At 68.9% G+C, this 115,343-nt stretch carries 96 protein-coding genes, 3 tRNA genes and 5 pseudogenes (1 of these 104 only partly in view); 50 read left to right on the top strand and 54 right to left on the bottom strand.

Translation table 11 applies throughout. The annotated features are described in order from the left end of the window. Positions 1-1,069, top strand: the 3' portion of a protein-coding gene (locus HNR07_RS01440) for a dihydrolipoamide acetyltransferase family protein (RefSeq protein ID WP_184360908.1). Its footprint begins 332 nt before the window's first position; only the last 1,069 of its 1,401 coding nucleotides appear in the window; its start codon lies beyond the left edge, outside the window; its stop codon occupies positions 1,067-1,069. Positions 1,070-1,172: 103 nt separating this feature from the next. On the opposite strand, the gene HNR07_RS01435 is transcribed toward HNR07_RS01440, so the two are convergent. The 4 genes from HNR07_RS01435 to HNR07_RS01420 all read right to left on the bottom strand — a co-directional run bounded on the left by HNR07_RS01435 (position 1,173) and on the right by HNR07_RS01420 (position 6,377). After that, positions 1,173-2,279, bottom strand: coding sequence for a serine hydrolase domain-containing protein (locus HNR07_RS01435; RefSeq protein ID WP_184360905.1), 1,107 nt, complete (start codon positions 2,277-2,279; stop codon positions 1,173-1,175). Positions 2,280-2,546: 267 nt separating this feature from the next. Next, positions 2,547-3,395 carry a hypothetical protein gene (locus HNR07_RS01430; protein ID WP_184360902.1) on the bottom strand — a complete coding sequence of 283 codons (849 nt, stop codon included), beginning with the start codon at positions 3,393-3,395 and terminating at the stop codon, positions 2,547-2,549. A 719-nt stretch (positions 3,396-4,114) separates the two neighbouring features. Beyond that, positions 4,115-5,353, bottom strand: a complete 1,239-nt coding sequence (gene kynU, locus HNR07_RS01425; RefSeq protein WP_184360899.1) for a kynureninase — start codon at positions 5,351-5,353, stop codon at positions 4,115-4,117. Between the two features lie 118 nt (positions 5,354-5,471). Next, entirely contained in the window at positions 5,472-6,377 is a 906-nt protein-coding gene (locus HNR07_RS01420) for a tryptophan 2,3-dioxygenase (protein ID WP_184360896.1), read from the bottom strand. 206 nt (positions 6,378-6,583) lie between these two features. Here HNR07_RS01420 and HNR07_RS01415 point away from each other — a divergent pair, with 206 nt between their 5' ends. The 3 genes from HNR07_RS01415 (at position 6,584) to HNR07_RS01405 (ending at position 8,343) form a co-directional block, all read left to right on the top strand. Beyond that, positions 6,584-7,051 (top strand): Lrp/AsnC family transcriptional regulator, encoded by a 468-nt coding sequence (locus HNR07_RS01415; protein WP_184360893.1) that lies wholly within the window; start codon positions 6,584-6,586, stop codon positions 7,049-7,051. Between the two features lie 362 nt (positions 7,052-7,413). Then, a complete protein-coding gene (locus HNR07_RS01410) occupies positions 7,414-8,004 on the top strand; it encodes a hypothetical protein (RefSeq protein ID WP_184360890.1) in 591 nt (196 codons plus the stop codon). Between the two features lie 3 nt (positions 8,005-8,007). Further along, positions 8,008-8,343: a DUF4031 domain-containing protein gene (locus tag HNR07_RS01405; protein WP_184360887.1), complete on the top strand. Its 336-nt coding sequence runs from the start codon at positions 8,008-8,010 to the stop codon at positions 8,341-8,343. Here the strand turns inward: HNR07_RS01405 and HNR07_RS01400 are convergent. From HNR07_RS01400 to HNR07_RS01390, 3 genes are all read right to left on the bottom strand, one after another. Further along, positions 8,306-9,004, bottom strand: coding sequence for an HD domain-containing protein (locus HNR07_RS01400; protein ID WP_184360884.1), 699 nt, complete (start codon positions 9,002-9,004; stop codon positions 8,306-8,308). The genes HNR07_RS01405 and HNR07_RS01400 overlap by 38 nt on opposite strands. A gap of 39 nt (positions 9,005-9,043) precedes the next feature. After that, positions 9,044-9,706, bottom strand: coding sequence for a response regulator (locus HNR07_RS01395; RefSeq protein WP_184360880.1), 663 nt, complete (start codon positions 9,704-9,706; stop codon positions 9,044-9,046). A 73-nt stretch (positions 9,707-9,779) separates the two neighbouring features. Next, positions 9,780-11,381, bottom strand: a complete 1,602-nt coding sequence (locus HNR07_RS01390; RefSeq protein ID WP_184360877.1) for a histidine kinase — start codon at positions 11,379-11,381, stop codon at positions 9,780-9,782. A 241-nt stretch (positions 11,382-11,622) separates the two neighbouring features. On the opposite strand from HNR07_RS01390, the gene HNR07_RS01385 reads away from it, so the two are divergent. Continuing rightward, on the top strand, positions 11,623-12,918 hold the full coding sequence (locus HNR07_RS01385) for an MFS transporter (protein WP_184360875.1): 1,296 nt from the start codon (positions 11,623-11,625) through the stop codon (positions 12,916-12,918). 83 nt (positions 12,919-13,001) lie between these two features. Continuing rightward, complete coding sequence (locus tag HNR07_RS01380) at positions 13,002-13,484, top strand: VOC family protein (RefSeq protein WP_246420023.1); 483 nt, start codon at positions 13,002-13,004, stop codon at positions 13,482-13,484. A 63-nt stretch (positions 13,485-13,547) separates the two neighbouring features. Here HNR07_RS01380 and HNR07_RS01375 read toward each other — a convergent pair whose 3' ends face one another. Then, the gene (locus HNR07_RS01375) at positions 13,548-14,318 is read right to left on the bottom strand and encodes a DeoR/GlpR family DNA-binding transcription regulator (RefSeq protein ID WP_184360872.1); all 771 of its coding nucleotides are present in this window, start codon (positions 14,316-14,318) and stop codon (positions 13,548-13,550) included. A gap of 256 nt (positions 14,319-14,574) precedes the next feature. Here HNR07_RS01375 and HNR07_RS01370 point away from each other — a divergent pair. The 3 genes and pseudogenes from HNR07_RS01370 to HNR07_RS01360 all read left to right on the top strand — a co-directional run. Beyond that, positions 14,575-15,288: pseudogene (locus HNR07_RS01370) on the top strand (glycerophosphodiester phosphodiesterase); the annotation flags it as partial. Between the two features lie 257 nt (positions 15,289-15,545). Beyond that, positions 15,546-16,136, top strand: a pseudogene (locus HNR07_RS36025) (hypothetical protein); the annotation flags it as partial. A 376-nt stretch (positions 16,137-16,512) separates the two neighbouring features. After that, positions 16,513-17,133, top strand: a complete 621-nt coding sequence (locus HNR07_RS01360) for a TetR/AcrR family transcriptional regulator (RefSeq protein WP_184360866.1) — start codon at positions 16,513-16,515, stop codon at positions 17,131-17,133. Positions 17,134-17,150: 17 nt separating this feature from the next. Here the strand turns inward: HNR07_RS01360 and HNR07_RS01355 are convergent, their stop codons facing one another. Further along, positions 17,151-19,079 carry a GDSL-type esterase/lipase family protein gene (locus HNR07_RS01355; RefSeq protein ID WP_184360863.1) on the bottom strand — a complete coding sequence of 643 codons (1,929 nt, stop codon included), beginning with the start codon at positions 19,077-19,079 and terminating at the stop codon, positions 17,151-17,153. A gap of 398 nt (positions 19,080-19,477) precedes the next feature. On the opposite strand from HNR07_RS01355, the gene HNR07_RS01350 reads away from it, so the two are divergent. Continuing rightward, the gene (locus HNR07_RS01350; RefSeq protein WP_184360860.1) at positions 19,478-20,128 is read left to right on the top strand and encodes a hypothetical protein; all 651 of its coding nucleotides are present in this window, start codon (positions 19,478-19,480) and stop codon (positions 20,126-20,128) included. A 20-nt stretch (positions 20,129-20,148) separates the two neighbouring features. Further along, the gene (locus HNR07_RS01345; RefSeq protein WP_221318673.1) at positions 20,149-20,676 is read left to right on the top strand and encodes a hypothetical protein; all 528 of its coding nucleotides are present in this window, start codon (positions 20,149-20,151) and stop codon (positions 20,674-20,676) included. Positions 20,677-20,952: 276 nt separating this feature from the next. On the opposite strand, the gene HNR07_RS01340 is transcribed toward HNR07_RS01345, so the two are convergent. Further along, positions 20,953-21,026, bottom strand: a tRNA-Ile gene (locus HNR07_RS01340). A 310-nt stretch (positions 21,027-21,336) separates the two neighbouring features. Between HNR07_RS01340 and HNR07_RS01335 the strand changes: the two genes are divergently transcribed. Together HNR07_RS01335 and HNR07_RS01330 are read left to right on the top strand one after the other, a co-directional pair. Beyond that, complete coding sequence (locus HNR07_RS01335; RefSeq protein ID WP_184360857.1) at positions 21,337-22,326, top strand: malate dehydrogenase; 990 nt, start codon at positions 21,337-21,339, stop codon at positions 22,324-22,326. A 191-nt stretch (positions 22,327-22,517) separates the two neighbouring features. Continuing rightward, positions 22,518-25,010: a DEAD/DEAH box helicase gene (locus HNR07_RS01330; protein WP_184371217.1), complete on the top strand. Its 2,493-nt coding sequence runs from the start codon at positions 22,518-22,520 to the stop codon at positions 25,008-25,010. A 190-nt stretch (positions 25,011-25,200) separates the two neighbouring features. Here the strand turns inward: HNR07_RS01330 and HNR07_RS01325 are convergent, their stop codons facing one another. Together HNR07_RS01325 and HNR07_RS01320 are read right to left on the bottom strand one after the other, a co-directional pair. Beyond that, complete coding sequence (locus HNR07_RS01325) at positions 25,201-25,686, bottom strand: cytidine/deoxycytidylate deaminase family protein (RefSeq protein WP_184360854.1); 486 nt, start codon at positions 25,684-25,686, stop codon at positions 25,201-25,203. After that, complete coding sequence (locus HNR07_RS01320) at positions 25,686-26,387, bottom strand: RibD family protein (protein WP_184360851.1); 702 nt, start codon at positions 26,385-26,387, stop codon at positions 25,686-25,688. The genes HNR07_RS01325 and HNR07_RS01320 overlap by 1 nt, the downstream gene beginning before the upstream one ends. Before the next feature lie 644 nt (positions 26,388-27,031). Between HNR07_RS01320 and HNR07_RS01315 the strand changes: the two genes are divergently transcribed. Then, positions 27,032-27,919, top strand: a complete 888-nt coding sequence (locus HNR07_RS01315; protein ID WP_184360848.1) for an SAM-dependent methyltransferase — start codon at positions 27,032-27,034, stop codon at positions 27,917-27,919. 253 nt (positions 27,920-28,172) lie between these two features. On the opposite strand, the gene HNR07_RS01310 is transcribed toward HNR07_RS01315, so the two are convergent. The 3 genes from HNR07_RS01310 to HNR07_RS01300 all read right to left on the bottom strand — a co-directional run bounded on the left by HNR07_RS01310 (position 28,173) and on the right by HNR07_RS01300 (position 30,483). Beyond that, positions 28,173-28,245 (bottom strand) — tRNA-Asn (locus HNR07_RS01310). A 282-nt stretch (positions 28,246-28,527) separates the two neighbouring features. Continuing rightward, entirely contained in the window at positions 28,528-29,775 is a 1,248-nt protein-coding gene (gene ltrA / locus HNR07_RS01305) for a group II intron reverse transcriptase/maturase (protein WP_184360845.1), read from the bottom strand. Positions 29,776-30,410: 635 nt separating this feature from the next. Further along, positions 30,411-30,483 (bottom strand) — tRNA-Asn (locus tag HNR07_RS01300). Positions 30,484-30,662: 179 nt separating this feature from the next. On the opposite strand from HNR07_RS01300, the gene HNR07_RS01295 reads away from it, so the two are divergent. Both HNR07_RS01295 and HNR07_RS01290 read left to right on the top strand, forming a co-directional pair. Continuing rightward, positions 30,663-31,055 (top strand): hypothetical protein, encoded by a 393-nt coding sequence (locus tag HNR07_RS01295; protein WP_246420021.1) that lies wholly within the window; start codon positions 30,663-30,665, stop codon positions 31,053-31,055. Positions 31,056-31,057: 2 nt separating this feature from the next. Beyond that, positions 31,058-31,591, top strand: a complete 534-nt coding sequence (locus HNR07_RS01290; RefSeq protein WP_184360842.1) for a hypothetical protein — start codon at positions 31,058-31,060, stop codon at positions 31,589-31,591. Between the two features lie 10 nt (positions 31,592-31,601). On the opposite strand, the gene HNR07_RS01285 is transcribed toward HNR07_RS01290, so the two are convergent. From HNR07_RS01285 to ppdK, 8 genes are all read right to left on the bottom strand, one after another. Beyond that, on the bottom strand, positions 31,602-34,544 hold the full coding sequence (locus HNR07_RS01285; RefSeq protein WP_184360839.1) for an FAD-binding and (Fe-S)-binding domain-containing protein: 2,943 nt from the start codon (positions 34,542-34,544) through the stop codon (positions 31,602-31,604). An 87-nt stretch (positions 34,545-34,631) separates the two neighbouring features. After that, a complete protein-coding gene (locus HNR07_RS01280) occupies positions 34,632-35,957 on the bottom strand; it encodes a glycoside hydrolase family 18 protein (RefSeq protein WP_184360836.1) in 1,326 nt (441 codons plus the stop codon). Positions 35,958-36,138: 181 nt separating this feature from the next. Next, positions 36,139-37,188 (bottom strand): RNA polymerase sigma factor RpoD, encoded by a 1,050-nt coding sequence (gene rpoD, locus HNR07_RS01275; protein WP_376769893.1) that lies wholly within the window; start codon positions 37,186-37,188, stop codon positions 36,139-36,141. A 140-nt stretch (positions 37,189-37,328) separates the two neighbouring features. Next, positions 37,329-40,148, bottom strand: coding sequence for a DNA primase (dnaG, locus tag HNR07_RS35785; RefSeq protein WP_184360830.1), 2,820 nt, complete (start codon positions 40,146-40,148; stop codon positions 37,329-37,331). 316 nt (positions 40,149-40,464) lie between these two features. Continuing rightward, positions 40,465-41,550 carry a LacI family DNA-binding transcriptional regulator gene (locus HNR07_RS01265; RefSeq protein ID WP_246420019.1) on the bottom strand — a complete coding sequence of 362 codons (1,086 nt, stop codon included), beginning with the start codon at positions 41,548-41,550 and terminating at the stop codon, positions 40,465-40,467. 142 nt (positions 41,551-41,692) lie between these two features. Beyond that, positions 41,693-42,976, bottom strand: coding sequence for a deoxyguanosinetriphosphate triphosphohydrolase (locus HNR07_RS01260; protein ID WP_221318671.1), 1,284 nt, complete (start codon positions 42,974-42,976; stop codon positions 41,693-41,695). 49 nt (positions 42,977-43,025) lie between these two features. Beyond that, entirely contained in the window at positions 43,026-44,165 is a 1,140-nt protein-coding gene (locus HNR07_RS01255; RefSeq protein WP_184360826.1) for an ElyC/SanA/YdcF family protein, read from the bottom strand. Positions 44,166-44,517: 352 nt separating this feature from the next. Beyond that, a complete protein-coding gene (ppdK, locus tag HNR07_RS01250) occupies positions 44,518-47,217 on the bottom strand; it encodes a pyruvate, phosphate dikinase (RefSeq protein WP_184360824.1) in 2,700 nt (899 codons plus the stop codon). 492 nt (positions 47,218-47,709) lie between these two features. On the opposite strand from ppdK, the gene trhA reads away from it, so the two are divergent. Continuing rightward, positions 47,710-48,426: a PAQR family membrane homeostasis protein TrhA gene (gene trhA / locus HNR07_RS01245; protein WP_184371208.1), complete on the top strand. Its 717-nt coding sequence runs from the start codon at positions 47,710-47,712 to the stop codon at positions 48,424-48,426. 28 nt (positions 48,427-48,454) lie between these two features. Here the strand turns inward: trhA and HNR07_RS01240 are convergent, their stop codons facing one another. Then, positions 48,455-49,834, bottom strand: a complete 1,380-nt coding sequence (locus HNR07_RS01240) for a permease prefix domain 1-containing protein (RefSeq protein ID WP_184360821.1) — start codon at positions 49,832-49,834, stop codon at positions 48,455-48,457. After that, positions 49,834-50,208 carry a PadR family transcriptional regulator gene (locus tag HNR07_RS01235; RefSeq protein ID WP_184360818.1) on the bottom strand — a complete coding sequence of 125 codons (375 nt, stop codon included), beginning with the start codon at positions 50,206-50,208 and terminating at the stop codon, positions 49,834-49,836. The genes HNR07_RS01240 and HNR07_RS01235 overlap by 1 nt, the downstream gene beginning before the upstream one ends. A 572-nt stretch (positions 50,209-50,780) precedes the next feature. On the opposite strand from HNR07_RS01235, the gene pdxR reads away from it, so the two are divergent. Beyond that, complete coding sequence (gene pdxR / locus HNR07_RS01230; RefSeq protein ID WP_184360815.1) at positions 50,781-52,181, top strand: MocR-like pyridoxine biosynthesis transcription factor PdxR; 1,401 nt, start codon at positions 50,781-50,783, stop codon at positions 52,179-52,181. Between the two features lie 20 nt (positions 52,182-52,201). Here pdxR and HNR07_RS01225 read toward each other — a convergent pair whose 3' ends face one another. From HNR07_RS01225 to HNR07_RS01210, 4 genes are all read right to left on the bottom strand, one after another. Then, positions 52,202-52,810: a LysE family translocator gene (locus tag HNR07_RS01225; RefSeq protein WP_184360812.1), complete on the bottom strand. Its 609-nt coding sequence runs from the start codon at positions 52,808-52,810 to the stop codon at positions 52,202-52,204. A gap of 133 nt (positions 52,811-52,943) precedes the next feature. Then, complete coding sequence (locus tag HNR07_RS01220) at positions 52,944-54,332, bottom strand: glycine--tRNA ligase (protein ID WP_184360809.1); 1,389 nt, start codon at positions 54,330-54,332, stop codon at positions 52,944-52,946. A gap of 212 nt (positions 54,333-54,544) precedes the next feature. Beyond that, the gene (locus HNR07_RS01215; protein ID WP_184360806.1) at positions 54,545-54,853 is read right to left on the bottom strand and encodes an antibiotic biosynthesis monooxygenase family protein; all 309 of its coding nucleotides are present in this window, start codon (positions 54,851-54,853) and stop codon (positions 54,545-54,547) included. 718 nt (positions 54,854-55,571) lie between these two features. Then, positions 55,572-59,318, bottom strand: coding sequence for a bifunctional glycosyltransferase/CDP-glycerol:glycerophosphate glycerophosphotransferase (locus tag HNR07_RS01210; RefSeq protein ID WP_184360803.1), 3,747 nt, complete (start codon positions 59,316-59,318; stop codon positions 55,572-55,574). 347 nt (positions 59,319-59,665) lie between these two features. Between HNR07_RS01210 and HNR07_RS01205 the strand changes: the two genes are divergently transcribed. From HNR07_RS01205 to HNR07_RS01175, 7 genes are all read left to right on the top strand, one after another. Next, positions 59,666-60,037 carry a DUF6703 family protein gene (locus HNR07_RS01205; protein WP_184360801.1) on the top strand — a complete coding sequence of 124 codons (372 nt, stop codon included), beginning with the start codon at positions 59,666-59,668 and terminating at the stop codon, positions 60,035-60,037. Between the two features lie 73 nt (positions 60,038-60,110). After that, on the top strand, positions 60,111-60,962 hold the full coding sequence (locus tag HNR07_RS01200; RefSeq protein ID WP_184360798.1) for a metal ABC transporter ATP-binding protein: 852 nt from the start codon (positions 60,111-60,113) through the stop codon (positions 60,960-60,962). Next, complete coding sequence (locus HNR07_RS01195) at positions 60,955-61,857, top strand: metal ABC transporter permease (RefSeq protein WP_184360796.1); 903 nt, start codon at positions 60,955-60,957, stop codon at positions 61,855-61,857. Before HNR07_RS01200 ends, HNR07_RS01195 begins: the two co-directional genes overlap by 8 nt. After that, on the top strand, positions 61,854-62,246 hold the full coding sequence (locus tag HNR07_RS01190; protein ID WP_184360793.1) for a Fur family transcriptional regulator: 393 nt from the start codon (positions 61,854-61,856) through the stop codon (positions 62,244-62,246). The genes HNR07_RS01195 and HNR07_RS01190 overlap by 4 nt, the downstream gene beginning before the upstream one ends. 227 nt (positions 62,247-62,473) lie before the next feature. Beyond that, on the top strand, positions 62,474-63,457 hold the full coding sequence (gene sph, locus HNR07_RS01185) for a sphingomyelin phosphodiesterase (protein ID WP_184360792.1): 984 nt from the start codon (positions 62,474-62,476) through the stop codon (positions 63,455-63,457). 155 nt (positions 63,458-63,612) lie between these two features. Continuing rightward, positions 63,613-63,840: a hypothetical protein gene (locus HNR07_RS01180; RefSeq protein ID WP_184360791.1), complete on the top strand. Its 228-nt coding sequence runs from the start codon at positions 63,613-63,615 to the stop codon at positions 63,838-63,840. After that, a complete protein-coding gene (locus HNR07_RS01175; protein ID WP_184360790.1) occupies positions 63,837-64,196 on the top strand; it encodes a hypothetical protein in 360 nt (119 codons plus the stop codon). The genes HNR07_RS01180 and HNR07_RS01175 overlap by 4 nt, the downstream gene beginning before the upstream one ends. A 57-nt stretch (positions 64,197-64,253) precedes the next feature. Here the strand turns inward: HNR07_RS01175 and HNR07_RS01170 are convergent, their stop codons facing one another. The 4 genes from HNR07_RS01170 to recO all read right to left on the bottom strand — a co-directional run bounded on the left by HNR07_RS01170 (position 64,254) and on the right by recO (position 67,621). Continuing rightward, the gene (locus HNR07_RS01170; protein WP_184360788.1) at positions 64,254-65,096 is read right to left on the bottom strand and encodes an SGNH/GDSL hydrolase family protein; all 843 of its coding nucleotides are present in this window, start codon (positions 65,094-65,096) and stop codon (positions 64,254-64,256) included. A gap of 127 nt (positions 65,097-65,223) precedes the next feature. After that, positions 65,224-66,066 carry an SGNH/GDSL hydrolase family protein gene (locus HNR07_RS01165; RefSeq protein WP_184360783.1) on the bottom strand — a complete coding sequence of 281 codons (843 nt, stop codon included), beginning with the start codon at positions 66,064-66,066 and terminating at the stop codon, positions 65,224-65,226. After that, on the bottom strand, positions 66,066-66,893 hold the full coding sequence (locus tag HNR07_RS01160; RefSeq protein WP_184360780.1) for an isoprenyl transferase: 828 nt from the start codon (positions 66,891-66,893) through the stop codon (positions 66,066-66,068). Before HNR07_RS01160 ends, HNR07_RS01165 begins: the two co-directional genes overlap by 1 nt. Further along, on the bottom strand, positions 66,890-67,621 hold the full coding sequence (gene recO, locus HNR07_RS01155) for a DNA repair protein RecO (protein WP_184360777.1): 732 nt from the start codon (positions 67,619-67,621) through the stop codon (positions 66,890-66,892). The genes HNR07_RS01160 and recO overlap by 4 nt, the downstream gene beginning before the upstream one ends. A 419-nt stretch (positions 67,622-68,040) precedes the next feature. On the opposite strand from recO, the gene HNR07_RS01150 reads away from it, so the two are divergent. The 3 genes from HNR07_RS01150 to HNR07_RS01140 all read left to right on the top strand — a co-directional run bounded on the left by HNR07_RS01150 (position 68,041) and on the right by HNR07_RS01140 (position 70,285). After that, a complete protein-coding gene (locus HNR07_RS01150) occupies positions 68,041-68,889 on the top strand; it encodes a CAP domain-containing protein (RefSeq protein WP_246420017.1) in 849 nt (282 codons plus the stop codon). A gap of 186 nt (positions 68,890-69,075) precedes the next feature. Further along, positions 69,076-69,519: a GNAT family N-acetyltransferase gene (locus HNR07_RS01145; protein ID WP_184360771.1), complete on the top strand. Its 444-nt coding sequence runs from the start codon at positions 69,076-69,078 to the stop codon at positions 69,517-69,519. 55 nt (positions 69,520-69,574) lie between these two features. After that, positions 69,575-70,285 carry a DUF2625 family protein gene (locus tag HNR07_RS01140; RefSeq protein ID WP_184360768.1) on the top strand — a complete coding sequence of 237 codons (711 nt, stop codon included), beginning with the start codon at positions 69,575-69,577 and terminating at the stop codon, positions 70,283-70,285. Positions 70,286-70,467: 182 nt separating this feature from the next. On the opposite strand, the gene leuA is transcribed toward HNR07_RS01140, so the two are convergent. Then, positions 70,468-72,168 (bottom strand): 2-isopropylmalate synthase, encoded by a 1,701-nt coding sequence (leuA, locus tag HNR07_RS01135; protein ID WP_184360765.1) that lies wholly within the window; start codon positions 72,166-72,168, stop codon positions 70,468-70,470. Between the two features lie 580 nt (positions 72,169-72,748). Between leuA and HNR07_RS01130 the strand changes: the two are divergent. Then, positions 72,749-73,374 (top strand): annotated as a pseudogene (locus HNR07_RS01130) (M14 family zinc carboxypeptidase); the annotation flags it as partial. A 69-nt stretch (positions 73,375-73,443) separates the two neighbouring features. Here HNR07_RS01130 and HNR07_RS01125 read toward each other — a convergent pair. The 4 genes and pseudogenes from HNR07_RS01125 to HNR07_RS01110 form a co-directional block, all read right to left on the bottom strand. Next, positions 73,444-74,256 carry an alcohol dehydrogenase catalytic domain-containing protein gene (locus HNR07_RS01125; RefSeq protein ID WP_221318667.1) on the bottom strand — a complete coding sequence of 271 codons (813 nt, stop codon included), beginning with the start codon at positions 74,254-74,256 and terminating at the stop codon, positions 73,444-73,446. Positions 74,257-74,452: 196 nt separating this feature from the next. Next, complete coding sequence (gcl, locus tag HNR07_RS01120) at positions 74,453-76,168, bottom strand: glyoxylate carboligase (RefSeq protein ID WP_184360762.1); 1,716 nt, start codon at positions 76,166-76,168, stop codon at positions 74,453-74,455. Positions 76,169-76,414: 246 nt separating this feature from the next. Further along, positions 76,415-77,347 (bottom strand): annotated as a pseudogene (locus HNR07_RS01115) (2-hydroxy-3-oxopropionate reductase); the annotation flags it as partial. 211 nt (positions 77,348-77,558) lie between these two features. Continuing rightward, positions 77,559-78,356, bottom strand: coding sequence for a hydroxypyruvate isomerase family protein (locus HNR07_RS01110; RefSeq protein WP_184360755.1), 798 nt, complete (start codon positions 78,354-78,356; stop codon positions 77,559-77,561). Between the two features lie 441 nt (positions 78,357-78,797). On the opposite strand from HNR07_RS01110, the gene uraD reads away from it, so the two are divergent. From uraD to pucL, 3 genes are all read left to right on the top strand, one after another. Further along, entirely contained in the window at positions 78,798-79,352 is a 555-nt protein-coding gene (gene uraD / locus HNR07_RS01105) for a 2-oxo-4-hydroxy-4-carboxy-5-ureidoimidazoline decarboxylase (RefSeq protein WP_184360752.1), read from the top strand. Further along, complete coding sequence (uraH, locus tag HNR07_RS01100; protein WP_184360749.1) at positions 79,349-79,693, top strand: hydroxyisourate hydrolase; 345 nt, start codon at positions 79,349-79,351, stop codon at positions 79,691-79,693. The genes uraD and uraH overlap by 4 nt, the downstream gene beginning before the upstream one ends. Before the next feature lie 215 nt (positions 79,694-79,908). Continuing rightward, positions 79,909-80,805 (top strand): factor-independent urate hydroxylase, encoded by an 897-nt coding sequence (gene pucL / locus HNR07_RS01095; protein WP_184371205.1) that lies wholly within the window; start codon positions 79,909-79,911, stop codon positions 80,803-80,805. Between the two features lie 25 nt (positions 80,806-80,830). Here the strand turns inward: pucL and HNR07_RS01090 are convergent, their stop codons facing one another. Further along, positions 80,831-82,168 carry an IS4 family transposase gene (locus tag HNR07_RS01090; RefSeq protein ID WP_184360745.1) on the bottom strand — a complete coding sequence of 446 codons (1,338 nt, stop codon included), beginning with the start codon at positions 82,166-82,168 and terminating at the stop codon, positions 80,831-80,833. Positions 82,169-82,708: 540 nt separating this feature from the next. Here HNR07_RS01090 and HNR07_RS01085 point away from each other — a divergent pair. The 4 genes from HNR07_RS01085 (at position 82,709) to HNR07_RS01070 (ending at position 88,147) form a co-directional block, all read left to right on the top strand. Continuing rightward, positions 82,709-84,235, top strand: a complete 1,527-nt coding sequence (locus tag HNR07_RS01085) for a nucleobase:cation symporter-2 family protein (RefSeq protein ID WP_184360742.1) — start codon at positions 82,709-82,711, stop codon at positions 84,233-84,235. 93 nt (positions 84,236-84,328) lie between these two features. Then, positions 84,329-85,261, top strand: coding sequence for a LysR family transcriptional regulator (locus HNR07_RS01080; protein ID WP_184360739.1), 933 nt, complete (start codon positions 84,329-84,331; stop codon positions 85,259-85,261). An 81-nt stretch (positions 85,262-85,342) separates the two neighbouring features. After that, positions 85,343-86,458: an allantoicase gene (alc, locus tag HNR07_RS01075; RefSeq protein WP_184360736.1), complete on the top strand. Its 1,116-nt coding sequence runs from the start codon at positions 85,343-85,345 to the stop codon at positions 86,456-86,458. 303 nt (positions 86,459-86,761) lie between these two features. Then, positions 86,762-88,147, top strand: coding sequence for an IS30 family transposase (locus HNR07_RS01070; RefSeq protein WP_449406846.1), 1,386 nt, complete (start codon positions 86,762-86,764; stop codon positions 88,145-88,147). Between the two features lie 503 nt (positions 88,148-88,650). On the opposite strand, the gene allB is transcribed toward HNR07_RS01070, so the two are convergent. Both allB and HNR07_RS01060 read right to left on the bottom strand, forming a co-directional pair. Beyond that, entirely contained in the window at positions 88,651-90,000 is a 1,350-nt protein-coding gene (allB, locus tag HNR07_RS01065) for an allantoinase AllB (protein WP_184360733.1), read from the bottom strand. A 1-nt stretch (position 90,001) separates the two neighbouring features. After that, positions 90,002-91,282 (bottom strand): DUF6986 family protein, encoded by a 1,281-nt coding sequence (locus tag HNR07_RS01060; RefSeq protein WP_184360730.1) that lies wholly within the window; start codon positions 91,280-91,282, stop codon positions 90,002-90,004. Between the two features lie 214 nt (positions 91,283-91,496). Between HNR07_RS01060 and HNR07_RS01055 the strand changes: the two genes are divergently transcribed. Further along, positions 91,497-92,321, top strand: coding sequence for an IclR family transcriptional regulator (locus tag HNR07_RS01055; protein WP_376769969.1), 825 nt, complete (start codon positions 91,497-91,499; stop codon positions 92,319-92,321). A gap of 161 nt (positions 92,322-92,482) precedes the next feature. Here HNR07_RS01055 and era read toward each other — a convergent pair whose 3' ends face one another. From era to HNR07_RS01025, 6 genes are all read right to left on the bottom strand, one after another. Further along, positions 92,483-93,451 (bottom strand): GTPase Era, encoded by a 969-nt coding sequence (gene era / locus HNR07_RS01050; RefSeq protein ID WP_184360724.1) that lies wholly within the window; start codon positions 93,449-93,451, stop codon positions 92,483-92,485. A gap of 9 nt (positions 93,452-93,460) precedes the next feature. After that, complete coding sequence (locus HNR07_RS01045) at positions 93,461-93,805, bottom strand: cytidine deaminase (RefSeq protein WP_184360722.1); 345 nt, start codon at positions 93,803-93,805, stop codon at positions 93,461-93,463. Beyond that, complete coding sequence (locus HNR07_RS01040) at positions 93,802-95,187, bottom strand: hemolysin family protein (protein ID WP_184360719.1); 1,386 nt, start codon at positions 95,185-95,187, stop codon at positions 93,802-93,804. Before HNR07_RS01040 ends, HNR07_RS01045 begins: the two co-directional genes overlap by 4 nt. Then, entirely contained in the window at positions 95,184-95,690 is a 507-nt protein-coding gene (gene ybeY / locus HNR07_RS01035; RefSeq protein WP_184360716.1) for an rRNA maturation RNase YbeY, read from the bottom strand. Before ybeY ends, HNR07_RS01040 begins: the two co-directional genes overlap by 4 nt. Positions 95,691-95,828: 138 nt before the next feature. Further along, positions 95,829-96,932, bottom strand: a complete 1,104-nt coding sequence (locus HNR07_RS01030) for a PhoH family protein (RefSeq protein ID WP_184360713.1) — start codon at positions 96,930-96,932, stop codon at positions 95,829-95,831. A gap of 283 nt (positions 96,933-97,215) precedes the next feature. Next, entirely contained in the window at positions 97,216-97,566 is a 351-nt protein-coding gene (locus HNR07_RS01025) for a histidine triad nucleotide-binding protein (protein ID WP_184360709.1), read from the bottom strand. A 351-nt stretch (positions 97,567-97,917) separates the two neighbouring features. Between HNR07_RS01025 and HNR07_RS01020 the strand changes: the two genes are divergently transcribed. Both HNR07_RS01020 and HNR07_RS01015 read left to right on the top strand, forming a co-directional pair. Then, entirely contained in the window at positions 97,918-98,448 is a 531-nt protein-coding gene (locus HNR07_RS01020) for a SigE family RNA polymerase sigma factor (RefSeq protein ID WP_026116355.1), read from the top strand. Further along, entirely contained in the window at positions 98,445-99,197 is a 753-nt protein-coding gene (locus HNR07_RS01015) for a hypothetical protein (RefSeq protein WP_184360706.1), read from the top strand. The genes HNR07_RS01020 and HNR07_RS01015 overlap by 4 nt, the downstream gene beginning before the upstream one ends. Before the next feature lie 118 nt (positions 99,198-99,315). Here HNR07_RS01015 and HNR07_RS01010 read toward each other — a convergent pair whose 3' ends face one another. Both HNR07_RS01010 and dnaJ read right to left on the bottom strand, forming a co-directional pair. Beyond that, positions 99,316-100,071 carry a 16S rRNA (uracil(1498)-N(3))-methyltransferase gene (locus tag HNR07_RS01010; RefSeq protein ID WP_184360702.1) on the bottom strand — a complete coding sequence of 252 codons (756 nt, stop codon included), beginning with the start codon at positions 100,069-100,071 and terminating at the stop codon, positions 99,316-99,318. Beyond that, the gene (dnaJ, locus tag HNR07_RS01005) at positions 100,068-101,210 is read right to left on the bottom strand and encodes a molecular chaperone DnaJ (RefSeq protein WP_184360699.1); all 1,143 of its coding nucleotides are present in this window, start codon (positions 101,208-101,210) and stop codon (positions 100,068-100,070) included. Before dnaJ ends, HNR07_RS01010 begins: the two co-directional genes overlap by 4 nt. A 128-nt stretch (positions 101,211-101,338) precedes the next feature. Between dnaJ and HNR07_RS01000 the strand changes: the two genes are divergently transcribed. Continuing rightward, positions 101,339-102,253: a tyrosine-type recombinase/integrase gene (locus HNR07_RS01000; protein ID WP_184360696.1), complete on the top strand. Its 915-nt coding sequence runs from the start codon at positions 101,339-101,341 to the stop codon at positions 102,251-102,253. A gap of 68 nt (positions 102,254-102,321) precedes the next feature. On the opposite strand, the gene HNR07_RS00995 is transcribed toward HNR07_RS01000, so the two are convergent. Then, complete coding sequence (locus HNR07_RS00995; RefSeq protein ID WP_449406846.1) at positions 102,322-103,707, bottom strand: IS30 family transposase; 1,386 nt, start codon at positions 103,705-103,707, stop codon at positions 102,322-102,324. Positions 103,708-103,804: 97 nt separating this feature from the next. On the opposite strand from HNR07_RS00995, the gene HNR07_RS00990 reads away from it, so the two are divergent. Together HNR07_RS00990 and HNR07_RS00985 are read left to right on the top strand one after the other, a co-directional pair. Continuing rightward, the gene (locus tag HNR07_RS00990) at positions 103,805-104,293 is read left to right on the top strand and encodes a winged helix-turn-helix domain-containing protein (protein WP_184360693.1); all 489 of its coding nucleotides are present in this window, start codon (positions 103,805-103,807) and stop codon (positions 104,291-104,293) included. Positions 104,294-104,348: 55 nt separating this feature from the next. After that, positions 104,349-104,861 (top strand): annotated as a pseudogene (locus HNR07_RS00985) (transposase); the annotation flags it as partial. A 142-nt stretch (positions 104,862-105,003) separates the two neighbouring features. On the opposite strand, the gene HNR07_RS00980 reads toward HNR07_RS00985, so the two are convergent. Beyond that, positions 105,004-106,431 (bottom strand): helix-turn-helix domain-containing protein, encoded by a 1,428-nt coding sequence (locus HNR07_RS00980; protein WP_184360691.1) that lies wholly within the window; start codon positions 106,429-106,431, stop codon positions 105,004-105,006. A gap of 748 nt (positions 106,432-107,179) precedes the next feature. On the opposite strand from HNR07_RS00980, the gene HNR07_RS36010 reads away from it, so the two are divergent. Beyond that, positions 107,180-107,566 carry a peptidoglycan-binding domain-containing protein gene (locus HNR07_RS36010; RefSeq protein WP_184360689.1) on the top strand — a complete coding sequence of 129 codons (387 nt, stop codon included), beginning with the start codon at positions 107,180-107,182 and terminating at the stop codon, positions 107,564-107,566. Between the two features lie 6 nt (positions 107,567-107,572). Here HNR07_RS36010 and HNR07_RS00970 read toward each other — a convergent pair whose 3' ends face one another. Continuing rightward, entirely contained in the window at positions 107,573-108,205 is a 633-nt protein-coding gene (locus tag HNR07_RS00970) for a hypothetical protein (protein ID WP_184360687.1), read from the bottom strand. Between the two features lie 155 nt (positions 108,206-108,360). On the opposite strand from HNR07_RS00970, the gene HNR07_RS00965 reads away from it, so the two are divergent. Beyond that, entirely contained in the window at positions 108,361-108,684 is a 324-nt protein-coding gene (locus tag HNR07_RS00965; protein ID WP_184360685.1) for an effector-associated constant component EACC1, read from the top strand. 14 nt (positions 108,685-108,698) lie between these two features. Here the strand turns inward: HNR07_RS00965 and tnpC (HNR07_RS00960) are convergent, their stop codons facing one another. Continuing rightward, positions 108,699-110,198, bottom strand: coding sequence for an IS66 family transposase (tnpC, locus tag HNR07_RS00960; RefSeq protein ID WP_221318653.1), 1,500 nt, complete (start codon positions 110,196-110,198; stop codon positions 108,699-108,701). A gap of 45 nt (positions 110,199-110,243) precedes the next feature. Here tnpC (HNR07_RS00960) and HNR07_RS00955 point away from each other — a divergent pair, with 45 nt between their 5' ends. Further along, the gene (locus HNR07_RS00955; protein WP_184360679.1) at positions 110,244-110,489 is read left to right on the top strand and encodes a hypothetical protein; all 246 of its coding nucleotides are present in this window, start codon (positions 110,244-110,246) and stop codon (positions 110,487-110,489) included. Positions 110,490-110,555: 66 nt separating this feature from the next. Beyond that, complete coding sequence (locus tag HNR07_RS00950) at positions 110,556-110,918, top strand: effector-associated constant component EACC1 (protein WP_184360676.1); 363 nt, start codon at positions 110,556-110,558, stop codon at positions 110,916-110,918. A gap of 152 nt (positions 110,919-111,070) precedes the next feature. Here HNR07_RS00950 and tnpC (HNR07_RS00945) read toward each other — a convergent pair whose 3' ends face one another. Continuing rightward, on the bottom strand, positions 111,071-112,510 hold the full coding sequence (gene tnpC, locus HNR07_RS00945; RefSeq protein WP_184360673.1) for an IS66 family transposase: 1,440 nt from the start codon (positions 112,508-112,510) through the stop codon (positions 111,071-111,073). Positions 112,511-112,921: 411 nt separating this feature from the next. Here tnpC (HNR07_RS00945) and HNR07_RS00940 point away from each other — a divergent pair, with 411 nt between their 5' ends. The 4 genes from HNR07_RS00940 (at position 112,922) to HNR07_RS00925 (ending at position 115,206) form a co-directional block, all read left to right on the top strand. Then, positions 112,922-113,260, top strand: coding sequence for a hypothetical protein (locus HNR07_RS00940; RefSeq protein ID WP_184360670.1), 339 nt, complete (start codon positions 112,922-112,924; stop codon positions 113,258-113,260). Between the two features lie 73 nt (positions 113,261-113,333). Continuing rightward, entirely contained in the window at positions 113,334-113,876 is a 543-nt protein-coding gene (locus tag HNR07_RS36005; protein ID WP_184360667.1) for a histone-like nucleoid-structuring protein Lsr2, read from the top strand. 8 nt (positions 113,877-113,884) lie between these two features. Beyond that, positions 113,885-114,073 (top strand): hypothetical protein, encoded by a 189-nt coding sequence (locus HNR07_RS00930; protein WP_184360664.1) that lies wholly within the window; start codon positions 113,885-113,887, stop codon positions 114,071-114,073. A 104-nt stretch (positions 114,074-114,177) separates the two neighbouring features. Further along, entirely contained in the window at positions 114,178-115,206 is a 1,029-nt protein-coding gene (locus HNR07_RS00925) for a hypothetical protein (protein WP_184360661.1), read from the top strand. The last annotated feature ends 137 nt before the right edge of the window (positions 115,207-115,343 follow it).

Here is a 115,343-nt window from a genome sequence, read left to right as displayed (position 1 = left end):
ACAGACCACCGTGCCGAACACACGGGACGGTTCCGACCCCGCGGGCGGCAACGGCGCCGCCGACAAAGGCGCGGGGTCGGGCGCTGTCCTGGTGGGTTACGGCACGGGACAGGGCACGCGGCCCTCGCGCCGCCGTGTCCACGGGGCGGGCGGGCCAGCCGAGTCAACGGCGACCGGCGGCCCGCCCACAACCTCCACCACTCCCCCGGCCTCCTCGGTGACCAGGGTGATCTCTCCTCTGGTCCGGCGGTTGGCCAGGGAGAACGGAATCGATGTCACCGCGCTGCGCGGCAGCGGTGCGGGCGGACTGATCCTGCGCGGCGACGTCGAGGCCTCGCTTCGGGCCTCGGCCGCGCCGGAGCCCGCCGACGCGCCCGGAACCCACCGCATCCCGTTGCGCGGAGCGCACCGGGTGATGGCCGAGCGCCTGGCCCGGTCCCGCCGGGAGATCCCCGAGGCGACCGTGTGGGTGGACGCCGACGCCACCGGGATGCTGGAGCTGCGCGGGGAGCTCAACGAGGCCGCGCCGGACCGCCCTGTGGGGGTACTGGGGCTGGTGGCGCGGTTCGCTCTGCTGGGCCTGGCCAGATTCCCGGAACTGAACGCGCACTTCGACCCCGCACGTCAGGAGATCGTCCGCCACGACGCCGTGCACCTGGGGTTCGCCGCGCAGACCCCGGGCGGCCTGGTGGTCCCGGTGGTCCGCGACGCCCACACACTCACCACACGAGACCTCTCCGCCCGGCTGGGCGAGCGCGCCGAGGCCGCTCGTTCCGGTGGGCTGGCCCCCGCCGACCTGGGCGGCGGGACGTTCACGGTGAACAACTACGGGGTTTTCGGGGTGGACGGCTCGGCGGCGATCATCAACCACCCGGAGGCGGCCATCCTGGGGGTGGGCCGAATCCTGCGCCGCCCGTGGGTGGTCGGCGACGACGTGGTGCCCCGTGCGGTCACCGAACTCACCCTGACCTTCGACCACCGGGTCTGCGACGGTGCCGTCGCGGGCGGCTTCCTGCGCTGGGTCGCCGACTGCGTGGAACGGCCCCAACTACTGCTCGGCGATCTCTGACCCCCGCCCGCGAGTCCACCGCCGGGCGGTGCGCACCGGTGCCTCCCAGGCGAAGGGGGCCCGCCCGCGCCACGGCGCCCCGACCGCGCTCGGCGCCGAGGAGTCAAGGCCGGGCAGCGCGCATCGGCATCACCGACAGGTCGTCTCCCAGCACCGCCGCGATCTCCGCGACCCTCGAATGGTCGTCCAACCGCCTCGTGAGGTAGGCGCAGGAGTGGCCGTGGCGTAGGGACCACCAGGCAGCCGAACCGCCGATACCGCCCTTGGCGATCTTGGTGTCATCGCGCAGGAACCCCAGGGTCCAGGTCAGCTCCGTACCGAAGACCTCGTCGAATCCGGTGGCCTGGGCTGCCAGGTACTCCTCGTGCAGTTCGGGGCCCACAAGTGCGCGCAGCGGCCCCTCCCGGTCAGTGATCCGGGACAGGAACCCGGCGACGGCGGTGGCGCTGGTGTACAGGTTGACCCCACCGAACACCGACTGCCGCCAGGCCCGGGAGTTGACCGTCCCCGTGTCCAGGGGTCCCTGGGGCACGGCCAGCCAGGGTGCTGCGGGTTGCCGTCGGGCCCATTCGGGGTGGGCGTACTCGAGGTCGGCGACGCGGGACAGCTCCGAGTCCGGCACTCCGAACCAGGCGTCCAGGCCCAGCGTCGGCCGGACCACCCCGTTGAAGACCTCGCCCAGGGTGCTGCCGGTCGCCGCGCGCAGGACACCGTCGATCAGGTGGCCGTGGGTGAGTGCGTGTTCGCCCGTCCGGGTGCCGGGGGCGTACTCGGGTTCGGCCGCGGCCAGGCTGTTCCGGAGCCCGGCGTCGTCCAGGGCACCCAGTCCCGCGGCGGATTCGGGGAATCTCGGCTGGCCCGCCCGGTGGGTGAGGACGTGGCGGAGGGTGATGTGTTCCTTGCCCCGGGCGCCGTACCCCTTCCAGCGGCGTGCGAGGGGTTCGTCCAGGTCGAGGGCTCCCTCTCGGACCGCGACCAGGGCGGCGAGCGCGGCGAACGGTTTGGAGAGCGAGTAGGGCTGGACCAGGGTGTCGTGGGTCCAGGGCCGCAGACACTCGCCGTCGGCCCATCCGCCGCCCAGCCGCACCACCTCCCGGCCGTCCCGCCACACCGAGAGCCCTGCCCCGGTCTCGCGCCCTTGGGCCACCAGGTCCTGGAAGACCCGGCGCACCCCCTCATATCCGTCCTGTGCGTACCCGTCTACCCGCATCGCGTGCCCTTCGGCCTGCTCGTGGTTCCAAGAGGGTTGAACAATACCCCCTGGGGGTATATGACGCAAGGGTGGGACAAGCGTGCGCACACAGCACAGGGGCCGCGATCGTCGATCGCGGCCCCTGGCCTTACCCACTCTCCGGGGTCCGTGCCCTCCGGGAGTCTCTGTACTTCCCCCCGCCAGGAGGAACACCTGGCATGTCGGACTCCCGAGGTCACGGATGACCCGAGGTGGGCCCGGGGGTGGTTCTCGGTGCTGTCGGGGTTACTTGCCGCGCAGCTTGTCGAGGAACGAGGCGATGCCGTGGCGGCCGTCGCTCTGGGCCATCAGGCCCTTGCCGCTGTCGTCGTCGGCACCGGCGTGGGCACCGGCGTGGGCACCGGCGGGGCGGCGGGTCCAGGCGAAGAACAGCGCGATCAGGATCGCGGGGATGATCGCCAGGGTGAGCAGACCGGCGGCGGAGGGGGTGCCCTCGGCGCCCGTCAGGCCGAAGCCGGACAGGTCGTTGGTCGCGGTCTCGGCGGTGACACCGGTGTCGGAGTCGTCCTGCCCCTCGGCGGCGGGAGCCTCGTCCTGCTGCTCCTCGGCGTCCTCGGCGGCCTCTTCGGAGGCGTCCTCGGCGACCTCTTCCTCCTCGGCCTCCTCTTCCTCCTGCGGCAGGTACTCCGCGGGGATCTCGGAGACGGCGTTCTCACACTTGTTCTCGGGCTGCTGGAACGGGTAGGGCGTGCCCTCGTCCCCGTGACCGTCGCCCCACTTGGTGATGAAGTACTCGACCTCGGCGTGGCCGTTGCCGCCGCTGACCACGAGGGTCTGGTCGTCGAAGGTCTCGCCCATCATGTCGGCGAAGGTCTTGCCGTCGATGTCGAGAAGGACGTCGCAGTCGTGGGAGGGGACACCGGGACCGCGGTCGCCGATGAAGAACTCGTACTCCTCGCCCTCGTGGACGATGAACCCCTCGGTGCCCAGCGGCCAGCTGGGGCTGGAGAAGAGCCCCTTCTGCATGGGTTCACCGCTGGCGGGCAGCCCGGTGTCGCCGTTGATGCCGGAACCGTCGTCCCAGAAGTAGGTCGCGGTCATTTCGCCGTACTGAATGGGAGTTTCGTTGCTCATGAAGTATTGGCCAGGTTGACGTCAGAGGCCGAGAAGACCGGGGCATGACTCGTCAAAGCACACGGGTGCACAGGTCTGCACTCCGGGCTGGTGTCATGCCATGGGGCGTCCCGCGTCGCTGGCGGCGAGTGGCGGGGTGGGAACGGGGGGCCGGATCGGCTCCGCCGGACAGCTGCGCGTGGATTCGCGCTGCTCGCTCCCGAGAGAGATGAGGTCTCGATTCCCTTCCGACCCGCGGGCCGGTCAAGGGCTCGGCACCGGTGCGCTAAAGGTTAATAACGAGCCGGTCACGAAGGACACTAACCCAGGCTTTGGCAAAGTACCGAAGGATCCCGAGTAAAATGACAGTGCGTGTTTACACAAATACGAAATGACGCAGACCGAAACCTGCCCCGAAAACACGAAAAATCCCTGGCGGCAGGGGTTCGCGGGCCTGCCCGAGGACGGCGGACAGGCCCGCGCGTGGCCCTCGTCATAAACCGGCACACGTGCCTGCGGGACGAGCCGGAAGCGGCCAGGGGGCCACATACGCACCGGAAGGTCACGGGGCCGGGACTATTCCGGAGCGGGTCAGGGGTGGGCCAGGGAAGCCGTGCGGAGGACTCTCGCGGTAAAGGCCACGTAAGCGTGGCCTTGGCCGGGGTCACGGCGGGGCGCCCAAGGCCCAGCGGGTACAAAGAACTCCCCGGTAGGTTGCCCGACCGGGGAGTGCTCGCGGATCAGGTCACCTGTGACCTGCGGTTGAAGCGTTCGGCACGCCACTCGCCGGACTCCACGACCTCGACGAGCGCGGTGGCAGCGTCGTAGACGTCCACGTAGCGCAGGTAGAGCGGGGTGAACCCGAAGCGCATGACGTCCGGGGCGCGGAAGTCACCGATCACCCCGCGCTCGATCAGCGCCTGCACGATCGGGTAACCGGCGCCCTCCTCCGGCTGGACGAGGGCGACCTGGCTGCCGCGCCGCTCGTGTTCGGCCGGGGTGATCGAGGCCAGACCCACCGAGGCCGCCCTGGCCAGGAACAGGTCGGTCATGGCCAGGCTCTTGGTCCGCACGTGCGCCAGGTCGGCCTTGGCCCACACGTCCAGTCCGGCCTCCAGGGCCGCGTCGGCCACCAGCGGTTGCGATCCGCTCAGGAAGCGCGAGACCCCCGGAGCGGGTTCGTAGTCAGGCGTGAAGTCGAAGGGGCGGGCGTGTCCGTGCCAACCGCTGAGCGGCTGGTCGGCGGCGGCGTGGTGGCGGCGGGCCGCGTACAGGAACGCGGGGGCACCCGGACCGGCGTTGAGGTACTTGTAGGTGCATCCCACCGCGAAGTCCACGTCGTTGCCGGACAGCTCGATGGGCACCGCGCCCACACTGTGGCACAGGTCCCAGATCACCAGGGTGCCGTGCTCGTGCGCCAGGCGGGTGATCCCGGCCATGTCGCGCAGCACCCCGCTGCGGTAGTCCACGTGGCTGAGCAGCAGGACGGCGACGTCCTCCCGGGCCAGTTCCTGGGCCAGCCCGGGGCCGTCCGGGTCGATCCGGCGCTGCTGCGCACCCGCCAGGCCGACCGCGCCCTCGGTGACGTACAGGTCGGTCGGGAAGTTGCCCGCCTCGCCCAGCACCACCGAGCGGTCGGACAGGCGCAGCGCCGTGACCAGGCACTTGAACAGGTTAGCGGAGGCACCGTCACCGACGACCACCTCGTCGGTGTCGGCCCCGACCAGGGGCGCGACCTTGGCACCCAGGGTGCGCGGCTTGTCCCACCAGCCGGCGTCGTTCCAGCTGCGGATGAGGTCCTGGCCCCACTCGCGCTCGATCATGTCGGCGACCCGGGCGGGGGTGGATCGGGGCAGCGCGCCCAGCGAGTTGCCGTCCAGGTAGATCACGCCCTCGGGGAGGACGAACTCCTCGCGGAGGGCGGCGAGGGGGTCGGCCGCGTCCAGGGCGGCGCACTCCTCACGGGTGGTGGGCGTCATCGGGTCCTGCTTTCTTGCGAGGGCTGTGTTGTGAGGTGTGTGGTGACTGTTCGGCATCGCGATGTTCCTGGACGCGGTATGCCCGGAGGGCGCCGCGCAGTGTTTCCAGATGGCGCTGCTAGATGGTGCTGCGCAGAGACCACAGTTCCGGGAAGACGTCCTTCTCGGCGTTGCGGGCCAGCCAGTTGAGGCCGTTGGAGCCACCGCTTCCCGGCTTGCCGCCCATCGTGCGCTTGACCGCGGCCAGGTGGAGCTGACGCCACCGTGTCACCCGCTCGGCCACGTCCACCAACGCCTCGGCCAGCAGGTACAGCTCGTTTCCGGGGCGGTCGTCGGCGTAGACCTCGACCCAGGCGCGCTCGACCTCCGCGGAGGGCTCGTAGTCCTCGGTCCAGTCGCGCTCGGCGCTGGTGTCCGGGACGGGCAGGCCGCGACGGTGCAGCAGGCGCAGCGCGGCGTCGTAGAGGCTGGGGCGCTCGAGCAGGTCGGTGAGGTCGGTGACGACCCCGCTCATCGCCTTGTGCGGGCGGATCATGGCGGCGGACTTGTGGCCCAGCAGGAACTCCAGCTTGCGGTAGCTGTAGGACTGGAAGCCCGAGGCCTCGCCGAAGGAGTCGCGGAAGCGGTTGAACTGGGTGGGGGTCATGTCCGAGAACAGGCCCCAGGTGCTGTTGAGCACGTCCTGAGCGTTGCAGGCGCTGCGCAGCCAGGCCACGGCGCCGGGCACGTCGTCGACCTCCAGCGCGTCCCGGGCCTGCTCCCAGCGCTGCTGGATCAGCGCGAACACCAGCTCCATCACCTGGGTTCCGATGATGAAGGCCGACTCGGCGGGCTCCTTGGTACGCGGGTTCTGCAGGCTCAGAAGGGTGTCGATCCCGGCGTAGTCGACGTAGGGGGTGTTCTTGTCGAAGCTCAGGGTCGGCTTTCCCCCGTTGCTCTCCGCCCTGCTGGCGCGGGCCTCCGCCGCGCCGACGTCCTCGGTCGGAGCGTAGGGACACTGCTGGGCGGACGTGGTGGAGAGCATCGGGTGTACCCCTCGTCTTGCTGCGCGGCTTGGCTCGTCGCACGCACCGCGCCGTGGTCGAAGAGTCCCCCGTGCACGGCGCCGTGAACGTGAGCTCACATACTCGGACATATTCCCGCGATACGGAATGGGCGTCGACGACACAAGTCGGTCATTGACCTAACATTCGTAACGGGAAACAACCATCGGCCTTGGGATCGCAAAGCATGACCTCACGACTGGCAACCCCGCTGGACAGCGTTGACCAGCGCATCCTCCAGGAGCTCCAACAGGACGGGCGGCTGTCCTTCAACGAACTGTCCCGGAGGGTGAACCTCTCGGCCCCCGCCGTGGCCGACCGTGTCCGCCGTCTGACCGACCGCGGGGTGATCACCGGCTACCACGCGCACGTCGATCCGGCCGCCGCCGGACTGCCGGTCACGGCTCTGGTGCGCATGGAGTGCTTCGGCGCCCACTGCCTGCTGCGCGAGCGGTCCTCGCTGGAGCTGCCGGAGATCCTCCAGGTGCACCGGGTCACCGGGGACGCCTGTTGCGTACTGCTCATCGCGGTGCGCTCCATGGAGCACTTCGAGGAGGTCATCGACCAGCTCGCCGAGCACGGCCGCCCCTCCAGCACGATGGTCCTGTCCAGCCCGGTGCCCTGGCGCGCGGTGACCGCGCCGGGGGCGCAGTGAACGCCGCCCTCTGAACGTCGGACCCCGGCCCGCCGTCGAGCGCGGCGGACCGGGGTCCGGGCCGGAAGCCGAGCGTCAGACCGTGCTCCGACCTCGGTCGCGGTGGGACGCGGCGTGCTCGGGGAGCCGCGACGGAACGCCGCGAATCCAGCACCCGCCAGGATCAGGGCCACCAGACCGGCCGGGAGCAGCCAGGCCGCCGCCGGGCCGGACGGGTCCGTGAAGGCCGCGCCACCGATCAGGTCGGTTCCCTCCGGCCGCTCCAGGTCCTGCGCGTAGCGTTCCTCGGTACGCCGGTCGTACTCCTCCAGGCCCAGCCTGCCGGGGACCTCCAGCAGTCCCTCGTAGTTCACCCCGCGCAGATGGCCGTCGGCCACCGTGTACCAGGCGTTCAGCGGGAACTCATAGACCAGGGCCTCGCCCTCCTCCAGTTCCAGGAAACCCTCGGCGGCGTCAGCAGCGGTGGCGAGACCGGCGAAGACGATCTCGCCGTCATCCTCCCGGGTCGCCTCGACGATCGCGCCGGGCTCTCCGTTGACCGAGACGGCCGCCACCCAGGTCTCGGTGAAGGCGAGCACGTCCTCCTCCTCCCGCGCCTCTGCGCGGACGAACTCGTCGGTCCACTGCCACACCGGGTGCGGTTCGTGGATCTCCTGTTCGTTCGCCGACCGCACTCCGAGCCCGTCGAGGTAGTCCTGGTAGGCCTCTGTCCCAGGGTCCTCGACGATCGCCTCCGGGCCCTCGGTCTCGAACCAGGTGAGGACCTCGAAGGCCTGCGGGGGAGGATCAGCCTCCCGGGGAACAGGGGGCTTACTCACTGCGGACCGGAGGTGTCTGCGACCCGGGACCGCCCCGGGGCAGGGTGTTCGGTCCTGAGACCAACCCGGGAGCGAAGGACGATTCGCACAACGGGATCGGTGTCCGTTGTCGGACGCGGTCTCGCCTACTGTTGACAGGTGAGCCTCCTGATCGACAACCCTGTCTGGCCGGGCCCGCGCGGTTGGAACTTCGCGCATTTGGTGAGCGACAGCTCCTTCGACGAACTCCACGCCTTCGCGCGCGAGCTGGGCGTCCCCGAGCGCGCCTTCGAACGGGACCACTACGACGTCCCCGAGCACCTGCACGCCCGTGCGCTTGGCCTGGGCGCCGAGCATGTCAGCGGGCGCGAGCTGGTCAGTCGGCTGCGCGCGTCCGGGCTGCGCTGCCCCAAGCACCCGCGGCCCGCCCCGCCCGCCGTCGGGGAAGCGTCGCCGGTCAGGGTGGCGGAAGCTCCCCCGCGGCCTCCTGGGTGAGCCGGTCGACCTCCGCGAGGATGTTGGACCGGGCGCGGGGCTCCCAGTGCGCCCGACCGAAGGGCGTGTGGAACAGGTGCGGGGCCTCCAGCAGGGAGCGCAGGACCTGGAGGCGTCCGGCCCGGAACACCTTGTCGGCGATGTGCCAGTACTCGGCCCGCACCGCCGCGGTGTAGGCCAGGTACTCGTCCGCGGGGCTCGCAAGTGTGGACAGGTCGGCGTCGGAGACCACCGCGCCGTCGGCGTCCCAGCGCTCGGGCCGGTGGTTCTTGGTGACCCCCACCAGCCGCACCACCTCGGCGATCAGTCCGGGTTCCTTGCCCATGAACGCGAGCAAGCGCTCGGCCAGGGCCGCGCTCTCGTCCTCGTCCCGGCCGGGACGGCCTTCGTAGACGGCGTCGTGGAACCAGACCGCGTACCGGACCGCGTCGGGGTCACGGGCCTGCCCCTGGAGGGCGTCCACGGCCCGCAGAGTGCTCCACAGGTGGGAGACGGTGTGGTAGCGGCGGTGTGACTCGTTCCAGCGGCCGAGGAGCTCCTCCCCCACCGCTCGGGCCTCGTAGCCCTCCCCAGCCAGGCGCTTCCAGGAGTCGGCGAGCAGGATCGCGTCCTCCTCCTGCAGAGGGAAGAAGCGGTCCGGCCGGTCCTCGAAGCTCGTCATGTGACCACCCTTCCCAAGGGCGGGGGGCGAGAACCCCGGTCAGGAGTCCGTGCCCTCCACCAGCCCGGCCTCGTAGGCCAGGATCGCGGCCTGCACGCGGTTCTTCATACCCAGGCGGCTGAGGATGGTGCTCACGTAACTCTTGACGGTGCCCTCCACCAGGAAGAGGCGGTCGGCGATGTCAGCGTTGGACAGTCCCGCGCCCACCAGGGCGAGCACGTCCCGCTCCCGTTCGGTGAGGTCGGCCAACCGTTCCGCGGCGGCGGCCTGCTTCGCCGCCCTGCCGCCGCCGAACTGCGCGATCACCTGCCGGGCCACCTGCGGGGACAGGTAGGCGCCGCCGTCGGCGACCGCGTGTACCCCGGAGATGAGTTCGCGGGGGTCGCCCGCTTTGAGCAGGAAGCCGCTGGCACCGTCGCCCAGTGCCTGGGAGATGTAGCTGTCCTCGCCGAAGGTGGTGAGGATGATGATCTTGGTGTCCGGGGCCACCTTGCGGAGCTCGGCGGTGGCGGCGAGCCCGTCCAAGCGGGGCATCCGGATGTCCAGCAGGGCGACGTCGGGGCGGTGGGAGAGGACCCGCTCCACCGCTTCGCGGCCGTCGGCGGCCTCCGCCACCACCTCGATCTCCGGATCGCTCTGCACGATGGCCCGCACACCCGCGCGGATCATCGCTTCGTCGTCGGCGAGCAGCACCCTGATCACGGCCGTGACCTCTTTCCTGTCCGGATTTTCTGGGGAAGCATGCCACAACGCCGTTCCCGTCGGGTTCGCGGGCTCATCGGGTCTCTAGCTGTTCCTTGCTCACCAGCACCCCCTCCTCGAAGCACAGCTGGTAGAAGAGCACGTCCCCGTCGAACATCCTGGCCGAACTGCGGTAGTGGTCGCAGCCGGGGTCCGCGGACTCGAAGCTCTCCAGCTGCGCCCCGGTCAGCCCCATCGGGTAGTCCGGCAGCCGGTCCTCCAGCTCGTCCCGGTGCTCGCCCACAGGGATCGACGCGTACTCCTGCGGCGGCAGCGTGCTCTCTGCCAGGACGCTGGCGAGAGTGGCGTAGACGGCGGCGATCACGACCAGGACCACGCCCACCGGAACGGCGACCAGAGCCAGGGTCCACGGCTGGACCCGGCGGCGTGCGGCCCGCTGGAGCTGCTCGATCACCTCGGTGCTGTCGCCGTCGCCCTCCCGCTCGGTCACCTGTTCCCCGTCCAGCGGCATGGTGGCGCACACCTCCCAGCCGTCCCCGTGCGGGCCGGCGGCCAGGGTTCCACGGACCATCCGGACGCGTTCGCGCAGGCCGGCGAGCCCGTGCCCGCCGCCGGAACCCGGCGCCTGTCCCTGCCTACCGGGCCGGGCGCTGGTGACCCGGACCTCCACCCGGGTGCCGTCGGCGGTCAACCACACCGTCACCGGGGCACCCGGCGCGTACTTGGTGGCGTTGGTCAGGGATTCCTGCACCACCCGGTAGGCGGCGCGGTCCACCATCGGCGGCAGCCCCTGCAGCGGCCCCTCGCGGACCATCGTGACGTCCACCCCCGAGTCGCGGGCGCGTTCGACCAGGGCGCAGACACTCTCCCCGGCCGGTGCGGTGGGCGCGGGTTCCGGCTCGGCGTCCGGGCGCAGGACCCCGATGATCTCGCGCAGCTGGGCGGTGGCCGAGACGGCGGTCGCGCGCAGCTGCGCGATCTCCTCCCGGTGGCGGTCGGCCAGGTCCGGGGAGACCTCCAGGGCTCCGGCGCGCAGGGCGATGAGGCTGAGCTCGTGACCGAGGGAGTCGTGCATGTCCTGGGCGATCCGCGCGCGTTCGCGCAGCCGGGCGCGGTCCGCGGTGAGCTGCTGCTCGAGCTGGAACTGGCGGGCGTGCTCCCAGCCCGCCGCCCCCAGTTCCACCTGTTGGCGCCGGTATACGCCCACCAGCCAGGGCAGCACCGTGCAGATCACCAGGGAGAACGCCACGGTGATCCACAGGCCCGGGAGCTCCTCGATCCTGTCCAGTACGTACCAGGCCATCACCAGGCACAGGACGGCGAAAACCGCGATCGCGAGCCGGGTGCGCCTCGTTCGGCGGCCCGCGAGGTAGGACACGACGATCAGCGGGACCACGAAGGCCTGGGACCAGGTACAGACGTACACGGCCAGGCAGGGGGCCAGGAGGGGGTAGGTGCGGCTGAGCACGATCACCAGGCCCGCCGCGGCGGTGAGGGCCGGCAGGAGCGACATGCCGTCGTGTCCGGCGAAGGAGAAGGCGTAGGACTCCGAGAGCAGGATCAGGCTGAGCCCGCACCACAGCAGCAGGTCACGCACGGCGGCGGCCCGGGCGGGCCACCCGGGGGCGGGGGTCAGTGCCCGGCGCGCGCCCCGGATCAGTTCGGCGAAGTCCATGGGGAGGAACCTACACAGCCGGGACCGGTTCCGCTCACCCGCGAAAGTCAGGTCCTGTCCCTGTCCGATGGCGGTTGCCCCGTTCCGGTGCCTGAGGTCCTGTGTCCCCGCCCCGTGGCGGTCGCCGCGCCCCAGCGCGCGAGGGCGGTCGCCGTGTCACCGACCCGGGACAGTCCACCTATCATGGGATGTTTTGCGGCCGAGGGCGACGGTGCGGCACCACGAGACAGAACGAGGTTGTATGTCACCTCTGGAGACCCTGCGGCGGATGAACCGGATCGCCGGTCGGCCGCTGCTACTCGCCACCTTCCTGGCCCGGCTCCCCGTATCGATGACCCTCATCGGGCTGCTGACCCTGGTCACCAGCACCACCGGCAGCGTCGCCGCGGCCGGTCTGGTCTCCGGGGCGTTCGCGCTCGGTGAGGCCGTGGGCGGTCCGGTCATCGCCCGCTTCGCCGACCGCCACGGGCAGCGTGTCCCCGTCCTGGTCACCGCGCTCCTGGACGCGGCCCTGATCGTCCTACTGGTCGCCGCGATCACGGCGGACGCCCCGCTGCCGACCCTGGTGGCGCTGGCCGCCGCCGGCGGTCTGTGCATGCCCCAGGTAGGCCCGATGGCGCGCACCCGGTGGGTGGTGCTCATCCGCAAGGGGCCCGACCGCGGGCCGGAGCGTGAACGCTCGGTCTCGGCGGCGATGTCGGTGGAGGGCGTCCTGGACGAGGCCTCCTTCGTACTGGGCCCGGCCCTGGTCGGCGTCCTCACCCTCACCCTCTCCCCCACCGCGAGCGTGCTCGGCGCGGCCGTGCTGATCGGTGTGTTCGGCACCGTGTTCGCCCTGCACCCCACCGCTCCGCCCGGGTCGGCCCCGGTGCGCGGCGCCGAGGGCCGGATCACCCGTCCGGCGCTGCTCCTGCTCGCCGTGCCGATGTTCTGCCAGGGGCTGTTCTTCGGCGGAATGTCCACGGGGGTGACCGCGTTCGCGGACAACGCCGGACACGGGGACCTGTCCGGACTGATGTACGCGGTGATGGGGTCCAGCAGCGCCGTGGCCGGACTGATGATGGCCTCGTTGCCGGTGGGCTTCTCGCTGACCGCGCGCACCCGGGTGGCGGCGGGCGGTCTGGCCCTGCTCACCCTCCCCCTGTACCTGGACCACGGGCCCGTGAGCCTGGCGGTGGCCATCCTCGTGCTGGGTATCGCGATCGGCCCGCACCTGGTGAGTCTGTTCGGGCTGATCGAGCGGGCGGCCCCGCCCAGCCGGCTCTCGCAGTCGATGGCGATCATTCTGAGCAGCCTGATCCTGGGGCAGTCCCTGGGCTCCATGATCTCCGGCGCCCTGGCCGACGCCTACGGCCATCAGGGGGCGTTCGCGCTGGCCACGGCGGGCGGGCTGGTCTCGTTCGCGGTGACCACTCTGGTCCTGCGCGGGCGCTGGTACGAGCGCCCCGACAGCCCTGACGTCCCCGCCAGTGCCCTCACCGACCCGATGGCCGGGGCACACGTGGCCAAGACAACCGGGGCCACCCGCGGGATTTGAGCTGGTCCGGCACCGCGGCCCCTGTGATGCGGGCGTTAAGCCCGCGTCAAGAACCTGGCAGACAGGCGGGGTCGGGCCTAGGCTTGACCACCGTGCTTGATCTGTTCAAGGCGCTCGCCCCCCGTGCCAGCCTGCGCCGTGTGGCTTCCCCGCCGTCCCCTCCGCTCGCCGGGATCGCGCGTGTGACCCTGTCCGTGCGCGACCACGACGTGAGCGCGCACTTCTACCGCTCCGTGCTGGGGTTCCGGCCAGAGCGCCACGGCGACCGGGACGGCCCGCGCCAGACCGTGCTCCGGCACCCGGGTGGTCTGGTGATCGAGCTCGTCCAGCACCGGGACAACTTCAAGGGCCGCTTCGACAGCCGCCGCTGCGGCCTGGGCCGCCTGACCCTGGCCGTGGCCAACCCGGGCGTGCTGGAGGCCTGGGAGGACCGGTTCACCCGGTTGGACGTGGAGCACACCCCGGTGGTCCACACCGCGGAGGGCTCGACCCTGGTCTTCCACGACCCCGACGGCACCGAACTCGCACTGTTCGTCCCCGCAGACCCCGACACCGGCGAGGACTGAGTCCCCAAGGGCGCTCTCTCCGGGGAAAGAGCGCCCTGCCTGGGGAACCCGGGGAAGAGCGGGCTACTCGCCCGGAACGGTCTTGAGTCGGATGTCGCGCTCGCCGAGCTCGTCCACCGCGGAGCGCGGCAGGCGGTCGTCGGTGATGATCAGGTCGAATTCCTCCAGGCGGGCCACCCGGAAGGTGCCGAACTTGCCGTACTTGGTGCTGTCCACCACCAGGACGCTCTTGGAGGCGATGCGCAGCAGTTCCTGCTTGGCGATCACCTTGGCCTCGGAGGGCGTGGTCGAGCCGCGTTCGGCGTCCCAGGAGCTGCTCGCGATGAAGGCGAGGTCGACGTTGACCTGGCGGAGGAAGTCCGCGGTGAACTGGCCGACGGAGGAGTGGTCGGAGTGCGACACCACGCCCCCGGTGTGGATCAGTTCGATCCCCGGGTACTCCATCAGGTGGCCGACGACGTTGAAGTCGCTGGTGATGACGGTCAGCCCGACCTTGTCGGTGAGCAGCGGCACCATCTGCAGAGTGGTCGTGCCCGCGTCCAGGTAGATGGTGAAGTTCTCGCGCACCAGGTCGGCCGCGGCGCGCGCTATGGCGCGCTTGGCGGGCACCTCCAGCTGAGCCTTGGCCAGGTAGGAGGGCTCGCTCTTGAGCCGCGCGGCCAGCCGCACGCCACCGGTGACCGACAGGACCTTGCCGTCGTTCTCCAGAGCCTGGATGTCGCGACGCACCGTCATGTGGGACACGGACAGCATCGACGTGAGCTCGTTGATACTCAGCACGTGCCGCTCCTGGAGGAGCTTCAGGATGTGCTCTCGCCGTTGGTCCGGGATCATCGTTCGCCTCACACTCGGGGGCCGGCCTTGGGGTGCCGTGCCATCACGACACCCAGTAACAAAGTTTCCCAGGTAGCTGTACCCAGGACGGTGTCCTGGCGACGTGAGTCCGCTCGCAGTCACACCGCGACCGGGCCCTCAGCACCGTACGCACCGGTCCTCACGCACCGCGCGCACGGGCCCCGCACGGACTCCCTGGTGGGCGTTTTTCCTGTTTGCGCCACGTAACGCGCTGCCTTTTGCCACCCTTGTCTGTATGACGTTGTCCATCGCACTACGCGGAGACACCGCACGATTCCCGGGTAACACGCTTCCGGCCCTGCGCTCAGCCTTGCGCGCCGGAGTGGACCTGGTCAAGATCGACGTCCACCTGACCTCGGACGGGTACCCGGTCCTGGTGGACGAACGCGTCGTGGCCGCCCCGGGTTCCCCGCCCCGCCAGGTCGGTGATCTGACCCTGGCCGAACTTGCCGCCACCCGCGACGACGTGGAGCGTCGCGTACCCACACTGATGGAGGTGCTGGCCGAGTTCTGCGGCCGGGACGCCTCCCCCCTGTTGATCGACGTCACCTCGCCGGAAGCCGCGCTCGCCTCCGACCAGGTCCTGCGAGAGCACGGCTTCGGCGACCAGGCGCTGTTCACCGGGCCGGTGGAGACCCTGCAGGCCCTGCGCGCACGGAGCACCGGTGTGCGGCTGATGCTGGCCTGGGAGCAGCCCGGACCGCCGCCGCAGGAGGTGGCACACGCGTTGCGGCCGACGTTCCTGGGGACGCACTACACCCTGCTGGACCGGGAGAGGGTCGGTGAGATGCACCGACAGGGTTATCGGGTGGTCGCCTGGACGGTGAACGAGTTCCCGGAGATGGCCCGGCTCATCGGCATGGGCGTGGACGCTCTGGCCACCGAACGCGTCGACGACCTGGTTTCGCTGGCTTCCGGACGTGCCCAGGAAACTCCTCGGGGAAATCCTTCGGGAACTCCGCAGGGCCCTCCGGGGGCACCGCCGGCGGCGCCGGCGGGTACGCACCAGAACACCATTGACGGCGCCGCGCAGAACGCGGAACAAAGCATCGCCCAGGGCACCTTTCAAGGAGTCCCACAGGGAACGAATCCGACCCCCGGGCCGGCCTGAGGAGAGCCTGGGACGGTACACCAAGGACCCACCATGAGCTGCTGTCACCCCTGGAGGAACAGCACGATACGCCCACAAAGAACACCAATGCGCACATGAAAACCATGCGCACCACGAACTCCTCTTACGCCAATGCGTTCCACCGTTCCACACGATTTGTCGCCCGCTCGCGGTTACCCTGGAATTCCCTCCCCTTCGCGGCGCACACCGACCGACGAGAAACCAACGAGCAAAGGGATTCCGGTTCCGAAGGGCCGGGCTTTCGGTTCTTTCGGCCGAAGGCCGCCTTCACCAGACCCAGCCATCACCACGAGGAGGTGACATCGATGGCTACGTTCCGCACAGGACAGCAGACCCGCCAGGCCGTGCTTCCTCATCCCTCCCGTCGCCCGTCACCGCCCTCAGACGCCTCCGGCGAAGTCCTTCCTGCTCTGGAACCCGTGCCAGCAGACTCTCCCCGGATCGGGAACGAAACGGGGCACGGACACCACCGCCCGGTGCTACCCGGTGCGGGACATGGTCGAGGGGAGACCACCGGCACTTCACCTGACGCTGGTGGCGTCACCCCCAACCCTGAGGGGGTCGGGGAGCAGCGCCGTGAGGTGCGCACCATCCACCCGTCCGTGTTCGTCCTCGACAAAGACCACGTCCACCCCCGATCGCGGAGCGGCTCGGACCCGGTCTCCAACCCGGTTCTGGCGTGTGTGCCCTGCAACCAGGCCAAGGACAACCTGCCGGTCGAGCAGTTCGTCACCAATAGGCGCACCCTGAACAGGGTTCTCGCTCAGGCCAAGGCCCCGCTGCGGGATGCCGCTGCCATGAACTCAACGCGGTGGGCGCTCTGGCGGGCCCTGGAACAGCGCCTGCCCGCCCACGTGGGTTCGGGCGGGCGCACAGAGCGGAACCGCGTCCGTAACCACCGCCCACGGCACCGTCCAGGGCATCGGGCACCGGCACGTTCAGCCACTCCAGCGAGCCGACGGCTATGCCTACACCTTCCGAAAGGAGCAAGGCGTTTCCCCCCCGGCCCTGAAGGACCAGGTTTCCACGCCCAACTGATCGATGACGGCCGACCTCTCCCCTCACACGCTTCGCACGACAGCCCCCGTCCTGGACTGCGCGGCCCGCCTGTTCGCCGAGCACGGTTCCCGCGGCATGGCCATGTCCGACCTGACCCACCGGATCGCGGCCGAGACCGACACCGACGCGGCATGCCTCAGGCGGGCCTTCCCCACCAGGTTCGACCTGACCTACGCCGTCGTGTTACGTGCCACCCGAGAACGCGTCAACACCCAGCTGGCGGCCGACGCCCCCGAGCGGCCGCCCACCGAACGCATGTCCGGCCTCGTCCGCAGGCACGTGAGCTCCGGCTGGAAACACCGTGCCGCCATCGCCCTGAGCCAGGACCTGCTACCGACCCTGCGGGCCATCAACCCCGCCCGACACCGCGAGATCAGCTCGCTGCACCGAACCTTCCGCGCGCACGTGCACGGGATCATCGTGGCGGGGGTGGCCGCCGGACAGTTCCCCATCCGCGACACCGGCAAGGCCACCGACTCCGTCCTGGACACCTTCGACTCACTGCTGCACTGGTACGACCCCGAGGCCGGTCTCAGCCTCAGCGATCTCGGCGGCGTCTACGTCGACCTGGTGATCCACCACCACCTCCAGTACCCGCGCTGACCGCACCGGCGGGGCCGTCAGTCGCCGACCAGCTCATACAGGTCCACCGACTCCGCGATCGCCCTCAGCCCGGCCTCGTTGGGGTGCAGGTGGTCGCCGGAGTCGTACTCCGGGCGCAGCCGCTCCGGCGCCATCGGGTCGCGCAGCACCGCGTCGAAGTCCCATACCCCGTCGAAGGCCGAGGAGGCCGGGTCCTGCGCCTGTTCGCGCAGGTGGGCGTTGACGTACTCGCGCCCCTGGTCTACCTCCGGAGTGCATCGGGCCTCCCCCGCGCAGGGCACCAGGGTCGCCGCGAAGACCCGCGCTCCGTGTTCGTTCGCGGTGTTGGCCAGCCGCCTCAGCCCCGCGACCACCTCGTCCGGGTGCGCGCCCCAGCGCAGGTCGTTGATCCCAGCGAAGACCACCACCGAGTCCACGCCGTTCTGGGAGAAGACGTCCCGCTGGGCGCGGTGCAGCATGCTCACTCCGCTGGCGTAGGCGGACACGCCCTCGCCCGGGTAACCGTCCGAGGTGATCCGGTTGCCCGCCACCCCGAGGTTGAGCACCCCCGGGTTGGGCAGGTCCGGGCTGGCGTGCAGCCGCGCGCTGAGCACGTCCGGCCAGCGCGTGTAGGCGTCCCGGCGCGAGCGCAGGCCGTCGGTGATGGAGTCGCCGTAGGTCACGACCGCACCCGGGCCGTCCGAGATCTCGATCCCGGTGAGGAACGGCCACCGGTCCACCAGCCCGGTGAACGGCTCGCCGGTACCGTCCATGGTCTGGTCGCCGCTTCCCGGCACGCTCGTGTAGTTGGTGTCCACCGAGGCGTAGTGCATCGGCGCAGCGGTGACCCGTTCGGGCAGGTGGAAGCTGACCAGGAGCTGGGTCTGCGGCGGCAGGAGGATGTCGACGGGGTCGCTGACCAGCGTGCCCCCTGCCGGGATGGCCGCACCGGGCGCGCCGTCGAAGGTGAGCGGGACCGCCGCGCCGCGGGTGGCCGCGCCGTGCGTGGACGCGTCCCCGTCCCGCAGGGCGATGGAGGCCGCGCCGATGGCGACCGGGCGGGAGGCGAAGGTGTTGTCGAGCCGGATCCGGGCCTTGTAGCCGCCGGTGGTTGTGCGCACCGTCAGGCGCAGCGTCTGGTCCTCCCACGGGCCCACCTCGGCGTACCCGGAGGTGGCGCGGGCCCAGGTGCCGGTCCAGGGCTGCGCCGGGGGCCGCCCGCCCACCGAGAACACGTGCAGGCTGGCGTCGTCGTCCAGGACCGTGGGCAGGATGACGTGGTCGACCTGGCGGTCGGGGTCCAGCGGCACGGAACGGGCGTACAGGCGCACCGAGCCGATGGCGCCCTGCCCGAAACCCGTGGCGGAGTTGGCGTAGGGCAGGGACAGGACCGCGTCCCCGGCCGGGCCCGCGGCCCAGTCCGGAACCGAGAACGGGAAGTCCTTGGCGGTGCCGTCCGAGTAGACCACCCTGCCGTTGCCCCGCACGTCCTCGCCGGTGCCGTCGGTCCGGGTCCCGGTGACCAGGAAGGTCACGGACTGGAACTCGGCGGGTTCGGCGGTGAGCGCCACGGACTGGCCGTCGGAGATCACGTGGTCGGGGCGTCCGGGACCGTAGACGGGTAGTTCGAGCGGGGTGTCCAGCAGGACGACCTCTCCGCCGGGGTGCCAGCCAGCCGCGGCCAGGCCCCGCGCGGACAGGCTGTTGCCCGCCTGGTCGAGGTCCCCGGCGCCCGCGGAGCCGTCCGGGGATATCCCGGTCCGGTCCATGAGGGCGGACAGCGGCTGCGCGACGGGTTCGCCGGAGTCGTCGGAGGGGTACGCGGTGACGTCGGGGGTGACCGTGGTGTTGAAGGCGGTCAGCACAAGCAGGAACACCGCGAGGACGCAGACGCCCAGCAGGACGTGGTCCCAGACCGTGGCCTTCGGGTTCGCGGCACCCGGGCCTGTTCTCCCCCCGTCCACCACACGCCTTCCTCCCCGTCTGTTCCTCCCGGCCGCCCCGGGTACGCTCCGGTGACCGGCGTGCCCTGGAGGCGGCTGGTGCTCCCGTACACGTCTGAGCCGCCCACTGGTCCGACGAACCCCGGCGCGGTGGTTGCACCGGACGCGGGAGGCATGGGACCCGGTGGCTGCCGACCGGCCGCCAGTTTAGGGGAGAACAGGGGTGCCGACCCCGTGTTCGTGAGGCCTCGCATTCGCTTTCGGCCCCGACCCAACGGCCCCTCCAACACTCCGGAACCACCCCCGGGAAACCCGGCGGCCTCTCCGAAACCGCCCCGGCCTGCGGAGAGTCCACAGGCACACGGAACGTGGCGTTTCGTAACCGCCCCTTGAGGGCACAGGGCGGTCAGGAGGTACCCCCCGTGGAGACCGGAACGATCGTCATCATCGTCATAGCCGTGATCGTCATCGCCGGAGGAGCCGCGGCCGCCGCTCGTCTGGTGCTCCTCCCCGCCCTTCGCACCAAGCGCCTCAGAGGACGCTTCGGCCCCGAGTACGACCACGCTCTGGAGGCGTACGGCGACAGGGCGGGTGCCGAGCGGGACCTCACCGAACGGCTCCGTGAGCGCGAGGGCACCGAGTTGCGCGAGCTCACCCGGGAGGAGGCCGCGGCCCACGCCGAAGCCTGGACGGCGGTCCAGGGGGAGTTCGTGGACGATCCCGTCGGGTCGGTCCGCGGCGCGCGCAGCCTCACCGACAGCATCATGCGGGACCTGGGCTACCCCGACGGCCCGACGGCCGAGGGCGGTGTCCACGACGACGCGAGCTTCGAAAGACGCGCCAAGGATCTGTCGGTGGACCACCCCGAGGCGGTCGCGCGCTACCGCGCCACCTGGGCGGCCGGACACCTCGCCGAGGCGGACCAGACGGCCACCGAGAACCTGCGCGAGGCGCTGCTGGCCTACCGGGGCCTGGTGGAGGCCCTGCTCGGCGGACTTCCCAAGGAGCACAGGAGGGGCAGCGGCCGGGAGACCGGAACGCCCCGTACCGCCCAGACGGAACAGACGGAGTAGCCATCACGAGGGAGGTTGACATGGCGGATCGCCCAGTGCGGCCCCGGCACCGTCCGGGCGCGAAACGGATCGACCCCGAGCCCGTCGAGAAACCGAAGCCCCCGCAAGCGGCGTCGGCCCCCGAGTCTGCCGCCCCGGCCGAGCCCGCCGGGAGAGCCGGAACCGGCGGCGAAGCCGAGGCCGGCGGAAAGGCCACGATGACCGACGTGACCGAGACGACCGAGGTGCGCGTGCCCCAGCAGGCCAGACCCCGCCGAACCCCCGACCCCTCCCGAACCTGGCGCCTTCGCCCCCGTGGCCTGGTCGCACACGAGGTGCGTGAGCGCTGGACCCAAGCTCAGGGCGAGTTCGTGGACGACCCCCCGCGCTCGGTGCGCGAGGCGGACGCGTTGGCCGATGAGGTCGCCGACGCCCTGATAGCCGAGATCGAGGCGCGCCGGGCTTCGCTGCGCTCGGTCTGGAACGACAGCGAGGCCGACACCGAGGCGCTGCGGCTGGTCCTGCGCGACTACAGGTCCTTCGTCAAACAGATGGTGGGCGACGACTGACCACGTGACCATCGTGTCGATCGTCCCGGGGCCCGCCGAGCGAACGGGCCCCGGGCGGTGAGGTTTCGATGCTGTCCGTTTCCGGCGGAGAACACGGTCTTAGCTGGACAGGCACCACCGGAAAAGCAGAAAAGCGAACCATTCGGACAAACGTCACGAAAAGCGAGGTAGTCTGCGCACGCCACCCCGGTTCAGGAATTGAAGGGGTGGGTGCGCCGACGGCCCAAGAGTGCCGTCGGCGCCGCGTGGAGGGGGTTTCCACGCAGGTGAGAGGTGTAGGCCGGGCAGGACTCGAACCCGCGACCCAGGGATTATGAGTCCCCTGCTCTAACCAACTGAGCTACCGGCCCCCTGTCGCCAGCAAACGTCATCCTAACAGGGTGTGTCCGCCGTTTCCTCGCGGTAAATCCGTTGCCCCGCAGGGCTCGCCCACGCCCGGGGGCAACACCGGAGACGAGCCGGGCAACGACGCACGTGAGGCCGTGGGCGGCGACGCGCGAGGCGTTAGACCGCACCTTGGTCGCGGACGGCGCCGGGGAGCGGTCTAGGGTGTGATGGTGCGGCGCGCGCCTGGCCGTACCCCCTGGGCCCGGCACCGGAGCCGCCTCGAACCCGTTGGTAACATCGCGGGTCGCACATCGTCGTCAGGAGAGTTCACGCATGTCCAAAGCACCCGTCAACGTCACCGTTACCGGCGCCGCCGGCCAGATCGGCTACGCCCTCCTGTTCCGGATCGCCTCCGGTCAGCTGCTCGGCGCCGACACCCCGGTGAAGCTGCGCCTGCTGGAGATCCCGCAGGCCGTCAAGGCCGCCGAGGGCACGGCGATGGAGCTTGACGACTGCGCCTTCCCGCTGCTCCAGGGCATCGACATCTTCGACGACGCCAACAAGGCGTTCGAGGGTGCCAACGTCGGCCTGCTGGTCGGCGCCCGTCCGCGCGGCCCGGGCATGGAGCGCGGTGACCTGCTCCAGGCCAACGGCGGCATCTTCAAGCCCCAGGGTGAGGCGATCAACGCCGGCGCCGCCGACGACATCCGCGTCCTGGTGGTCGGCAACCCGGCCAACACCAACGCCCTCATCGCGCAGAGCCACGCCCCGGACGTCCCGGCCGAGCGCTTCACCGCGATGACGCGTCTGGACCACAACCGCGCGCTGACCCAGCTCGCCAAGAAGCTCGACGTGTCGATCAACGACATCAAGAAGCTCACGATCTGGGGCAACCACTCCGCCACCCAGTACCCGGACCTGTTCAACGCCGAGGTCAACGGCGCCAACGCCGCCAAGGCCGTCGGCGACCAGGCCTGGCTGGAGAACGACTTCATCCCGACCGTCGCCAAGCGCGGCGCCGCGATCATCGACGCGCGTGGCGCGTCCTCGGCCGCCTCGGCCGCGAACGCCGCCATCGACCACGTCTACGACTGGGTGAACGGCACCCCCGAGGGCGACTGGACCTCCGCGGCCATCCCGTCCGACGGTTCCTACGGCGTGCCCGAGGGCCTCATCTCCTCCTTCCCCGTCACCTCCAAGGGCGGCAAGTGGGAGATCGTGCAGGGCCTGGAGATCGACGAGTTCTCCCGCGGCCGTATCGACGCTTCGGTGCAGGAGCTCGTCGAGGAGCGCGACACCGTCAAGAAGCTCGGCCTCGTCTAGTAGTTCCGTCAGCGGATCCGCTGGTAGGTCCGCAGCGCGTGGCTGTCACGGGCACGCCCTCCTCACGGGGCGTGCCCTTCGCGTGCGTCGGAGTCGGCGACCGCACAAGGCCCTGGTGAGCGGACGGACCGCCGCCGTGTCCCGAAGGGGTGCGGAAAGCGGGCAGTATAGAGACCGTGAGTCTCATCGATGTGCTTCCGGCCGAACCAGAACCCGATTCCCTCTTCGAGGCGTTCGCTTTGTGGGCCGAGGAGCGGGGCATCACCCTCTACCCGCACCAGGAGGAGGCCCTCATCGAGGTCGTCTCCGGGTCGAACGTCATCCTCAACACCCCCACCGGCTCCGGCAAGAGCCTGGTCGCCACCGGCGCGTTGTTCGCCGCCCTGGCCCGGGACGAGTGCGCGTTCTACACCGCGCCGATCAAGGCGCTGGTGTCGGAGAAGTTCTTCGACCTGTGCAAGATCTTCGGCACCGAGAACGTCGGCATGATGACCGGTGACGCCAGCGTCAACGCCGACGCTCCCATCGTGTGCTGCACGGCGGAGGTCCTCGCCCAGATCGCCCTGGCCGAGGGCAAGGACGCCGACATCAACACCGTCGTCATGGACGAGTTCCACTTCTACGCCGAACCCGACCGCGGGTGGGCGTGGCAGGTGCCCCTGCTGGAGATGCCCCAGGCGCAGTTCCTGCTGATGTCGGCCACCCTGGGCGACGTCAGTCGGTTCGAGGAGGACCTGGAGAAGCGCACCGGACGGTCGACCGCCGTGGTCGCCTCCGCCGAGCGCCCGGTCCCCCTCTACTACGACTACCGCGTCACCCCCCTGCACGAGACCCTCGAGGAACTCCTCGGCGACGGTCACGCGCCCGTGTACATCGTGCACTTCACCCAGGCGCAGGCCGTGGAACGCGCACAGTCGTTGACCAGCATCAACATGTGCACCAAGGAGGAGAAGGCGAGGATCGCCGAGGAGATCGGCAACTTCCGCTTCACCACCAAGTTCGGTCGCAACCTGTCCCGGTACGTGCGGCACGGCATCGGCGTGCACCACGCCGGGATGCTGCCCAAGTACCGGCGCCTGGTCGAGCGGCTGGCCCAGTCCGGGCTGCTCAAGGTCATCTGTGGCACCGACACCCTGGGGGTGGGCGTGAACGTGCCCATCCGCACCGTGCTGTTCACCGCGCTGAGCAAGTACGACGGGGTGCGGGTGCGCAGGCTCCGGGCCCGGGAGTTCCACCAGATCGCCGGGCGGGCCGGGCGGGCCGGGTTCGACACCGTGGGCAACGTGGTCGCCCAGGCCCCCGAGCACGTGATCGAGAACGAGAAGGCGCTGGCCAAGGCGGGCGACGACAGCAAGAAGCGGCGCAAGGTGGTGCGCAAGAAGGCCCCCGACGGGTTCGTGTCCTGGGACGAGGCGACCTTCCGCAAGCTCATCGAGTCCGAGCCCGAGCCGCTGAACTCGCGGTTCCGGGTGAGCAACGCGATGCTGCTGAGCGTGATCGGGCGGCCGGGCAACTGCTTCACCGCCATGAGGTACCTGCTCACCGAGAACCACGACGACCGCAAGGCACAGCGCCGCCACATCCACGACGCGGTCTCCATCTACCGGTCGCTGCTGGACGGCGGGATCGTGGAGACCCTGCCCGAACCGGACGAGCAGGGTCGCACCGCGCGGCTCACGGTGGACCTGCAGGCCGACTTCGCGCTCAACCAGCCGCTGTCCACGTTCGCGCTGGCCGCCCTGGACCTGCTGGACGCGGAGTCGCCGACCTACCCGCTGGACGTGCTCACCGTGGTGGAGTCCACCCTGGACGACCCGCGGCAGATCCTCGGCGCCCAGCTCAACAAGGCGCGCGGCGAAGCCGTCCAGGAAATGAAGATGGAGGGCATCGAGTACGAGGAGCGCATGGAGCTGCTGGAGGAGGTCGACTACCCCAAGCCGCTGGAGGAGCTCCTCAACCACGCCTACGAGGTCTACCGGACCGGCCACCCGTGGGTGGGCGACCACCCGCTGCGGCCCAAGACCATCGCCCGTGACATGTACGAGCGCGCGATGAACTTCGTGGAGTACGTGGGCTACTACGAGCTGGCCCGCTCTGAGGGACTGGTGCTGCGCTACCTGGCCAGCGCCTACAAGGCGCTCAACCAGACGGTGCCGGACGACGCCAAGACCGAGGAGCTGCGCGACCTCATCGAGTGGCTGGGCGAGCTGGTGCGCCAGGTGGACTCCAGCCTCCTGGACGAGTGGGAGCAGCTCACCAACCCGGAGGAGGAGGCCGAGGGCGAGGGCGCCGAGGCCGAGGAGAAGGTCCGGCCGGTCACCTCGAACGCGCGTGCCTTCCGGGTGCTGGTCCGCAACGAGATGTTCCGCCGCGTGGAGCTGGCCTCCCGGCGGCGCTACGGCGACCTGGGCAAGCTCTCCGAGGACGACGAGTGGAGCGGCGAGGAGTGGGCCGAGGCCGTGGAGGCGTACTACGCCGAGCACGACCAGATCGGTACCGGTCCGGACGCGCGCGGTCCGAAGATGCTCCTCATCGAGGAGGAGGACGACATGTGGCGGGTCCGCCAGATCCTCGCCGACCCGGCCGGCGACCACGACTGGGGCATCAGCGCTGAGGTCGACCTGGCCACGTCGAACGCCGAGGGGCGCGCCGTGGTGCACGTGACGGACGTGAACCGGCTCTAGGCGAGCCGGAGGTTCGGGGCGGGGCCCTCCCGGGGAGGGGAGGGCCCCGCCCGCGTTTTCCAAGGATTCCGGGCGCGCTGAGGCGGGCGGGGCAGAAGGCTCCCCCAGTGCGAGGAGACACCGGGGGCGATCGCGCCGGCGCGGATCCGCCCTCCTGTTGGATGACCCGGTGGGGCGAAGTGTCCCCCGGTCAGTTCAGCAGGTGGGCGTTGACCTCGCGGACTCCCTCGGCGAGGTCGGGGCGTTCGACCACTGTGCGCCCGGCGGCGGTCAGGCGTTCGGCGCCGTCGCAGTCCACGAACAGGGCCGGTTCACGCCAGGCCAGGACCACCCGCGGGACGGGCGTGGAGAGGATCAGCTCGGTGCACGAGCGCGGGCGTGAGGCCCGTGAGCTGCACGGCTCCAGGGAGGTGTAGACGGTCGCCTCCCTCAGGCGCGGATCCTCGGGGTCGATCCCACGGAACGCCACCTCCTCGGCGTGGTCGTGCGGGTCGTCGCGTCGCGAGTAGCCCTCGGCGAGGAGCTGTCCCTGCGCGGACACCACGACGGCACCGACGGAGAAGGCGGTGCTCGAGGGCGGGCAGGAGCGGGACAGCTGGATCGCCGCCGTCAGCCAGAAGCCGTCGGGCGCCCCCTCCGCCGGCCGGGGACCACCGGTTCTCCCGGTCGGGTCCATCACCGCTCCCCCGGGTTCAGCGCGTACCGCAGCACCGCGATCCCGCCCAGGGCGCGGGCCTCCACCAGGCGCATGGGCGTCTGCGGGGAGTAGGGGTAGGCGCCCGGCAGGACGAAGCGCGGAGCGTCCTGCTCACCCACCAGGAACGGGGCGACGGCCAGCCGGAGCTCGTCGGCCAGGCCAGAGGTGAGGAACAGGGTGTGGATGTGTCCGCCGCCCTCGACCAGCAACCGGGTGACGCCCCGGCCGGCCAGGTCGTTCAGGATCGCCTCGGCGGTGGGCGGGTCTCCCGCGTCCACGACCTCGGCGGGCGGGTCGGTGTCGGGGCGTCCGGCCAGGCGCTCGGTGGCGGTGGCCACGCCGGGCCCGCCGGTGTAGACGACCGCGCCCGCGTCACCGGTGGAGAAGAAGCGCGCGCCGGGGTCCACGTCGCCGCCCCGAGTGAGCACGGCCTTGAGCAGGTTCTCGGTACGACCCTGTTCGCGGCGGTGTTCGCGCAGGAGCGGTGAGCGCACGAGGAGGCGGGGGTTGTCGACCCTCAGGGTGCCCGCGCCGACCAGGATCGCGTCGCATCCGGCGCGCAGTTCGTCGATCTCGGCGAAGTCGGCCTCGTTGGACAGGCGCAGGCGTTCGGGGCTGGTGTCGTCGATACGTCCGTCGATCGACATCGCGCAGCTCAAGATGGTGTAGGGACGGTCCATGCCCCCCAGGTTAACGGCGTTCGCGCGGGTGAGCTCCGAGGTCGCGCGCGGGCGCTTGTTCTCTTCCCCTTGCTCTTCCCTTTCCGGGGCCTAACACTGGAGAAGCGCGTGAATGGCTTAACCGCGCTCGGCGGGGATTGTCGCTGGCAGCGGTTGCGTTAGGGAGAATACGCGCCGATTTCGCCATCGGCCGCCGCGGCCGTTTCGGATACCGCGACCGTTCGGGGCCAGGCCCCGGGCCCTTCGGAGGGGTTCGCGGGGGCACAGGAGCACCTCCCCGGCCGGAGCCGCCCGGTGGAGCCGCTCTTCGGGATCCCCGGTGAATACCGAAGGGCGAGGAGGTTTCCAGCCCCCGAGGTGGCTCGGGTGGTTCACCGGTGCCTGGGTGGGGCCGATGACCCCGCCCCCATTCCTCGCATAATGGACATTGGGTGTATAAGTGCGTGTTCACTCAAGGCTGCCCTAACACGTAGCGCGCGTGCCTTCAAGGGCAACCTCAGGCGACGTTTTTTACCACCTGTATCCTGGAGTCGGTTAACAACCGCGCCAACGCGGAATAGAATCCCTTGACGCGGTCCCGCACGGGACCTTCCCAGAAACCTGGGAGTCGACCGCACTTCCCCACCTCAGACAAGAGGACGGCGATGTCTCGTTTCACCTCCCCCGATTTCCTGAGGCAGGCGGGGGACAAACACGTCAGGGCCAAACCTCCGCCGCCCGTCAACCTGGTCAGCGCCAGCATCACCCGACTGCGCTCCTTCCACCTCGAGGGGAAGGACCACTTCGCGGTCGACCGTGACCTGGCCGTCAAAGCCGAGCGCGCCGTGCCCGGTTTCGTCGACATCGTCCTGGGGGAACGCGCCTTCCTCCAGCGGGCGGTACGCCATCTGGCCGCGGAAGTGGGCATCCGCCAGTTCCTCCAGGTGGGGTCCGGAATGCCCGCCCCCGGGGATCCACACGAGATCGCCCACGAGAGCGTCCCCGACGCCCGGGTCGTCTACGCCAGCGACGACCCCGTGGTCCTCACCAACCACCTCGCGCTGATCCGCGACGGACGCACCACCACCGCCGTGCGGGGCGGGTTGGGAGACACCCACAGCCTCCTGCACGACCCGGAGAGCAGCCAGCTGCTCGACCTGGACGAGCCGATCGGGCTCCTGCTCACCGGCGCCGTCTCACACCTGAGCGACTTCGAGGCGGCCGCCCGCGGTATCGCGGAACTGCGCGACTCCCTGGCCCCGGGCAGCCACATGGCCCTGAGCCACTACTGCCGCCCCGACCCCGCGCGCAGCCCCAAGAGCGCCCTCCGGGCAGAGCAGCTCCAACGCCTGTTCACCGAACACCTCGGGCACGGCTACTGGCGGAGCGAGAAGGAGATCTGCTCGCTCTTCGACGGCTGGGAGACGGTGGCCCCGGGCCTGCTCCAGACCCAGAAGTGGCACCCCCTGCAGGTGGATCCCCCCGTCCCCGGGAGCTACGCGATGCCGCAGCGCAACCAGCAACTCATCATCGGCGGCATGGGACGCATCTGAGCTCGCCCCACCCTCGCACCCGCGTTGGAGCCCCCGGGCCCGGCAGCGGGCGAGGGTCGCCCCCTGAAGCCGAACCCGCCCGGGCCGCAACGCCTGGTGAACGTAGTCATCGATCTCGAAGGTGGTCAGAACCACCACCTTGGTCTGCGCCAGGCTGGGTGCCTCGCTTGCGCCGGGCTGGGATCCGAACTCCGGCCCGTCACGCCTGGAAACGGCAAAGGGCCCCACTTGGAGAAGTAGGGCCCCGATACTGCTCCCGCGACTGGACTCGAACCAGTAACCTGCCGGTTAACAGCCGGCTGCTCTGCCGATTGAGCTACGCGGGATCGACACCGCCCCGAAGCCCTGCGGCCTCGGCGACATGAACAATCCTAGCGCCTCCACGAGGGTGCTCGCGACGCCTTTTCAGCCTGTGCAGCCCAGCTCACACCACCGGCTCATCCCACCGGACACTCACGTGCACGCCACCCGTCAGCCCGCCCGTCGCTCCGCGGACCGTCCCCTACAGGCCGTCCGCGGGCTGAGGGCTCCCGAATCGGGTAGGAGGGCCGGGTCGCCCGGCCCTCCCCCCACACCACCGGACATGCGGGCCCGCATCCGGCGGTTCGTCAAACTGATCTCAACCGCTGCCAGGTCGGCTTGAGCATCCGCAGACCAAAGCCCTCCCAGTAGGAGTTGGGCAGCGCCTGCTGAAGGACGACCGAGCCACCGATCCGCCAGTACCCCTTGCTGCTGATCGCCCAGTCCCGGGCCACACGATCCGAGATACCGAGCGAGCGCAACATCCGGCGGCGGGTCCTGGCCCGCTTCCATTCCTTCCAACGGACCTGCCGCATCCTGCGGCGGAGCCATTCATCCAACCCCTGGAACACCCTGGGGGTGTCCGCGAGCCGGAAGTAACCCATCCACCCGACGATGAACCGGTTCAACCGGCCGATGCGATACTCCATCGCAACCGACCACCGGCGCGAGGTCAGCTCCCGGATCCGCACCTTCCAGCGCCTGAGCGCCTTGGGATCGACCCGGATACGCACCCCGGCCCGGGTGAAGTAGAAACCGAACCCCAGCAACGTCGCGACGGATGCCGGAACCACCTTCGACTTCTCCCGGTTCACCTTCAGCTTCAACCGCTGCTCGACCACGACCGTGATCGAGTCGAGCACCCTGTGAGCGGCCCGCCTGCTACGCGTGAAGACACGGATGTCATCGGCGTAGCGCACGAACCGGTGACCGCGACGCCACAGCTCCCGATCCAGGTCGTCGAGCATGATGTTGGACAGGACCGGCGAAAGCGGAGACCCCTGCGGGGTCCCCTGCGCGCTCGGCATCTTGACCCCGTCCGCCATGATCCCGGCTTCCAGAAAGGACCGGATCAGTCGCAGCACCCTGCGGTCGTCAACCCTGCGCGCCACCCGGGCCATCAACACATCGTGCTGGACCCGGTCGAAGAACCGGTCCAGGTCGATGTCCACGACCCATCGGTGGCCGTCCTCAATAGCCCGCCGCGCGACCCGCACCGCCTGATGGGCGGACCGGCCGGGACGGAACCCGAACGAAGACCCGGAGAACTCCGGGTCGAAGATCGGGGTGAGGACCTGCGCGATGGCCTGCTGGATCAAACGGTCCAGCACCGTGGGAACACCCAGCATCCGCTCGCCGCCCCCGGGCTTGGGGATCATCACCCGGCGGACCGGCGAGGGCCGGTATCTCCCCGCGTCGAGTTCTTCCCGAACGCCCTCCCAGTGCTCGCGCAGCCATCCCCGCAGATCAGCGGTAGTGACTCCATCCACACCCGGGGCACCCCGGTTGGTCTCGACCCGTTCGAGCGCCGCGGCCAGGTTCGCGCTGGACAGCATTCGCTGCCACAGATCCCCCTGGCCGTGGTGGACATCGTCTCCAGGCCGCGCCGACAGGTCACTACGCTCTACGGCGGTACTCAACGGAAATGCACCGTCCCCTCCCACCGCAGGCCCGCCTTCGGCGGGGTGGCTGCGATCTGTGTGACCAGCACGAGCGGCACCGGTTCCTCTGTCCCATTTGACGTTCGGCCCTTCCCAGCCCACGAGCGATCCCGGCTGGTACTACGACCTCTGCTGACTTCTGCCCGGTCAGCCGCTCCCTTGCGGTCGCGGCCGTCGGCGCGGCGACATACTCAGCACAACCGACACCCGGACAGACCTCCCCAGGTAAGAACAGCTACTTTCCCCCTACGCCTGCCGCATCTACACCCCGGCCGTCTTGGCAGTGACGGGCTTCGCCATCCATGGCTGGCTCACCCCGACCGGACTGCCTTGTATGCGGTTCGTGTTCCTCAGTGCAGGGTTTCGCCTCGGGCTTCCTCCCGACCCCACCTCGCGGTGACGCCGTTGCCTCCGGCTCAGAGTTAGCACTGCCGCTTCCTCTAGAGGACTTCCACCTCCAAGCAACTGCCCATGCTGGGCACACCACGAGGAAGGCCCACCGGATCTCTCCGGCGGGCCTTCCTCCACTGCTCCCGCGACTGGACTCGAACCAGTAACCTGCCGGTTAACAGCCGGCTGCTCTGCCGATTGAGCTACGCGGGATCGGCACCGCGCCGAAGCCCTGCGGCCTCGGCGACATGAATAGACTAGCGCGCTTGGAGAGTGCTCGTGACCGTTCGAGTGTGCTCGTGGCCGGTGTCGGCTCGTGTGGCCCGAACCACGGGAGGGTAACGTCGGGCACGGAGCACTCCGACCGTCACCAAGTCCGTAAAGAGGGAGCCATGCGCTACCGGATCACGTTCGTCGCCGGACTCGCCATCGGATACGTGCTGGGTGCCAAGGCGGGCAGGGCCCGCTACGAGCAGCTCGCCCGCACCGCCCGCCAGGTGGCCGACAGCCCGCTGGTCCAGGAGGTGGCCGGGGTCGTCGGCGCCCAGACCAGCAAGGCCGGACGGGCCGTCTACGACAAGGCCGTGGAGAAGATGCCCGTCACCTCGGTGCGGGACTTCCTCGCGCGCCCCACCGCCGAGGAGATCCACCTCATGGAGTGGGAGACCGATTCGGCCGACGCGGCCTACGCCGGGAACGACCGCTCCAACGGTACTCGTTCCGATGACGACCGGCCCGGCGGAGGGGCCCATGACAGCAGCCGGTCCGAGGACCGGGACTTCTGACGATGGCCCTGTTCGGACCCCACCTCCCCGAACAGGTGCGTTCCCGGCTGGAGCGCGGTGAACGGGTGCTCGCACAGGCACCCGTCGCCGCCCCCGCCGGGGACGCACCGGCCCCTGGCGGGGCCGTCCTGGTCGCGACCACCCGCGCCCTGTACCTGCCGGAGGGTCGCGCCGTGCTCTGGCAGGACATCGACCGCGCCCGGTGGAGCCCCGACGCGCTCACCTTCGTGGAGGAGGGCGTGGGCGAGCACACCGTGCGTCTGCGCACCGAGCTCACCGGTGACCCGGTGGACTACCGGCGCATGGCCGAGACCGTCTCCGAACGGGTCACCTCCACCATCCTGGTGAACCGTTTCGTCCCCTTCCCCTCCACCGAGTCCACCACCGGCTTCCGACTGGTGGCCCGGCGCGCCCCGCTGGGCAGTGAGATCGACTGGCGGGTGCACCTGGGCGAGGACCTGGACCCGGAGGACCCCGCCCTCTCCGAGGCCGTCTCGCGGGCCCTGGCCCTGCTCCACGAACAGATGGGCGTGTGAGCGCGCTCCCCTACTTCCGTTTGTCCAGGCCCAGGGCGAGGACCTCGGCCAGGTGCAGGGCCTTGCGGCCCGCGCCCTGTTCGATCTGGGTGCGGCAGCTGTAGCCGTCGGCCAGGACCAGGGTGTCGGGTCCGGCGGCGCGCACCCGGGGCAGGAGTTCGCGCTCACCGATCGCCGAGGACACCTCGTAGTGCCCCTCGGTGAAGCCGAAGTCGCCCGCCAGCCCACAGCAGCCCGAGTCCAGTACCTCGCCGTCGATCCCGGCCCTGGCGATCAGGTCCCGGTCGGCGTCGAAGCCGGTCACGGCGTGCTGGTGGCAGTGCACCTGGGCCAGCGCGGAGGCGGCCACGCGCGGCGGCTGCCAGTCCGGGGCGTACTCGTTGAGGAAGCCCGCGAAGGTGTGCACCGCGGCCGCCACCCGTTTGCTCTCCTCTCCCGGCAGCAGCTCCACGAGGTCGTGCTTGAGCGCCGCCGTGCAGCTCGGCTCCAGGCCCACTACCGGCAGCCCCTGGGAGACCAGTGGCGCCAGGGACGCGACCGCGCGGCGCATCACCGCGCGGGCCACGTCCAGCTGGCCGGTGGAGACCCAGGTGAGCCCGCAGCAGACCTGCCCCTTGGGCAGTACCACGGAGAAACCGGCGTCCTCCAGCACGCGCACGGCCGAGACGAGGACGTTCGGGTTGAGCAGGTTGCCGAAGGTGTCCGGCCACAGCACCACCTTGGGCCCGCCCTGACGGCCCTCGCCCCGGTTCAGGCGGCGGCGGAAGGCGCGGGTGAACGTGGTGCGGGCGAAGGCGGGCAGGTCGCGCTGGGCGGCCACTCCGGCCATCCGTTTGGCCAGTGCGGACACCCCGGGCAGGCGCACCAACCGGTTGGCCTCCACCGGGGCCAGGGCGGCCAGGCGGGCCAACACCGGCAGCCACCCCATCGAGTAGTGCGCGGCCGGGCGCACCCGGCCCTTGTAGTGCTGGTGCAGGAACTCGGCCTTGTAGGAGGCCATGTCCACGTTGACCGGGCAGTCGCTCAGGCAGCCCTTGCACGACAGGCACAGGTCCAGGGACTCGCGGACCTCCTCCGAACGCCAGCCGTCGGTGATGACCTCGCCGTTGGCCATCTCGAACAGCAGGTGGGCGCGGCCTCGGGTGGAGTGCTTCTCCTCCTGGGTCACCTGATAGCTGGGGCACATCACGCCCGGGCCGCTCTGGCGGCGGCACTTCCCCACCCCCGAACACCGGCGCAGGGCCTTGGCGAAGTCGCCGTCGTCCTCGTTGTAGGCCAAAGTGGTCTGGGACAGCAGCGGGAGCTCGGGGCGCAGGTCGGTGGCGACCCGGATGTCGGAGTCCAGCGGCAGCGGGTCGACGATGATGCCAGGGTTCATCAGGTTGTCCGGGTCCCAGACGCGCTTGAACTCGCCGAAGGCGCGGATGAGGCTCTCGGGATACATACGGCTGAGGAGTTCGGAGCGGGCCTGTCCGTCGCCGTGCTCGCCGGAGAGCGATCCCCCGTGCCGCACGACGATCTCGGCGGCCTCCTCCATGAAGGCCCGGTACGCGCGGCGGCCGCCCTCGTGGGTGAGCTCGAAGTCGATGCGCACGTGCAGGCAGCCGTCGCCGAAGTGGCCGTAGACGACCCCGTAGCGGTCGTGGCGGGCCATGAGGCCCTCGAAGTCGCGAAGGTAGGCGCCGAGGTTCTCCGGCGGTACGGCTGCGTCCTCCCATCCGGACCACGCCTCGGCGCTGGTGGGGGTGCGGGAGGTGAGCCCGGCCCCCTCCTCGCGGATCCGCCAGAGGGCCTTCTGGTGGGCGGGGTCGGTGACCACGGCGGCGTCGCGGGGACTAGTGGACTCCTCCAGGGAGTCGATCATGGTCTGCGCGGCGGCGGCCGCCTCGTCCATGGTCTGACCGGCGATCTCCACCAGCAGCCAGGCGTGGCCCAGCGGCAGCGGGACCCGGGATGTGGACCCGTGTCTGTCCAGGGCGGCCACGATGCGGTCGTTGAGGCCCTCGACGGTGAGCGGAGAGTGCTCCAGGAGCCCGGGGACGGCGTCGGCGGCGGCCGGGGCGTCCTCGTAGCCCAGCACCGCCAGTGCGCGGGCGGGCGGCGACTCCACCAGGCGGACGGTGGCGCCCAGCACCATGGCGCAGGTGCCCTCGGTACCCACCAGGGCGGCGGCGACGTCGCGGCCCTTCTCCGGGAGCAACCGGTCCAGGGCGTAGCCGGAGACGCGGCGCCGGAACTGGGGCATGGCGGTGCGCATATCGGAGCGGTGTGTCTCCACGAGGCGGCCCAGGGCCGCGTGGATTTCCCCTTCGCGGCCGGGGCGGGCGGCCAGTTCGGCGAACTCCTCGGCGGTGTGCTCGGAGCCGACGGTGACTCGGGTGCCGTCGGAGAGCAGCAGGTCCAGGGAGACGACGTTGTCGGCGGTGGTGCCCCAGGCGACCGAGTGGGAGCCGCAGGCGTTGTTGCCGATCATCCCGCCGATGGTGCAGCGGCTGTGCGTGGAGGGGTCGGGGGCGAAGGTGAGCCCGTGTTCGGCGGCGGCGGCGCGCAGCTCGTCGAGGATGACCCCGGGCTGGACCGTCGCGGTGCGGGCCTGCGGGTCGACGTCGACGATGGCGCGCAGGTGGCGCGAGGTGTCGATGACCACGCCGGTGCCGATGGAGTTCCCGGCGATGGAGGTGCCGCCGCCGCGCGGGATGATCGGCACCTGGTGCGCGGCGCAGGCGCGGACGGCGGCCACGCAGTCGTCGACGGTCTCGGGGATGACCACCGCGAGCGGGACGCGGCGGTAGTTGGAGGCGTCGGAGGTGTACAGGGCGAGGGTGCCCGCGTCCAGGGCGACGGTTCCCTGGACGCCGGCTTCGAGGTCACGGCGGAGTGCGGGAAGGTCCGGGCGTGCGGTGGGGCCTGTGGGAGGGCCCGTGCGTGCGGTGCTGCTCTGCGGGTCGGCCATGCCCACAGCGTGTCGCGGTCGGTGGCGGCGTGGCAACCACGGCGCGCGGTCGCGGCGGCCGCTCCTGTCATGTGCCCGTGCGGACGGTCAGTCGAGGGACTCGCGCATGGTGCGGACCAGGTCGCCGTCGGGGTCCATGTCCAGGTTCCAGACCATCATCCCGGCCAGGTCGTGGTCCCGCACGTACTGGCCCTTGAGCTCGATCACGTCCGGGTTGTCGTAGGTCCACCACTCGTCGCCGTCGTAGACCCAGTAGGAGCCGGAGTCCTCGTCCAGGAAACGGCGGCCGCCCATCTCCTCCAGCTGGTCGAAGGGGCGGGTGGGGCCGTCGTAGTCGTCGTCGGCCGGGCCGGAGGCCTCCTGGTAGCGACCCCCGTCCTGGGCGGGTACGCCCTGCCAGCCGCGTCCGAAGGCCGGGATTCCCATCACGATCTGATCGGGGTCGGCGCCCAGGTCCAGGTAGCGCTGGATGGCGGCGTCCACGCTGTTGGCGTCCTCGTTGTAGTCGGGGACGTAGAGGTTGGAGTGGTGGGTGGTGCGTTCGTTCCAGGGCCCGGCGAAGTCGTAGCCCTGCACGGTGGCGAAGTCCACGTACTCGAAGAGCTCCGCCTCGAAGGCCTCGGTGTGCGCCGCACCCCCGGGCAGGGAGACGGTCAGGAGGTAGTCGTCCCCGGTCTCGCGGGACAGCTCGTCCATCTGGCGGCGGAACTCGGCGACCAGCAGGGTGAAGTTGCGCGCGTCGTCGGGGTGTTCCACGTTGTCGGGGTTGCCCTGCCCGCCCGGCCACTCCCAGTCCAGGTCGATGCCGTCGAACACCCCGGCGGCCACGCCCTGGCCGCCCTGGGGCTCGCCCCCGCGCACCGGGAGGTCGCCGCGCAGCCACAGGTCCAGGCAGGAGGTCACGAAGGCCTCCCGGGACTCCTCGGTGCGGGCCGCGGTGGAGAAGTTCACCGACCAGTTCCAGCCGCCCAGGGACAGGCTCGCGCCCAGGTCCGGGTACTCGGCGCGGAGCTGGCGCAGCTGGTTGAGGCCGCCCGCCAGTTCCTGCTCGTACTCGTCGGCCTCGCCGCTGACGCTCTCGTCCTCGCCGTAGCGGCGCTGGTACAGCTCCCAGGGCTGGTCGTGGCTGTCCTCGGGGATGAAGCACAGACCGTCGCGGTCGATGTTGCCGAAAGCCCACATGAGTCTGGTGAGGTGCTCGGGGGCTCCGCTGTTGCGCAGCTCGTTGACGGTGTAGCCGCGGTTGGCCACGTTCCAGTCGGCGAAGTACCCGATCCGCTCGGGTTCGCGTTGGTTCATGAGCACGAGGGTTCCCACGAGTAGCGCTACTGCGGCGACGGCCGCGCCCAGTACCAGCAGCGGACGCCGTCCGACGGGCGTCCTGGACGTGGGCGGGGTCGGAATGGCGTTCACACCTCGAAGGTAGGGGTACGGCGGCACCGGGGCGCGATGTTCGTCCCATGTCGGCCAGATCAGGCCGTTCTGGGACGTGCGGGAACCCGCGCGCCGCCCCACACGTTGTAGGGGCCCTCACACACCAGGCCCGGGCGGTTGAGCTCCGGTGTTCGGAGCCTTCAGCCACCGCTGCGCGCCTCTAGCCGCTGCGCAGGAAGTCCTTCAGGGTGCCCGCCCGCGAGGGGTGGCGGAGCTTGGCGAGGGTCTTGGCCTCGATCTGCCGGATCCGCTCACGCGTGACCCCGAACTCCCTTCCCACCTCCTCCAGGGTGCGCGGGTGGCCGTCGGCCAGGCCGAAGCGCAGCCGGATGATGCGCCGCTCGCGTTCGGAGAGGTCCCCCAGGAGCACCCGCAGCTGTTCCTGGAGCAGGGTGAAGGCGGCCGCCTCGACCGGCATCACCGCGTCGGAGTCCTCGATGAAGTCACCGAAGTCGGACTCCTCGTCTCCGATCGGCGCCTGAAGGGAGACGGGCTCGCGGGCGATGCGCTGGATCTCCAGGACCCGGTCCCCGCCGAAGCCCGCGGCGGAGGAGATCTCCGCGACGCTGGGTTCGCGGCCGAGCTGCTGGTGGAGCTGGTGTTGGACCCGGACGAGCTTGTTGATGGTCTCGACCATGTGCACCGGAATGCGGATGGTGCGGGCCTGGTCGGCGATGGCCCGGGTGATGGCCTGGCGGATCCACCAGGTGGCGTACGTGGAGAACTTGAAGCCCTTGGAGTAGTCGAACTTCTCCACCGCGCGGATCAGCCCGAGGTTGCCCTCCTGGATCAGGTCCAGGAAGAGCAGTCCGCGTCCCATGTAGCGCTTGGCTATGGACACGACCAGGCGCAGGTTGGACTCGATCAGGCGCCGTTTGGCGCGCCGTCCCTCCTCCACGAGGTCAGCCAGCTCCTCGGCGGTGCAGTACCCCGGTTCGGGTTCGCGGCGCTGCGCGCACAGGCCCGCCTCGATGGCCTTGGCCAGGTCCACCTCCTCCCGCGCGGTCAGGAGCGGGACCCGGCCGATCTCGCGCAGGTACATGCGGACCAGGTCGGAGCCGGTGCGGCGGCCCGGGTCGACGACGGGGGCAGCCTCCTCGGGTTCGGCCACCTCGACCCCGACACGGGCCAGGTCGGTGATGGTCTGGTCCAGGGAGTCGGGGGGCGCGTCCAGGCGTTCCAACGCCGACGCGACCTCCCCACGACTCATCGTTCCCCGGCCAGTGTCGGGTAGTAGTCGGACCACCTGACGAATAGATGGTATTTCACTGTTAACAACGGTGGGAGCCATCACTACATTGTGCCCGCACCCCTAGCCCGATAGGGAGATCTATTATTGTCACCCCCGTGCTACATACCCCCGGAGTCGGACTCCTGCAATGCTCGTTTCTGCTGGCCAAGCCGCATCAGCTCGACGAAGATCCGGTTGTACTCCTCCGGTTGAGCAGCCTGGTCAATCCGGTGCAGCTCGGATTTGAGGTTTGACTCGCGCCGGTTGATGGAATGAGTTCTGATTGTGTCCAGCATTTGTTGGGCGAAATGCTCGTCAAGTTCTCCGTAGAACTCGATCGGCTCTACACCCAGGCGTGTGACGAAATCGCGCTGAACATCATTCGGCGCGGCGTCGCGAAGGGTGAGCGCCCAGCTTTCCGGGTCGGTCACGCCCGCGATCCCGCCCTGTTCCCGGATGAGCTGGAGGACGGCCCTGTGCTGGGGGACGGTGAAGTCCTCGTCGGTGAGGGTGTCGAAGCCCCGGGCCAGGTTCGGGTGCTTGACCGCGACCTTGAGCGCCTGCCGCTCCCGCTGCACCGAGGGGTCACGCAGGTCGTAGGGGGCGCTCTGGGCGTCGGGGGTGGGCACCGGCGACGCCTGCGGTCCGGGCCGGCCCGAGCCCTTGCCCCGGCCCATGTGCTGGCGCACCCGGCGCAGCACGAAGGACTCGTCCATGAGCCCGAGCCAGCGGTCCAGGTTCTTACCGTAGGTGAGCCGGACTCCCTCGTCCCGGATACTGGCCACCACGGGGGCCGCCGCGTCCAGGGCGGCGATGCGCCCCTCGGCGCTGGACAGGTCGTAGCCCTCGACGATGTTGCGAATCATGAACTCGTACAGCGGGCTGGCCCCGTCCACGAGATCGGCCACCGCCTGCGGGCCGTGCTGGAGCCGCAGGTCACAGGGGTCGAGGCCGTCCGGCTGGACCGCCACGAAGGTCTCGGAGGTGAACCCGTGCTCCTCGGCGAAGGCGCGCACGGCGGCCTTCTGCCCGGCCTTGTCCCCGTCGAAGGTGAACACGACCTTGCTGCCGTGGTTGGAGCGGCCCAGCAGCATCCTGCGCAGGATCTTGAGGTGGTCCTCGCCGAACGAGGTGCCGCAGGTGGCGACCGCCGTGGTCACCCCGGCCTCGTGGCAGGCCATGACGTCGGTGTAGCCCTCGACGATGACCGCCTTGCCCTGCCGGGAGATCTCCCGCTTGGCCAGGTCCAGCCCGTACAGCAGGCGCCCCTTGTGAAAGATGGGGCTCTCGGGGGAGTTGAGGTACTTGGGCCCGTCCTCCTCGGCGGCCAGCTTGCGCGCACCGAACCCGACCACCTCCCCGGTGACCTCGCGCACCGGCCACAGCAGCCGGTTCCGGAACCGGTCGTAGGCCCCGCGCCGCCCCTGACTGGCCAGCCCTCCCTCGATGATCTCGGCGTCGGTGAAACCCTTGCTACGCAGGTGATCCGTGAGGTTCTGCCAGCCGGCGGGCGCGAAGCCCAGCCCGAACTGCTCGGCGTGCACCCGGTTGAACCCCCGCTCCGCCAGGAACCGCCGCCCGATGACCGCCTCGGCTGACAGCAGCTGCTCGGAGTAGAACTGGGCGGCCGCCTTGTGGGCGTCCAGCAACCTCTGCCGCTTGCCCTCGTCCCTGCGGGAGGTACTGCGCCCGCCCTCCTCGTACCGCAGCACGATCCCGGTCTGCCGCGCCAGCGACTCGACCGCGTCGGTGAAACTGAGGCTGTCGATCTGCTGCACGAACGAGATGACGTCCCCGCCCTCTCCGCAGCCGAAGCAGTTCCCGGTGAGGATGTTGTCTTCGAGGACGAAGGCGTGCCCCTCGTCCACGACGGCGCAGAAGACCTCTTCACAGCGGTCGGTCTCCTCGACCGAGCGCACGGTCCAGCCCCGGCGGGCGAACTTCTTATCGGCCCCGCTGAAGCGCATCCGGTGCTCCTCGCGGAGGAAGAACTCCTCGGTCAGGTCTTCGTTGACGAAGTGCACCCGCAAGAGCGAGGAGGGCTCGCGCCCGGGGAAGCCCTCACGTACCTGTTCGGTGATCCCGTAGGTGCCGATCCCGAGCCGGGTCGCGACCATGCGGACATGCTCCAGTACGGAGCGGTCGGCGCAATTGAGCACGACCGTCCCGTCCTTGGAGACGTGTCCGTCCGCTGCGAGGTACCCGGCGAGCCATCCGTAGAGGTAGGAATGGGACTCGTCCAGGGGCGGCAGGTCCTTGAAGAAGCCGGGCAGGTGGTGGATGAGGATCTGACGGCCACGTTGGCTGGTCTCACTATGGGGGAACCACTTGAGTAGCCCGGGGTCCTTCTCGGTGTCCAACTCCGCCGTGCTGCCACGCCCCAGGCGAGTGCCGCCACCGAAAGTGATGCCGTGCGCGACCCCGAACGGTGAGGGCGTGGTCCTGGTGGCCTTCTCGGGCGGGAAGACGTAGGCGAGGCGGTGGTCAGGGCGCAGCTCCTCGGTGGTGACCTCGCGCACCTTCGAGCGGTCCTCGCCCTCCTGGACGAACCACCGGTGCTCGGGGGTGGCGCGGATCTCCTTGCGCTGGCCGTTCCGGCTCAGGGTCAGCCGCATCAGCCGCTGTACGCCGAAGGAGTAGAAGGGCGCCTCCACCCAGGTGGCGCTCTTCGTGAGGATCGTGTGTCTGCCCCCGGCCAGTTCGCGGATGGGCCTGACCCCGTCCCGGGTCAGTACCCGCGTCTCGCCTGCCAAGCAGTACCAGAGGTTCTTGGCGGGGGTGACGTTGAAGGAGGGGGACTTCTCGTCGTGGAAGGGGCAGAGCCCCTTGAGCGAGCCTCCGCCGGCGTTGCGCAGTTGGAGGTACTCACCGATCACGTCAGCGATGGGGGTGCGCTCGCGTACGAGGGCGATGTCTTCGTCTTTGATCCGGCCTGCCACGGTTTCCAGCCTAGTTCGCTCCGGGGACCTTCCGGCCACGGGTCCACGGGCCGGGCTCTCCCGTCGCGCTGTCCGCCGGACATCCGGGCGCCAGCTGAGGGGGCCCGGGTACCGCCGTGGAGGGTCGTTTCCTTCCCGCAGGAGGTCCCTTCCGGAGCGAGAGCGTACCCCTGCTCACGAGCCAGACCGAAGACGGGCCCCGTTGCTCGGTGTGACCGGGGCCCTGCGGCCCCGGTGCGGGGCGGGCCGGTCTTCGACGCCCGGCAGCCGGAGCCGGAACGGATCTTCTGGGAGATCCGCGGCTACCGGTGAGCCGTTAGCGCGGGCGGCGCGCGGGCGGCGGCCCGGTGCTTCGGCGCACGCGCAGGCGGACCGGGAGGAGCAGGGCGGTGACTGCCCTGTCCTGCTCCGGGTTCGCCCCCGCGCCTTCCCGTTCTTCCGGCTCGGCCAGGAGCAGGCGGACCGCGGCCTCGCCGACCTCGGCGGGGTCCGCGCTGGCCGTGGTCAGGGCCGGGCAGAGGTGGGCGGCCTCGGGGCGGTCACCGAACCCGGCGACGCTGACCTGCCCGGGCACGCGCAGGCCGGACTCGGTGAAGGCGTGCAGGAGGCCGAGGGCGATGTGGTCGTCAGCGGCCAGGACTGCCGTGACCTCCTCCCCCGCGGCCCGGCGGGCCGCCAGTACCAGCCCGGCGGTGTGCCCGGTCCCGGGCCCGGAACCAGCACCGGTCCCGCTCTCGGTCTCGGTCCCGGTCTCAGCCCCGGCTACGGCTTCCGGTTCGGGCGCTCCGGCCTCACGGAGGGCCTGGCGCCATCCCTCGGTTCGGGCCGCGTGGCCCGGGGCGGTTCCCGCCACGTGGTGCACGGTGCGGTGTCCCAGGTCGAGGAGGTGGCGGGTCAGGGCGTAGGCACCGCCCCGCTGGTCGGCCCTCACCGTCAGGGCCGCGTGCGCCGGGGGCGCGTCGACCACCACGGTCGGCGGCGGGCCCTTGACCGCGGCCAGTTCGCCCTCCTGGCCGGGGACCAGCGCCACACAGCCTTCCAAGGCGTGTCCGAAGAGGCGTTCGGCGGACGCGGCCAGCTCCTCGGGGGCGGTCCCGGCGAACAGGAGGGTTCGTCCGGCGGCGCGCAGGGCGCGTTCGATCCCGACCAGCGCGCGGGCGGTGTCGGGGTGGTCGGGAACGGTGGTGAGGACGCCGACCAGCCGGGAGCTGTGGGTGACCAGGGCGCGGGCCGAGGTGTTGCGCCGGTAGCCGAGTTCGGCGATGGCGGCGCGCACACGGGCCTCGGTCTCGGGGCGGATCCCGCGATGGGCGTTGAGGACGCGGGAGACGGTCTGGTGGGAGACACCGGCCAGCCGGGCGACGTCGTGCATGACGGGGCTGCGTCCGCGCCGTTCGGGCATGCCCTGGTCCCTCGTTCGTGGTGGCCGTGCGCACTGAGCAGTGTGTGCGCCGGCACGGGGCCCGTCAAGACCGGTAGACGCCGCCGGTTTCGGAACTTTCCGCATGTTCCCGGTCGGGGCGTCCCGGGTCCTGCTGTGTCGGTCAGCGCACGAGCTGGGCGTGCAGCGCGGTGGCCGAGGTGTCGGTGAGGGAGGCGACCTGGTCGACGATGACACGCAGGGCCGCGGCGTCGTTGGGCGCGTTCTCGAAGGAGGCGCGGAACTGGGGGTCGAGGGCGCCGGGGGCGCCGAGCCGCAGGGCGCCGACCAGTTCGGTGATGGTACGGCGTTCCTCGGCCTGGTAGATCCGGGCCTCTTCGCGGGACATGACGAAGTGCGCGGCCACCGCCTTGAGCAGGGCGCACTCCAGGAGGGCGCGGCGGGGAAGGACGAGGTCGGCGCGGTAGCGGGTGAGGCGGCCGGGGCCGTGGGCCTTGCGGGTGGCGCGTTCGGCGGCCCGGCAGAAGCGGCCGATGAGTTCGCTGGTGAGGTTCTTGAGGGCGGCCAGGGAGGCGAGGTCGCCGGTGAACTCGCTGGGCCAGACGGGCTCGGCCAGCAGTTCGGTGAACACCTCGTCGAGTTCGGCCTCGTCGGCGTCGCAGTAGCGGGCGGCGGCGATGCGGCAGACCTCGGCGCGCTGGCCGGGGTCGCGCAGGGCGGCCATGCTGACCAGTCCGGCGTGCAGGGCGTCCTCGACGTCGTGCACGGAGTAGGCGACGTCGTCGGCCCAGTCCATGACCTGTGCCTCGAAGCAGGTGCGCCCGGCGGGCGCGCCCTCGCGCAACCAGGCGAAGGCCTCGGAGTCGTCGGGGTAGCAGTTGAACTTGTGGGTGTCGCCGCCCTCGCCGCGGCGCCAGGGGTACTTGACGGTGGCGTCCAGGGTGGCGCGGGTGAGGTTGAGCCCGGCGCTGCGGCCGTCGGGGTCGATGACCTTGCCCTCCAGCCGGATGAGCAGGCGCAGGCTCTGGGCGTTGCCCTCGAACCCGCCGCAGGCCGCGGCGGCCTCGTCCAGCGCGCGTTCGCCGTTGTGGCCGAAGGGCGGGTGGCCGAGGTCGTGGGACAGGCAGGCGGCCTCGACGAGGTCGGGGTCGCAGCCCAGGGCCTGACCGAGTTCGCGGCCGATCTGGGCGCACTCCAGGGAGTGGGTGAGCCGGGTGCGCGGGAAGTCGCTCACCCCGGGTTGGACGACCTGGGTCTTGGCGGAGAGCCGGCGCAGGGCGGAGCTGTGCAGGACGCGGGCGCGGTCCCGTTCGAAGGGTCCGCGCCTGCGGCTCTTGCGTGACTCCTGGTGCAGGCGTTCGGTGTCCCGCGCGGTGTAGGCCGACACGGTGTTTTCGGAACGCACGGTGTTCTCGGTGCGCACAGGTTCGCCGGGGGTGGTCGTCATGGCCCCGAGCCTACTTCCCGACTGTGACAGAACGCGCCATTGGCCCTGGTCAGGCCGCGTTGACGCGGATGTCGCTGCTGTCGTTGAAAATCCAGTAGTACCAGAGGGAGGCGGTTTCCCTGGTGATGTACCACAGCTGGGTGCGGCGTTCGATGACGGCCGGGCCGGAGCGTGAGGGTGAGGTGCCCGCCTCGATGCCGTGGTCGGCGGCCATGACCTTGGAGCGCAGGCTGTGCCAGGGATCGGAGACGAGGATGGCGGTCTCCCACTCGTTGGCGGTGAAGACCTCCTCCACCGCCTGGAAGCTCTGGAGGGTGTCGCTGCCCTCCTCCACCGCGATGACCTGTTCGGCGGGGATGCCCACCTCCACGAGCCAGTTCCGGCCCGCGGCGGCCTCGGTGTAGGCGTCGTCGGGCTGTTTCCCGCCGACGGTGACGATGTAGGGCGCCACACCGTCCAGGTAGAGGACCTGGGCCTGGCGCAGGCGGGCCTCGAAGACGGGTGAGGGAACGCCGTTGTACTGGCTGGCGCCGAGCACGATGATGGCGTCGGAGGCGGTGCGGTCGTCCTGGCGTGCGGTGTACCAGACCCAACCCCAGGTGCCGGGCGGGATGGCCAGGGCGGCGACCAGGATCAGGGCGATGATCCAGCGCACACGGAAGCGGCGTCGCCTGCGTCGCTTGGGCTGGTGGGGCCGGGGCCCGCGGGGCGGGACGGAGCGGCGTCCGCTCTGCCGGCGGGGTTCGTCCGCCCGCGGTTCCTCCCACGGCTGGTCACCCGCCGGGGCCGCGTCACCCTGCTCGTCCGAACCCTGGCCGCCCGAACCGCGGCCGACCGGATCCGCGTCACCCTGCTCGTCCCGGTACGGGGGGCGGTCCCCCTGGGCGCGTGGCAGCGGCCGTTCCCGGACGAACCTGCGGGTGAACGCGTTGTTCTCGTCGCCCGCCCCGGAGCGGTTGAACTCGCGGGTGTCCCCCGCGCCGTCGTCGCCGGTGAACACCTGGGTGGCGCTGCCATCGGCCGGGGCCTGGGGCGCCCTGGAGAACTCCCGCGTGGCCTCGGCGGCCGGGGCGGCGCCGGAGAACCCGTCACGGGAGAAGACCTGGGTGGCCTCGTTGTCAGCGGAGACCGGAGTTGTGGTGGGGTCCTCCCACGGCTCTTCGCCGCGACCGTCGCTGGCCGTTCGCACCGGCTCACCTCCGCTTGGTTTGGTCTGGACGCGGTACGCCCACTGGGACGCCCGGTGCCCACTGCTGGTTCGCGGGCATCCCCGGCTGGCGAAGGGGCGTGGACGTGGGGTAGGTGGCCGAACGTGCCCGAGGTCCCGCCGGTGGGATGGCGGATTCAGACATCGTGTACGAGCAGCGTACCGAAGGCCAGAACATATCACGAAAAGGTCACAGCCGACTTTCCGGTCGACCTCCGCCGTGGTGCCCGATTCTAGTCGCCCCGGCCCCGTGCAGCGCCCGTGGCGGCGCGCCTGTCGCGGGCACGCCGCCACGTCGGCCCGGTCCGGCTCCGGATCCGGCCCCGGGGCAGGATCAGCCCTGAGCGGAGCGCCCCGCGGCCCGGCCCGCCTCCAGACGGGCCACGGGTACCCGGAAGGGTGAGCAGGACACGTAGTCCAGGCCCACCTTGTGGAAGAAGTGCACCGAGGCCGGGTCGCCGCCGTGCTCGCCGCACACACCGAGCTTGATACCCGGACGAGCGGCGCGTCCCTCCTCCACCGCGATGCGGATCAGGCGGCCGACGCCGTCCACGTCCAGGGACTCGAACGGCGACACCCCGAAGACGCCCTTCTCCAGGTAGGCGGAGAAGAAGGAGGCCTCCACGTCGTCGCGGGAGAAGCCCCACACGGTCTGGGTGAGGTCATTGGTGCCGAAGGAGAAGAACTCGGCGTTCTCCGCGATCTGCCCGGCGGTGAGCGCGGCCCGGGGCAGCTCGATCATGGTGCCGACCGGGAAGTCCAGCTCCAGGCCGTTCTCCTCACCCACCTCGCGCAGCACGCGCTGGGCGTCGTCGCGGATGATCTCCAGCTCCTGGACGGTGCCGACCAGCGGAATCATGATCTCCGGACGGGGGCGGCCGCCCTCCCTGATCCGGTCCACCGCGGCCTGCGCGATGGCGCGGACCTGCATGGTGAACAGGCCGGGCACGACCAGGCCCAGGCGCACGCCGCGAAGGCCCAGCATCGGGTTCTGCTCGTGGAGCTTGTGTACGGCCTGCAGGACGCGCAGGTCGTTCTCGTGGCTCTCGCCGCGGGCCTCGGCCACCGCCACGCGCACCGACAGCTCGGTGATGTCGGGCAGGAACTCGTGCAGCGGCGGGTCGAGCAGGCGGACGGTGACGGGCAGGCCGTCCATGGCGTCGAGGATGCCGTTGAAGTCCGCGCGCTGGAGCGGCAGCAGGGCGTCCAGGGACTCCTGCTGCTCGTCGGGGGTGTCGGCCAGGATGAGGCGCTCGACCAGCTGGCGGCGGTCGCCGAGGAACATGTGCTCGGTGCGGCACAGGCCGATGCCCTGGGCGCCCATGCGGCGGGCGCGGGCCGCGTCCTCGGGGGTGTCGGCGTTGGCGCGCACGTACATGCGGCGGGCGGCGTCCACGTAGTGCATGAGCCGGTCCACCGAACGCACCAGGTCGTCGGCCTGGTCGGAGGCGGGGTCGATCTCGCCCTCGAAGTAGCGGACCACCGGGGAATCCACGACCGGTACCTCGCCGAGGTAGACCTGGCCGCTGGTGCCGTCGATGGCGATGACGTCGCCCTCCTCGACCACCTCGCCGCCCGGCGCCGTCATACGCCGGTTCTTGGTGTCGATGTCGAGCTCTTCCGCACCGCAGACGCAGGTCTTGCCCATGCCGCGGGCGACGACGGCGGCGTGCGAGGTCTTGCCGCCGCGGCTGGTGAGGATGCCCTCGGCGGCGATCATGCCCTCGAGGTCGTCGGGGTTGGTCTCGCGGCGGCAGAGGATGACCTTCTCGCCGCTGCGCGACCACTTGACGGCGGTGTAGGAGTCGAAGACGGCCTTGCCCACCGCGGCTCCGGGCGAGGCGTTCATGCCGCGGCCCAGGCGGTGGACGCCGTCCCCGGCGGCGGCGACGTCGTCGAAGCGCGGGAACATCAGCTGGGCGAGCTGGTCGCCGGTGACGCGCTGGACCGCTTCGTCGAGGGTGATCATGCCCTGGTCGACGAGCTGGTCGGCGATGCGGAAGGCGGCCGCGGCGGTGCGCTTGCCCACGCGGGTCTGCAGCATCCACAGCTTGCCGCGCTCGATGGTGAACTCGATGTCGCACAGGTCGCGGTAGTGGTTCTCGAGCGTGTCCATGATGCCCATGAGCTGCTCGTAGCTGCGGGCGTCGATCTTCTCCAGGTCCGCGAGGGGAACGGTGTTGCGGATGCCCGCCACCACGTCCTCGCCCTGCGCGTTCTGGAGGTAGTCGCCGTAGACACCGGGCTGGCCGGAGGCGGGGTCACGGGTGAAGGCGACGCCGGTGCCCGAATCCATGCCGAGGTTGCCGAAGACCATGGAGCAGATGTTGACGGCGGTGCCCAGGTCGGCGGGGATGCGCTCCTGGCGTCGGTACAGGACGGCGCGGGGCGCGTTCCAGGAGTCGAAGACCGCCTGGACGGCGAGGGTCATCTGCTCGCGCGGGTCGGTCGGGAAGGGCTTGCCGGTCTGCTCGGCGACGATCTCCTTGAACCGGGCCACGAGCTGGCGGAAGTCGTCGGCGTCCAGGTCCAGGTCGTTGGTGACGCCCTTGGCGGCCTTGAGCTCGTCGATGACGTCCTCGAAGAGCTCGCCGTCGATGTCCTGCACGGTCTTGCCGAACATCTGGATGAGGCGCCGGTAGGAGTCCCAGGCGAAGCGCTCGTCACCACCCTGGGTGGCCAGGCCGACGACGGACTCGTCGTTGAGACCGATGTTGAGGACCGTCTCCATCATGCCGGGCATGGAGAATCTGGCACCCGAACGCACGCTCACCAGGAGCGGATCATCCGGCTGGCCGAGCCTGCGCCCCATGGACTTCTCGAGGTCCCTGAGGTTGGCCTCGATCTCGGCGTCCAGGCCAGCGGGAACGGCACCGCTCTCCAGGTAGTGACGGCACGCCTCGGTCGTGATGGTGAAGCCGGGGGGAACCGGAAGACCGATGTTGGTCATCTCGGCGAGGTTGGCCCCCTTGCCACCGAGCAGATCCTTCAGGTCCTTGTTGCCCTCGGTGAACTTGTAGACGTACTTGGTCACGGGGGTGCTCCCTCGTTCTCTCTCGGCGACTCGGCGTCGGGTCGGCCAGCTGTTGGGCGCGACTCTATCCACACTCCGCAAAAGTAACCCTCCATGAACCACCGTTTTATGGCATAACACCTGTTCACAGCCGCTAAAAAGGTCTATACCAATGGTCCAGCTCAGACACACGTGCCCCCACGAGCCAAAACGACACAGGGACAGTGACGCAGCAGGCGACACCGCTGGTCACGGGCGCTTGAGGGCAAGCCAGCAGTCGGCCAAGAGCGAACGGCGCCAGTCAAGACCGGGAACACGACCACTCCCCCGCCGCACAGACCTCCCGGCAAGCGACTGTGCGGCGCGACACAGCATTACCAGGAAGTAACCTACGCATCCGTAAGTTAGGCTTTGCGGTGTGGCCCGCCACCGAGCGGGGTTCACTGGACCAAAGGAGTGCGAAGGTTGTCGAAGGACCGGGAAACAGGGAACGCGGAGGCCGGGGAGGCCCACGTGGGGTCCGCGGGCACCGAGGACAGCCCCGCCGCCTCTGTCCCCGAACGGGCCGCCGCTGCCGCCGGAGATCTTCTGGAGGCCGTCAAACCCCGCCTCCGCGGCTGGCTGCACCTGGGCACCGCCCCGCTCGCCCTGGCGGCGGGCATCGTCCTGGTGGTGCTCTCCCCCACCGTGCCCGCGATGATCGCCAGCGCGGTGTACGCGCTCAGCGCGGTGATGCTGTTCAGCACCTCGGCCGTCTACCACGTGGGCCGCTGGTCACCGCGCGCGCAGAAAGTCCTGCGCCGCATGGACCACTCGAACATCTACCTGATCATCGCCGGCACCTACACGCCGTTCATCCTGCTCGTCCTGGAGGGCACCCTGCGCACGGCCATGCTCGCGCTGGTCTGGGGCGGGGCCATCGCCGGGGTGGCGTTCAAGCTCCTGTGGCTGAACTCCCCGCGCTGGCTGTCCACCGCCCTGTACCTGGCCATCGGCTGGGTCGCGGTCCTGTTCATCCCGGACCTGGTCGACGGCACCCACCCGGCCGCCTGGATCCTCATCCTCGTGGGCGGCGTGCTCTACAGCGTCGGCGCCGTGGTCTACGGCCTCAAACGGCCCGACCCCGCGCCGCGCTGGTTCGGCTTCCACGAGATCTTCCATTCACTGACCATCGCGGCGTTCGTCTGCCACTACATCGCGGTGTCGTTCGTGGTCTACACGTCGGCCTGAATGCGAACAGGAGGCGGGACCTCCGGCGTCAGACGAAGGCGAACACCGGCGGGAACAACAGCACCACCACCGCGGCCCACACCGCGTACACCGGCAGATAGGCGGTCTGCCACCGCTCGACCTCCGCGAAAGGCCTACTGCGCCGCACGAAGCCCCACAGCAGCCAGGCCGACCACACCAGGTGCACCAACAGCACGAGGTTCAGGCCGAGCGCCGCCGTCTTGTTGGCGGTGAACCCGAACTCCGCGATCCGGCTCAGCATCGCCGTCAGCGCCACCGCGTTCACCGCGAGCGCGGCACCCACCAGGGCGAGCTGCAGCCAGTCGAAGACCCCGGGCGGAACCAGCGGATCCCGGGCCGAGATCGAGTACAGCAGCAGGAACAGGACCAGCACCAGGACCGCGTCCATGATGATGAGCAGCTCGCGGTCCACAGTCGTCAGCGGGCCGTTCACCAGCATGGCCACCAGGTCGGCGACCAGCATCAGCAGCGCCAGCGGGGTGAAGACCCTGGTCAGCACGGGCGCGATGTTCTCCACCACGCTCTTCTTGGCCTCCACCAGCCACGCGGACACCAACAGCGCCCCGGGCATGCCGAACGGAAGCAGCCAGTCGCCCAGGAAGGCATCGAGGTAGACGCCGACCAGGGAGAGCACCGCGATGGTGAGACCGAGCAATACCAGCGAACCCAAGGTGATCAGCGCCAGGTACATCACCAGCTCACCGGTGAACCGCACGTAGTCCATCCGGCGCTCGTGGGAGCGCCACCGCCCACCCGTGTGCAGCACACCGGCGAGCAGCCACAGCAGGACCGGCGCGTGCGTCATCGCGAGCACGGCGGTCATCCCGGGCATCGGATACGGGCCGGGGGTCATATCGAAGGGGTAGAGGTTCACCGCCAGGACCGGGACAGTGGCGAGCACGGCCGTCACCGCGCACACTCGCCAGGGCGCGCGGTGCTTCCAGGCGAACCAGCCCGCCAGGAAGGGCAGCACCGCGAAGGGGAGGTTGCGGGCGATGGCCATCTCGTCGTCGACCGCGCCGGTCAGGAGCTTGACCGCCACGCCCGCGGCGAGCGCGAAGGCCAGCATCACCCCGAGCCCGCGCCAACGCGAGGGGCCGGGTTCGTCCTCGGCGTCGGGGACCAGGACCAGCTGTTTCCAGAGCCGGCGGGAGTGCTCTCGCGCGAACTCACGCGAGACCGCGTCCAGACTGCCCATGCGCTTGACCGCGACCAGGAAGGCCTCCTCACCGTCCAGACCGCCCGACTCCAGGTCGGCGATCTGTTCGCGAAGGTGGTCCTCCATCTCCTCCACGTCCGACGGGGAGATGGCCGGGCGGCGGCTCACGAAACCGCGCCACTGGTCGATCTGCTCCTCCAGGACGTTCCCGGCGGCAGAACCGCTCATCAGGCGAACCCTCCCGCCGGCTCGGCCCCGCCCGCAAACGGCGGATGCGCCGCCTCCCAGACCTGCCGCAGTGCCTCGGCGACCACCTGCCACTGCTCACGCCGCTCGACCAGCGCCTCCAGCCCGGCCCCCGTGATGGCGTAGTGCTTGCGGCGGCGGCCCACCTCCGACCTGCCCCAGGACGCCCTGACCAGCCCGTTGCGCTCCAGCCGGTGCAAGAGCGGGTAGAGCATGCCGTCCGTCCACTGCATCCGGCCGCCGGAGAGTTCGTTGACCCGCTTGACGATCGCGTAGCCGTAGGACTCCCCCTCGGCCAGGATCCCCAGGACCAACGGGGTCGCCGACGCGGCGACCAGGTCCTTGTCTATGTGCATGCGCTTCCTCATACCTAGGTGTTCTAGGGTTATGAACCCTAGCAGCTCTAGGCATAGACCATCTACGCAAGGAGGACTCTTCGTTCCAGGGCGTCACGATTTACTCACGCGGCAGGACAAGGGGGACGAAACTCCCCCACATCGCCGCAGGCCTGGCGCTAGGTTGAGAACCGGTTCTCAGGCCGTGTGCGGCCGGGGAAACCGAAGAGGCGGTCGGAAACCACATCCCCCCGGGTCCGGCCGCCTCGCTGCGTCGTCTCCACGCGCGACCGCTGCCTCGGGTCCCGTCAACTCATCGTCGCGGAGCTCCTCTGGCTCACCCGGCAGATTGATCTGAGGCTGTCCGCTCCGCGGGAGGGGTCGGTATGGATGTCCGACCCGTTGGACGTATACGCCGGCCTCGGAGCCGACGAGGAGTTTCTTGAGCTCATGGACATCATGGCTGTGTTTGAATGTCAGGACTCCGACCACCGGGGCGAACGGGGCACAGGCTGCGCCGGGTATCGAAGGAGCGTCGACGGCACCCGAGGGCCATTGGCCGTTTTCGAGAACATCCACCACCCTCCGTTGAGATGAGCGGCACGAACTTCCTCCAGCTCCACACCCGTGACGTCCCCCGAGGACGGCGGGTGGCCTGGCTGGTGAGTCAGGTGCGCACCGCCCTCCGGGAGGGTCGGGTGGAGACCGGGACCCGGATGCCGCCCACTCGGGCACTGGCCGAGGAGCTCGGCGTGGCGCGGGGCACCGTGGTCGAGGCCTACCGACGCCTCACCGAGGAAGGCCTGCTCACCGCGAACCGGGGCGGGGGCACCGTGGTGAGTGCGAGCCCCGCGCCTGCGGCGACGACCACCGGCCCCATCTCCCCTAACCCGGGAGAAGCGGGCGCGGAGCCGGACCTGCTGGACATCTCCACCGGCACGCCCGACCTGTCCGCCTTCCCCCGGGCCGCCTGGCTGCGGGCCGAGAACACCGTCCTGAGCGGTTCCGGCGGCCGCGCGCTCAGCTACGCACCGGCTCAGGGCTCGTACGAACTGCGCACTGAACTCTCCTCCTGGCTGGCACGCAGCCGTGGCGTGCTCGCCTCCCCTGAACGGATCATCGTCACCGGCGGGGTGACCGGAGCGCTCAGCCTGCTGGCGCGGGTCCTGCTCGACCGGGGGCTCGGCACGGTGGCGGTCGAGGATCCCGGGGCCGAGGGCAACCGGCGCATCCTCGACCACTGGATGGCCGGGCTCGTCCCGGTCCCTGTCGACCGGGAGGGCCTGGTCGTGGCCGAGCTCGCCGCGACCGGCACCGCGACGGTACTCACCACGCCCGCGCACCAGTTCCCCACCGGGGTGGTCCTCTCCCCCGCCCGCCGCCGCGCCCTCCTGGCCTGGGCACGGGAGCGGAACGGGCTGGTCATCGAGGACGACTACGACTCCGAGTACCGCTACGACCGCCGCCCGGTGCGCGCCCTGCACGGGATGGACCCCGAACGCGTCGCGCACGTCTCGAGCCTGTCCAAGACCCTCGGCCCCGGCCTCCGGATCGGCTGGTTGGTCGCCCCCGCCCACCTGCACGAGGACCTCGTGCGCGCCCGCTGGGCCACCGATCTCGGCTCCCCCGTCCTGCCCCAGCTGGCCCTGGCCGAACTGCTGCGCTCCGGGGCGTTGGAGCGGCACCTGCGCACGATGCGCACCCGGCACCGCAGGCGCCGCGACGCCGCCGTCCGGGCGGTGGCCGAGCACCTGCCCGACGCCGTGGTGGAGGGCGTGGCCGCCGGGATCCACCTGCTGGTGCTGCTCCCCGGGCACGTAGACGACGCGGAACTGGCCGCCCGCGCCCGCCACGAGGGGATCAGGGTGGAACCGCTGTCGTCGATGCGCGCGGCCCCGGGCCCGCCCGGAGTGGTCGTCTCCTACGGCACGCACCCGCCCGCCCGGCTGGCCTCGGCGATCGCCGTCCTGGGCGGGCTCGTCAAGCGCTCCTGAGCTCACCCGCGCCGGCGTGCTCAGACCACCAGGGCCAGATGCGCGGCCATCGCCACGAAGGACACCGCGAAGACCCGGCCGAGCACGGCCATCACCGCCGGACGGGTGACCACGTGCTCGCTCAGCAGCGCCGCGCACAGCCCGTAACCCACGAAGATCACCAGGGTGACCGCCATGAACAGGGCGCTCAGCAGAGCCATGCGCCAGAGCGCCCCCGGCGCGTTCGAGTCCACGAACAGCGGCAGGAAGGCGAAGAAGAACAGCGAGAGTTTGGGGTTGAGCAGGTTCACCAGCAGGGCGCTGGTGACGGTCGCCCGGTACGAGGGAGCCTCGCCGCCGCCGGACGGGGTCAGGGCGCCCGTCCCGGTCCAGCTGCCCCAGGCCATGTACAGCAGGTAGGCCACACCCAGCCAGCGGATCGTCTCAAAGGCCGCGGGGCTGGCCGCCAGGACCGCGGCGGCCCCGGTCAGCGCCAGCAGCATGTGCGGAACGATGCCCAGGGTGCAGGCGAGCGCCGCGACCACCCCAGCTTTCGCGCCCCGGGAGAGCGAGGCGGCGAGGGTGAAGACCACGCCGGGTCCGGGCGTGAGGGTCAAGATGACGGACGTCAGAAGGAATTCGGTGGTCACACCCCCACCCTTGTACGCCGGTGGTCCAGACGAAAGGCCCAAGTCCGGCCTGCCTGACTGGTCCAAAACCGAACCGAGCACGCGAAAGGCCGCCCGCCCCTCGCAGGGCGGACGGCCGATCACACGATGTGCCTCAGCAGCCGGGGAGGCGCTCCAGCAGGTACATCTCGACGCGGTCCAGCGACACGCGCTCCTGTGACATGGTGTCGCGCTCGCGCACGGTCACCGCGTTGTCCTCAAGCGTGTCGAAGTCCACCGTCACGCAGAACGGCGTACCGATCTCGTCCTGGCGGCGGTAGCGGCGGCCGATCGCGCCGGCGTCGTCGAACTCCACGTTCCAGCGCTTGCGCAGCAGGGCGGCGAGGTCGCGGGCCTTGGGCGAGAGGTCGGCGTTTCGCGACAGCGGCAGGACCGCGGCCTTGACCGGGGACAGGCGCGGGTCCAGGCGCATCACGGCGCGCTTCTCCAGCTTGCCCTTGGCGTTGGGCGCCTCGTCGACGTTGTACGCGTCCAGCATGAACGTGAGCACCGCCCGGTCGACACCGGCCGCGGGCTCGATGACGTAAGGGATGTAGCGCTCGTTGTTCTCCTGGTCGAAGTACGACAGGTCGACGCCCGACGCCTCGGCGTGCGTGCGCAGGTCGAAGTCGGTGCGGTTGGCCACGCCCTCGAGCTCGCCCCACTCACTGCCCTGGAAGCCGAAGCGGTACTCCAGGTCCACGGTCCGCTTGGAGTAGTGGGACAGCTTCTCCTGCGGGTGCTCGTACACGCGCAGGTTGTCCTTGGCGATGCCCAGGTCCAGGTACCACTGGTGGCGCTGGTCGATCCAGTACTGGTGCCATTCCTCATCGGTACCGGGCTTGCAGAAGAACTCCATCTCCATCTGCTCGAACTCGCGGGTCCGGAAGATGAAGTTGCCCGGGGTGATCTCGTTACGGAACGACTTGCCGATCTGGCCGATGCCGAAGGGAACCTTGCGGCGGGCGCTCTGCTCGACGTTCTTGTAGTTGATGAAGATGCCCTGCGCCGTCTCCGGCCGCAGGTAGGCGAGGCCCTTCTCGTCCTGGACCGGGCCCAGGTAGGTGCGCAGAAGGCCGTTGAACATGCGCGGCTCGGTGAAGGAGGCCTTGGAACCGCAGTTGGGGCAGGCGATGGCCGCCAGGCCCTCCTCCGGCTCCTTGCCGTGCTTCTCCTCGTAGGCCTCGATGAGGTGGTCCGCGCGGAAGCGCTTGTGGCAGGACTGGCACTCGGTGAGCGGGTCCACGAACTCCTTGACGTGGCCGGAGGCCTCCCAGACCTCGCGGGCCAGGATCACGCTGGAGTCCAGGCCGACGATGTCGTCCCGCTCCTGCACCATCGACCGCCACCACTGGCGCTTGACGTTGTTCTTCAGCTCCACGCCAAGGGGGCCGTAGTCCCAGGCGGCGCGCAGACCTCCGTAGATCTCACTGGAGGGGTAGACCAGACCTCGGCGCTTGGCGAGGTTGACCAGTGCGTCCATTGCCTCTGACTTGGCGGCCATGGGGTGACTCTCCATCCGGCTGGCGGTCGGTGGATCGCTGTTCGCGATACATCGTCGGGTCTGTTGGGAAGCGGTCAGCACGCGGAGCCACGGATGTGGCGCACCGGGCGACCGCTTCCCACCAGGCTAGAGCAATCCGGAGGCGGGCGCGCACTCCTCGTTCGGAGCCGGAGCCCGCCCGAGTACGCGGAGCAGGCACCGCGGAGCCGGCGTCAGGAGGGAGCGTCCCCGCTGGTGTCGCCGCTGGCAAGGATCTCGAACGCGGTGGGCTCGTCGATGGCCCGCGAGAGCAGCGGCACCGCGGTGACCTTGACGTCGAAGTTCGACAGGGCCCGTCGGTAGTAGCCGGCGCCGTCCCATTCGGTGACCACGGTCCACAGCGTGGGTTCGTCGGCGGCGCGTCCGATGCGGTGGCATCGGAAGCCCGGACGCTGGGAGAGGACCTCCACCGCGGCGTCGGCGTCGGTTCGGAAGGCCTCGGTATCGGCCTCGGGCACGGAGTATCGGGTGATGACGATCACGGGACCATCTTGACACCCTCCCCTGCCTGGAAGAGCAGGGGACTCCAGCCACCAACCCAGGAAGAGTGGGAATCGCTGAGGTTCACGAGAGCCTGACCGCGAACACGGCATCACCCCTGCAGCACACACCCCAAAGGGTGCCGGCCTGACGTCCTGCCCTGCCGCGACGCCGTTCGAAGCACCGGTGTCGGCGTCGCAGGAAAAACCCCAGCGACTACAGACGAACTCGGCTTGACTCTGACACGGGTCCTTGTCGATCCAGTGACAGTCGCCGCAACGCAGACTGGTGTTGCGAACGGGCACGTCCTCCACGCGGCCCGGCGCTTTGTGGCCGGTGCGGGCACGGAGCAGCCCCCATCCCCTGAGCCAGGACGGCCCGGTTCAACCCCCGACTTGCGCCGCACCCTCTGGCCCGGCTGCTCCGCCGTGCCTTTGACGGAGGCGGTCATGTTCGTGATCTTCAGGTCCTCGAACCGGACGGTGTCGAAGCTGCGGGCCAGCATCGTGGAGGTCTTCTCCACCCCATCCTTACGCCGCGCCGCCTCTTGGGCTTCGAGCCGGGCCGCTTTGGCGTACTCAGCGGCCTTGGCGGGGCTGTTCCTGGGTGCGCGGGTGGCGCGGCGCTCGTGCCTGCGGCGTCGAGCCTCTTCCTTGCGGGCCGCCCCCGATGACGCTCGGGGACGGCCCGCGGCCACGGACGGACCGCTACCGGCTCGGCCTAGTCCTTGCCGAAGACGCGGTCCACGACCCTGGCCGACGCCTGACCGTCGTCCAGGGGGCAGAACTGGTCCACGAAGGACCGATACGAGGCGCTGCTCTTCTCCGCGACCTCGTCGATGTCCAGCAGGGCCCCGATGACGTCGTCCGAGCGGGTCAGCAGCGGCCCCGGCGCGGTCTCCTCGAAGTCGAAGTAGAACCCGCGCAGGTTGTCCCGGTAACTCTCCAGGTCGTAGGTGAAGAAGAGCATGGGCCGACCGGTGTTGGCGAAGTCGAACATCATCGACGAGTAGTCCGTCACGAGCACGTCGGTGATCAGGAAGAGCTCCTGGATCTCCGGGTACAGGGACACGTCGTAGACGAACCCCTCCCCCACGATCGGGACGCTGTCCACCACGCGCGGGTGGCGGCGCACCAGCAGCACGTGGTCGTCACCGAGCTTCTCGTACATCCGGCGCAGGTCCAGGTGCAGGTCGAGCTTGTGTTTGCCGCGCGTGTAGTACTTGTCGTCCCGCCAGGTGGGCGCGTACAGCACCACCTTCTTGCCCTCGGGCAGGCCGAGCAGGCGCCGGGTGCGTTCGGCGATCGCCTCGCGGTCCGGTGCGAAGAAGATGTCGTTGCGCGGGTAACCGGTCTCCAGGACCTCGCCCTCGAACCTGAAGGCTCTGCGCAGGATCGGGGTCGCCCAGGGGCTCGGCGAGACCAGGTAGTCCCACTGCCGGGTCTCCCACGCGAGCTTGTCGAAGTAGTCGCGCGACTTGCCGCGAATGTTCTCCACGTCGAAGCCGATCCGCTTCAGCATCGACCCGTGCCAGGTCTGAACGACCACCTGGTCCGGGTGTCGGTGGAACCACGCGGGCTGGCGGGAGTTGCTCACCAGGTACCGGCTGCGGGCCAGTTCCCGGTAGTACTCCTCACCCTTGTGCCGGACCGGGGTGAGGTCGCCGGGCAGTCGGACCTGCCCGTCGGCGACCAGCCATGACATCGGGTAGTCGGCCCACCTGTCCCGCTTGCGCAGCTCGGCGTAGACGCTCTGCGGGCTGTCGGAGTACTGGCGCCCGGTATAGGTGTCGAAGAGGATGCCCTCGGTGACCTCCTTCTCCCGCTGGGCCGGGTAGAAGGTCTCCCGGAGCTCGCGCTGGGCGAAGGTGCCGCGCTCGGCGGGGCGCAGGTCGGTACCGACCTGCAGCACCGGGATGCCGCGCCCCTGGTAGGAGAGCGTGTAGGCGCGCTCGGGGCTCTCGGTCTCCAGCGGCAGCCCGTGGATGAGGGTGTCGTCGAACTCCACGCCCACGTCCACGCTGGCAGCGTCCGCGCCGGTTGCACCGGCGCCCTCCGCCCCCTCGGTCTTGTCGGCGGTCTCCTCCCTGACCCGGCCCCACAGCTGGTAGGTGCCGGTCGGCAGGGAGAGCTCACCGGACAGGGTGGCGACGCGGGAGGGGTCGAACCGGGCCGTGAAGCGGTTTCCGGACCGCTCCACGGTGAGTTCGTGCTCCTCGTCCCGGCCCCGCGCCTTGGCGACGATGCTCAGGTCCACACCGGAGGGGAAGTCCCCGCCCAGGACCAGGAGGCGCTCCTGCCACTCGGCGCGGTCGACCACCGGCCGGGCCCGCCCCGCGCGCAGCCTGAGGTGGCCGGTGGAGGTGCGCTGGACGGCCAGCTGCTGCTGGGCGCCCTCGGAGTCGTAGGCGGTGGTCTCGACGTCCTCGGGCAGAACGAGCGGGAGGGTGCGCTGGTCGTCGGTGACCAGGTGGGCGTCCCACTCCTCCTGTCGGATCACCCCGCCGCACTCGCTGAGGCTGCGGGCGAAGAGCTCCTCGCCCCTGATCCTGGCGTCGAAGCGGCCGCCCTGGATGGTGACCGGGTAGCTGAGCTGGGCCGTGCCCGGGCGCCGGACCAGCCGGAGCTCGGTGGCCTCGGCCGCGGGCGCGGACAGCAGCTCGCCGCTCAGGGACAGTGCAGCGGTCCGGGTGTCGAAGTGGTGCTCGGTGACCCGTACGCGCGCCGGTTCGACCGCGATGACCAGGTGCTTGTCCTTGTTCCACTGCGGGCGGATCCACACGTCCTCGCCCACGCTCTGGTAGCCGGGGCGCTCGGGCGGCCCGGCCACCGGACTGGACACGATGCGGCGCCGCACCAGGCTGCGGTTGAACACCACGAGTTCGACCTTCCACTCGCCCGGTACCCAGCTCCCCGAGGTGCGCAGGCGGCGCGGGTCCACGACGACGGTGAAGCCGCCGTAGTCGTGCCGGGCGGAGTCGGGCAGGTCGGGCAGGCGGTACTCGGCGGCCAGGCGGGTGCGTACCGGGACGCGGACTCGGCGCTTGGTGGCGGTGTTGACCACGAAGGCGATCGCGTGCTGCTGCCAGCGCTTGCGGGCCCGCAGGTTGCGGATGCCGAACCGGCCGCTGATGTGCAGGCGGCCGTTCTCCCAGCGGATGTCCTCGGTCTTCTGCCGAACCTTGATCTCGTCCTCGAGGCGGTAGATCTCCCGGGGCACGGCCTTGTCCGGGTCCTTGGCGCCGAAGAACGGGTAGCGAACGTAGTAGCCCAGCCCCTGCCGGACGACAGTGGCCTTCTTGATCTCCACGCTCTTGGCGAAGGTCGCGACCTCCAGCACGTCGGCCAGACGCCGTTTGCGCACCAGGTGGAGCAGCAGGCGGTCCAGCACGTTGAGACCGCGCAGGAGGGCGTTGGGGACCTCGTCGAGGTAGGTGTTCAGCAGCTCGACAGCGGTCTCGCGGACCTGCTCGTCGGCGTCGTCGAGCCGTAGGAGCATGCGGTGGAGTTCGCCCTGGAGGCGGATGCGGTCCCACTGCTCGCGGTCGGCGCTGGTGAGCCCGGCGGAGAGTTCGCGCATGAGAGTGACGCGCCGGGTGAGTACCGCGCTGTCCAGGGGGATGCCCGCGCTCTCGCGTTCGCGCATCAGCAGGACCGGGGCGGGCAGGACGTCGACGGCCCGGGCGAGCAGCGTGGCCCGGCCGAGGGCGAGGTCGCTGTCCTCCGGGGCGACGTCGAGGTCGGGCAGGGAGTCCCAGAACTCCTTGCGCCAGAGCCGGTTGCCCAGGGTGGCGTCGGCCACCAGTCCGGGCACGGAGCGGGGGTCCTCCGCCAGCCGGTGGCGGCCGAACTTCCTGTGCGCCCTGGAGGGCGCGGCGCCCAGTTCGTTGAACTGGTAGACGTTGCCGACGACCAGGTCCGAGCGGGTGTCCGCGGCGCTGTGCGCCAGGTAGGCCAGGGCGTAGGCGGTGAGCGCGTCGGAGCCGGTGAGGAAGAGCAGGTGGCTGCCGGTGGCCGCGGCGCCGCCCAGGGAACGCGCCTCGGGGTGGTTCGGGGCCGGTTCGCCGGACAACAGGGTGACGCTGAGCCCGGCGGGCGGCGCCTGAGCGAAGGCCTCGGCGGTCGCCAGGCCGTCCTCGCGGGCGGACTCGACGGCCTCGTCGCCCTGGTCGTTCTCCTCGAGGCGGGGCGCGTCGGGGTCGGGGAGGGTTCCCTCCTCGTCCCCGTTCTCCCCGTTGGCTCCGTTCGATCCCTGATCAGCGGAGCCGGGTTCGGCGAGCACCGGTCTCGGGGCGCCGTTGGTGGTGCGGACCGGCACGAGGACGACCTCGATGTCCGGCCGTGCGGCACCGCCGGGCGCCGCGTCCCCGCCCTGGGTCTCGTCACGTTGACGGGCCAGGGAGTCGAGGCAGTTCTGCAAGTGTGGTTCGGTGACGTCGAACGTCACGACAACTGTGGGTTCGGGCACGGAAGTTGACACCCTCCGGAGGGTTCGTCGCTTACACGACGTGCGGGCACCGTGGTGCGGACGGTCAGCGTTGATCAGACGGCCAGTAACTGAATGTAGGCGGTTCCTGACCCGTCTCGTGTCAAACCCGGAACAGAAGGGGATGCGGGGGCGAGGGGGATCGCGCGGCGGTGCCGCGCTACTGCCGCGCCTTCGCCCGGCGCTGTGCCAGATCCCTGCACTAGGGTCAGATCCAACGATTCAAGGATTATCACAGGAGCTGGGGCACGGTTCGCACACCTGAGGGCCCTCATCAGTCCTCGGGCGGAGTTGACAGCTCCGCGGCACAAGAACAGGAACGGGCGGCGATGGCCTCTCCCGAGCACGAGGACGAACGACGGCGAGTCGGGCGCGGACGCCCCCTTCCCCTGGGTGACAGCCTTCTCACACCGGGCGCCGGGCGGTTGCGCCGCAAGGTCGAACAGCGCAGCGCGGTACCCCTGGTGTGGCTGCACCAACGGCCGCGGTGGATCCCGCCGGTGGTGTTGGGGGCACTGTTCATCGCGGGGCTGGTGGCCCCCGGCCCGCTGGGCGGGCTGTGTCTGCTGCTGGTGGCCGTGTTCTTCCTGTGGCTGGCCTACCTCACCTGGCCCGCCCTGACCCGACAGCAGCGGGTGCCCCGCGTGCTGATGATGTTGGTGGTGCTGGTCTTGGCCACGGCCCGGATGCTGGGTTTGTGAGGGGCGGGCCCCTGAGGGACAGGACACCCCTGTTAATTTTGACAACCATTTTCGTTTTCGTCATAATGAAGCAGTGTCTGCCCAGTTCACGGAGGACGGGGCCCCGAGCCCCGAGACCCCGCCCGCCTTCCAGGCCATCGACGCGCGAGTCGCCTACGACGGCGTTCCCGTCCTCGACGACCTCAGCCTCGAGATACCCGCGGGTCAGACCATGGCCGTCCTCGGACCCAACGGTTCGGGCAAGTCCACCCTGATGCGCGCGATGCTCGGCATCGTCCCCCTCAGCTCCGGCGAGATCCTCGTACACGGCACGCCGCTGCGCCGGTTCCGGGACTGGAAGCGGATCGGCTACGTGCCCCAGCGGCTCACCGCCGGGGGTGCCGTGCCCGCCACCGTGCGCGAGATCGTCGCCTCCGGGCAGGTCGCCCGGCGCCGCCGCCTCTCCTGGCCGACCCGGGAGGACCGCGCCGCCGTCGACGAGTCCCTGGCCGCCGTCGACCTGTCCGACCGGGCCGGTGACGCCGTGCGCGAGCTCTCCGGCGGCCAGCAGCAGCGGGTACTGATCGCCCGCGCGCTCGCCGGGCGGCCCGACACCTTCGTGATGGACGAGCCCATGGCCGGGGTGGACGCCGAGAATCAGCGCGCCCTGGCCGAGTCCATCGCCCGCCTGCGCGACCAGGGCAGCACCGTGGTCCTGGTCCTGCACGAGCTGGGCCCGCTGGAAGAGGTCATCGAGCGCTCGGTGGTGCTGGACCACGGCCGGATCGTGCACGACGGCGCAGCGCCCGAGGCCACCGGGGAGTGCGCGCGTCCCGGACACGAGCACCAGCACCCCCACCCCGACCCCAACGACCCCGATCCGCACGCCGCGCCCACCGCCGCGCCGTCGGAGATGATCAGACTCGAGGTACCCCGCCGTGACTGAGCTGCTCCAGTACGAGTTCATGCGGCGCGCGCTGATCGCCGCGGTGCTGGTCGGCCTGGTCACCCCGATCATCGGCACCTTCCTGGTCCAGCGGAGGCTCGCCCTGCTGGGTGACGGCATCGGCCACATCGCCCTGACCGGCGTGGCACTGGGTCTGCTCACCAGTACCTCGCCGGTGCTCACCGCGGCCGTCGTGGCCACCGCGGGCGCCATCGTGATGGAACTGGTCCGGGTGCGCACGCGTACCAGCGGGGACGTGGCGCTGGCGCTGCTGTTCTACGGCGGTATCGCGGGCGGTGTGCTGCTCATCGGGTTGACCCCGGGGGCGAGCAACGCCACCCTGACCTCCTACCTGTTCGGCTCGGTGAGCACCGTCGGCGAGCAGGACATCTGGATCGTGGGTGTGCTGGCGGTCGGCGTGGTCGCGGTGCTGGCGGTGTTCGGCCGTGAGCTGTTCGTGCTGTGCCAGGACGAGGAGGTGGCCAGGGCGCACGGCCTCCCGGTCCGTTTCCTGAGCATCCTGCTGGCGGTGACCGCCGCGCTGACCGTGGTGATCGCGATGCGGGTGGTGGGTGTGCTGATGGTGAGCGCGCTGATGATCGTCCCGGTCGCCGCCGCCCAGCAGCTGAGCCGCAGCTTCCGGGTGACGATGGGGCTGGCGATCCTGATCGGGCTGCTCTCCTCGCTCGGCGGGCTGACCACGGCCTTCTACTCCGACCTCTCGCCGGGCGCCACGATCGTGCTGCTGGCCCTGGCGTTCTTCTGCCTCGCCGTGCTCGTCGGCGGGGTCCTGCGCCGCCTGACCAAGCGGCGCCCACCGGCCCCCCTGCATCCCGTTGCGGAGGGTCCGGCGGATACGATGCCCCAGACTGATCGGGGGAGGGTGACACCATGAGTACACGACGTGATGCGGTTCGCCAGGCACTGACCGCGTCCTCCGGTTTCCGTAGCGCGCAGGACCTTTACGCGGACCTGCGGGCCGACGGATCGAAGATCGGCCTGACCACGGTCTACCGGGCACTGCAGGCTCTGAGCGACTCCGGTGAGGTGGACGTGCTGCGCACCGACGACGGCGAGGCCGTCTACCGTGCGTGCGACACCGAGAGCCACCACCACCACCTGGTGTGCCGTTCGTGCTCCACAGCCGTGGAGATCGAGGGCCCCACCGTGGAGAAGTGGGCCGCCGAGGTGGGGGCCCAGCACGGATTCACCGGGGTGACCCACACCGTCGAGGTGTTCGGCACCTGTGGCAACTGCTCCCTGCGCACCGCGCAGCGGGCCTGACCGACGGCATTCGGGCCCCGCGCACACCTTTTCGTTTCCCGGTGTGCGCGGGGCCCCCGTCGTCTGTGATAGCTGTGGCGCGCGTGGGCCCGTGGGACTGGTGCGCACGAGTGCACTACACAGCGCCAGGGATCCTGACGCACGGAAACCGGCGTGCACGTGGTCTCCACCCGATGGTTACCCGTTGGTAGTCATGCTGTGCGGCGGCTGGTCCAGGCTTTGTGTTCGTGTACAGACGAACAACGGCGGCGCTGCTGTCCGCGCTGCTCATCTCCCCGCTCCTGTCCGCCTCCCCCGCCTCCGCCGAACCGGGCCCCTCCGTCCAGCGGGACGCGGCCCACCCCCGCATCGTCACCCACAACGCCTTCCTGCTGCCCAAGGCCCTCTACCCGAACTGGGGCCAGGACATCCGCGCCGACCTGACCGTCCAGGACGGCGTCCTCTCCGGGCAGGACGTGGTGGTCCTGCAGGAACTGTTCGAGAACTCCAGCGCCGAACGCCTGCGCTCGGGCCTGGCCGAGGAGTACCCGCACGGCACACCCGTCCTGGGCCGCTCCACCTCCGGCTGGGACCACACCACCGGTTTCCGGCACGAGACCGCCACCAACGGTGGTGTGAGCGTGCACAGCGTCTGGCCGATCCTCCGCGCCGAACAGCACGTGTTCTCCCGCTCCTGCGGAGCCGACTGGTTCTCCAACAAGGGCTTCGCCTACGTGGAGCTGGAGACCCCCGAAGGCCCACTGCACGTGGTGGGCACGCACATGCAGTCCGAGGACGGCGCCTGCGCCGACGGCGAGGACGAGAGGGTCCGCGAGGCCCAGCTGGACCAGATCGTCGCGCTGCTGGACGAGAAGGCCATCCCCGACGACGAGCGGATCTACGTAGCCGGTGATCTGAACATCGTGGGCGGCAGCGCCGAATGGGACCGGGCGGTCAAGCGGCTCGACGCCGTGGAGCCGGCCCACACCGGTGACGCGATCTCCTGGGACCCCACCACCAACTCGATCGCCGCCCACGGCTACCCCAACTGGGATCCGCAGCAGCTGGACCACGTCCTGCCCGTCCGCAACGGCGCGGCCCCGCGGTCCTACGTCAACGAGACGCGGGCCGTGAAGAGCGAACCCTGGACGGTCCGCTCATGGGGACGCGACTACACCTACGACGACTACTCCGACCACTACCCGGTCTTCGGCACCGCCCCCGCTGTCTGACCGGCCCCCAACGCGCGCCCGGAGGGCCCTGCCGTCGGCGGGGTCCTCCGTCCTTTCCCGGCACCCCTCCCGTTTCTCCGCGCACGACGGCTAGGGTGCGCACAGTCACTCTCGACAGAATCGCCGCCGATGAGCGAATCTGGGAAGGATTCCCGTTGGGTTACTGGAGGAAGCATCCGAGGAAGGAGGGCGAGGAGGCGCTCCGGCAGATCTCGGACCTCGGATGGCGGATCGAGAATCCGCCCGCCTACTACACGATCAAGTGCCCGTGCGGTAACCACCAGAGACAGGTGCACCTGACACCCGCCAACCCGAACTACTGGAATCAGACCGTACGCTTCGTCAGACGAGTGTGCCGGCCCGAGCAGAAGGAGGACGTGTGAGCGCGAGGAAGGCCACCCAGCTCTCCCTCCAGTTCCAACTGGCCGCGGCGCCCGCGACCACCCCGGAGATGTTCCACGCCCACGGCGAGGCCGTGATGCGCGGACTGCTCGAACTCGAAAGGCTCAACTCCGACTTCACCGACTCCACGGTGAGCACCGACGCCGCCGAGCGGAGCATCACCGTGGAGATCCTGCTCCTGGACGAGGCGGATCCGACCCGGGTGCTGGGCCGGGGCCTGGACCTCATCCGCACGGCGATCCACGCGGCGGGCGGTTCCACACCCAACTGGCCGGTCAGCCCCCTGCCGAGCAAGGTCAACATGGCCACCACCCAGAACCTGACCCCGACCTGCTGAGTCGGCCCGGCCCCACACACCCGTGCGGCCCCCGGTGTCGAGGGCCGCACGGCGTGGTCAGTGGTGGTCCCGGCTCTGCGGTGGGTCGCAGCGCTCCAGGGTGGGGCGCTTGGCGTGGACGCCGTCGCCCGAGGAACGGCCGGTGAGTCGGCGGTGGATCCACGGGACGAGGAACTCGCGGGCCCAGTGCAGGTCCTCCTGGCGGGCGGCGCGCCAGTCGCGGGGCGCCGGGGGCGGCCAGGGCTCGTTCCAGTCGCCGTCGACCGGGATGTCCAAGACCTCGCACACGCGCAGGGCCAGGCGCCGGTGGCCCTCCGAGGACAGGTGGAGGCGGTCCCAGTTCCAGGCGTGCGCGTCCGAGAAGATCTTCATGCTCCACACGTCGACGACGTCGCAGCCGTACTTGTCGGCGACGGCGCGCATGTGCATGTTGTAGGTGGCGATCTTGCCGCGCAGGTGGCGCATGACCGGCTGCCAGTTGGTGTCGAAGCCGGTGAAGATGACCACCCGGGCTCCGGTGGCGCGCAGGTCGGCGATCATCGACTCGAAGATCTCGACGACCTGGTCGGGGTCGCTGCCCGGGCGGATGATGTCGTTGCCACCCGCGCAGACGGTGATGAGGTCGGGCTTCATCTCGACCGCACGCGGCACCTGCTCGTCGCGGATCTGCGCGATGAGGCGCCCGCGGATGGCGAGGTTGGCGTAGCGGACCTCGGGCACGTGGTCGGCGAGGTGTTCGGCCACGCGATCGGCCCAGCCTCGATAGCGGCCGTTGGGCACGCTGTCGCTGTCCGGGTAGTGGTCGCTCATGCCCTCGGTGAAGCTGTCCCCGAGGGCGACGTAGGACAGGATGTCCTTGCTTTTCAGGTCACCGGGAGATCCGGTCGGCACACCGCTCATGGTGTTCGATGATGCTACTCAAGGCCTTGGTTACGCGACAGTAGGTATATGGTTTGTCGCGTTTTGGGGCTGAGCTCACACCATGGGCGGTGCGCCCGGAAACGTCGCGCCAGGCGCGGCAGCGGCGTCAGCGGTCCTTGGTGAGTGGGGTGAGCGGGGTGAGCTCGGGGCGCTTGGCGGTCACCGTGTCACCCGAGGACTTACCGGTGAGCCTGCGCCCGATCCACGGCCCCAGGGAGTCCTTGACCCAGTGCAGGTCGCCCCGGCGCGCCTCGGTCCAGCTGACCGGGTCCGCCTCGGGCCAGGGCGCGTCCCAGCGCTCCTCGGTGGGCACGCCCAGGACCTCGGCCACGCGCAGGGCGAGGCGCCGGTGGCCCTCCGGGGACATGTGCAGGCGGTCCTCGTCCCAGGCACGGGAGTCCGTGAGCACGTCCATGGACCACTGGTCGACCAGGAAGCAGTCGTGCTTGTCGGCGATCGCGCGCACGTTCATGTAGTAGCGCGCGAACAGGCCGATGGTGCCGCGCATGTAGCCCGTGGCCACGTTCACGCCGGTGAAGAGCACGACCTGACTGCCCTTGGCGCGCAGGCGGCCCACCGTGTGGTCCAGGATCTTGGCCAGGCGCTCGGGGTCACCGGCGGGGCGCAGCAGGTCGTTGCCGCCCGCGCACAGGGTGACCAGGTCCGGGGCCATCTCCAGGGCGGGCGGGACCTGGTCGGTGACGATCTGGCGGATGAGCTTGCCGCGCACGGCGAGGTTGGCGTACTCGATCCCGCCCGTGTGGTCGGCCAGGTGCTCGGCCAGCCGGTCCGCCCAGCCACGGAAGACACCGCCGCCGTCCGGGTAGGGGTCGCCCACGCCCTCGGTGAAGCTGTCACCGAGCGAGGCGAGCGTCATCCCGGGCCTGATCAGCGGGGGCTCCGACCCCGTGGAGTCCGCGGCCCTCTGCGAGCCGTTGCCTTCGGCCATCACTTCTTCTCCTCCTCCACCGGGTTGGGCACTGCCCCGCCGTAGCGGCGGTCCCGGCTCGCGTACATCTCACATGCTCGCCACAGGTCGCGGCGGTCGAAGTCGGGCCAGAGCGTCTCCAGGAAGACGAACTCGGCGTAGGCGGACTGCCACAGGAGGAAGTTGGACAACCGCTGCTCACCCGAGGAGCGCACGAACAGGTCCACCGGCGGGACGTCCGGGGCGTACAGGTGCTGGGCGAGGGTGTCCTCGGTGATCTTCTCCGGGGAGATCTGCCCGGCGGCGGCCTGCCTGGCCAGCTCGCGCGCGGCGTCCACGATCTCGGCCTGCCCGCCGTAGTTCACACAGAACTGGAGGGTGAGCCCGGTGTTGTCCTTGGTCATCTCCTCCGCGTCCTTGAGCTCCTTGATGACGCTCTTCCAGAGCATCCCGGAGCGTCCGGCCCACTTGACGCGCACGCCGCGGGCGTGCAGCTCGTCTCGGCGGTTGCGGATGGTGTCGCGGTTGAAACCGAGGAGGAAGCGCACCTCGTCGGGCGAGCGCTTCCAGTTCTCGGTGGAGAAGGCGTAGGCCGACAGGTGGGGGACGCCCATCTCCAGGGCGCCCTCGATCACGTCGAAGAGCGAGGACTCGCCGGCCTTGTGGCCCTCGGTGCGCGGCAGGCCGCGTTCCTTCGCCCAACGGCCGTTGCCGTCCATGACCACGGCCACGTGGCGGGGCACCAGGTCGGCGGGGAGCTGCGGGGGCCGGGCCCCGCTGGGGTGCGGGACGGGCGGGGTGTAGTCCCGCTCGCGCCGCTTACCGTTGTCGAAGCTGAACAGACTCAAGAACGCTCCACATGGCGCAGTGATCGGATTCCGTTTTCCAGGTGCCACTGTAGGTAGGCCGCGACCAGCCCGCTGCACTCGGAGCGGTACTTGCCGTCGCTGGCGTCCGCGCTGTCCCAGTCGCCCCCGAGCAGCGCCGACATGAGTCGGAGCGTGTCCGGCGAGGGGTGCGTGGAACCGTGGGGACGGCACACCGAGCAGACCATACCGCCGGCGTGGACCGCGAACGCACGGTGCTCCCCCCGGCTGCCGCAGCGGGCGCACTCGGCCAGGGCCGGGGCGTACCCGGCCACGGACAGGGACCGGAGGAGGTAGGCGTCCAGGACCAGCCGGGAGTCGTGGCTTCCCTCTCCCAGGGTACGCAGGGCACCGATGAGCAGGAGGAACTGGCGTAGGGCCGGGTCCTTCTCCACGGCGACGATCTTCTCGGCGGTCTCCAGCATCGCGGTGGCGGCGGTGTAGCGGGAGTAGTCGGACACGACCCCGGCCCCGTAGGAGCGCACGGTCTCGGCCTGGGTGATGACGTCCAGGGTCCGGCCGGTGTGCAGCTGGAGGTCGACGTGGGTGCACGGCTCCAGCCGGGCGCCGAAGCGCGACTTGGTGCGGCGCACGCCCTTGCCGACGGCGCGCACCAGCCCGGTGCGGCGGGTCAGGAGGGTGACGATGCGGTCGGCCTCGCCCAGCTTCTGGTTGCGCAGGACTACGCCTTCGTCGCGGTAGAGACTCACGGTCCCATTGTCGCGGATGGCACCGACCGTCCCGTGCGGTCCGGTACGGACCACCGACGCGGGTTTCCCGGCGTCCCGACGACGCGCAGCACCCTGAGCTGGTTTATTACGGTTTGGATTCCCTTTTGGGGATATTTGCTCTACTCTCACGCGCTAGGGCCTGATGGTTTCGGTCCCGCCGCCCCTCCCCCGCGGCTTTGACGACCGAGACCGTAAACCTGGCCCGATCCACACGAGGCCACTGATTTCTCACGTGGCCATGGGCACGGGAAGACCCGGCCCGGGGAAGACCCACCCCCGGCGGCGGAACCCCGTCGGGAGCCGCGGTCCCCGACCACCCCGCAGGGGTGCCCGAACTATTCCCCACCCGGCACGGAAGGCAGAGCGATATGGCGCGAGGTCGCCGAGGCAGGCGCAGAATGAGCGCTCGCGAACAGCGCTCGGACCACGAGGAACCACGTAGGAAGGGCAGGAAGGCCAGAAGGGTCCCGCTGGTCGCCGCGATGGCCGCGATCCCGGTGGGCCTGACCCTGGCCGGGGCCCTGGTGCTCTCCGGAGTCGGTAACGAGGCGGACCCCGCGGACGGCACGACCGCCGCTGGTGTCGGCGAGGTGGGCGGCGCGATCAGCGACGACTCCAACGCTCCCGACACGGCCACCGACGACGACTTCTTCGAGCCTCCCACCGACGCGCCCGAAGCCGCTGAGCCCCAGGGGGACAGCGGCCCGCAGAGCACCGCGGTCACCGGTTCCTCGTCCGCCGAGGGCTCCGGGGACTCCGGGGCCGAAGATGACGCGGGCAACCGCGGCGATGGCGGCAGCGGAGGCGGCGGCAACGGCTCCGGCGCCGGGAACGGTGGCGGGGGCAACGGGGGCGGTGGCGGCAGCGATCAGGCCGCCGGCGGTCCCAGCGCCTCGGCCGTGGTGACCCTGGTCAACAGCGAGCGCGCCGCGAACGGCTGCGGCCCGCTGCGCGTGGACGACCGGCTGACGGCTGCCGCCCAAGAGCACAGCGAGGACATGGACGCCCGCAACTACATGGCGCACGAGAGCCCCGACGGCGAGGGCCCGGGCGATCGTGCGAGCAGGCACGGGTATGACGCGTGGGGCGCCGAGAACGTCGCGAAGGGTCAGCGCACCGCCGACCAGGTCATGGACGCGTGGATGAACAGCCCCGGTCACCGGGCCAACATCCTCAACTGCGGCCTGGTCGCCATCGGTGTCGGCGAGGCCAACTTCGCCTGGACCCAGAAGTTCGGCTGGGAGTAGTCGAACCGGCTGACCGGAACAGACCAGAGCGGGCCGCATCCTCCAAGGGGGGTGCGGCCCGCTCTCGTCGTGTGGGGCGTACGGCGGCGGGCCCTCGTGTGGCGACCACACCACCCGGCCTGTCCGACGACTGGACCCCGGGGCCGGGTGATCAGTGCCACAGGCCGGATGGCTAGAGTGCCTCGGGTGAGCATCGAGATCCGGCCAGCGACCGGCGCCGACCTTCCCCACGTCCTGCGGCTCCTCGGTGAGATGTACCCGGAGGACCCCGTACTGTCAGCGCCCAGATCCGCGCGGATCTGGGCGGAGATCGAGGCGCAGAGCGGCAGATCCCTGCTGGTGGCACAGGACGCCGCGGGTCACCTGGTGGGCACGGTGGACTGCGTGGTCATGCCGAACCTGAGCCGGGGCGGTCGGCCGCGCCTGGTCATGGAGAACCTGGTGGTGTCCGAGTCACACCGCCGCCGGGGCGTGGGCCGCCTGCTCATGGACGAGGTGCGGCGGACCGCCGGGCGGGAGGGCTGCTACAAGATCCAGTTCCTCGCCGCCGAGGATGACTACGTGCACGCCTTCTACCGCTCCTGCGGCTTCTCGCGGTGGGAGGGCGACGGGTTCTACCGGTACCTGTGATCCTTTGCTTCTGGCTGCCGTCCCCGGTGCCGCCCCGGGCTGGAAGGACGCGCTCATGCGTGAACTGAGCGAACTCGTCGACGTCGAGCGCCCCGCGTGGCCGGACCTGAGCCGAATGTTCGAGGCCAGTCCCCTGAACGTGCGGGTGCTGCCACCGGACCCGGAACAACCGGGGCGCTGTCTGTTGAGGCTTCAGGTGAGCGCCGCTTCCTTCCTTGGCGCGGTCGCCCTGGAGTCGGGCGGAATCCTGGTGGACGACGGTTGGCTGCGGGGACACGGCGACGGCTGCACGGACCTGCCAGGGTTGGACCGGGTCAACGGCATGACCAGCGAGGTCGGGGCGGTGCGTCCGGCACGGCTGACGGTGGCGCACGACGTGCTCGGCGGGGTCTTCGCCCTCAACGGACCGGAGACCAAGGCCCCGGGATGGCCGGGGGCGCCGGGCGAGATGATCTACTTCGCCCCGGACAACCTGGAGTGGGAGACCCTCGGCACCGGTTATTCGGGCTGGTGGGAATGGCTGCTGGCGGGTCACCTGACCGACTTCTACGAAGACCTTCGCTGGCCGGGCTGGCGTGCGGAGACCGCGGACCTGCACCCGTCGAAGGGCGTCACGGTGTACCCGTTCCTGTGGTCCGCCCAAGCACAGGCGGACCTGGCCGCGACCGCTCGGGGGCCCGCTCCGGTCTCCGAGCTGGTCGGGGCGAACCAGGAGTTCTGTTCATCCATGGGACTGCCCGACCCGGGTCCGCTGGGATCCTTCTGAGCGTCGTCGCGGCACACGGAACGGGGCCCGCGACCCGAGCTGGAAATCCAGCCGTGGTCGCGGGCCCCGTTCGTTCGGTGCCAGGGGCGGCCGGTCGCGGCGGGCCAATCGCCGCGATTCGGATGTGTGGCTCGGTCGCACCACGCGGCACCGGCCACGCGGTGCGGGTCAGGCGGCGCTGATCAGGCTCGGCCGATGGCGCTGCACATGGCCTTCAGCGAGGCCGTGGTGATGCTGCTGTGGATACCCACGCCCCACACCGTCCTGCCGTCGATCTCGGCCTCCACGTAGGCGGCGGCGCGGGCGTTGCCGTCCTCGCCCATGGAGTGCTCCACGTAGTCGATGACCCGGACCTTGACGTCCACGTCGGCCAGGGCGTCGCCGAACGCGGAGATGGGGCCGTTGCCGGTGCCCTTCAGTTCGCGGATCTCACCGTTGACGCGGGCGTCGGCCTCGATCGTGTAGGTGCCGTCCTCGGCGGTGCTGGATCGGTGCGCCAGGACCGCGACCGGGCCGTTCTCGGCCAGGTAGGTGTCGGAGAAGACGCCCCAGATCTTCTCGGCCTGGAACTCGCCGCCGTCGGTGTCCATGTGGGCCTGGATGACCTGGGAGAACTCGATCTGCAGGCGGCGCGGCAGGTCCAGCGAGTGGTCGCGCTGCATGATGTAGGAGACGCCGCCCTTGCCGGACTGGCTGTTGACCCGGATGACCGCCTCGTAGTTGCGGCCCACGTCCTTGGGGTCGATGGGCAGGTACGGGACGTCCCAGGGGTAGTCCTCGACGGCCTTGCCCGCCTCTTCGGCGCGGGCGTCCAGGTCGGTGAAGCCCTTCTTGATGGCGTCCTGGTGGGAGCCGGAGAAGGCCGTGTAGACCAGGTCGCCGCCGTAGGGGTGGCGGGGCGCGACCGGCAGCTGGGTGCAGTGCTCGACCGTGCGGCGGATCTCGTCGATGTCGGAGAAGTCGATCTTGGGGTCCACGCCCTGGCTGAACAGGTTCATGCCCAGGGTGACCAGGCAGACGTTGCCGGTGCGCTCGCCGTGGCCGAACAGGCAGCCCTCGACGCGGTCGGCCCCGGCCATGACGGCCAGTTCGGCGGAGGCCACACCGGTGCCGCGGTCGTTGTGCGGGTGCACGGACAGGACGACGTGCTCGCGCCGCGACAGGTTGCGGCTCATCCACTCGATCTGGTCGGCGTAGACGTTGGGCGTGGAGCGCTCGACGGTGGCGGGCAGGTTCAGGATGATCTCGCGGCCCGGGCCGGGCTGCCAGACGTCCATGACGGCCTCGCAGACCTCCAGGGCGAAGTCCAGTTCGGTGTCGACGAAGATCTCCGGCGAGTACTCGTAGCCGAAGTACTCGGTCTCGCCCAGGTACTGCTCGGCGAAGCGCATCACGTGGCGGGTGCCCTCGACGGCGATGTCCTTGCAGGCCTGGCGGTCGACCCGGAAGACGACGCGGCGGAAGGTCGGGGCGGTGGCGTTGTACAGGTGCACGGTGGAGCGCTTGGCGCCGACCAGGCTCTGCACGGTGCGCTCGATCAGGTCCTCGCGGGCCTGGGTCAGTACGGAGATCTGTACGTCGTCGGGGATCAGGTCGTCCTCGATCAGCGACCGGACGAAGTCGAAGTCGGTCTGGCTGGCGGAGGGGAAGCCGACCTCGATCTCCTTGTAGCCCATCTTGACCAGCAGCTGGAAGATCTCGTGCTTGCGGGCCGAGTCCATCGGCTCGATCAGTGCCTGGTTGCCGTCACGCAGGTCGGTGGACAGCCAGCGGGGGGCTTCGGTGATGGTCTTCGCGGGCCAGGTGCGGTCCGGCAGGTCCACCGGAGCGAAGGGCTCGTAACGGTGGAAAGGCATGGGGCTGGTCTTCTGCTGCGGCACCATAACGGTGTGGCTCCTCGGGAAAAGTGTGGCGCGTGATGTCGTGGTCGACACGGCAAGCCGAAGTCCCGCGGCGAGGGGCCGACCTTTTAACGATCCCCGCCGCGGCCACTAAGAAGGAGGAGCTCGCGCAGCATAACGGTCTTCACGCTAGCAGACCCGCGACGGAATCCGGTACCCACTGTCCACATGATGGTACGAACCCTCGCTGAGCTGGGGTGATACGTACGGTTTCCGTGGATTTTAGATGATCGTTCAAAACAGGTACCTCGACTTCAAGATACAGCCGGGAGCGGTTACCCTGGAGGGGAACCCTTCAGTGCTAGGGGGGTCATACGGATTCCGTCGGCGGGACCCAGGGTGCGGCCAACACCCGAGGCCTCGGCAGGCAGGTGAGCCCTACCGCCGCAGAGCCGGTACCGCCGACGGAGATCCTTCTCAACGCCCGATCCCGGAGCCAGGGATCGGGCGTTTCCCTTGCCGTCGCCTACGCGAGGGTCACCATCGGGCTGTCCGGTCCAGGCGTGCTCACACCGGGCATGGTCGTGAAACTCAGCCTTCACTGTCGTACTCGGCCATCACTGCGGGCGACACCTGGCTCAACTGGCGCAAGAACCGACTGCCCGACGTGGGCTCTTCCGCCATCGGCACCGACACGAACCGCAACTGGGCGTACAACTAGGGCTGCTGCAACGGCTCCTCCGGCAACCCGAGCAGCGTCACCTACCGGGGCCAAGCACCGGAGTCCGCCCCCGAGGTGGAGGCGGTCGCCGACTTCGTCCGGAGCCGAGTGGTGGACGGCGAGCAGCAGATCACCAGCGCCATCCACTTCCACACTTACAGCGAGCTCATCCTGTGGCCGTAGGGATACAGCTACGACGAGCTCACCCACGGCATGAACCGCGAGGAGTACGACACCCACCGCGCGCTGGGCGAGTACATGGCCGAGGCCAACGGCCACATCCCCAGCAGTCCAGTGACCTCTACGTCACGGACGTCTCGATCAACGACTGGCTGCGGGCCGACCAGGGCATCGTGAACTACACGTACGAGATGTACCCCCGCTCGCCCTGGGACGGCGGCTTCTACCCGCCCTCGTCGGTGATCGAAGGCGAGACCGCCCGCAACGAGGAGGCCGCCCTGGGTCTGCTCGACTACGCGGACTGCCCCTACCGCATCATCGGTGAGGAAGAGGCCCACTGCGGCTGATCTGTATCGCCGTTCAAGCCACCCCCTCGCCCGCGCCGAGACAAGGTCCGCACGCGCGAGGGGCTTCGTTCACGAGCCCACGCGAATCGGACTCTCAGGGGCGCAGTACGCAGCGGCCGCGCAGGCCGCCCTTGGCCAGGGCTCAGTGGGCTCCGCCGTCGCGGACCAGGGCCAGGCCCTCCTCCTGCAGCGCCGCCGTATCAGCGACCGCGTCCCAGCCGGGCTGCGCCTGGGTGGTGGACTCGGCCCCAGGCCTGGGACGAACGCCTCGTCCTCCGCCCCGGCCAGACCGGTCACCCGCCAGCCCTGGTCCCGGGCCAGCGCGGCGACGTACCCGCCGACCGCGCCCGCCGCGCCGGTGACCAGAAGCCGCTCCCGGCCCTCGGGGGCGTCGCCGAGCAGGCCGGTGATCCCGGCGGCGGCCAGTCCGTTGAGCGGGACTGTCGCGGCCGCCACCAAGTCGAGGCTGTCGGGAACGACGGCGACATCGGCGACGGATGCGATCAGCTGCTCCGCGTAGGTGCCGAAGTCCCGGTCGAAACCGGCCACCCGCCCGGCCACCCGGGCCCCTACGGCCAGGTCAGCGCCGGGAGCGACCGCGACGACCGTGCCGGAGAAGTCCCAGCCCAGGCCGGTGTGTTCGGGCTGGTCGACCAGCCCTCGGGAGTGGAAGAGGCCGTTCACCACGGCGAGGTCGACCGGGTTGACCGGGGCGGCGACGATCTCGACGCGGACCTGCCCGGCCCCGGGTCCGGTGACGGGCAGATCGGTGATCTCGATCGAGTCGGGTCCGGCGGGGGTGCGCACGACGGCGGCGCGGAAACAGAGATCGGCGGCCGTCCGAAGGACGACCGCCGAGACGAACAAACCGAGGGGCGGCACTGAGCCAGCGAAGAACGTTACCGCCCCTCGGGGTGTGTGGAGGCCCCCTCCTGCCGGTCGCGGAGGGGGCCTGAGCCACGGGGTCGGGGTGCAGGTCCGACCCCGTGGCCGTCTGTGGCGGGTCCGGGCCCCGATGATGCGCCCGGACCCGATGCGCTCACCGGGCTCTCGGGAGACCTCGCAGGAACCCCGCGATCTACTCGCCGGGGACCGGCTCGAACTCCTTCACCGCGTTGATCGCCGGGCCGTGCGGAGTGTTGGCCTCGCGCTCGATCATGATCTCGACGAGCACCGGGCGGGAGGTGGCCTGCGCCTGCTTGCGGGCCCACTCCAGGGACTCCCGGATCTCCCCCGGCTCCCAGACGCGGCGGCCGGAGCAGCCGTAGGCCTCCATCAGCTTGACGCTGTCGGTGCCGTACTCGTCGTAGTGGATGTCCACCTGGTAGTTCATGTCGAAGGGGATGGACGCCTGGCGGATCAGGCCCAGGTACTCGTTGTTGAGCATGATGATCACGTACGACACGTTGTACTGCGCCGCGACCGCCAGCTCCTCGACCATGTACTGGAAGCCGTAGTCGCCGACGATGCCGACCACCTCGGCGTCCGGCTCGGTGTCCTTCAGCGCCTTCTTGACGCCGATGGCCGCCGGGATCTCCCAGCCGAGCGGGCCCGCCTGGCCGCAGATCTGGTAGTGGCGCGGCTTGTACGCCTTCTGGTGCTGGCCGCCCCAGATCTGGTAGAGGCCGATGGCGGTGACGAAGTAGGTGTCCTCGTCGAAGACCTCGTTGATCTCCTTGTAGACGCGCGGCGCCTTCACGGGAACGGTGTCGAAGTCCTCGCGGCGGGTCAGGGTGGACTTGAGCTCGTTGACGCGCTCGATCCACGCGCCGACCTTCGCCGTGGCCTTGCGGCGCTTGGCGGCGGCCAGCAGCTCCTGGATGAACAGCTTGGCGTCGGAGACCACGCCCAGGTCGGGCTCGAAGACCCGGCCGATCTGGGTGGCCTCGATGTCCACGTGGATGAACTTGCGCTCACCGCGGTAGACGTCGATCTGGCCGGTGTGGCGGTCGGCGAAGCGAGCGCCGACCGCCAGGACCAGGTCCGACTCCAGGAAGGAGGCGTTGCCGTAGCGCTGGGAGGTCTGGACGCCGGTCATGCCGGAGTACAGGGGCGAGTCCTCGTCGAAGGAGCCCTTGCCCATGAGGGTGACCTGGACCGGGACCTGGAGGTAGTCGGCCAGCTCGCGCAGGTCGTCGGAGGCCTCGGCCAGGATCACGCCGCCGCCGGCGAGGATGAGCGGGCGCTCGGCCGCCAGCAGCAGGTCCAGGGCCTTCTCGACCCGGGGCAGGTGCGGCTCGACCGTGTTGATCTTGAGCGCGGCGTCCAGCTCGGGGGCGTAGTCGATGACCTTCTGGGCGACGTCCACCGGGATGTCGATCAGGACCGGGCCGGGACGACCCTCCTGGGCGATCCGGAAGGCCTCGCGGAAGATCCACGGGGCGGTGGCCGCCTCCTTGATCTGCACGGCCCACTTGGTGACGGGCTTGGCGATCTCGACGATGTCGACCGCCTGGAAGCCCTCCTTGTCCAGCAGGTCGGTGCGCTGCTGGCCGGTGATGCACACGATCGGGACCGAGTCCGCGATGGCGGTGTACAGTCCGGTGATCATGTTGGTTCCGGCGGGACCGGAGGTGCCGATGGCCACGCCGACCTTACCGGTCGTACGCGACCAGCCGTCGGCCATGTGGGTGGCGCCCTCTTCGTGGCGGACGGTCAGGTGCTCGATGCCGCCGACCTCCTCCATCGCCTTGTAGAGGGGGAGGATCGCGGCGCCGGGGCAGCCGAAGGCGGTGTCGACGCCCTCGTCCTTGAGAACCTCCACGACGGCGTTCATCGCGGGCATTTTCGCCATGGGAGCGAACCCTTCAGTGCTGGGGTGGCTGGGGTGCCGGGGGCGTCCTGGCTGGGCGGACGTCCCCCGGTCATCCAGAGATGAGTGCTAGGGGTGGGGCGGCGCGCTCGTCCGCCTCCCGGGTGGGCCACCACCCGGGGACGACGCGACGTCCCGGTCATACGGACTGCTGCGGCTGGGGGGACCGCCGGTGTTGCCCCGCTGCGGGTACTGCGGTGCGGCCGGGGTCCGGCCACTGCCTCCCGGCTAGTCGGCCTCGCGGCCGGAGAGCTCCAGGACGACCTTGAGCAGCGCGGAGTGGTCGAGACCGCCGTGCCCCTGGTTCTTGAGAGCGGCCACGTACTGCGCCACCTGCGAACCCAGCGGGATCGCCACACCGGCGGCGGTCGCGGAGTCGGTGATGATGCGCATGTCCTTGTCGTGCAGGGCGATGCGGAAGCCGGGCGCGAAGTTGCGCTCGCGCATGGCCGTGCCCTTGCGCTGGAGCACGGTGCTGCCCGCGAGCCCGCCGCCCAGGACCTCCAGGCCCGCCTCGGTGTCCACGTTGTGCGCCTCGAGGAAGACGAGGGCCTCGGCGAGGAGCTGGATGTTGCCTGCCACGATGAGCTGGTTGGCGGCCTTGACGGTCTGGCCGGAACCGCTCGGGCCGACCAGCACCGGGGTGGTGCCCAAGACGTCGAAGACCGGGCGCGCGGCCTCGAAGTCCTCCCGCGCACCGCCGACCATGATGGACAGCTTGGCCTCGACCGCACCGGCCTCGCCACCGCTGACCGGGGCGTCCAGGACGCGGAAGCCGCGCTCGGTGCCGACCGCGGCGAGATCACGGGAGACGTCGGGGCGGATGGTGCTCATGTCGATGACGAGGGTGCCGGGCTTGGCGTTGTCGAAGACACCGCCCTCCCCGCGCAGGACCAGGTCGACGTCCGGGGAGTCCGGAACCATCGTGATGACGATGTCGGCGTCGGCGACCGCCTCGGCGATGCTCCCGCCGCGCAGGCCGCCCCTGGCGACCAGGGTGTCCTCGGCCTCGCGGCCCTTGTTGACGCCGGTGACGGTGTAGCCGGCGTTGACGAGATGGGTGGCCATGGGCAGGCCCATGATGCCCAGACCGATGAAAGCGATCTTCTTGGCGGCCATGTCGGCCCCTTTCCAACTGGGTGGCTGTGTGGCTGTGCTGCGTGTGGCCGCAGTACTGCGTGTCGTCGCTGTTGTTGCTGTGGCTCTGTCGTTGCTGTGGCTGCCACGGGGTGCGGCTGGTGTGCGCGGCCCGGTGAGTCGCGGTGTGCTGCGCCTTCCGTGCGGCGCGGTGCACCGCGCATCGGTGCGACGCGATGCGCTGCTGCGCGACTCGGCCGGGCCGCTGTGACCCGTGTGATCAGTGACCCGGGGGTCAGCCCAGCCAGCCGAAGCTCTGCGCGCTGGGGACGGTCGGCTTGTACTCCAGGCCGACCAGGCCCCGGTAGCCGCCGGCCTGGGCCGCGGTGAGGAGCTCGTCGATGGGAAGCTCGCCGGTGCCGGGCTCGCCTCGGCCGGGTGCGTCGGCGATCTGGATGTGCCCGAACTCGGCCGCGTGATCGCGGACCACGGCGGCGACGTCGTCGCCGTTGACGGCCAGGTGGAAGAAGTCGGCGAGGAGCGCCACGTTCTCGGCCCCGGCCTCCTTGACCTTGGCGACGAAGGCCAGGCCCTCGGCGGCGGTCCTGAGCGGGTAGTCGTCGGAGCCGCTGATGGGCTCGACGAGTACGGTGCCGCCGACCTTGGCGACCGCGTTGGCGGCGGCCACGGTGTTCTCCAGCGCGAGCCGGTCCTGCTCGGCCGGGTCCACGCCGTCCTGGCGCAGGCCGTAGAGGGCGTTGAACCCGGTGGTGCCGGTGCGTTCGGCGATCCGGGCGACCACCTCGGTGTTGGCGAGGAACTCGGCGGTGCGCGAGGGGTGGGAGAGCACGCCGCGGTCGGGACCGGGGAGCTGGCCCGCGAAGAAGTTGAGGCCGCTGAGGCGCACGCCCGCGTTGTCGAGGGCGGTGACGAAGGCGTCGATCTCCGCCTGCTCCGGGGTGGCGGTCTCGAAGGGCCACCAGAACTCGACGGCGTGGAAGCCCGCGTCGCGTGCGGCCTGGGGGCGCTCGTTGACGGGGAGCTCGGTGAACAGCAGGGAGCAGTTCACCGTGTACCCGAGTGTGTGGCTCATGCGTTGCCTCCGGCATCCACTTCCGTATTGCGGAAAGTAGTTTTCACTTTAAGGAATGCCTTGAGTGTGGGGCGGACCACCGCCGCTTGTCAACCACCCGGCCGAACCGAAGTTCGGACGGACCTCCAGCGGACCCCCGCCGGACACGCGCCGAAGCCCGGCACAACGCCTGCGCGAACCGGCAACAACGGCCCCAGCCACCTCTCGCACCTCTCCAGCACGCAGGAACTTCGCGATTTCTTTGTGTGGAGACACAGATTCGACTGTTTTTCCGAGATCCCCCCTTGCCAGTGTTGACAAGGTCACACTGTCATCAACTAGAGTCCCTCCAATCCGTAATACGGAATCAGCTATCTGCACTACGAAAGCCCAGGCTGGTTCGACTGTCCTCCGCCCTCCACGGCGGGGAGACCGCGCACCGGCCGAGCCACGGGAGAACACATGCCCGACACCACCCCGGACCAGCCGGGGGGCGCCCCCGACCCGGGTCTGGCGCGTCTGAACGCCCTCTCCAAGGAGGACCTGCGCACCGAACTCGCGCAGTGCCTGAACGTGGACCGCTGGGTGGAGGCCGTCGCGTCCGAGGCGCCCTACGCCGACCGCGAGACCCTGATCGCGCAGGCCGACGGCCACGCACGCGGAATCACCTCCGACGAGGTCGCCACCGCCCTGGCCCGTCACCCCCGTATCGGGGAGAAGGCCGAGGGACAGGACACCGAGGCGGCGTGGTCGCGCGGTGAGCAGTCGGCGTTCGCCGCCGACACCGACGACGCCTCCGCCCGGGTTCAGCGGATCTTCACGTTCGCGCAGGGTGAGTACGAGGGAAGGTTCGGGCAGATCTACCTTGTCTGCGCCAGCGGCCGCAGCAGCCGCGAACTCCTCGCGGACCTGGTCGCCCGGCTGGACAACGACCGCGACACCGAGCTGACCGTGGTCGGCGAGGAGCTCCGCAAGATCTCCGGACTCCGCCTGGTCAAACTCCTGGAGGCAGCATGAGCCACGTGACCACCCACATCCTGGACGCCGCCCTGGGCAAGCCCGCCCGCGACGTCCCGGTCCGCCTGGAGGCCGCGGTCGACCCCGGTCGCAGCTCCTGGAAGACCGTCGCCGAGGGCCGGACCAACAGCGACGGCCGCGTGCCCGACCTGGGGCCCGAGCAGCTCCGCGCGGGGTACTACCGGGTCGTCTTCGACACCGGCTCCTACTTCGAGGCGATTGGCCAGAAGGGGTTCTACCCCGAGGTCAGCATCGTGTTCGACCTCGCCGAGGAGGACCAGCACTACCACGTGCCGCTGCTCCTGAGCCCGTTCGCCTACTCGACCTACCGGGGCTCGTAGCCGGTCCCCAGCCAGCGAGCGCCCGGTACCCCACCCCATCGCCCCAGGGCAGCCAAGGCCCCACCACCAGCTGAAACATCTCAACCTCTTCGAGTGCGTGACAGGTCCTTCCGCATGACCACAGCGGTCCTCCCTCATACGCACAGCGCACCGACGCGAAGGCAAAGCGCGGCGCGAGCGATGAAACCGAATCCACACGGATGGAGTTCACCCTGATGGGCATCAAGCTCGGAGACAACCAGTACGGCAAGGCCGAGGTCCGCCTCGTCCACGTCAAGCGCGACACCCCCGTCCACCAGATCAAGGACGTCAACGTCACCTCGCAGCTGCGCGGCGACCTCGAGGAAGTCCACACCGTCGGCGACAACAGCAAGTGCCTGCCGACCGACACCCAGAAGAACACCGTCTACGCCAAGGCCCGTGAGTGGGGCGGCGTCGGCGCGATCGAGGACTTCGCGCTGCGCCTGGCCCGCCACTTCGTGGACGAGCACGAGTACGTGTACGGCGCCCGCCAGGAGATCCAGGAGTACTCCTGGGACCGGATCGCCACCGCGAAGGGCCCGCACGACCACGCCTTCTCCCGCAACGGAGCCGAGACCCGCACCACCGTCGTCAACAAGGACGGCGACAAGGAGTGGGTGGTCTCCGGCTTCGAGGGCCTGACCGTCCTCAAGTCCACCGGCTCTGAGTTCCACGGGTACCCCAAGACCCGGTACACCACGCTCCCCGAGACCAACGACCGGATCCTGGCCACCGACGTGACCGCCCGCTGGCGCTACGTCGGCACCGAGCACGACTTCGACAAGTCCTACGCCTCCGTTCGGGCCCTGTGCCTGGAGGCCTTCGCGGAGACGCACAGCCTCGCCCTGCAGCAGACGCTGTACGCGATGGGCACGGCCGTCCTGGAGGCCCACCCGGAGATCGCCGAGATCCGGTTCTCCATGCCGAACAAGCACCACTTCCTGGTCGACCTGTCCTCCTTCGACCTGGACAACCCCAACGAGGTCTTCTTCGCCGCCGACCGCCCCTACGGCAAGATCGAGGCGACGGTCGAGCGGGACGACGCCCCCGAGGCGGGCGACGCCTGGAAGGCCGTTCCGGGTTTCGTCTAGCCCCAATGTCGTTCAGTTAAGGCGATCAGGGCTCTGTCAACACAGCGATGTCCACGGTGGCCTTGTACGTGGTCCGGTCCACCCCGTTGGAACGAGCGTGATACTTGGAGATCGCGCGTTTGACCACCCGAGGCACCGTGCGCAGACGCCGCTCGGGCAGCAGGTTCGCCAACACCTGCTGCCCGAGCACCCCCCGCACGTCGATACGCTCACCAGCGATGACGTTCTCGGCCCGCACCAATAGGTCACGGGCGCTTTCCACCGCCACCGCCAAGCTCGCCCGCAACGGGCTGTGCCCCGTAGCGGTCAACGCGTCAGCGATCGCGCACCGCACCACCTGGTAGGTGGCCAGCAAGGACCACACCTCCTGTTCCAGCCCTTCGGGGTCCTTGGAACGCAGCACCCGCCGCCCGAGCAGAGCCGACTTCAGCTCGCAGTAGGCGGTCTCGATCTCCCACCGCTGGTGGTAGAGGGCCACCAGGCCCGTGGCCGGATACAGATCGGGATCGGTCAAAGTGGTGACCAACCGGTAACAGCCGGTGCGCTCACCCTGGTCTGTGACGATGGTGATCCGGGCCTCGATGAGCCGCATCCGTACCTTGCCGCGCTGTACCAGCCAAGTGCCATCATCCAAACGGCGAAGGCGGCGGGGTTTGCTCGGCGAGCTCATCCGAACCAGGAGCTGGGCTCCGCTGGCATGAAGATCTTTGAGCAGGTCGGCGGCGTCGAATCCGCGGTCGGCCAGGATGAGCTGGCCCGGGCCCATCGAGGGGAGCAGGCGGGTGGCCATGGTGGTCTCGCCCTGGGAGACGGGCCCAAAGGCCGTGCCCAGCAGTGCCCGGGAGCCGGTGGCGACCAGGGCGAGCAACCGTAGTTGGGGGTAGCCGGCCCCGGCCCAGCGGGTGGCGCCGCTGGAGCGGTGCACGGCCCGGTTCGCTTGTGTGGCGGGCAGGTCCAGCAGGGTGCCGTCGATGGCGCATACCAGCAGCCCGTGGAAGCGGTGGGCGCTGTGGGTGGGGCCTGAGAGTAGCTCGAACAGGGCCTTCATGGGTGCTGGGCCCAGGCGTTTGCGGGCGTAGAACAGCGCGGAGGCGGCTGGTTGGGTGCACAGGCTCACTCCGGCGGTGAGCTTGCGCCACAGGGCGGGCCAGCCGCAGTGAGCGAAGAGTCCGGCGGCGAGCAGGAGGTAGACGACCACGCGGGAGGGCAGCAGGCGCGAGCGCTGCTGGTGGCTGTTGGTCTGTTCCAAGACGGAATCGACCATCTCAAAGGGCACGATCTGGGTGAGTTCTCCCAGGTGGCCGGGGGCCAGGGTGCCGGGGGCGTGATGGGTGTGACGGGTCGTGACACAATGGTCGGGCAAGGGGCTCCTTGGCGACAGTCGTTGTGAGAGACAACTGTTCTACTAGGGAGCCCCTTCTTCGTGGGTGACGTTCCCAGGTCGGGCTTGACGTCCTGCTCCCACGCCTAACTGAACGACATTGCGTCTAGCCCCTTCCGGGTGATGGCCCGGTGAGTGCCGCGCGCTCGCCCGGGCCCTCCCCCGCGCTCCTTCGAGCTCCCTGAACACCGGGGCCCGTGCGTGCGGCCGGGCCCCGGATTCTCCGCTCCGAACCGGCCGGACCCGTGATCGGTCGCAGCTCCGGGAACCCGAGGGCTTCGGATACACGAAGGCTTCGGGACCCCCTACCCCGGAACCGACCCAAGCGTGGATCGACCGCGGCCGGGGCACCCACCCGAGGTCTCCCTCGCCTGCCCACCCAGAACTGGGCCACACCGGCCTTCGGCATGCCTGAAAACAGGCGTTTCGAGCAGCCAGGGCCGGCGCGACACCACCGGGCACCCGCCCGGAGAACCCGGTCACCCCCGTGGTGGCCAACAACCCGAAGGCTGGAAACTGGCCATGTCGAACAGTCCGTCCGCGAAGGACTCGGCCACAACAAACGCCACGACCCCCGCTCGTCCCGAGGACGAGAAGCTGCCCCTGCGGCTCATGCTCGTCTACGGGCTCCAGCACATCCTCACCATGTACGCCGGTGCGGTGGCACCGGCACTCGTCATCGGCGCCGCCGCTGGGCTCGCGAACGACCCCGCCGCCATGGGAATCCTCGTCAGCGGCGCACTCCTGGTGGCGGGTATCGCCACCCTGATGCAGACCGTCGGCCACAAGCGGATCGGCGCGCAGATGCCGATCGTGGTGGCCTGCTCCTTCGTCCCCGTCAGCGCCATCACCGTTCTGGCCGCCGGCCAGAACGGCGAGAACCTCCCCGTGGCCTTCGGCGCATCGATCGCCGCGGGTGTGTTCGCCCTGCTGCTGACCCCCTTCTTCGGGCAGCTGATCCGCTTCTTCCCGCCGATCGTCACGGGCACGATCATCACGGTGATCGGCGTCAGCCTGATGCCGGTGGCCGCCCGTTGGATCATGGACGGCTCCACCCGCGTCCTGGAGGACGGCAGCGAGGTCCCGGCCGCCCCCCTGGGCAACCTCGCCCTGGCCGGGCTGACCCTGGCCGTCATCCTCGTCGGCTCCCGCCTCTTCCCCGGCATCTGGGGGCGGCTGTCCATCCTGCTCGGCCTGGTCGTGGGCACACTGGTCGCGATCCCGCTCGGCATGGCCGACTTCAGCCGGGTGGGCGAGGCCGACTTCGTGTTCAACCCGACCTCGGTGTTCTACTTCGGCGCGCCGCAGTTCGAGATCGCCGCGATCATCACCATGTGCATCATCATGCTCGTGGTCCTGACCGAGGGCGCCTCGCACATCATCGCGGTCGGTGAGATCACCGGTTCCAAGGTCGACGCCAAGCGCATCTCCGCCGGTCTGCGCGCCGACGTCAGCGGTTCGATCATCGGTCCGATCTTCAGCGCCACCCCCACCAGCTCGTTCGCGCAGAACATCGGCCTGCTCGCGCTGACCGGGATCCGCAGCCGCTACGTGGTCGCCACCGGCGCGGGCATCCTGCTGGTCCTGGGCCTGTTCCCGGTGCTCGGCGGGGTCATGGCCGCCATCCCCACCCCGGTTCTGGGCGGTGCCGGCCTGGTGCTGTTCGGCAGCGTCGCGGCCAGCGGCATCAAGACCCTGGCCAAGGTGGACTTCACCAACAACCTCAACCTGATCCTGGTGGCCGCCTCGGTGGGCGTGGCGATCATCCCGCTGGCCTACCCGACCTTCTACAAGTTCCTGCCGGAGTCGGTCGAGCTGATCGCGCACTCGGGCATCATCGGCGCGGCGATCGTGTCGATCCTGCTGAACATCTGCTTCAACGTGATCGGCCGCGGCCCCTCGGCCTCCCCCGCCGAGATCGACCAGGCGGACATCGGCAGCGCCGGGCCCGGTGAGGCCAAGTACACCGACCAGGCGGGCGCGACCTACCGCGGTTCGTCGTCGCACCGGAGCGGGAGCGAGGGGACCGAGCACCCCGAACGGACCTGACCTCTCCGTACTCCCCCCGGGGGGGCGGGCGCACCGTGACCGTGCGTCCGCCCCGCTTTCTGTTAAGCGGAGATGAATGGTATGCCTGTGAGGATGACCGACTGGGACCTGCGCAAGCTGCGCGTACTCCGCACCCTCGAAGAGCTCGGGACCGTCCGCGCCACCGCCGAGGCCCTTTCCATGACCCCTTCGGCCGTCTCCCAACAACTGTCGTCGCTGTCCCAGCAGGTGGGGGTGGCGCTGCTGGAGGCGCACGGCCGCCGGGTCCGACTGACCGACGCCGCGCACGTGCTGCTGAGGCACACCGACGTGGTGCTGGCCCAGCTGGAGCGGGCCGAGGCCGAACTCGACGGGTACGTGCGCGGCGAGTCCGGGCGCGTACGCGTGGGCACCTTCGCCACCGCCATCCCCGGGCTGGTGGTACCCGCGTTGAACGCCCTGCGCACGGCCCACCCGGGGCTGCGCACCCGGGTGCACCAGGCCGAGGCGGCCGAGGTGTACGAGCTGCTCTCAGCAGGGGAAATCGACATCGGCCTGTCCCTGGCCGCGCAGGCGCCGACCGGCTCCGACGGCCGCTACGACCGGACCGAGCTGCTCACCGACCCCCTGGACGTGGCGGTGCCCGCCCAGCACCGGCTGGCCACCACCCCGGCGCTGCGGATGCGCGACCTCGCCGAGGAGCCGTGGATCTACGGAGCGTCGGGGCCCTGGCGGGAGATCACCCTGTCGGCCTGCGCCCAGGCGGGGTTCGCCCCCGAGCAGGCGCACGTGGCCTCCGACTGGCGGGCGATCCTGGACATGGTGGCGGCGGGTATGGGGGTGGCGCTGATCCCCCGGTTGGCGGCCGCCCAGGAGACACCGGGGGTCGCACTGCGTATCCCGCACACGGACCAACCGCGCCGCCACGTGGTCACCGCGGTTCGCTCAGGCTCGGGGCAGCGCCCGCAGATCGCCCTCGCCCTCCAGGCCCTGGCCGAGGCCGCCGCGCGTCTGAGCAACCCGACCGTTCAGCCAAAGCGAACATAATGATCAAAAACTTTCGCTGGAATTAATCGGTTTCTCCTGCGACCCTGGAAAGGTCCCACCACAGAGACCGACAGGAGAAACGTGAGCCAGGCCCCGTCCTTCGACCCCCGCGCCTACAACGCCCAGCCCTACCCGGGCGGGGACCCCTACGGTGACTACAAGAAGACCGAACTGGACTTCTCCGGGCTGGTCGACCTCGCCGACCGCCGCCTGGGCGCCGGTGTCGTGGCCGCCAACGACGAGTTCTTCGCCGAGCGCGAGAACCTGCTCCGCACCGAACCCGCGGTGTTCGACCCGCACCACTTCGGGCACAAGGGCAAGGTCATGGACGGCTGGGAGACCCGCCGCCGCCGCGGCGTGAGCGCCGAGCAGCCGCACCCCACCGCCGAGGACCACGACTGGGCCCTGGTCCGCCTGGCCCTGCCCGGGATCATCCGCGGCCTCGTGGTGGACACCGCGCACTTCCGCGGCAACCACCCCACCGAGGTCAGCGTCGAGGTGGCGCACGTCGAGGGCACCCCCACCACTGACGAGCTCCTCGCCGCCGAGTGGACCGAGATCGTCCCCCGCACCCCGGTGTACGGGCACGCGGAGAACGGGTTCAAGGTCGACGTCCAGCGCCGCTGGACCCACCTGCGCCTCAAGCAGTTCCCCGACGGCGGCGTAGCGCGCCTGCGCGTGTACGGCGAGCCGGTCGCGGACCCCGCCTGGCTCTCCACCCTGGGCAGCTTCGACCTGGCCGCCCTGGTCAACGGCGGCACCGTCGAGGACGCGTCGGACCGCTTCTACTCCTCGCCGGAGAACATCATCCAGCCGGGCCGGTCGCACAAGATGGACGACGGCTGGGAGAACCGCCGCCGCCGCGACACCGGTAACGACTGGGTCCGCTTCCGCCTGACCGCCCAGGCCTCCGTCCGCGCCATCGAGCTGGACACCGCCTACCTCAAGGGCAACTCGGCGGGCTGGGTCACCATCCTGGGCCGCGACGGTGACGGCGAGTGGTTCGAGCTGGTGGGCCGCACCAGGCTCCAGCCCGACAGCGCCCACCGCTTCGTCCTGGACGCCCCAGCCACCGTCACCCACATCCGCACCGACGTGTTCCCCGACGGCGGCATCGCCCGCCTGAACGTCTACGGCTCCCTCACCGAAGCCGGTGCGGCGGACCTACGCAACCGCTGGCAGTCCGCCCAGGCCTGACCAGCGCCGAAAGACCGGGGCGGGCACGCGTCAGCGTGCCCGCCCCTCCATTCCCCCTCTGTCAGATTGGGATGAAACATCCCAGCGTGCGCGGGGAGCAGTCCATGGTCATCGGGGTGCCCTTCAGTCGCACGGGTCCATCCCCGCGTGCGCGGGGAGCAGGATCATCCATCGCGGCCCTCCTGCAGCAGACGGGGTCCATCCCCGCGTGCGCGGGGAGCAGGATCATCCATCGCGGCCCTCCTGCAGCTTGGGTTCTAGTGGTGGTCGCAACACCCTGACTTTGGGGAGGTTGCGACCACCGTGTCGTTTTCCAAGCAAGAACTGGCCCGGCTGCGGGAGCGGTTCCTGGAGCTGATGACCGAGTCCGGGAACGTCACCGAGGTAGCCCGAAAGCTCGGTATCAACCCCAACACCGCGTTCACCTGGGCACGCAAAGCCGGACTACGCTCCAGGCGCCAGCAGCGCCGCCACCCAGCACGAGACGAGTACCACCGCCTGCGTCAGAGCGCTGTGCCCCGCCGAGAGGCCGCCCGGCGGGTCGGGATCAACGAGCGCACCGCCAAAGACTGGGACCGCGGGGTACGCAAGTCCGGCAACTCAAGGATCTATGCCGATGGCCGCCGGGTGAACTACTCCACCGGACAGACCACCATAGAGCCCATGACCAGCCCCCAACCAGCGTTGGACGCACTCGAACGGCAGGTGCATCCACGCTTTTTGACCCTGCACGAGCGGGAGAGGATCGCTGACCTTCACCGGGCCGGGTGGAGCCTGCGAGCGATCGGCCGCGACCTGGGGCGACCCGCCTCGACGATCAAGCGTGAACTCGACCACCACCGTGGCCAGGACGGCTCCTACGGCGCCTATACGGCCCAACGCCGGGCCATCGCACAGCGGGCGCGTCCCAAACCCGCCAAGCTCGCCTGCCCCGGCCCCTTGCGCGACTACGTCGCCCAAGGGTTGGAGGAACAATGGTCCCCCGAGCAGATCAGCAACCGGATCGTTGAGGACCATCCTGATGACCAGGACATGCGTGTGAGCCACGAAACGATCTACCAGGCGCTCTACGTCCAGGCCCGGGGCGGGCTCAAACGCGAGGTCGCCGCCGCGCTGCGCACCGGACGCATCCGACGCAAGCCCCGCCGTTCCTCCGAGCACAGGCAGAGCCGGTTCGTTGATCCGATGGTGATGATCAGCGAGCGCCCCGCCGAGGTCGAAGACCGTGCTGTTCCAGGGCATTGGGAGGGCGATTTGATCACGGGGGCGCATAACAAGTCCGCGATCATCACCTTGGTCGAGCGGTCGAGCAGGTATGTGATGCTCGGGCACCTGCCCGGCGAGCACACCGCCGAGGCGGTGGGAGGCGTTCTGAGCGCTCTGGTCCAGACGCTGCCCGAGCATCTGCGCGGGTCCTTGACCTGGGACCAGGGCAGCGAGATGGCCGGTCACAGAAGGTTCTCGGTGGATACGGGGGTGCCGGTGTTCTTCTGCGACCCGGCCTCGCCCTGGCAGCGCGGGTCGAACGAGAACACCAACGGGCTGTTGCGCCAGTACTTTCCCAAGGGCACCGATCTGTCGGTGCACGGCCCGCTGGACCTGGAGCACGTGGCTCAGAAGCTGAACGGTCGGCCACGCAAAACGCTCGGCTGGAAAACTCCAGCCGAGCGTTTGCATACACTCGTGTGATCAACGAGGTGTTGCGATGACCCCTTGAATCCACCCAGCAGACGGGGTCCATCCCCGCGTGCGCGGGGAGCAGACCGCCGAAACCGGGATGAGCGTCCCCGAGGCGGGTCCATCCCCGCGTGCGCGGGGAGCAGTGATCTCGCTGGCGCTGGGGGTGGCGGGCTTGGGGTCCATCCCCGCGTGCGCGGGGAGCAGTCGTCCAGGCGCTCGGGGCACACGTGTTCGATGGGTCCATCCCCGCGTGCGCGGGGAGCAGTCTCGTTGACCTGCGGATTTAGGTAGCGAGGGTGCCGGAATCTGCAAGTTGTTGAGAATAAGACACCGACGACAAAAAACTCATACTTGACACTTAGCCCACCACTCAACTGGTCCACCGTTGCCTCTTCGGCCCGGGGAGGCAGCTTCGTTGGGTTCAGCCTATGAGCTGGTGCCTCGGGTGTCTCTCCCCCTGGATGCGAACGGGCGCCCCACCTTGTGGCGGGGCGCCCGGGCAACTCGGGGAACTAGCTCCGGGTGATCATCCGACCGTCGGTGCTGTCCGGACCGACGTCGGATCCGCGGAGGATGGTGCGGCGGACCTTGCCGACGAGGTCGGCACCGTCGTAGGCGCTCACGGGGTTGCGGTGGGCCAGGGAGCGGGCTTCGATACGGACCGTCTCTTCCGGGGCGAAGACCGTGAGGTCGGCGTCCAGACCCGGGGCGATCGAGCCCTTTCCGGGCACCCCGGCGACGCGGGCGGGCTCGGCGGACATCCAGCGCACGACCTCGGCGAGGGCGACGCCGCGGGAGCGGGCCTCGGTCCACATGGCGGACAGGCCTACCTGAAGTCCGGAGACGCCGCCCCAGGCGGTGCCGAAGTCGCCGGTGTCCAGGTCCTTCAGATCCGGGGTGCTCGGCGAGTGGTCACTGACCACGCAGTCGATCAGACCGTCCTGGAGCGCCCTCCAGAGGAGGTCGCGGTTGGCGCTGTCGCGGATGGGCGGGCAGCACTTGTAGCTCGTGTCACCCGCCGGGATCTCTTCCGCGGCCAGGGTCAGGTAGTGCGGGCAGCTCTCCACCGTGAGCGGCACGCCCTCCTGTCTGGCCTGAGCGATCAGGGGCAGCGCGGAGGCGCTGGACAGATGCAGGATGTGCGCGCGAACCCCGGTGCGGCGAGCGGTGTCGATGACCAGGGCGATCGCCGCGTGCTCCGCCTCGTCCGGGCGGGAGGCCAGGAAGTCCGCGTAGTCGCGCCCGGAGGCGGCGGGTGCGGAGTCCAGCACGGCGGGGTCCTCGGCGTGCACGATCAGTCTGCCGCCGAAGGCGTGGATGGCCGTGGCCGCGGTGTACAGCTGCTCCGGGGACAGGTGGCCGAACTCGTCCACACCAGAGGGCGAGAGGAACGCCTTGAAACCGAAGACGCCTTCGGCCCACAGGTCGGACAGGACGCCGGTGGTGCCGGCACCGCTGTTCTCCGGGACGGCTCCGCCCCAGAAACCCACGTCCACGGCGAGCTTGCCCTCGGCCACGGCACGTTTGGCTTTGAGGCCTTCGATGCTGGTGGTGGGCGGAACACTGTTCAGCGGCATGTCCACCAGGGTGGTCACCCCGCCCAGGGCGGCGGCGCGGGTGGCGCTCGCGAAGCCCTCCCACTCGGTGCGGCCCGGCTCGTTGACGTGCACGTGGCTGTCCACGAGCCCGGGCAGCAGTACCTCGTCCCCGGCCAGGCGCAGCTCGCGCTCGGCCTGGACCGGAGCGTCGTCCCCGGTGAGGACCTCGGTGATCCGTCCGTCGTCGATGACCACGCTCACCGGGCGCTCACCCTCGGGGGTGAGGGCGCGGCGGGCGCGAACGACGAGTGCGTGTTCGGTCAACTCACTGCTCCTGTCCGACACGGCGGGTTGCCAGACCGACGATGGTACCGGCGTCGGCACCGGAGGCCTCAACGACCTCGGATTCCTCGAGCGCACCGCACCGCAGACCGCTGGCCAGGACCGAGGCCAGGGCCTGGGCGGTGGCCGGCTCGTCCATGACGTTGCCGCCCGCCTGGCCGAGGTAGGCCTTCAGCCGCGCGGCCGCGGGGGCGAAGGCCTCGCGGTAGAAGGCGTAGGTGGCCAGGTAGCGGATGGGCAGCTGGCCCGGGTGCAGGTCCCAGCCCTGGTAGAAGCCGCGCTCCAGGGAGCGGCGGACCAGGCCAGCGTGCAGGTTCCACGCGGAGCGCACGTCCTCGGGGCCGCCCGTGGGCAGGATGTTGCTGCCGCCGTCGGAGATCCACACGCCGGTACCGGCCGCGGCCACCTGCATGACCGACTTCGCGAAGTCGGCCACCGGGTGCGCGAGGCTCTGGTGGGCGGCGGTGATCCCGCAGGCCGCGCTGTAGTCGTAGGTGCCGTAGTGCAGGGCGGTGACCCGGCCCTGACCGGCCTGGATCATGCGGGCGACGGACACGGTGCCGTCGGTGAGCAGGATCGACTGGGGGGTCTCGATCTGGAGCTCGAACCGCAGCCGCCCGGCGGACAGCCCGAAGCGCTCCTCCAGCCGCTCACTGACCCACACCATCGCCTCGACCTGCTCGACCGAGGTGATCTTGGGCAGGGTGAGCACGAGGTTGTCCGGCAGGGATCCGTGCCCCTCCAGCAGGGTCTGCAGGAAGAGGGTGAGGGTGCGCACGCCGCGGTGGCGCCCGGCCGCCTCCATGCCCTTCATCCGAATACCGAAGTAGGGGGTGGCCGTCCCCTGCTTCAGATCCGAGACGAACGCGTTCGCGGTGGCGAGCACGTGGGCGTCCTCGGCCTCGTCACCGGGGGCCCCGTAGCCGTCCTCGAAGTCGGCGCGCAGGTCCTCGATGGGTTCGCGGGCGAGCTTGGCCCGTACCAGCGGGAGCGCGTCGGCGACGGCGGTCTCGCTGAGCCCGGTGATCTCGGCGAGGTCCGCGGCCTTGGGCGCGTACTCGTCGAGGGCCGCGATCGCCTGTTCGCCCCAGGCTGCGGCGAGGCCGGGCTGGATGCGGTCGGCGGGCACGTAGACGCTGTGGACCGGCTGGCGGCCGCCGTTGGTCCCGGGGTAATCGCGGTCCAGCCGCTTGTCGGCCTCCGCGAGCCGGGTGTCGAGTTCGGTGACCAGGTCGGTCAGGCCTTGCAAGCTGTCACTCGCCACGTGTCGTGTCCTCCTGAGTCGTCGGTGCCGGCCTCTCGGAGCCACTGAGAGACCGGTCACTAATTTCTATATGCGGATAATAACTTCTGCGATTCGGAAGAACAAGGCCTCTGGGGCGCCGACGACCCGGATCCGGAAGCTTCGATACACAACGGAGAGCGAAAAACTGCTTTCGTATTGCAGAATGATGGACGTGACCGCAGCGGCCCTCAGCATGGGAGCACGACCCTTGTCAGCCTCAGAGACCCCCCAAACGGACCAGCCCCGACCTCCCGAGGAGGCGGCGGCCCGGCGCTCCGGCGGCGTACAGTCCCTGGACCGCGCCTTCGCGCTGCTGGAGATCATGGCCGAGTCCGGCGGTGAGGCCTCCCTGAGCCAGCTCGCCGACTCCTCCGGCCTGCCCCTGCCCACCATCCACCGCATCATCCGCACCCTGGTCGGCAACGGCTACGTGCGCCAGCTCCCCTCCCGCCGCTACGCCCTGGGCCCGCGCCTGATCGGCCTCGGCGACAAGGCGGCGCAGATGCTCGGCACCTGGGCCCGCCCCCACCTGGCCCAGCTCGTGGAGGACCTCGGCGAGACCGCCAACCTCGCCATGCTCGACGGCGACAAGGTCATCTACGTGGCCCAGGTCCCCTCACCGCACGCCATGCGCATGTTCACCGAGGTCGGCCGCCGCGTCCTGCCGCACTCGGCGGGTGTGGGCAAGGCCCTGCTCTCCCAGCTCAGCGACGAGGAGGCACTGGCCACCGTGCGCCGCACCGGCATGCCCGCCGCCACCGAACGCACCATCACGGACCCCGAGGCCTTCCTCGCCGAACTCCGGCGCATCCGCGAGACCGGGTACGCCATCGACGACGGCGAGCAGGAGGTGGGCGTGCGCTGCGTGGCCGTGCCCGTCAAGGACGCCCCCTCGGGCATGGCGGTGTCGGTCTCGGGCCCCGAAGCCCGGGTGAGCTGGGACTTCGTGGACCAGGCAGCCCCCATCGTGCGCAAGTGCGCCCGGGTCCTGGCCACCGACCTCAACAACCAGAGCTAGCGCGCGAAGCACGCCGCGCCCGGTGCTCTTGCCGCACGCGACACGCGGAACACGAGAGGGGCCGTGACCACATGTGGTCACGGCCCCTCTCGTTGCCTGGATCCCGCCTGAATCCGGCTCAGCGGGGCTCCTGCCCTACTGGCACCTGACTCGGCCGACGCCTACGTCTGCTGGTCGAAGCCCAGTTTGCGCAGCTGCTTGGGATCGCGCTGCCAGTCCTTGGCCACCCGAACCCGCAGGTCCAGGAAGACGCGCTGGCCCAGCAGGCCCTCGATCTGCTTGCGGGCCCGCGAGCCCACGTCGCGCAGCCGCGAACCCTTCGAGCCGATCACGATCGCCTTCTGGCTGGGACGCTCCACGTACAGCGACGCGTAGATGTCCACCAGCTCCTTGCCGGGCTTGGTGTTCTCGCGCTCGTACATCTCGTCCACGACCACCGCGATGGAGTGCGGAAGCTCGTCCCGGACCCCCTCCAGGGCGGCCTCCCGGACCAGTTCGGCCACGAGCATCTCGTCGGGTTCGTCGGTGAGGTCGCCGTCCGGGTACAGCGGCGGCCCCTCAGGCAGGTGCGAGCACAGCACTTCGGTGACCGTGTCCAGCTGGTAGGCGCCGCGCGCGGACACCGGTACGATGTCGGCCCACTCACCCAGCTCGTTCACGGCCATCAGGTGTTCCCCGACGGTCGCCTTGTCCACCAGGTCGGTCTTGGTCACCAGGGCGACCACCGGGGTGTTGGTCTGCTCCGCGAGCTCCTTGGCGATGTAGGTGTCACCGCGCCCGATCGGCTCGTTGGCCGGAAGACAGAACGCGATCACGTCCACCTCGACCAACGTGGACCGCACCAGCGAGTCCAACCGCTCCCCCAGCAGGGTGCGGGGCTTGTGCAGGCCAGGCGTGTCCACGATGATCAACTGCGCGTCCGGCCGGTGCACGATGCCGCGCACGGTCCGCCGGGTGGTCTGGGGCCGGTTGCTGGTGATCGCCACCTTCTGCCCGACCAGCGCGTTCATCAGGGTGGACTTGCCCACGTTCGGGCGGCCCACGAAGCAGGCGAAACCGCTCCGGAAGCCCTCCGGGTAGGAGGGCGACTCCAGTGGCACGCGGAGCTTCTCAAGGTCGAGGTCTTTCATTGGTCCTTCTTAACGCCGGGTGATGCTCGCGGGCACCCCGTCAGGGGCCGCGATCACCACCACCTGGGTCTTCAGGTCGTCCGCCACCGCGCGGTCGGCCTCGGTCAGCTCCTTGGCCTCGGTGACGACCACCGCGGCCTCCAACGCGGAGGCCTCGCTGGAGGCCGCCGCGGCCACGGCGGCCTGGAGCGCGGTCAGCTCGAGCGAGGGCAGCGACACCGTGGTGGCGACGTACGTGCGCCCGGTCTCGTCGCGCACGGCCGCGCCCTCAGCGGCCGCGTTCCGAGCCCGGGAGGCCCGCGCGAGCGTGATGAGCTTGCCGTCCTCGGGGCCGAGTCCCGTCGTGTCCGTCACTGGTCCGTGCTCCTTACGTGTTCGTCCGAACCCTGGTCCTGGTCGAGGGGCAGGCGTTCCACCAGCACCGTGGTCATCCGGTTGCGGCGGCTGCTCTTGCCCTCCAGGGTGAGCCTGAGCCCAGCGTATTGTGCCTGGGCTCCGCCTGCTGGAACCCGCCCCAGCACGAAGGCCACCAGACCGCCCACGGTCTCCACGTCGGAGACCTCCAGATCGCGGTCGGGGAAGAGTTCGGCGAGCTCACCCAGCGGCAGGCGCGCGGTCACCCGCACCTTGTCCTCGTCCAGCCAGTCCACCGGGGCGATCTCGTGGTCGTACTCGTCGGTGATCTCACCGACGATCTCCTCCACGATGTCCTCCAGGGTGACCAGGCCGGCGGTGCCGCCGTACTCGTCGATCGCCACCGCCACATGGTTGCGCCGCTGCTGCATCTCACGCAGCAGCTCGTCGATGGGTTTGGTGTCGGGCACGTAGCTGGCCTGACGCATCACGTCGGCGGCGGTCAGCGGCACGTCCTGCGCGCCGCCCGCGGCCGCCGCCCAGCGGTCGCGCAGCCGCTCCACCAGGTCCTTGAGGTAGACGATGCCGACCACGTCGTCCTCGTCCTCCCCGGTCACCGGGATCCGCGAGTACCCGCTGCCCATGGCGAGCGTGAGGACCGCGTCGGCGTCGGCGTCCCGGCTGGTGAAGACGATGTCGGGCCGCGGCACCATCACCTCGCGCACGGAGGTGTCGTCGAGCTTGAACACCGAGTGGATCATCTGGCGTTCCTCGGGGTCGATGACCTCCCCCTGCTCGGCCAGGTCCACGAGCTGGCGCAGCTCCACCTCGCTGCTGAAGGGGCCGTCCCGGTCGCCCTTGTCCCGCGGGGTGAGCGCGCGGCCCGCGCCCACGAGGAGCCTGGCGATCGGGCCCAGCACCACCTGGAGCGGGTAGAGGACCGCGGCGCTGGCCCGGGCGAGCGGACCGGCGAACTGGCGGCCGAGGATGCGCGGGGTGACGGCGATCAGGACGCACTCCACCACGACCATCGCCACGGCGGTCAGCACCAGGGCGGGCCAGCCCGGCCCCAGCAGGAAGACCATGCCGACGGCGGCGGCCAGGACCGCGCAGACCTCGCACACCACGCGCAAGAACAGCAGCATGTTCAGGTGTGCGGTGGGGTCGGCGGAGACCCGCTCCCAGGCACGGCCGGCCTTGGCGGCGCGCTCACCGTGGATCGCCTCCATTCCCATGGAGGCCACGCGGGTGACGGCGACCTCCGCCGCCACCAGGAACCCGGCGACGGCGGTCAGCACCAGGGCGGCCACGAAGGCCGCCGCCCACTCCAGGGGGCCACCCGTGGTGAGCGGCGCCAGGTCAGGCCACAGGGCCGCGCTCATCGGGCGCTCTCGTCCCCTTCGGTCGTCTCCTCGCCGGCGGTGTCGGCGGCCTCGCGCTCTCGCCAGGCGGCGAGGATCTCACCCTGGAGACCGAACATCTCCTTGTGTTCCTCGGGCTCGGCGTGGTCGTAGCCGAGCAGGTGCAGGATGCCGTGCGTGCACAGCAGGTCGATCTCGGCCTCGGTTCCGTGACCGGCCGCCTCGCCCTGGCGCTCGGCCACCTGCGGGCAGATGATCACGTCACCGAGCACGCCGGGGTCGCTGGTGCGGCCGGGTCCGCCGGGGCGCAGCTCGTCCATGGGGAACGAGAGCACGTCGGTGGGTCCGGGCTCGTCCATCCAGCGCACGTGGAGGTCGGTCATGGGTCCCTCGTCCACCAGCACGACGGACAGCTCGGCCAACGGGTGGACCCGCATGGCGTCGAGCACGTGCCGGGCCAGGCGGGAGAGTCGCTCCTCGTCCACGCTGCTGACGCCGGACTCGTTGGCGACGTCGATACTCATCGGTTGCGGCTGCCTTCTTGCGTCTCGGGTCGGTGGTCGGCGGTGTCCCCGCCGGGGCGTCCGGCGAGGGGCGCCCTACCGACAGCGGTGGGCCCGCACGAGGCGGGCCCACCGGCCGGTGTCACTACGTACTTCTTCTCAGTCTGCCCGGTCTTGGGCGCCCTCTGCGCCGCCACCGCCGTCCCTCGGGGTGTCGCCGCCCTGGCGCCGCCCCCTGCGCGGGCCCGGACGGCCCCGGTCCCCGTTGCCCTGGTTGCTCTGGGCGGCGTCGTGACGGCCGTAGGCGTCGACGATCTGCCCCACCAGCTTGTGACGGACGACGTCCTCACTGGTCAGTCGGCAGAAGGCGATGTCGTCGATATCACGCAGAATGTTCTCGATGGTGCGCAGCCCGCTGGCCTGCCCGCCGGGCAGGTCCACCTGGGTGACGTCACCGGTGACCACGATCTTCGACCCGAACCCCAGGCGCGTGAGGAACATCTTCATCTGCTCCGGCGAGGTGTTCTGCGCCTCGTCCAAGATGATGAAGGAGTCATTGATCGTTCTACCCCTCATATACGCCAGTGGTGCGACCTCGATGGTGCCGGCGGCCATCAGCTTGGGGATGGAGTCCGGGTCGAGCATGTCGTGCAGGGCGTCGTAGAGCGGGCGCAGGTAGGGGTCGATCTTGTCGTAGAGGGTGCCGGGCAGGAAGCCCAGTCGCTCGCCGGCCTCGACCGCGGGGCGGGTGAGGATGATCCGGTTGACCTCTTTGTCCTGGAGGGCCTTGACCGCCTTGGCCATGGCCAGGTAGGTCTTGCCGGTGCCCGCCGGACCGATGCCGAAGACCACGGTGCGCTGGTCGATGATGTCGACGTAGCGTTTCTGGTTCAGCGTCTTGGGGCGGATGGTCTTGCCCCGGTTGGACAGGATGTTGGTGGTCAGCACGTCAGCGGGGCGTTCCTTGCCCGGCGAGCGCAGCATGTGGATCATGCGCTCGATGGTGTCGGGGGTGACGTGGGTGCCGCTCTTGGCGAGCTCGATCAACTCCTCAACGAGGCGGACGACCACGCCCGTTTCCTCGGGAGTCCCGCTGATCGTGAACTCGTTGCCGCGGACGTGGATGTCGCTCTTGAAGGACCGCTCCAGTGCCCGGAGGAGCTCGTCCCCCGAACCCAGCAGGCTGATCATCGTGTGTTCGTCCGGCACCACGACCTTGACCTGGGTCTCCCGGTCCGGGTGCGTGTGGGTTGACTCGACCATGGTGTGGCCTTGCGGCCGCTGTCCCTACCCTTCGGTCACGGCCCCGGGGTCGGTTTCCCGGGGTTCCTCGCGGACGGGCCGCACACCGTGTCCGACGGTGTCGTGCATGGTCACCACGGGTGTGCGGGACAACCGAAGTGGCCGGTGGGGCCCGCCTGCGAGTCTACCAACGGGGACCCGGCGGACTCGATGGGATTTCTCGCGCCCGCCGAGTCGGAGGGACAGCCGCGCGGAAGACGCTGCCGTCCTGGGCGCGTGCGCCCCCGACGCCCCCGGCCCGTGGTTATCCGGGCGGCCAGCTCAGGCCGCGGCCGCCGAGCACGTGCGCGTGGAGGTGGAAGACGGTCTGCCCGGCCCCCGCCCCGGTGTTGAAGACGATCCGGTAGCCGATGTCGGCCACGTCCTCGGCCGTGGCCACCTCGTGGGCCTCACGGACCACGGCGTCCAGCAGGCCGGTGTCCGTGGCCGCGGCGGCCGTGGCGTCGGCGTGGTGCTCACGCGGGATGACCAGGACGTGGGTGGGCGCCTGGGGGTTGATGTCGCGGAAGGCGACCGTGCGCTCCCCCTCGCGGACGATCTCCGCGGGCACCTCCCCCTTCACGATCTTGCAGAAAAGGCAGTCGGGGTCGACCATCGCTCACCTTCCGTCACGCGGGGCCGCCGGGCAGGGCGGCACCCCTGTCGGGCATGTCCAGGTGCCCATGATGCCGCAGGTGCGCGGGCCCCGTGGAGGGCCCGGCCGACCACTCGGCAGAGATGAACCCTCAACCTTTCCGCAACCGTTCCGATCCGGTTTCCCCACCGGTGGCGGGCCGGGGCGCGATAGGCTTTGCGTCCGTGCGCGTTAGGTTGTCGGCATGCCCGCCGTTTGGCCGCGTCCGGCGTGTTCGGATTGAAACGCACGTCTACTTGGAAAAGAAGAGGTATGCCCTTTCGTAAACCCCGCGACAAGGGTGTGCGTCGAACTGATGTGACGACAGAAACGTTGGTGGCCGGTGCCACCACGGCGCCACTCTCGGTCGAGTGGGACGCCGACCACGCCGTGACGGAGCTCTACCGAGAGCACTACCGTCCGCTTGTTCGGCTCGCCGCCCTGCTGGTCCGTGACCACGCGACCGCGGAGGAAGTCGTTCAGGACGCCTTCGTGGCCATGCACGGAGCCTGGCGTCGTCTCAGGGACCCGAACAAGGCTCTGTCCTACCTCCGCCAGGCGGTGGTGAACAAGGCCAGGTCGGTACTCCGCCACAGGGCCGTCGTCGAGAAGCACGCCCCGAAGGCCATGCCGGACGCGCCCAGCGCCGAGCACGGAGCCATGAACCTCCTGGAACGTGAGGCAGTCATCACGGGCCTGCGTAAGCTACCCACCCGTCAGCGAGAGGCCATCGTGCTCCGGTACTACGGCGACCTGTCCGAGGCACAGATCGCGGACGCCATGGGCATCAGCCGAGGCGCGGTCAAGAGCCACACGTCGCGTGGCATCTCCGCCCTCCGCTCTGTACTGGAGCAAACGTCATGAGTACCCCCAACGAACGGAGCGAGCTGGAGTTCGAAGACCAGCTCCGCCAGATACTCAAGGCCGAGGCGGGCGAGGTGAAGCCCTCAGGCGAGGGTCTCAACCTCATCCGTGAGCGAACCGAGCGCCAACGGGGCTCGGCGTGGTTCGGGCTGCCGTGGCTGCGTCCGGCGTCAGCGGTGGCGGCGGCCGTTCTGATCGTCGCCTCGGTGATCATGTCGAGCCCTCAGGTAAGGGACCAGGTCCTGGAGATCGTCCCCGCCGGCGCCGACCGCGAGGGCACCCCGCCCGAGGCTCAGCAGGATGGTGGCGACAGCGTGGCGGCCCCCGAGCCCACGACGGACTCGGCCACCGGCACCAGCAAGCCGGAGGAGACGCCGGGGCAGGAACCCGAGGACGAGGCGGGCCCCGACGGCGGTTCCTCCTCCGCCGAGGACGAGAGCCTGGAGTCCACCGCCTCGTGCCCGCCCGGGGAGGACGGCGCCACCGCGACCAACGGGACGCGGGACGAGGACAAGAAGAACGACGATCGGGACAACCGAGGCTCGGACCACCCGGACTGCGACCCCGCCGACGAACCGGCGGACAAGCCCACCGACGAGCCCGGTAGCGGCTCGGGCGGCGGCAACGGCGACGATCCCGAGGATGACGAGTCCGGCAACGGCTCTGGGGACGGTAGCGGCTCGGGCGGCGGCAACGGCGGCGGTTCCGGCAGCAACGGTGACGAGGAGAGCGGCACCAGCCAGAACTGACCGTTCCTCTGAGGAACTTCCGGTACACAGCAGAAGGGGCCCGCGGGAATCTCTCCCGTGGGCCCCTTCCATCTGCGTTCGGACCAGCGGCCCTGTTCCGTTCAGACCGGTGGCGGAGTCACCAGCGGCCGGTGCGGGCCTGCAGGACCGCCAGCGCGGCCACCCCGGCGGTGGATGTGCGCAGGACCGACGGCCCCAGCAGGGAGCGGACCGCTCCGGCCTCGTCGAACGCGGTGAGTTCGGCGTCGGAGATCCCGCCCTCGGGGCCGACCACCAGCACGATCCCGGCCCCGGTGCCCTCGCCTTGCCCGTCCTTGGGAAGGGGCAGCTCGGACAGCCGCTGGGCCCCCTCCTCGTGCAGGACCACGGCTAGGTCCGCCTCGGCCAGCAGGGCGCTGACCCCTTTGCGGTCCAGCGGTTCGGCGACCTCGGGGGTCCGGGCACGGCGGGCCTGCTTGGCAGCCTCCCGGGCACTCGCCCGCCACTTGGCCAGGGCCTTGGCTCCGCGGTCGCCCTTCCACTGCGTGACACAGCGCTCGGCGGCCCAGGGCACGACGGCGTCGACCCCGGCCTCGGTCATCATCTCGACCGCGAGTTCGCCCCGGTCCCGCTTGGGCAGGGCCTGCACCACGGTGATCCGCGGGGTCGGCTCGGGTTCGGCCAGGCGTTCCAGCACCCGGCAGACGAGCGTGTCCTTGCCGACGACCTCGGCCACCTCACAGCGCACACGCAGGCCGAGCCCGTCGGACAGGTCGACGGTCTCGCCCTCGCGGATGCGCCGGACCGCCACGGCGTGGCGGCCCTCCGGGCCGTCCAGCCGAATCCGGTCGCCCGCGAGGACGGCCGGATCGACCAGGAAGACCGGCGGGGTCACTTGGCGCCGAAGGCGTCGCGGAGCTTGGAGAAGAAACCACCGTGACCGGGGCTGAAGCGACCCGGGTTCTCGTCCTCGCCGCGCAGCTCGGCGAACTTGCGCAGCAGGGCCTCCTGCTCCTCGTCCAGCTTGCTCGGGGTCTCCACGTCCACACGGATGCGCAGGTCGCCCCGGCCACCGCCGTCGAGGTGGGTGACGCCCTTGCCCGGCAGCGTGATGACGTGGCCCGAGTTGGTGCCCGGACGCAGGTCGATGTTCTCGGTGCCGTCGAGGGTGTCGAAGGCGAAGGACGCGCCCAGCGCCGCCGCCGTCATCGGGACGGTGATGGTGCAGTGCAGGTCGTCGCCGCGACGCTCGAAGGTCGGGTGGGCCTTCTGGACGACCTCGAGGATGATGTCGCCGCGCGGTCCGCCGTTGGGGCCGACCTCGCCCTCGCCCGCGAGCTGGATACGGGTGCCGTCGTCCACACCGGCGGGAATCTTGACGGTGCGGGTGACCTTCTCGCGCACCCGGCCCTCGCCCGCGCAGTCGCCGCAGGGGTTGGTGATGACCGAGCCCTGACCCGAGCACTGCGGGCAGGGGCGCGAGGTCATGACCTGTCCGAGGAAGGAGCGTGTGACCTGGGAGACCTCACCCTGGCCGTGGCACATCTCGCAGGTGCTCCGGTGCGAACCGGCCGCGGTGCCCTCACCCTGGCAGGTGTCGCACAGGATGGCGGTCGGGAAGGTGATCTCCTTGCTGACCCCGAACGCGGTCTCGACGAGGTCGAGTTCGATGCGGATCTTGATGCTGCGTCCGCGCCGGACCCGCTCCCGGGGGCCGCGCCCGCCGGGCTGGCCGCCGCCGAAGAAGGCGTTCATGATGTCGTCGAAGGCGAACCCGCCCGCGCCGCCGAACCCTCCGGCGCCGCCTCCGCCGGCGGGTGCGTAGGGGTCCTGGCCCATGTCGAACATCCGACGCTTGTTCTCGTCGGAGAGGACCTCGTAGGCCTGGGTCACTTCCTTGAAGCGATCCTGGGTGGCGGGGTCCGGGTTGATGTCCGGGTGGAGCTCGCGCGCGAGCCTCCGGTACGCCTTCTTGATCTCGTCCTTGGACGCGTCGCGACGCACCCCGAGAACCTGATAATAGTCTCTGGCCACTGAGTTACTGTCCTGCCAAAATCTGTCCGACATACCGAGCCACCGCACGGACGGCTTCTAGGTCTCTGACCTGCGCAGATGCACTCTGCTGGGGGAACGTTCCTCTGTAGTGACGAGGTATGTGCACGATGACCTCCCTGGCGACACTAGTTGACGACTACCGCGCTCATCTCAAGTCCAGCAAGAAGCGCTCTCCCTTAACCCTCCAAGCCTACCTGGGCACCATCACCAAGTTCAGTGCCTGCCTGAGTGAGGGTATGGACACCGACGTGGAGGACATCCGTCCCAGGCACCTCCGAGACTGGCTCGGGGGCTACATGGAGCGGGGCAAGACCTCCAGCGCCAAGACCTACTACGAGAGGCTGAGGAGCTTCTTCAACTGGTGCGTGCGCGAAGAGGAACTGACCAAGAGCCCACTGGCCAAGGTCGATCCTCCCCAGCACAACGAGCAAGCCCCCGAGATCATGCCCGAAGTTGAGGTTCGATCGCTCATCAAGGCATGTGATGTACCTCTGGCCAAGAACCCCTCATCGGTGAAGTTCGACAACGCCAGGGACACAGCCCTCATCCGGATCATGCTGGACATCGGCCCCAGGGCTTCGGAGACCGCTGGCATCCTCCTGGACAACATCGACCTGAAAGCGCCCTCTATCCGCATCGTGGGCAAGGGCGGCAAGGTCCGGACCCTTCCCCTGGGGAGCAAGGCTGAGAACGCCCTACGGAAGTACCTGAGGCTCAGGAAGAAGCACCGCTATGCGGCTGAGCCGTTCCTGTTCCTTGGGCAGAGGGGAGCACTGGGCTACCACGGCATCTGGGCCATCGTGGATCGTAGGGCCAAGGCCGCTGGCATCCGTCACATCCGTCCCCACGTCCTCAGGCACACGTTCGCTCACTATTTCCGACTCTTTGAGGGCAGTGAGGGAGACCTGATGTACCTCGGTGGCTGGAGCCGTAGGGAGATGGTGGACCGCTACGCCAAGACAGGCGCTCAAGTCAGGGCACATGCTGCCCACAAGATCCACTCCCCCGGAGACCACTTCTAAACAAAGAGGGCCCCGTCTATCCCGTTGCTGGGAGGCGGATTCAAGGGGTCATCGCAACACCTCGTTGATCACACGAGTGTATGCAAACGCTCGGCTGGAGTTTTCCAGCCGAGCGTTTTGCGTGGCCGACCGTTCAGCTTCTGAGCCACGTGCTCCAGGTCCAGCGGGCCGTGCACCGACAGATCGGTGCCCTTGGGAAAGTACTGGCGCAACAGCCCGTTGGTGTTCTCGTTCGACCCGCGCTGCCAGGGCGAGGCCGGGTCGCAGAAGAACACCGGCACCCCCGTATCCACCGAGAACCTTCTGTGACCGGCCATCTCGCTGCCCTGGTCCCAGGTCAAGGACCCGCGCAGATGCTCGGGCAGCGTCTGGACCAGAGCGCTCAGAACGCCTCCCACCGCCTCGGCGGTGTGCTCGCCGGGCAGGTGCCCGAGCATCACATACCTGCTCGACCGCTCGACCAAGGTGATGATCGCGGACTTGTTATGCGCCCCCGTGATCAAATCGCCCTCCCAATGCCCTGGAACAGCACGGTCTTCGACCTCGGCGGGGCGCTCGCTGATCATCACCATCGGATCAACGAACCGGCTCTGCCTGTGCTCGGAGGAACGGCGGGGCTTGCGTCGGATGCGTCCGGTGCGCAGCGCGGCGGCGACCTCGCGTTTGAGCCCGCCCCGGGCCTGGACGTAGAGCGCCTGGTAGATCGTTTCGTGGCTCACACGCATGTCCTGGTCATCAGGATGGTCCTCAACGATCCGGTTGCTGATCTGCTCGGGGGACCATTGTTCCTCCAACCCTTGGGCGACGTAGTCGCGCAAGGGGCCGGGGCAGGCGAGCTTGGCGGGTTTGGGACGCGCCCGCTGTGCGATGGCCCGGCGTTGGGCCGTATAGGCGCCGTAGGAGCCGTCCTGGCCACGGTGGTGGTCGAGTTCACGCTTGATCGTCGAGGCGGGTCGCCCCAGGTCGCGGCCGATCGCTCGCAGGCTCCACCCGGCCCGGTGAAGGTCAGCGATCCTCTCCCGCTCGTGCAGGGTCAAAAAGCGTGGATGCACCTGCCGTTCGAGTGCGTCCAACGCTGGTTGGGGGCTGGTCATGGGCTCTATGGTGGTCTGTCCGGTGGAGTAGTTCACCCGGCGGCCATCGGCATAGATCCTTGAGTTGCCGGACTTGCGTACCCCGCGGTCCCAGTCTTTGGCGGTGCGCTCGTTGATCCCGACCCGCCGGGCGGCCTCTCGGCGGGGCACAGCGCTCTGACGCAGGCGGTGGTACTCGTCTCGTGCTGGGTGGCGGCGCTGCTGGCGCCTGGAGCGTAGTCCGGCTTTGCGTGCCCAGGTGAACGCGGTGTTGGGGTTGATACCGAGCTTTCGGGCTACCTCGGTGACGTTCCCGGACTCGGTCATCAGCTCCAGGAACCGCTCCCGCAGCCGGGCCAGTTCTTGCTTGGAAAACGACACGGTGGTCGCAACCTCCCCAAAGTCAGGGTGTTGCGACCACCACTACTGATCTTTGATGTGTGGGTTGACGGCCCAGTGAGCTGGGAAAACCCTGCTCATGGAGCTTCCCCTCTCCTCGCCCCGAACCCCTGCCGAGTACGAGAAACGGCGCCTGGTCGCCGCGGAGCTGTTCGACCAGGGTGAGCTCTCCCAAGCCGCGATCGCCCGCCTGCTCGGCGTGAGCAGGCAAGCCGTCCACAAGTGGCACACCGCCTGGAAGAGCCAGGGCCCCGCCGCGCTGGCCGCCCGCCCCCGCGGCGCCGAACCCTTCCTGAACAGCGAGCAGGAGCGGGCCCTGGCCGCCCTGCTCGACTCCAGCCCCACCGAACACGGATGGCCCGACCAGTCCTGGACCCTGGACCGGGTCAACCACCTCATCAACGAACGCTTCCACGTCGCCTACGCCGACCCCTCCGGGGTGTGGCGACTACTGCAGCGGATGGGCTTCTCCCACCAGGTGCCCGCGACGCGGGCCGCCGAACGCGACGAGGAAGAGGTCGACCGGTGGCGCACCCAAGTGTGGCCCCGGGCCAAAAGAGGACGCTGAAACCCGTGGTGCGTGGGTCGTCTTCGCCGATGAGTGCGGTGCGAGCACGTCCCCGCCCACCCGTCGCACCTGGGGCCGCAGGGGGCGCACACCGCTGGTGGCCACCCGACGGGGCCGGCGGGAACGGGCCAACACCGTCGGCTGGCTGTGCGTGCACCCCGCCACCGGGGCGGTGAAGCTGTTCCACACGGTGCGCACCCGCTCCTCCATCACCGCCGCGGTGCTGCCCGCCCTGCTGGACCGTCTGCACCGGGGGCTCCAAGGTCCGGTTGTGCTGATCTGGGACAACCACTCCTCCCACTCCGGGAAGAAGATGACCGCCCACCTTGCCGGACGGGACTGGGTGCGGGTGGTGTTCCTGCCCCGGTACGCGCCCGAACTCAACCCGGTGGAGACGCTGTGGGCGCACCTCAAACGGGTGCTCAGAAGCCGTCTGTTCCGGAGCCTGGAGGAGCTGGAGCAGGTGATCAACGCGCATCTGCGCCTGGTGCGCAAACGCACCGATCTGCTGCGGGGGTTCATCGACTCGGTGGGCTTGGAACCCTCACCGTTTCCGTCAACCGCATGATCAAAGATCAGTAGAACCCAAGGGATAGACGGGGCCCTCTTGCGTCTAGGCGTTTCTCAGATCGACTCTGAGAGCTTTTCATGGCAACCCTGGTGTCCTTTATGGGGAATCGACTTGTGACGCTTCTGAGGGGCCCTTAGGGCTACCCCTCCCAGTCCCACACGTTTTGAGCGACTCGGGCAAGTCCCTTGTCTCCACGTTCTTCAGTGATCCACTCACCCAAGGGAGTTTCTTTCACCTTTTCCAGGGCCACGAACTCATCAATACCTGCGTGCTTGAGCTGAACCAGAGCCCAGAAGACCCGATGATCCGAGTCCCCTTGCCCCTGACTGGTGAGTTCCTGAAAAGTCCCGATATCCACCGAAGCCGAAGGAAGATCCAAGGCGTCAATCTTGAACTCCTCACAAGGCACCAGGCGGTACCGATCAGCCTTGCCATACTTGTTCCTGCCGACATGGATGGAACGCCAGATGATCCCCTGCTCCCGAAACTTCTTCAGAATGCGAGACACTTCAGGTCGGGGAATACCGGTCTCCTCAGAGGCACGGTACTGACCAAGGATGATCTCCCCGGGATACTGAACCGCCAGATCTTTAATGTACCTGATCAATGCCACCTGATTCTTGGTTCTCCGGTTCAACTTCCCCAGAGCCTCCTCATGCCACTCCCAAGGATCTCGATCGTAGTCGACAGGAAGACTCTGATGAGCTGCGACTTCTTCCTTATCTACACCAGTAGTCCAAGAGAAAGAGGAAGGAGGAGGAGTCTTTGTGTCTTGTACTTCCTTCTCCTCTTGCTTAAATACACTAGTAGTCCAAGAAGAAGGAACAGAAGGAGGCGAGAGAAGGAGGGCTTTTAGTAGTTGGTATGAGTCATTTGGAAGATGAGTCACCTGGTCTGCGACGAGGTGTCCTTCATACATGTATCCCTCTGCAGTCAGGGAGCCCGGCAGCGGAGTCCAGGATGTAGGCAGGGTTTCACCCATAGGGAAGAGGCCAATGAGGTCTGCCTTGGGATGAATCTTCTTCACTGCTCTAGGAAGCACATGGCTCTCACGCTTAAAGTGCTGGTGGTAGCCCTTCCTGGTGGACATCTCCAGAGTCGCTGGCAGACGGTAGGCCTGCACAAGCTCATCCATAATCCGTCGGGACTCTTCAAGGCTGTCTCCATCTGCATCAAAGACCAGCGTGTTGTAGTTGCTCCAACCCGCTGCAAGACAGGCCGGATGAGTCTTGAGGAAGTCAAACCACTTCAACTTAGAAGTGAATCCCCGATTGATGTAGTTACTCCAGTAGCCCTTGCGCTCACCCTTGGATATCTTGGCCCCGAAGACCTTCTCTCCAAGGTCAATAGCGGCACAGCCGTTGATGAAGATCCCCCACTGATAAACGGGGAGGTCTTCGATCCTCCGAACCCCTCTGGTGCGCTCAGAGTCCTGAGGGACGATGATCTTCTCCTTATCTACACTAGTAGTCCAAGAGAAGAGAGAAGGAGAGGAGAGAATGAGTTCTTTATGTAGCTCTTTCGTTTTGGCCTCTGCAAAGGCTCGTTGCTGTTCAGTGTAACCCATGCAAGGCATGTTGATTGCTCCTAGTCTTTAGTCTTTCCTAGTCTCAATAAATTGCCCCAGGGGGAGGAGAGACTAGGAAAACCTCCCCCTGGGCTCACTCCATGAGTCATCCCGTCGGACTCGGTATGGAGGCTAATTATTAATGAGGTTTCAGCTTCCTCAGCATCTAGATAGTTCCCCGATCAACCTAGGCAGCATCGACCTCAACAAGGACCCGCCGGCTAGCTGGTGCCCTCTACTCTCCACCCAGACCTCGACTGCTTACCAACAGGAGGATTTTTAGAATGAAACATGCCACATGAGGCACACTCACGGAAAAGTGGGCATACTCCCAATTATCTCACAGTACTAGACATTCGTCAATAGCCCCCACTTGGACAGCAGCTCGCATGATGATTATCTATATCGCTTTTATCACAGATATCTTAAAAAGGTTTGACATGAAACGAAACTACTCACCTAAGTAGGCACAGAAACATCACCCGCGGACAACCCAAAGGTTTTCCAATACGAGAAATTTGATTACGGCATAGGATTATTACACTCCGCCCCTGCAACGTGCTCCCTAGTTGCCTTCGTGGCTATCTGAAAGTTCGTGCCGATTCGGGCAACTGAGGCATTGAAGGAACAGTTGCCCTGCGCCAAATAATGGTAGCGACTCCTCAGGAAAGCCTGGAGGAATTACCTCGGCGCGATCGATACTAAACCAGAATAAAGCCATCAACGGTATGGGGTACTCCCGAAGTTGGTGGAGGATGGTATCTGGGGACCGAAGACCAATACCAGTATCCGTTGGGCACAGTCCAAGATCGGGGTAAAGGTAGACGGACTCTGGGGTACCAATACCGAGATCGCATACCAGCGATACCGGGGTAAGGGTAATACCAGTACCAGCGTTACCATACCCGGTGGTAATCCTTTGATCCGAAAGGGTCATACCGGTACTCGGGTAAGGCAGCTCCAGCAAGCGCTCATCAAGTCCGGGGAGAAGCTACCCAAATACCAGGATGACGGGAGCTTTGGTACCGAGACACAGAACGCCCTGAAGAGCTTTCAGAGGAAAGCGGGTATTACTGTGGATGGCGTCTACGGACCCAAGAGCGAGAGATCCCTAAGGCGACTAATCAGCAGGTAACTATTATTACGCTTCAGACAGATGGGCGATTGCTTCTGCAACAGATTCGATCCAGGTCGAGTACGAGAGCATCACCTTGTGAAAGTTCTGCATATCCAGTCGATCCAGACCCTCCAAGTGCGGATTTCCTTCCTTATCCACCGGATACCTGAACTGCATTGACTTCGGGTCGATCTTCTGGAGGTGCGCAATAATTTTTCCAGCGTTTCTCCTCGTTTCAGAAGACTCATTGGGCAACGCCTCTGCATCCAGAGGCTCAAACCAGTTCCAAAGCTGGGCAAGGCTATGAGTACCAGCAAGCTTCTTGTGATCGAGTTCTTTTCCCAAGAACCCAGAGTGGATGGCTATGAGCGCCTTCAGTGACAGCTCGGCATAATGCCTCCAAAGAAAGGCATAGGGGATGAATACATCCTCCCTCCGGTATTCCGGAGCACCGACCGCAAAGGCAGCTTCATACATCATCTCAGCGGCAGAGCGGAAACTCCACACATAGTCAATCCACTCCCTGGAGTCCGTGAAGAAGGTGAGTTCGTGCCATGCACCCTCAGACCTAAAGAGCTGTTGCCCACCTTTAGGCCAGTGCTTTGGCACGAGAGCTTCATCATCGAGGTTCAGGGGTTCCGGGATGTACTGGTACATGGGGACATCATCCCAGCCCCGAGGGATGATGTCCCCATATTTTTTCGATGCCTGCTCGCCGATGACCCGATGACCCCACCAGTCCCAATCCGGAGATCGGGGAAGGTTTGGGGAGAACTCAGACCACTGTCATTGCATTGGCTTACCTTGTAGGCATGAACGAGCCTAGTTCCCCCTCATTCGGACACGGACCCATGATCGGTGGAGGCAGCCAGGGTCAGATCAACAACGACCTGGGAGCGATCCTCAGTGGAGCGGCATCCGTGATGGACAGCCCTGCTTTCATCGGTGCCACCAGTGCGGCTGGTACCGCACTCACCACCATGATCGTCACGTGGTTGCGTCAGCGTCGCTCCACCGTGACCATCAAGGCCATCCACCCTTCGGGACAGGTCTACGAAGTCAATACAGACAAGCTCCTTGACCCCCAGGGCTACACAGGTAAGCATTCAGAAGGCGTTGGGGACTGCGGAGGGTAGATGGCCTTAGCTGGTCAGGCGGAGGCGGGGATGGGCGGCATCCACAACTGTCCGGTGAACGCCCGGCGCAGCGCTTCGAACGCGCTCACCCCGTGCTTGCGGGCCGAGTCGATGTAGGAACGCACCCCGAGCCAGGCCGCCGCCCCCTGACGGGACTGGTGGCAACCGGAGATCTTCACCTGGGTCTTGAGGGGTCTGAGCGCTCTTTCGGCGAGGTTGTTGGTGAAGGGCACCAGGTGGGGCCGGTCGGAGAAGCCCAACACCTGCTCGGCCCGCTCCCGCAGACGCTCGAGCAGGTTGCGGGCCGGTGATTGCTTCCTTCCTTGGGCCCGGGGATGGCAGGACAGCCCGACCGCGATGCCGTGGTGGAACAACTCCCCTTGGGCCAGGAGCACCCCGGCGGGGATGTGCTCGGCCTGGCCGCAGCGCACACGCCCCGCCTCGCGGGCCAAGGTGGCCAGCGCGGACCGGATCTGACGGTGCCAGTGCTGGCCGGGGTGGTCCTGTTCGGCAGCGGTGAGCTCGCGGATCAGGTGCGCCCCGCACAGCTGGTGGGCGCACGTGTAACCCGAGTACAAGGCCAAGGAGTCGTGCACCAGGGTGCCGGTAAAGCCCGGCAGTACCCCCAACGTGTTCGCCCCGGCTCGTGAACGCGGAGCTAGACCCAGCAGGGTCAGGTGCTCGTTGCAGGCCACATGCAACCAGCACCGTTGGTCCTTGATGCGGGTGGTGGTCTCATCGGCGTGCAGCACGTGGGCCAGGGTGAGCAACGCCCGGATCAGGTTGAGGCTGTCGCTGACCAGAGCATGGGCCTCGCCCAGTAGATGCGACACCCATCCGGTGGAGACCTTCGCGCCGGTCAGGTCGTTGATGAGCTGTGCGGTGCGCTCCACCGGGATGTGCTGGAACACGAGCAGGTAGACGGCCAGGGTGCGCAGGTGGGGGCCGTAGGAGGAAGGGGAGGCGGCCAGTTCCTGGGGCATCGCTGCTTGGGTGATGCTTCCGCACTGGCACGCGCAGGTGTGGGCGCGGTGCTCACTCACCTGCACCGTGACCAGGGGGATGTCGCGGACCTGACGGCGCTGGTAGCCAATGGAGGAGGCCGGGTCCAGCTCGGCGTGGCACCCGGTGCAGGTGGCGGGCAGATGGTCGTGGACCTGGTCGGGGTTTTCGACCATAGGCAGTCCGAAGCCTTCAGCGCCTGGTTGGCGTCCGCGTTTGCGGGCGCTCTTCTTGGCGGGTGCGCGTTCGGGCTTGTCGAACAGGTCCGAGGAGGGTGGCAGGGAGGAGTTGCCGGAGTTGCGTCCCAGGCGGCGTTCGAGCTGCGCGACCCGGGTGGTCAGACGCGCGTTGTCGGCTCGGAGCTGTTCGTTCTCGGCCTTGAGGCGGGTGATCTCTTCGGTCTGCTGGGCCAGGTGCTGGCGCAGGGCGGTGTTTTGTTCGTGGAGCACACCGATCAGCGCGAGCAGGTCCTCACGCGAGGCGGTCTCCAGTCCCGACGGCATGGTGGACATCGTGCCTGGTCCAGTGTCGCCCTGTCAGGCGAACCCAGCAACTGAATGCTTACCTACACAGAGCGCACTCTGAAGATCATCAACGATTCACAGCACGTGGAGGTCACCGAAGTCCTCACCGGGGACACCTACTTCTTCCAAGAGGGCCGTAAGACTCGTGTGGTGCGCAACGACTTCGGCGACATCTTCAGCACAGACATGTCTGACTTCAGGAAGCGCATGGAGGGGATCACCAGACCCACCAAGAAGCCTGAGTCAAAGTCGGGGGAGGATACCCAGGAGACCGCCTGAGATCCACGCTCCGGAATCGGGGGAAGTCGGGGAGAGAGTGAGACCACAACCTCTACTGTGAAGCCCATGAGCGATCCTGAGCACTCCCCCACTGAGCCCCAAGAGGTCAGCAACACCATGAGTGTGAATGCCAGCGGGCACGTCGTCCAAGCCGACTCCCTCATGGGTCTGGTACTGGCTAGTCCGTTCATCGGAGCTACAGCGACAGTCCTAGTGACATGGCTGAAGAACCGTAGGTCAGACGTGACGGTGGAGATGACTGACAAGTCGGGGAAGAAATGGAAGGTCAAAGGAACCGATCTCCTAGATCCCAAGGGCTACACACAGGAGGTCTTTGATCGGATCGAACAGGCCTCCAAGGTGGAGATCCCAGAAGAGAGCGTGGTCCTCAAGGATGAGGAGTCAGCCAAGCGCAAACGCCAGTCATGACCAGAGCCCCAGGCCGAGTACTCGGGGTCTTTGGCGTGCGCACTTCATGTTGCTCTGGCTTGAGGATGACCAATGATGAACTGGTCTTGCCTGATGAATTTAATGCGCTCAGCGTTGATCTGAGGTGACTGTTCAGGTGTCCTGAAGAAGACTCAAGCTGTTTCGGGCATCCAGCACTCGCCCTGGGCCAGGTGGACCAGGGCGTCGAACATGCCAATACCGTGCTTGGCGGCGGTCGCGATATAGGAGCGCACCGCGCAGAACCACTCGGCCCCGGCCAGGGACCGTAAGCACCCCGAGACCTTCTGGCGGACCTTGACCATCCGCACCTCGCGCTCGGCCGCGTTGTTGTCGAACGGGGCCCGCTCATCGACCGTGAACCGCAGGTAATCCGCTTCCCGGTCGCGCATCCGCCTGGCCAACGCGTGGAACTTGGCCACCAGCTTGGACTCCCGGCCCGAAGTCTGGGCCAGGCCGATGGCCACCGCGCTGCGCCACTGGTGACCCAGCCCGTCCAAACGCACGGTGTCGATTCCCTCCAGCGAGGAGACCGTGGCCAGGTGCGCATCGACCAGGCGCTTCATCTGACGCAGCGCGTCAGCGGCCTGCCCGGCCCAGCACCACACCCCCTCCCCAGCCGCGTCCTGGACCGCTTGCAACTCGCGCAGCAGGTGGGCGTTGCACAACACATGAGCGGCCACACCCTTATAGGTGTCATAGGGGGCCCAGGCGTCATGGACCGCCAACCCAGCGAAGGCGGGCAGGACCCCGGCGGCGTCCATCCCCACGGTGCCGCGTTTGGGGTGGGCGCTCAGCAGGCTCCACTTGCCGGTGGAGGCCGAATGCACCCACACCAGGCCCCCGCCCACCCGCAGCGAGGTCTCGTCGAAGTGCGCCACCTGGGCGGAAGCGATCTCCTCGGTGGCGGCGCGAGTGAAGGCCTCCAACGCGGTGGCGGCCCGGCGTGCGGTGTCCACGACTGTGCCCGCCGACACGGGGCATCCCACCAGGTCCGACAGGGCTTGGGCGGTGCGCTTGGCGGACAGGAACTGGCCCAGGTACAGGTAGCAGATCATCGCGCGCACGTTCGCTCCGAACTGGACCGGAGCGTTGATCCCCTCGGGGGCGCTGGCTCGGGTGCGCTCCCCGCAGGCGCAGGTGTGCTCGATCATCTGGTGCTCGGTCACCGTGGGTTTGATGGGGGGCAGGTCCACGACCTGGCGGCGCACCAGCCCGGTCTGCTCGGATCCGGCCAGGTCTCCTCCGCACCCACCGCAGGTGTGGGGGTGGTGTTCCAGCACGTGGTCGGGGTCCGGGGTTTGGGCGCGCGTTTGGCCTGGGTGGCCGGGTTGCCCGCCGGGTTTGCGGCCGGTGCGGCGGCGCTGGGACTTCGGCTTCGGCTTGACGAAGGGGTCCGTGGAGGAAGGCTTGGAGGAGTTCGTGGAGTCGCTGTCCAGTCGGGCTTGAAGCTCGGCGATGCGCTCGTTGGCTTGGGACAGATCAGCGCGGAGTTGGGTGATCGTGGCTGCCTGCTCAACGACCAGCGCGGCGAGCTCCTCGTAGGAGGGCGCGGGCTGGTCGGAGGAGGTCACGGGCTCATCGTTACAGGCTAGGCGCGTGCCGCGCAGGCAAACCGATCAACCCGCCCGAGAGACCTGAACAGTCACGATCTGAGGAGCGTTCAGCATGGGTAGACCAATTTGACATTTTGGATTCCATGTGACCCCCCATAACCCAGGGCAAATGGGAATCATTTTGGGGAAACCCCCTATATCAAGACATCCCAAATGATGAGGCCTGTTTTTTATGAACCCTCTATTGATAACGGCCACTTTGTGATCAGTGGTACGAGAACTTGGTTTTAATACCCGTAGATGAGCTGAGAACCCTCTCCGATGAGTCGGGGAACCCACCATCCGGCCCCGGGAAAGGGGTTGAGCCATGTCTCTCAGGGGGAAGTTCCCCTTGGGCAGTATCGAGCTGCCCATGACAGAGGGGGAACCATGACCGATACCGAGATTCTTGAGGGCCTGGAAGCACTTGCACGGGCCTACTTCAAGGTAGAGATCCGGATGAAGTGGAAGGCTAGCGCTAGCAGGGAGGGTTACCCGAACCCTTTCGATGCTCCCAAGTACTTCCTAGCCGTTGCCAGTCGTGAGACTGAGCAGCCTGTTGAAGCTGATGTGGAGAACGAAACCCTGACTCAGCAGTACCAGAGGAAGCGGGCTGAGTTCTTTGAGGAGTACGATCTTGAGGCCGCTCGTGTAGAGGGCAGGGGGGACAGCTACACAGAGGCTCTGTCCGATCTTGTCCACAACGCCAAGGAGAAAGGACACATCTAACTCACCCGATTTTTGGATTCCCCGGTCTTTGTTGCTAGTAGGATGCCCAAAACCAATCACGGGGAGGCACTACATGGCGCGTAAGCAAGTCGTCACATTCGTGGATGATCTAGACGGCTCTGAGGCTGAGGGCACGGTTCAGTTCGCCCTGGACTCCAACGTCTATGAGATCGATCTGTCAGAGGCCAACCAGGGCAAGCTGAGGGCTGCTCTCAAGCCCTTCCTGGAGGCCGGTAGGAAGCAGCAGACTCTTCCCCGAGCCGAGGCCTCTACCACCCGGTCTACTCAGTCTCGCCATCAGCTACAGCAGATCCGGGCATGGGCCAAGGCCAACGGCTACCCGGTCAACGAGAGGAGCAGGATTCCCAACAGCATCCTGGAGGCGTACCAGTCCGGTACTCCCTCCCCGAGTGCTGGTGCCCAGGGCCAAGCCCTGAAGCTCCTGTCCACGGGATCGATGTCCTCTGAGGGTCCTGCCAAGGCCACGATGCTCACTGACTCGGAGTTCGCCAAGTGGGCTCACAAGCTCCTGGAGGATGAGTCAGAGCTCCCTCAGAGCGACATCAAGGGCCTGGACTTCACCCGACTCCAGGCTGACCTGAAGACCAAAGCGTAGGAGGAATCGTGGTTCCTGAGAAATTTGAAGAAATGAAGGGCATGAGTTCTGGGATGCTCTGTGACTTGGCTTTGCGTCTGACCAAGGACGGGGATACTGAAAGGGCTGGCATTATTGCCAGCATGGCCGTGGTAAAGAGCAATGTGGAGCTGAAGGACCTGATGGACAGGAGACTCAAAGACATCAGGGACAAGTAGCCCCATGGGGCCCTGAGTGCCACGTAGCACCACTGAGAGGCTCTTCCTGAAGTGAGTCCATGGGAGGGCCTTTTCGTGCGCTAGAATCGTCCTCAGGACCCCCTGTGAGAGTTGGAACCGAAGGAATGAACCAGCCTAAGAAGTCCAAGGCGAAGAAATCCCAGAGCCCTGAGGAGAAGACTGACTTCCTCTTCCCTCCTCTGAGGAACGGGATTGACTACCTCTCCAGTGTCGTAGATCTGCTGACCAAACATGAGACTGAGCAGGACCCCCGGAACCTGAAATACGTGGTGCTCCACCTTCAGGCCGCTGTTGAAGTCCTCCTCAAGAGCCGACTTCAGCTTGAGCACTGGTCTTTGGTCTTCAAGGACTCCAACAAGGCCAAGAGGGAGAGCTACAACAGTGGGAACTTCCAGAGCGTTACCCCGGATGAGGCAGTCCGTAGGTTGATCGAAATCGTCGGCATCAAGATCTCTGATGACGAGCGCAAGGAACTGACTTATCTCGTCAATAGCAGGAACGCTCTACAGCACTGGGGACATGTCGATTCGGTCAACGCCCTGGAGGCGAGGGCTGCCAAAGTTCTTGACTTCCTGATCTGGTTCATTGATGAAGACCTCTACCCCAAACTTGAGGGAGAGGTCAGCAATGCGGTGGCCCAGGAGCTAGATGAGATCCGGGAAGGACTCAACCAGATCCAACGTTTCGTCAAGGAGCGCTTGGAACGTTTGGAACCCCAACTTCAGACGGTTCCGGGATCTAGGGTTCACTGTCCGGACTGTGAGAACTTCTCATTGATCGTCTCGGACACTGTGGATAAGTGCTATTTCTGCCCTCAGGAGTGGGACCTTCACCGCCTGGTAGAGCGCTATGCTGAGTTCTCATGCGGTTACTCCATTCACACCCTGGTATCCGAAGGCGAACGTGACCCCAGGCACGCCTGTTTTGAGTGCGGACAAGACACGCTGGTCCTTGATGTCGTAGTTGATGAGCTGGACAACAAGACGAACATGTGCTTTGCCTGTGTGGAGACCTTTCGGGATGTTGAATACTGTGGAGGATGCGGGGATCTTGTGCCTGTAACCGATGGACATCCCTGGTGTCAGAGCTGTTACAACCACTACATGAGCTGATCCGTGTATCTGGGATGAATCTCCTGGTGTCCAGCCTGTACATCCCCTGTATCTTCCCTGGATTATCCGTGAACCCACAGTGTACAAATCGGGTATCTGAGCCATGTACAAACCCTGTTGACGTGCTATATGCGTGT

Source organism: Nocardiopsis metallicus (assembly GCF_014201115.1).
In the GTDB taxonomy this organism is placed as follows: domain Bacteria; phylum Actinomycetota; class Actinomycetes; order Streptosporangiales; family Streptosporangiaceae; genus Nocardiopsis; species Nocardiopsis metallicus.
This window is presented reverse-complemented; position numbering and strand designations above follow the sequence as displayed.

Bases quoted from the DNA above. Each gene is read 5' to 3' on its own strand.
- leuA (WP_184360765.1), bottom strand. From the start codon at position 72,168: ATGGTGCCGCAGCAGAAGACCAGCCCCATGCCTTTCCACCGTTACGAG.
- HNR07_RS01360 (WP_184360866.1), top strand. From the start codon at position 16,513: ATGACGGCCGACCTCTCCCCTCACACGCTTCGCACGACAGCCCCCGTC.
- HNR07_RS00990 (WP_184360693.1), top strand. From the start codon at position 103,805: ATGGAGCTTCCCCTCTCCTCGCCCCGAACCCCTGCCGAGTACGAGAAA.
- HNR07_RS00950 (WP_184360676.1), top strand. From the start codon at position 110,556: ATGAGCGATCCTGAGCACTCCCCCACTGAGCCCCAAGAGGTCAGCAAC.
- HNR07_RS01205 (WP_184360801.1), top strand. From the start codon at position 59,666: ATGGCCTCTCCCGAGCACGAGGACGAACGACGGCGAGTCGGGCGCGGA.
- HNR07_RS36005 (WP_184360667.1), top strand. From the start codon at position 113,334: ATGGCGCGTAAGCAAGTCGTCACATTCGTGGATGATCTAGACGGCTCT.
- HNR07_RS01385 (WP_184360875.1), top strand. From the start codon at position 11,623: ATGTCACCTCTGGAGACCCTGCGGCGGATGAACCGGATCGCCGGTCGG.
- HNR07_RS01325 (WP_184360854.1), bottom strand. From the start codon at position 25,686: ATGGACCCGACCGGGAGAACCGGTGGTCCCCGGCCGGCGGAGGGGGCG.
- HNR07_RS01400 (WP_184360884.1), bottom strand. From the start codon at position 9,004: ATGACGAGCTTCGAGGACCGGCCGGACCGCTTCTTCCCTCTGCAGGAG.
- HNR07_RS01085 (WP_184360742.1), top strand. From the start codon at position 82,709: ATGTCGAACAGTCCGTCCGCGAAGGACTCGGCCACAACAAACGCCACG.
- HNR07_RS01390 (WP_184360877.1), bottom strand. From the start codon at position 11,381: ATGGACTTCGCCGAACTGATCCGGGGCGCGCGCCGGGCACTGACCCCC.
- rpoD (WP_376769893.1), bottom strand. From the start codon at position 37,188: ATGAGTCGTGGGGAGGTCGCGTCGGCGTTGGAACGCCTGGACGCGCCC.
- HNR07_RS00965 (WP_184360685.1), top strand. From the start codon at position 108,361: ATGAACGAGCCTAGTTCCCCCTCATTCGGACACGGACCCATGATCGGT.
- HNR07_RS00940 (WP_184360670.1), top strand. From the start codon at position 112,922: ATGACCGATACCGAGATTCTTGAGGGCCTGGAAGCACTTGCACGGGCC.
- HNR07_RS01220 (WP_184360809.1), bottom strand. From the start codon at position 54,332: ATGGCCGCCAAGTCAGAGGCAATGGACGCACTGGTCAACCTCGCCAAG.
- HNR07_RS01165 (WP_184360783.1), bottom strand. From the start codon at position 66,066: ATGGCCGAAGGCAACGGCTCGCAGAGGGCCGCGGACTCCACGGGGTCG.
- HNR07_RS01040 (WP_184360719.1), bottom strand. From the start codon at position 95,187: ATGAGCGCGGCCCTGTGGCCTGACCTGGCGCCGCTCACCACGGGTGGC.
- HNR07_RS01110 (WP_184360755.1), bottom strand. From the start codon at position 78,356: ATGAGCCACACACTCGGGTACACGGTGAACTGCTCCCTGCTGTTCACC.
- HNR07_RS01235 (WP_184360818.1), bottom strand. From the start codon at position 50,208: ATGCACATAGACAAGGACCTGGTCGCCGCGTCGGCGACCCCGTTGGTC.
- HNR07_RS01420 (WP_184360896.1), bottom strand. From the start codon at position 6,377: ATGCTCTCCACCACGTCCGCCCAGCAGTGTCCCTACGCTCCGACCGAG.
- ltrA (WP_184360845.1), bottom strand. From the start codon at position 29,775: ATGCTGTCCAGCGCGAACCTGGCCGCGGCGCTCGAACGGGTCGAGACC.
- ybeY (WP_184360716.1), bottom strand. From the start codon at position 95,690: ATGAGTATCGACGTCGCCAACGAGTCCGGCGTCAGCAGCGTGGACGAG.
- uraD (WP_184360752.1), top strand. From the start codon at position 78,798: ATGCCCGACACCACCCCGGACCAGCCGGGGGGCGCCCCCGACCCGGGT.
- HNR07_RS00970 (WP_184360687.1), bottom strand. From the start codon at position 108,205: ATGTACCAGTACATCCCGGAACCCCTGAACCTCGATGATGAAGCTCTC.
- HNR07_RS01140 (WP_184360768.1), top strand. From the start codon at position 69,575: ATGCGTGAACTGAGCGAACTCGTCGACGTCGAGCGCCCCGCGTGGCCG.
- HNR07_RS01345 (WP_221318673.1), top strand. From the start codon at position 20,149: ATGGCGGATCGCCCAGTGCGGCCCCGGCACCGTCCGGGCGCGAAACGG.
- HNR07_RS01435 (WP_184360905.1), bottom strand. From the start codon at position 2,279: ATGCGGGTAGACGGGTACGCACAGGACGGATATGAGGGGGTGCGCCGG.
- HNR07_RS01170 (WP_184360788.1), bottom strand. From the start codon at position 65,096: ATGAGCGGTGTGCCGACCGGATCTCCCGGTGACCTGAAAAGCAAGGAC.
- HNR07_RS00980 (WP_184360691.1), bottom strand. From the start codon at position 106,431: ATGGGTTACACTGAACAGCAACGAGCCTTTGCAGAGGCCAAAACGAAA.
- HNR07_RS01290 (WP_184360842.1), top strand. From the start codon at position 31,058: ATGGCCCTGTTCGGACCCCACCTCCCCGAACAGGTGCGTTCCCGGCTG.
- era (WP_184360724.1), bottom strand. From the start codon at position 93,451: ATGAAAGACCTCGACCTTGAGAAGCTCCGCGTGCCACTGGAGTCGCCC.
- HNR07_RS01015 (WP_184360706.1), top strand. From the start codon at position 98,445: ATGAGTACCCCCAACGAACGGAGCGAGCTGGAGTTCGAAGACCAGCTC.
- gcl (WP_184360762.1), bottom strand. From the start codon at position 76,168: ATGGCGAAAATGCCCGCGATGAACGCCGTCGTGGAGGTTCTCAAGGAC.
- HNR07_RS01375 (WP_184360872.1), bottom strand. From the start codon at position 14,318: ATGATCCCGGACCAACGGCGAGAGCACATCCTGAAGCTCCTCCAGGAG.
- uraH (WP_184360749.1), top strand. From the start codon at position 79,349: ATGAGCCACGTGACCACCCACATCCTGGACGCCGCCCTGGGCAAGCCC.
- HNR07_RS01000 (WP_184360696.1), top strand. From the start codon at position 101,339: ATGACCTCCCTGGCGACACTAGTTGACGACTACCGCGCTCATCTCAAG.
- HNR07_RS01320 (WP_184360851.1), bottom strand. From the start codon at position 26,387: ATGGACCGTCCCTACACCATCTTGAGCTGCGCGATGTCGATCGACGGA.
- HNR07_RS01430 (WP_184360902.1), bottom strand. From the start codon at position 3,395: ATGAGCAACGAAACTCCCATTCAGTACGGCGAAATGACCGCGACCTAC.
- tnpC (WP_221318653.1), bottom strand. From the start codon at position 110,198: ATGTCCACCATGCCGTCGGGACTGGAGACCGCCTCGCGTGAGGACCTG.
- HNR07_RS01260 (WP_221318671.1), bottom strand. From the start codon at position 42,976: ATGACGACCACCCCCGGCGAACCTGTGCGCACCGAGAACACCGTGCGT.
- HNR07_RS01335 (WP_184360857.1), top strand. From the start codon at position 21,337: ATGTCCAAAGCACCCGTCAACGTCACCGTTACCGGCGCCGCCGGCCAG.
- pdxR (WP_184360815.1), top strand. From the start codon at position 50,781: ATGAGCGGCACGAACTTCCTCCAGCTCCACACCCGTGACGTCCCCCGA.
- pucL (WP_184371205.1), top strand. From the start codon at position 79,909: ATGGGCATCAAGCTCGGAGACAACCAGTACGGCAAGGCCGAGGTCCGC.
- HNR07_RS01150 (WP_246420017.1), top strand. From the start codon at position 68,041: ATGAGCGCTCGCGAACAGCGCTCGGACCACGAGGAACCACGTAGGAAG.
- HNR07_RS01055 (WP_376769969.1), top strand. From the start codon at position 91,497: ATGGGAGCACGACCCTTGTCAGCCTCAGAGACCCCCCAAACGGACCAG.
- kynU (WP_184360899.1), bottom strand. From the start codon at position 5,353: ATGACGCCCACCACCCGTGAGGAGTGCGCCGCCCTGGACGCGGCCGAC.
- HNR07_RS01315 (WP_184360848.1), top strand. From the start codon at position 27,032: ATGTCTCGTTTCACCTCCCCCGATTTCCTGAGGCAGGCGGGGGACAAA.
- HNR07_RS01265 (WP_246420019.1), bottom strand. From the start codon at position 41,550: ATGCCCGAACGGCGCGGACGCAGCCCCGTCATGCACGACGTCGCCCGG.
- HNR07_RS01410 (WP_184360890.1), top strand. From the start codon at position 7,414: ATGGCCGTCGGCCACCGTGTACCAGGCGTTCAGCGGGAACTCATAGAC.
- HNR07_RS01415 (WP_184360893.1), top strand. From the start codon at position 6,584: ATGACCTCACGACTGGCAACCCCGCTGGACAGCGTTGACCAGCGCATC.
- HNR07_RS01025 (WP_184360709.1), bottom strand. From the start codon at position 97,566: ATGGTCGACCCCGACTGCCTTTTCTGCAAGATCGTGAAGGGGGAGGTG.
- HNR07_RS01295 (WP_246420021.1), top strand. From the start codon at position 30,663: ATGCGCTACCGGATCACGTTCGTCGCCGGACTCGCCATCGGATACGTG.
- HNR07_RS01030 (WP_184360713.1), bottom strand. From the start codon at position 96,932: ATGGTCGAGTCAACCCACACGCACCCGGACCGGGAGACCCAGGTCAAG.
- HNR07_RS00955 (WP_184360679.1), top strand. From the start codon at position 110,244: ATGCTTACCTACACAGAGCGCACTCTGAAGATCATCAACGATTCACAG.
- HNR07_RS01190 (WP_184360793.1), top strand. From the start codon at position 61,854: ATGAGTACACGACGTGATGCGGTTCGCCAGGCACTGACCGCGTCCTCC.
- HNR07_RS01080 (WP_184360739.1), top strand. From the start codon at position 84,329: ATGACCGACTGGGACCTGCGCAAGCTGCGCGTACTCCGCACCCTCGAA.
- HNR07_RS01240 (WP_184360821.1), bottom strand. From the start codon at position 49,834: ATGAGCGGTTCTGCCGCCGGGAACGTCCTGGAGGAGCAGATCGACCAG.
- HNR07_RS01285 (WP_184360839.1), bottom strand. From the start codon at position 34,544: ATGGCCGACCCGCAGAGCAGCACCGCACGCACGGGCCCTCCCACAGGC.